The sequence below is a fragment of the Bradyrhizobium sp. RDM12 genome (assembly GCF_051917485.1).
Taxonomy (GTDB): Bacteria; Pseudomonadota; Alphaproteobacteria; order Rhizobiales; family Xanthobacteraceae; genus Bradyrhizobium.
Genome location: NZ_CM133064.1, coordinates 6986653 through 7101995 on the forward strand (window position 1 = coordinate 6986653; position 115343 = coordinate 7101995).

83 protein-coding genes, 1 tRNA gene and 21 pseudogenes (2 of these 105 only partly in view) are annotated in these 115343 nt (G+C 63.2%); 47 read left to right on the plus strand and 58 right to left on the minus strand.

Annotated elements, in window-relative coordinates; genetic code table 11:
- The 4 genes from ACTGJ9_RS34125 to ACTGJ9_RS34140 all read right to left on the minus strand — a co-directional run.
- Positions 1-578, minus strand: partial view of a DUF4384 domain-containing protein gene (locus ACTGJ9_RS34125; protein ID WP_456674624.1) — the 5' portion only. Its footprint begins 82 nt before the window's first position; the window shows 578 of its 660 coding nt (coding positions 1-578); it begins with the start codon at positions 576-578; its stop codon lies beyond the left edge, outside the window.
- A 19-nt stretch (positions 579-597) separates the two neighbouring features.
- The gene (locus ACTGJ9_RS34130) at positions 598-2418 is read right to left on the minus strand and encodes a caspase family protein (RefSeq protein WP_456678717.1); all 1821 of its coding nucleotides are present in this window, start codon (positions 2416-2418) and stop codon (positions 598-600) included.
- Positions 2419-2554: 136 nt separating this feature from the next.
- Positions 2555-3187 (minus strand): hypothetical protein, encoded by a 633-nt coding sequence (locus ACTGJ9_RS34135; protein ID WP_456674625.1) that lies wholly within the window; start codon positions 3185-3187, stop codon positions 2555-2557.
- Positions 3153-4319, minus strand: coding sequence for a hypothetical protein (locus tag ACTGJ9_RS34140; protein WP_456674626.1), 1167 nt, complete (start codon positions 4317-4319; stop codon positions 3153-3155). Before ACTGJ9_RS34140 ends, ACTGJ9_RS34135 begins: the two co-directional genes overlap by 35 nt.
- Positions 4320-4477: 158 nt before the next feature.
- Between ACTGJ9_RS34140 and ACTGJ9_RS34145 the strand changes: the two genes are divergently transcribed.
- Positions 4478-4759, plus strand: a complete 282-nt coding sequence (locus ACTGJ9_RS34145) for a hypothetical protein (protein WP_456674627.1) — start codon at positions 4478-4480, stop codon at positions 4757-4759.
- 51 nt (positions 4760-4810) lie between these two features.
- On the plus strand, positions 4811-5839 hold the full coding sequence (locus tag ACTGJ9_RS34150; protein WP_456674628.1) for a DUF4424 domain-containing protein: 1029 nt from the start codon (positions 4811-4813) through the stop codon (positions 5837-5839).
- A 111-nt stretch (positions 5840-5950) separates the two neighbouring features.
- Here ACTGJ9_RS34150 and ACTGJ9_RS34155 read toward each other — a convergent pair whose 3' ends face one another.
- From ACTGJ9_RS34155 to ACTGJ9_RS34195, 9 genes and pseudogenes are all read right to left on the minus strand, one after another.
- The gene (locus ACTGJ9_RS34155; protein WP_456674629.1) at positions 5951-7753 is read right to left on the minus strand and encodes a serine/threonine-protein kinase; all 1803 of its coding nucleotides are present in this window, start codon (positions 7751-7753) and stop codon (positions 5951-5953) included.
- On the minus strand, positions 7750-8526 hold the full coding sequence (locus ACTGJ9_RS34160) for a PP2C family protein-serine/threonine phosphatase (protein WP_456674630.1): 777 nt from the start codon (positions 8524-8526) through the stop codon (positions 7750-7752). The genes ACTGJ9_RS34155 and ACTGJ9_RS34160 overlap by 4 nt, the downstream gene beginning before the upstream one ends.
- A gap of 6 nt (positions 8527-8532) precedes the next feature.
- Positions 8533-9234 carry a type VI secretion system-associated protein TagF gene (gene tagF, locus ACTGJ9_RS34165; RefSeq protein ID WP_456674631.1) on the minus strand — a complete coding sequence of 234 codons (702 nt, stop codon included), beginning with the start codon at positions 9232-9234 and terminating at the stop codon, positions 8533-8535.
- Positions 9231-12776, minus strand: a complete 3546-nt coding sequence (gene tssM, locus ACTGJ9_RS34170) for a type VI secretion system membrane subunit TssM (protein ID WP_456674632.1) — start codon at positions 12774-12776, stop codon at positions 9231-9233. The genes tagF and tssM overlap by 4 nt, the downstream gene beginning before the upstream one ends.
- A gap of 41 nt (positions 12777-12817) precedes the next feature.
- A complete protein-coding gene (tssL, locus tag ACTGJ9_RS34175; protein WP_456674633.1) occupies positions 12818-14341 on the minus strand; it encodes a type VI secretion system protein TssL, long form in 1524 nt (507 codons plus the stop codon).
- A complete protein-coding gene (gene tssK / locus ACTGJ9_RS34180) occupies positions 14338-15675 on the minus strand; it encodes a type VI secretion system baseplate subunit TssK (RefSeq protein WP_456674634.1) in 1338 nt (445 codons plus the stop codon). Before tssK ends, tssL begins: the two co-directional genes overlap by 4 nt.
- 47 nt (positions 15676-15722) lie before the next feature.
- Positions 15723-17093: a type VI secretion system-associated FHA domain protein TagH gene (tagH, locus tag ACTGJ9_RS34185; protein ID WP_456674635.1), complete on the minus strand. Its 1371-nt coding sequence runs from the start codon at positions 17091-17093 to the stop codon at positions 15723-15725.
- A gap of 12 nt (positions 17094-17105) precedes the next feature.
- Positions 17106-17618, minus strand: coding sequence for a DUF6931 family protein (locus ACTGJ9_RS34190; protein WP_456674636.1), 513 nt, complete (start codon positions 17616-17618; stop codon positions 17106-17108).
- A gap of 56 nt (positions 17619-17674) precedes the next feature.
- Positions 17675-19539, minus strand: a pseudogene (locus tag ACTGJ9_RS34195) (type VI secretion system Vgr family protein).
- A gap of 325 nt (positions 19540-19864) precedes the next feature.
- Here ACTGJ9_RS34195 and ACTGJ9_RS34200 point away from each other — a divergent pair.
- The 11 genes and pseudogenes from ACTGJ9_RS34200 (at position 19865) to ACTGJ9_RS34250 (ending at position 33527) form a co-directional block, all read left to right on the plus strand.
- Complete coding sequence (locus ACTGJ9_RS34200) at positions 19865-20395, plus strand: type VI secretion system ImpA family N-terminal domain-containing protein (RefSeq protein WP_456674637.1); 531 nt, start codon at positions 19865-19867, stop codon at positions 20393-20395.
- Entirely contained in the window at positions 20292-21128 is an 837-nt protein-coding gene (locus ACTGJ9_RS34205) for a hypothetical protein (RefSeq protein ID WP_456674638.1), read from the plus strand. Before ACTGJ9_RS34200 ends, ACTGJ9_RS34205 begins: the two co-directional genes overlap by 104 nt.
- 174 nt (positions 21129-21302) lie before the next feature.
- Positions 21303-21830, plus strand: coding sequence for a type VI secretion system contractile sheath small subunit (gene tssB / locus ACTGJ9_RS34210; protein WP_456674639.1), 528 nt, complete (start codon positions 21303-21305; stop codon positions 21828-21830).
- 24 nt (positions 21831-21854) lie between these two features.
- Positions 21855-23357 (plus strand): type VI secretion system contractile sheath large subunit, encoded by a 1503-nt coding sequence (tssC, locus tag ACTGJ9_RS34215; protein WP_456674640.1) that lies wholly within the window; start codon positions 21855-21857, stop codon positions 23355-23357.
- Positions 23358-23406: 49 nt separating this feature from the next.
- On the plus strand, positions 23407-23892 hold the full coding sequence (locus tag ACTGJ9_RS34220) for an Hcp family type VI secretion system effector (protein WP_148776571.1): 486 nt from the start codon (positions 23407-23409) through the stop codon (positions 23890-23892).
- A gap of 181 nt (positions 23893-24073) precedes the next feature.
- Positions 24074-24622 carry a type VI secretion system baseplate subunit TssE gene (tssE, locus tag ACTGJ9_RS34225; RefSeq protein WP_456674641.1) on the plus strand — a complete coding sequence of 183 codons (549 nt, stop codon included), beginning with the start codon at positions 24074-24076 and terminating at the stop codon, positions 24620-24622.
- Between the two features lies 1 nt (position 24623).
- A pseudogene (gene tssF, locus ACTGJ9_RS34230) lies at positions 24624-26590 on the plus strand (type VI secretion system baseplate subunit TssF).
- Positions 26554-27618 (plus strand): type VI secretion system baseplate subunit TssG, encoded by a 1065-nt coding sequence (gene tssG / locus ACTGJ9_RS34235; protein ID WP_456674642.1) that lies wholly within the window; start codon positions 26554-26556, stop codon positions 27616-27618. Before tssF ends, tssG begins: the two are co-directional and overlap by 37 nt.
- A 98-nt stretch (positions 27619-27716) precedes the next feature.
- Positions 27717-30356 carry a type VI secretion system ATPase TssH gene (tssH, locus tag ACTGJ9_RS34240; RefSeq protein WP_456674643.1) on the plus strand — a complete coding sequence of 880 codons (2640 nt, stop codon included), beginning with the start codon at positions 27717-27719 and terminating at the stop codon, positions 30354-30356.
- Between the two features lie 5 nt (positions 30357-30361).
- Positions 30362-31948, plus strand: a complete 1587-nt coding sequence (locus ACTGJ9_RS34245) for a methyltransferase regulatory domain-containing protein (RefSeq protein ID WP_456674644.1) — start codon at positions 30362-30364, stop codon at positions 31946-31948.
- A gap of 454 nt (positions 31949-32402) precedes the next feature.
- Positions 32403-33527 carry a hypothetical protein gene (locus ACTGJ9_RS34250; RefSeq protein WP_456674645.1) on the plus strand — a complete coding sequence of 375 codons (1125 nt, stop codon included), beginning with the start codon at positions 32403-32405 and terminating at the stop codon, positions 33525-33527.
- A 256-nt stretch (positions 33528-33783) separates the two neighbouring features.
- On the opposite strand, the pseudogene ACTGJ9_RS34255 reads toward ACTGJ9_RS34250, so the two are convergent.
- The 9 genes and pseudogenes from ACTGJ9_RS34255 to ACTGJ9_RS34295 form a co-directional block, all read right to left on the minus strand.
- A pseudogene (locus ACTGJ9_RS34255) lies at positions 33784-35185 on the minus strand (amidase).
- An 86-nt stretch (positions 35186-35271) separates the two neighbouring features.
- Complete coding sequence (locus ACTGJ9_RS34260) at positions 35272-36033, minus strand: SDR family NAD(P)-dependent oxidoreductase (protein ID WP_456674646.1); 762 nt, start codon at positions 36031-36033, stop codon at positions 35272-35274.
- A gap of 48 nt (positions 36034-36081) precedes the next feature.
- On the minus strand, positions 36082-36807 hold the full coding sequence (locus tag ACTGJ9_RS34265) for an ABC transporter ATP-binding protein (RefSeq protein ID WP_456674647.1): 726 nt from the start codon (positions 36805-36807) through the stop codon (positions 36082-36084).
- Positions 36797-37516 carry an ATP-binding cassette domain-containing protein gene (locus ACTGJ9_RS34270; RefSeq protein ID WP_456674648.1) on the minus strand — a complete coding sequence of 240 codons (720 nt, stop codon included), beginning with the start codon at positions 37514-37516 and terminating at the stop codon, positions 36797-36799. Before ACTGJ9_RS34270 ends, ACTGJ9_RS34265 begins: the two co-directional genes overlap by 11 nt.
- Before the next feature lie 2 nt (positions 37517-37518).
- The gene (locus tag ACTGJ9_RS34275) at positions 37519-38592 is read right to left on the minus strand and encodes a branched-chain amino acid ABC transporter permease (RefSeq protein ID WP_456674649.1); all 1074 of its coding nucleotides are present in this window, start codon (positions 38590-38592) and stop codon (positions 37519-37521) included.
- 12 nt (positions 38593-38604) lie between these two features.
- Positions 38605-39470: pseudogene (locus ACTGJ9_RS34280) on the minus strand (ABC transporter permease subunit).
- A 108-nt stretch (positions 39471-39578) separates the two neighbouring features.
- Positions 39579-40814, minus strand: coding sequence for an urea ABC transporter substrate-binding protein (locus ACTGJ9_RS34285; RefSeq protein ID WP_456674650.1), 1236 nt, complete (start codon positions 40812-40814; stop codon positions 39579-39581).
- 34 nt (positions 40815-40848) lie between these two features.
- Positions 40849-41847: an acetamidase/formamidase family protein gene (locus ACTGJ9_RS34290; RefSeq protein ID WP_456674651.1), complete on the minus strand. Its 999-nt coding sequence runs from the start codon at positions 41845-41847 to the stop codon at positions 40849-40851.
- A 17-nt stretch (positions 41848-41864) separates the two neighbouring features.
- Positions 41865-43265, minus strand: a complete 1401-nt coding sequence (locus ACTGJ9_RS34295) for an amidase (RefSeq protein WP_456674652.1) — start codon at positions 43263-43265, stop codon at positions 41865-41867.
- 417 nt (positions 43266-43682) lie between these two features.
- On the opposite strand from ACTGJ9_RS34295, the gene ACTGJ9_RS34300 reads away from it, so the two are divergent.
- Entirely contained in the window at positions 43683-44858 is a 1176-nt protein-coding gene (locus tag ACTGJ9_RS34300) for a transporter substrate-binding domain-containing protein (RefSeq protein ID WP_456674653.1), read from the plus strand.
- On the plus strand, positions 44855-45442 hold the full coding sequence (locus ACTGJ9_RS34305) for an ANTAR domain-containing response regulator (protein ID WP_456674654.1): 588 nt from the start codon (positions 44855-44857) through the stop codon (positions 45440-45442). The genes ACTGJ9_RS34300 and ACTGJ9_RS34305 overlap by 4 nt, the downstream gene beginning before the upstream one ends.
- Positions 45443-45501: 59 nt before the next feature.
- Here the strand turns inward: ACTGJ9_RS34305 and ACTGJ9_RS34310 are convergent.
- The 5 genes and pseudogenes from ACTGJ9_RS34310 to ACTGJ9_RS34330 form a co-directional block, all read right to left on the minus strand.
- Positions 45502-46511: pseudogene (locus ACTGJ9_RS34310) on the minus strand (NAD(P)H-dependent flavin oxidoreductase).
- 21 nt (positions 46512-46532) lie between these two features.
- Positions 46533-47720, minus strand: coding sequence for an acetyl-CoA C-acyltransferase (locus ACTGJ9_RS34315; RefSeq protein ID WP_456674655.1), 1188 nt, complete (start codon positions 47718-47720; stop codon positions 46533-46535).
- 14 nt (positions 47721-47734) lie between these two features.
- Positions 47735-48865: an acyl-CoA dehydrogenase family protein gene (locus ACTGJ9_RS34320; RefSeq protein ID WP_456674656.1), complete on the minus strand. Its 1131-nt coding sequence runs from the start codon at positions 48863-48865 to the stop codon at positions 47735-47737.
- A gap of 23 nt (positions 48866-48888) precedes the next feature.
- Entirely contained in the window at positions 48889-50070 is a 1182-nt protein-coding gene (locus ACTGJ9_RS34325) for an acyl-CoA dehydrogenase family protein (RefSeq protein WP_456674657.1), read from the minus strand.
- A 10-nt stretch (positions 50071-50080) separates the two neighbouring features.
- Positions 50081-50818: an SDR family oxidoreductase gene (locus ACTGJ9_RS34330; RefSeq protein ID WP_456678718.1), complete on the minus strand. Its 738-nt coding sequence runs from the start codon at positions 50816-50818 to the stop codon at positions 50081-50083.
- A 203-nt stretch (positions 50819-51021) separates the two neighbouring features.
- Between ACTGJ9_RS34330 and ACTGJ9_RS34335 the strand changes: the two genes are divergently transcribed.
- Both ACTGJ9_RS34335 and ACTGJ9_RS34340 read left to right on the plus strand, forming a co-directional pair.
- Positions 51022-51198, plus strand: coding sequence for a hypothetical protein (locus tag ACTGJ9_RS34335; protein ID WP_456674658.1), 177 nt, complete (start codon positions 51022-51024; stop codon positions 51196-51198).
- Between the two features lie 100 nt (positions 51199-51298).
- Positions 51299-52384 (plus strand): IS5 family transposase, encoded by a 1086-nt coding sequence (locus tag ACTGJ9_RS34340; RefSeq protein WP_456673093.1) that lies wholly within the window; start codon positions 51299-51301, stop codon positions 52382-52384.
- 576 nt (positions 52385-52960) lie between these two features.
- Here the strand turns inward: ACTGJ9_RS34340 and ACTGJ9_RS34345 are convergent.
- Positions 52961-53593 (minus strand): DsbA family protein, encoded by a 633-nt coding sequence (locus ACTGJ9_RS34345; protein ID WP_456674659.1) that lies wholly within the window; start codon positions 53591-53593, stop codon positions 52961-52963.
- Positions 53594-53834: 241 nt separating this feature from the next.
- Between ACTGJ9_RS34345 and ACTGJ9_RS34350 the strand changes: the two genes are divergently transcribed.
- Positions 53835-54347, plus strand: coding sequence for a winged helix-turn-helix transcriptional regulator (locus ACTGJ9_RS34350; RefSeq protein WP_456674660.1), 513 nt, complete (start codon positions 53835-53837; stop codon positions 54345-54347).
- A 33-nt stretch (positions 54348-54380) separates the two neighbouring features.
- On the opposite strand, the gene ACTGJ9_RS34355 is transcribed toward ACTGJ9_RS34350, so the two are convergent.
- Positions 54381-56183, minus strand: coding sequence for an AMP-binding protein (locus ACTGJ9_RS34355; protein WP_456674661.1), 1803 nt, complete (start codon positions 56181-56183; stop codon positions 54381-54383).
- A 57-nt stretch (positions 56184-56240) separates the two neighbouring features.
- A complete protein-coding gene (locus ACTGJ9_RS34360; RefSeq protein ID WP_456674662.1) occupies positions 56241-57440 on the minus strand; it encodes an ABC transporter substrate-binding protein in 1200 nt (399 codons plus the stop codon).
- Between the two features lie 342 nt (positions 57441-57782).
- On the opposite strand from ACTGJ9_RS34360, the pseudogene ACTGJ9_RS34365 reads away from it, so the two are divergent.
- From ACTGJ9_RS34365 to ACTGJ9_RS34375, 3 genes and pseudogenes are all read left to right on the plus strand, one after another.
- Positions 57783-58283: pseudogene (locus ACTGJ9_RS34365) on the plus strand (iron-containing alcohol dehydrogenase); the annotation flags it as partial.
- Between the two features lie 137 nt (positions 58284-58420).
- A complete protein-coding gene (locus ACTGJ9_RS34370) occupies positions 58421-58942 on the plus strand; it encodes a hypothetical protein (RefSeq protein WP_456674663.1) in 522 nt (173 codons plus the stop codon).
- Positions 58943-59108: 166 nt separating this feature from the next.
- Positions 59109-59453, plus strand: a complete 345-nt coding sequence (locus ACTGJ9_RS34375; RefSeq protein WP_456678719.1) for a hypothetical protein — start codon at positions 59109-59111, stop codon at positions 59451-59453.
- A gap of 372 nt (positions 59454-59825) precedes the next feature.
- On the opposite strand, the gene ACTGJ9_RS34380 is transcribed toward ACTGJ9_RS34375, so the two are convergent.
- Positions 59826-59902 (minus strand) — tRNA-Pro (locus ACTGJ9_RS34380).
- A gap of 68 nt (positions 59903-59970) precedes the next feature.
- Here ACTGJ9_RS34380 and ACTGJ9_RS34385 point away from each other — a divergent pair.
- The 6 genes and pseudogenes from ACTGJ9_RS34385 (at position 59971) to ACTGJ9_RS34410 (ending at position 65712) form a co-directional block, all read left to right on the plus strand.
- The gene (locus tag ACTGJ9_RS34385; protein WP_456674664.1) at positions 59971-60960 is read left to right on the plus strand and encodes an L-threonylcarbamoyladenylate synthase; all 990 of its coding nucleotides are present in this window, start codon (positions 59971-59973) and stop codon (positions 60958-60960) included.
- A gap of 30 nt (positions 60961-60990) precedes the next feature.
- Positions 60991-62414 (plus strand): annotated as a pseudogene (locus ACTGJ9_RS34390) (FAD-binding oxidoreductase).
- Positions 62411-62914: a GNAT family acetyltransferase gene (locus ACTGJ9_RS34395; RefSeq protein WP_456674665.1), complete on the plus strand. Its 504-nt coding sequence runs from the start codon at positions 62411-62413 to the stop codon at positions 62912-62914. The pseudogene ACTGJ9_RS34390 and the gene ACTGJ9_RS34395 overlap by 4 nt, the downstream one beginning before the upstream one ends.
- Positions 62865-63446, plus strand: coding sequence for an NUDIX domain-containing protein (locus tag ACTGJ9_RS34400; protein WP_456674666.1), 582 nt, complete (start codon positions 62865-62867; stop codon positions 63444-63446). Before ACTGJ9_RS34395 ends, ACTGJ9_RS34400 begins: the two co-directional genes overlap by 50 nt.
- 103 nt (positions 63447-63549) lie before the next feature.
- Positions 63550-64479, plus strand: coding sequence for a glycine reductase (locus ACTGJ9_RS34405; RefSeq protein WP_456674667.1), 930 nt, complete (start codon positions 63550-63552; stop codon positions 64477-64479).
- Positions 64480-64517: 38 nt separating this feature from the next.
- Positions 64518-65712: pseudogene (locus ACTGJ9_RS34410) on the plus strand (CaiB/BaiF CoA transferase family protein).
- A gap of 104 nt (positions 65713-65816) precedes the next feature.
- On the opposite strand, the gene ACTGJ9_RS34415 reads toward ACTGJ9_RS34410, so the two are convergent.
- Positions 65817-66581 (minus strand): SOS response-associated peptidase, encoded by a 765-nt coding sequence (locus tag ACTGJ9_RS34415; RefSeq protein WP_456674668.1) that lies wholly within the window; start codon positions 66579-66581, stop codon positions 65817-65819.
- A gap of 63 nt (positions 66582-66644) precedes the next feature.
- Between ACTGJ9_RS34415 and ACTGJ9_RS34420 the strand changes: the two genes are divergently transcribed.
- The 4 genes and pseudogenes from ACTGJ9_RS34420 (at position 66645) to ACTGJ9_RS34435 (ending at position 68425) form a co-directional block, all read left to right on the plus strand.
- Complete coding sequence (locus tag ACTGJ9_RS34420) at positions 66645-67142, plus strand: hypothetical protein (RefSeq protein ID WP_456674669.1); 498 nt, start codon at positions 66645-66647, stop codon at positions 67140-67142.
- 17 nt (positions 67143-67159) lie between these two features.
- Positions 67160-67594 (plus strand): NUDIX hydrolase, encoded by a 435-nt coding sequence (locus tag ACTGJ9_RS34425; RefSeq protein ID WP_456674670.1) that lies wholly within the window; start codon positions 67160-67162, stop codon positions 67592-67594.
- A gap of 47 nt (positions 67595-67641) precedes the next feature.
- A pseudogene (locus tag ACTGJ9_RS34430) lies at positions 67642-68018 on the plus strand (TIGR02301 family protein).
- 140 nt (positions 68019-68158) lie between these two features.
- On the plus strand, positions 68159-68425 hold the full coding sequence (locus tag ACTGJ9_RS34435) for a hypothetical protein (RefSeq protein ID WP_456674671.1): 267 nt from the start codon (positions 68159-68161) through the stop codon (positions 68423-68425).
- Positions 68426-68465: 40 nt separating this feature from the next.
- On the opposite strand, the gene ACTGJ9_RS34440 is transcribed toward ACTGJ9_RS34435, so the two are convergent.
- From ACTGJ9_RS34440 to ACTGJ9_RS34460, 5 genes are all read right to left on the minus strand, one after another.
- The gene (locus tag ACTGJ9_RS34440; RefSeq protein ID WP_456674672.1) at positions 68466-68783 is read right to left on the minus strand and encodes a cupredoxin domain-containing protein; all 318 of its coding nucleotides are present in this window, start codon (positions 68781-68783) and stop codon (positions 68466-68468) included.
- A gap of 13 nt (positions 68784-68796) precedes the next feature.
- Positions 68797-69330, minus strand: coding sequence for a DUF4142 domain-containing protein (locus tag ACTGJ9_RS34445; RefSeq protein WP_456674673.1), 534 nt, complete (start codon positions 69328-69330; stop codon positions 68797-68799).
- Between the two features lie 90 nt (positions 69331-69420).
- The gene (locus ACTGJ9_RS34450) at positions 69421-70110 is read right to left on the minus strand and encodes an RNA polymerase sigma factor (protein WP_456674674.1); all 690 of its coding nucleotides are present in this window, start codon (positions 70108-70110) and stop codon (positions 69421-69423) included.
- Positions 70111-70198: 88 nt separating this feature from the next.
- Positions 70199-71068, minus strand: a complete 870-nt coding sequence (locus tag ACTGJ9_RS34455) for a sulfurtransferase (protein ID WP_456674675.1) — start codon at positions 71066-71068, stop codon at positions 70199-70201.
- A gap of 153 nt (positions 71069-71221) precedes the next feature.
- On the minus strand, positions 71222-72556 hold the full coding sequence (locus ACTGJ9_RS34460) for a dihydroorotase (protein ID WP_456674676.1): 1335 nt from the start codon (positions 72554-72556) through the stop codon (positions 71222-71224).
- 101 nt (positions 72557-72657) lie between these two features.
- On the opposite strand from ACTGJ9_RS34460, the pseudogene ygfZ reads away from it, so the two are divergent.
- The 6 genes and pseudogenes from ygfZ (at position 72658) to ACTGJ9_RS34490 (ending at position 79135) form a co-directional block, all read left to right on the plus strand.
- A pseudogene (gene ygfZ, locus ACTGJ9_RS34465) lies at positions 72658-73540 on the plus strand (CAF17-like 4Fe-4S cluster assembly/insertion protein YgfZ).
- Positions 73537-74163 carry a DNA-3-methyladenine glycosylase I gene (locus ACTGJ9_RS34470; protein WP_456674677.1) on the plus strand — a complete coding sequence of 209 codons (627 nt, stop codon included), beginning with the start codon at positions 73537-73539 and terminating at the stop codon, positions 74161-74163. Before ygfZ ends, ACTGJ9_RS34470 begins: the two are co-directional and overlap by 4 nt.
- A gap of 46 nt (positions 74164-74209) precedes the next feature.
- Positions 74210-74773 (plus strand): YfbR-like 5'-deoxynucleotidase, encoded by a 564-nt coding sequence (locus ACTGJ9_RS34475; RefSeq protein WP_456674678.1) that lies wholly within the window; start codon positions 74210-74212, stop codon positions 74771-74773.
- A 133-nt stretch (positions 74774-74906) separates the two neighbouring features.
- Positions 74907-75413, plus strand: coding sequence for a tyrosine phosphatase family protein (locus ACTGJ9_RS34480; RefSeq protein ID WP_456674679.1), 507 nt, complete (start codon positions 74907-74909; stop codon positions 75411-75413).
- A 19-nt stretch (positions 75414-75432) separates the two neighbouring features.
- Positions 75433-76394, plus strand: a pseudogene (locus ACTGJ9_RS34485) (NUDIX hydrolase).
- A 48-nt stretch (positions 76395-76442) separates the two neighbouring features.
- A pseudogene (locus tag ACTGJ9_RS34490) lies at positions 76443-79135 on the plus strand (DUF2339 domain-containing protein).
- Positions 79136-79138: 3 nt separating this feature from the next.
- On the opposite strand, the pseudogene ACTGJ9_RS34495 reads toward ACTGJ9_RS34490, so the two are convergent.
- The 6 genes and pseudogenes from ACTGJ9_RS34495 to ACTGJ9_RS34520 form a co-directional block, all read right to left on the minus strand.
- Positions 79139-80827 (minus strand): annotated as a pseudogene (locus ACTGJ9_RS34495) (methyl-accepting chemotaxis protein).
- A gap of 274 nt (positions 80828-81101) precedes the next feature.
- Positions 81102-83069, minus strand: a pseudogene (locus tag ACTGJ9_RS34500) (methyl-accepting chemotaxis protein).
- 236 nt (positions 83070-83305) lie between these two features.
- Positions 83306-83560 carry a DUF6894 family protein gene (locus tag ACTGJ9_RS34505; RefSeq protein WP_456674680.1) on the minus strand — a complete coding sequence of 85 codons (255 nt, stop codon included), beginning with the start codon at positions 83558-83560 and terminating at the stop codon, positions 83306-83308.
- A 182-nt stretch (positions 83561-83742) separates the two neighbouring features.
- Positions 83743-84345 carry a hypothetical protein gene (locus ACTGJ9_RS34510; RefSeq protein WP_456674681.1) on the minus strand — a complete coding sequence of 201 codons (603 nt, stop codon included), beginning with the start codon at positions 84343-84345 and terminating at the stop codon, positions 83743-83745.
- Between the two features lie 113 nt (positions 84346-84458).
- The gene (gene acuI / locus ACTGJ9_RS34515; RefSeq protein WP_456674682.1) at positions 84459-85445 is read right to left on the minus strand and encodes an acrylyl-CoA reductase (NADPH); all 987 of its coding nucleotides are present in this window, start codon (positions 85443-85445) and stop codon (positions 84459-84461) included.
- 40 nt (positions 85446-85485) lie between these two features.
- Positions 85486-86739: an MFS transporter gene (locus ACTGJ9_RS34520; RefSeq protein ID WP_456674683.1), complete on the minus strand. Its 1254-nt coding sequence runs from the start codon at positions 86737-86739 to the stop codon at positions 85486-85488.
- 336 nt (positions 86740-87075) lie between these two features.
- On the opposite strand from ACTGJ9_RS34520, the gene nadA reads away from it, so the two are divergent.
- From nadA to nadC, 3 genes and pseudogenes are all read left to right on the plus strand, one after another.
- On the plus strand, positions 87076-88179 hold the full coding sequence (gene nadA / locus ACTGJ9_RS34525; RefSeq protein ID WP_456674684.1) for a quinolinate synthase NadA: 1104 nt from the start codon (positions 87076-87078) through the stop codon (positions 88177-88179).
- Between the two features lie 97 nt (positions 88180-88276).
- Positions 88277-89879, plus strand: a pseudogene (locus ACTGJ9_RS34530) (L-aspartate oxidase).
- Between the two features lie 11 nt (positions 89880-89890).
- Positions 89891-90769, plus strand: a complete 879-nt coding sequence (gene nadC / locus ACTGJ9_RS34535; RefSeq protein ID WP_456674685.1) for a carboxylating nicotinate-nucleotide diphosphorylase — start codon at positions 89891-89893, stop codon at positions 90767-90769.
- Positions 90770-90775: 6 nt separating this feature from the next.
- Here the strand turns inward: nadC and ACTGJ9_RS34540 are convergent.
- The 3 genes and pseudogenes from ACTGJ9_RS34540 to ACTGJ9_RS34550 form a co-directional block, all read right to left on the minus strand.
- Positions 90776-92227, minus strand: a pseudogene (locus ACTGJ9_RS34540) (cell wall hydrolase).
- 477 nt (positions 92228-92704) lie between these two features.
- Positions 92705-95630: pseudogene (gene ppdK / locus ACTGJ9_RS34545) on the minus strand (pyruvate, phosphate dikinase).
- Positions 95631-95726: 96 nt separating this feature from the next.
- On the minus strand, positions 95727-95882 hold the full coding sequence (locus ACTGJ9_RS34550) for a DUF3096 domain-containing protein (protein WP_082081526.1): 156 nt from the start codon (positions 95880-95882) through the stop codon (positions 95727-95729).
- A 222-nt stretch (positions 95883-96104) separates the two neighbouring features.
- Here ACTGJ9_RS34550 and ACTGJ9_RS34555 point away from each other — a divergent pair, with 222 nt between their 5' ends.
- Positions 96105-96458 (plus strand): DUF1236 domain-containing protein, encoded by a 354-nt coding sequence (locus ACTGJ9_RS34555; protein ID WP_456674686.1) that lies wholly within the window; start codon positions 96105-96107, stop codon positions 96456-96458.
- A 243-nt stretch (positions 96459-96701) separates the two neighbouring features.
- Here the strand turns inward: ACTGJ9_RS34555 and glyS are convergent, their stop codons facing one another.
- From glyS to ACTGJ9_RS34585, 6 genes and pseudogenes are all read right to left on the minus strand, one after another.
- Positions 96702-98801, minus strand: a complete 2100-nt coding sequence (gene glyS, locus ACTGJ9_RS34560; protein WP_456674687.1) for a glycine--tRNA ligase subunit beta — start codon at positions 98799-98801, stop codon at positions 96702-96704.
- Positions 98801-99720 (minus strand): annotated as a pseudogene (locus tag ACTGJ9_RS34565) (glycine--tRNA ligase subunit alpha). Before ACTGJ9_RS34565 ends, glyS begins: the two are co-directional and overlap by 1 nt.
- Positions 99721-99914: 194 nt before the next feature.
- Positions 99915-100106: a hypothetical protein gene (locus tag ACTGJ9_RS34570; protein ID WP_456678720.1), complete on the minus strand. Its 192-nt coding sequence runs from the start codon at positions 100104-100106 to the stop codon at positions 99915-99917.
- Positions 100107-100211: 105 nt separating this feature from the next.
- Positions 100212-101119, minus strand: a pseudogene (locus ACTGJ9_RS34575) (S49 family peptidase).
- Positions 101120-101133: 14 nt separating this feature from the next.
- Positions 101134-102102 carry a tRNA1(Val) (adenine(37)-N6)-methyltransferase gene (locus ACTGJ9_RS34580; RefSeq protein WP_456674688.1) on the minus strand — a complete coding sequence of 323 codons (969 nt, stop codon included), beginning with the start codon at positions 102100-102102 and terminating at the stop codon, positions 101134-101136.
- Entirely contained in the window at positions 102095-102322 is a 228-nt protein-coding gene (locus tag ACTGJ9_RS34585; protein ID WP_456674689.1) for a putative signal transducing protein, read from the minus strand. Before ACTGJ9_RS34585 ends, ACTGJ9_RS34580 begins: the two co-directional genes overlap by 8 nt.
- 128 nt (positions 102323-102450) lie before the next feature.
- Here ACTGJ9_RS34585 and ACTGJ9_RS34590 point away from each other — a divergent pair, with 128 nt between their 5' ends.
- The 3 genes from ACTGJ9_RS34590 to fabF all read left to right on the plus strand — a co-directional run bounded on the left by ACTGJ9_RS34590 (position 102451) and on the right by fabF (position 105495).
- Positions 102451-103458, plus strand: coding sequence for a polyprenyl synthetase family protein (locus tag ACTGJ9_RS34590; RefSeq protein ID WP_456674690.1), 1008 nt, complete (start codon positions 102451-102453; stop codon positions 103456-103458).
- A 257-nt stretch (positions 103459-103715) separates the two neighbouring features.
- Positions 103716-104231 carry a winged helix-turn-helix transcriptional regulator gene (locus ACTGJ9_RS34595; protein ID WP_456674691.1) on the plus strand — a complete coding sequence of 172 codons (516 nt, stop codon included), beginning with the start codon at positions 103716-103718 and terminating at the stop codon, positions 104229-104231.
- Between the two features lies 1 nt (position 104232).
- Positions 104233-105495, plus strand: coding sequence for a beta-ketoacyl-ACP synthase II (gene fabF / locus ACTGJ9_RS34600; protein WP_456674692.1), 1263 nt, complete (start codon positions 104233-104235; stop codon positions 105493-105495).
- A 73-nt stretch (positions 105496-105568) separates the two neighbouring features.
- Here fabF and ACTGJ9_RS34605 read toward each other — a convergent pair.
- Positions 105569-106895 (minus strand): annotated as a pseudogene (locus ACTGJ9_RS34605) (IS1182 family transposase).
- Between the two features lie 109 nt (positions 106896-107004).
- Between ACTGJ9_RS34605 and ACTGJ9_RS34610 the strand changes: the two are divergent.
- Positions 107005-107637, plus strand: a complete 633-nt coding sequence (locus tag ACTGJ9_RS34610) for a LysE family translocator (RefSeq protein WP_456674693.1) — start codon at positions 107005-107007, stop codon at positions 107635-107637.
- 63 nt (positions 107638-107700) lie between these two features.
- On the opposite strand, the gene ACTGJ9_RS34615 is transcribed toward ACTGJ9_RS34610, so the two are convergent.
- Positions 107701-107976, minus strand: a complete 276-nt coding sequence (locus ACTGJ9_RS34615; RefSeq protein WP_456674694.1) for a hypothetical protein — start codon at positions 107974-107976, stop codon at positions 107701-107703.
- 422 nt (positions 107977-108398) lie between these two features.
- On the opposite strand from ACTGJ9_RS34615, the gene ACTGJ9_RS34620 reads away from it, so the two are divergent.
- Positions 108399-109274: an alpha/beta fold hydrolase gene (locus ACTGJ9_RS34620; RefSeq protein WP_456674695.1), complete on the plus strand. Its 876-nt coding sequence runs from the start codon at positions 108399-108401 to the stop codon at positions 109272-109274.
- A 100-nt stretch (positions 109275-109374) separates the two neighbouring features.
- Here ACTGJ9_RS34620 and ACTGJ9_RS34625 read toward each other — a convergent pair whose 3' ends face one another.
- The 3 genes from ACTGJ9_RS34625 to ACTGJ9_RS34635 form a co-directional block, all read right to left on the minus strand.
- Positions 109375-110259, minus strand: coding sequence for a 4-(cytidine 5'-diphospho)-2-C-methyl-D-erythritol kinase (locus ACTGJ9_RS34625; RefSeq protein WP_456674696.1), 885 nt, complete (start codon positions 110257-110259; stop codon positions 109375-109377).
- Between the two features lie 23 nt (positions 110260-110282).
- Positions 110283-112079 (minus strand): tetratricopeptide repeat protein, encoded by a 1797-nt coding sequence (locus ACTGJ9_RS34630; RefSeq protein WP_456674697.1) that lies wholly within the window; start codon positions 112077-112079, stop codon positions 110283-110285.
- A gap of 306 nt (positions 112080-112385) precedes the next feature.
- Complete coding sequence (locus ACTGJ9_RS34635) at positions 112386-114047, minus strand: electron transfer flavoprotein-ubiquinone oxidoreductase (protein WP_456674698.1); 1662 nt, start codon at positions 114045-114047, stop codon at positions 112386-112388.
- A 136-nt stretch (positions 114048-114183) separates the two neighbouring features.
- On the opposite strand from ACTGJ9_RS34635, the gene ACTGJ9_RS34640 reads away from it, so the two are divergent.
- The gene (locus ACTGJ9_RS34640) at positions 114184-114990 is read left to right on the plus strand and encodes a uracil-DNA glycosylase (protein WP_456674699.1); all 807 of its coding nucleotides are present in this window, start codon (positions 114184-114186) and stop codon (positions 114988-114990) included.
- Positions 114991-115028: 38 nt separating this feature from the next.
- Here ACTGJ9_RS34640 and ACTGJ9_RS34645 read toward each other — a convergent pair.
- Positions 115029-115343, minus strand: a pseudogene (locus ACTGJ9_RS34645) (glycosyltransferase family 39 protein); it runs 1191 nt beyond the window's last position.

Genomic DNA, 115343 nt, shown 5'->3' on the forward strand with positions numbered 1-115343 from the left:
TCGCTGGTCCAGGCCGCCAGGTAGCTCAACGCGTCGGCCTGGCTCTGCAGCTTGCGCGGGAGATCCGGCAAATCGATCAATTGCACACGCCGCTCACTGAGGATCGCAACCATGATGGCCGAGCCGGTCGGCGGCGCGACGACATACTCGAAGCCACGTTGCCGCGCTGCTGGCGTCGGTACGACGAACTGGACGCCGGGCTTGACCAGATTGATGTCGCGTTCGTCTGACTGCTCCACCAACTCGGGAGTCGGAAAGATCTGGGACATCCGTCCTTCCGCATCCACATCGACCAGGATGAGATAGACCTTTTTTCTGGAAGTTACGCCGAACGATACCTTGCCGCCGACCTCGACGGTCGGACCAGGCAGGATCTCGAGGGACACGTTCGCGGAATTGCTCGGCACCGCACCGGCCTGTCCGCGCGTGATCTGGATTCGCCAAAGCGATGGTGTGATCGCCGGGCTTGCATGCGGGGATTCCGGGGGCAGCGCCGCTGAGAGCGCCGGCCCGCCCGTCAGCAGGAGCAGCAACGTAAAGTGTATTCGCTTGCGGCGGGTCGGCTCCGATCGCGACATGGCTCCCCCGGTCAACCTGTCAGGGAGCACTGAAGAACCCGATCGAGGCGATCCGCGCGTCCGCTGGCAGGTAACGCTCGAGACTCTTGACCAATTGCCCCGATGCACGACGCCGATTGAGCAGGATCAGGACGGTCTCAAGCTCGGACATTCGCTGCTGCGAGGTCACCGCGACAATCTGCTCGGCACCAAAAGGCTCGCCGACCCTGAGCGGCAGCCGCAAGCTCGGCGATTTGGCCAACGGCGCATCCGTACCCACGGGATACAACATCTGGATGGTTCCATCCCCTGACACATTGAACAGCAACAGCGCCCTCGCCCCGACGTCAGACAGTTCAACTTCGATGGTCTGGCCGGCGCGCTGCTGCCGATCGTCGGGCCAAATACGCATCGTCTGGGGCGAAAGAGTCGCCATTCGCTTGAGCTCGCGGATGGCCGCGGTGCGATCCACGACCGTCGGCAAATTGGCCACGTCCATCCCGTAGGCGATCACATCGCCCCAGGCGATCACGTCGCGAGAGACGGGGTCCCAGATCAGGTCGGGATTATCCGTCGGCTGAACCGTTTGTACGGTGACATCCTTGGCGCTCACGCCCGTGAAATAGTTGATCTTGCCGTCGAGCGCCGCCAAGCGGATCGGCATTGAAAGACGGAGTGGCGCCGGTGCGGTGCCGGCGAGCGCGGTGCCGGTCGCCGCGGCAACGGTCGGAGCTGCATTGCCGGGAGCTGCATTGGGCGCGGCGGCAAGTGTTGGCACCGTCGGAGCCTTGGTCGGGGCAATCGGTGCTGGGGGCGCCTTCGCATCGGCGGGAGCCGTAGCCTGAGCGGCGGTGGCGGTTCTCGCGGCCGGCCCCTGAATGAGCACCACACCGCGCGTCAGTTCGAAGGCGACGTCCGTCTCCGGCGTCTGCGCAGATGACGATATCGTCACGATGTTCTGGCGCTGGTCTGAAAGCTGATAAACGACCTGGCGGACGCTAGCGAAGAGCTCCTTGAGTGTCACCTTGCCATCGTGATTGATGTCCGCGCTGCCCTCCATGGCCCGCGCCACTGCGTAGCTGAGAGCCCCGCGCAGGCCATCGATCCCGGGGATTCGCACTTCGGGGGCCTTGGTATTGCGGTCAACGGCAGCCAGGAACGCGGTGTGATCGAGATCGAGCTCGGACTTCGGATCGTTGCTGTCCGACACCGGTTTCAATTCATCGACCAGCAGCGTGTAGCGCGGCACCTGGCGAAAACTCATCTCCTCGGCCCGCGGATCGATATCGCGCACCATTCCGCCGCCGTGGCAGGTGTCCGCAACGAAAATCACCTTCGCACCGCGCAGTTCGAACTGCCGGATGAAGTGGTTGAACTCGCTTCCCAGAATACGTTCGACCGATCCAGTCGCCGTGGTTTCGAAGCCTGGCAGCAGGAATACGTTCTCCATGCCGTCCGGCTCCGAGCCCTTGATGCGCTCCGGCTCCTGCGTCCCATGGCCAGCGATCGACAGAAAGACGAGATCGTTGGTCTTTGTCCGCTCCACCATCGCACTGATTTCGCGCAGCACGCTCGACCTGTCGACTTGGGCATTCGTCAGCTCGACGACGTCGCCAACCCCCATCGTCTTCAGGCTGGACACGATATCGGCGGCGTCGGCGACCGCTCCCTTCAGCTTGCGGACGTGTTGATAATCATCAATGCCGATCACGAGCGCACGCACGGCGCCGCCATCCGGATTGCTGATCGAAAGCGCTTCCGCCGCCCGGGCATGCTGCAGCGGCAGGCCGATCATCGCGGCGAGCGCGATGGCGGCGCACAAGCGGCCGAACCTGTGGTCAAATCCTCTGGGGCTTCGCATCCTGATCCACCTCAACCTCGTACAGACCGCCCCGGAACCAGACTGTCGGATCGAGGCGGTGGCCCGCCGTCCGGGTGTTCGAAACGCCAGCCGGTAATAGTTCATAGTCATCTGTAGCGCCGAGGACAGCGGGGGTTCAGCGCTTCCTGGTCGCTTGCTTGTTGGTTGCGGCTTTGGCAGCCGTCGATTTGCGCCCCGTCGGCGCATCGTCCTCCTGATAGGCATCCGCCGAAACCGTCGTCTGGTCATCCGCGAAGGCACGGAAGCGGACCGGATTGTAGCCACGTGCTAGCAGGCTCGCCAACGGATAGACGTTCCGGCAGACGCGTCCGTTGCATCCACCGGTCGAGGATTCCATCACCTCCGCCTTGCGATCAGGCGTGAACCGCAGGAATAACATCACATGGGAGCCCGGCTTGTTGAGCGCATCGCCGGGCTTGAGGTCCCAGGGATTCGACACGGGCGTCGCGATCGCCGGGATGGCCGCGGTCGTGTAGTGGACCGAGAGTCCCCACGCGGCGCTGACGAACGCCGAACAGTCAACGCCCGCCACGTCCGGCCGCGGCGCGTTGCGGGTGCAAACGTTGCCGGCCAGCGTCCCGCTCTCGATCCGCTGCCGAAAGTTTGCGAGTGAACCGTGGCAGCCCCAGCAATAGGGTACGCCGCGCACCTCCTGGTTCACCTTGCCCTGAAGGTACCACGGCCGGCGAACGCGGTTGAAGCCGCTGCACTGGCTATCCGGATCGTTGCCGTAGTTCGCCTGCGTCAATTTCCACTGCACGCCTTCGAATGCGAACGCGGTCTCGATCGCCTGCTGACGATTGGACGGCCGGACCGCGGCAGCCGCGTTGAACTTGACGTCGTTGTCGGGGCGGCCGCGGGGCCGGGGCCGGCTTCGCTGAGGTCCGCGACGGCCGCACGTCGATGACCGACACGTTGCCCAGCGGTTTGAAGCCAACGCCGACCACTTCGACACCCTCCGGCTTGGTCCGCAGGAAATAGACATCGCCATCACCCGAGACGGTGACGAACCGCCTGGTCAGCGGGGTGTTCTCGAGTGGCAGTTCGTAGATTCCCTCGAGACGACCGTTTGCGGCATAGCGTGCGACGAAGGTCGAGGCGTTCTTCCCCGACGGCGGGATGTCCTCGGCCAGCACATAGAACCGGTCGCTGTTGTCAATCTCGAGAAATTCGACCGTGCCGAGCTGGTCCCGCACGCGCAGACCGAGCGCGCCAATGCTCTCGTTCGTGACCATAGTCTGGATCTCGATCCGTACGCTCGAATTGCCCTTGTCCGGGATGACGTCGGCGATCACCGAGCCCTTGCTGCGGGACGCGATGTATTGCCGATCGGGCTGCCGTCCCTGCCTGATAACGGCCGCGCGCGTGTTCTGGTCGAGCAGGTCGGTTGCGCTGCCTGGCGGCTGCGACCCCATCTGGGCGAACGCGGAGACGGCGACCTGATCGTCTACGCCGCGGCTTGAGACCTCCTCGAGCTGGATCTCGTCGCCGAGACCCCGCGTGGACTGCCCCGCCGCTGCCTTCAACGTGCGCACGCCGCCGTCCCAAACCATGATGTCGTCGTTGTGAACGACGAGGTCGGTCGGCTGGACATCCTTCGGCATCTTCAGGACGTCGGGGGCGGAGTTCGGTTGCTTGGGATCGAACTGGAGAATGCGGCCGTTGACCTGGTCGAGCACGAACAGGTTGCCCTGCCCGTCGGCGCTGAGCGCCTGGGGGCCCCCCAGTTCCACGTCCTCGCTGGCGGGAACGATGCCTACCATCGAGGGCGCCGAACCGCCGGCGAAGCTGCGCACGATAGCGTCCTCGGCGTGCGCCGCGGTGGCGAAAATGCCGGCACCGGCGATGACGACCCAAGTCCAGCAAAATCGACGAAACATATTCGCCTCAATGTACCCCGAACCGATCGTCGCGCCGGACCGACTAATCCGAGATGCCGTTAATGCCGCGCGTCAATTAGTGGCGAGCAATCTCGATCCCGTTCAATTCTATCACTGGACGGTGATAGTCCGAATTCTTCAGCTTGCGGTGCGAATTCATGACAAGGAATAGATTTGAACAGGTCAACGAAATCCAGCCCGACGCCATCACGCTGGTCCTGAAACGCGACAATGACGGCGCCACTGGATCGGTCGTGATGCCGGCCGCTGCGAGCGGCGGGCGGCTGTCAAATGACCAGGTCAGCGCCCCCTTGCCGGCCCAGGACGCCTTTCGCGGCGCGATCCGGCTCGCCAATGACGTGAAGCTCGCGGTCGTGGTGTGGGATCCGGACGCCGTCTGGAAGTCCGAATGGGGCGAGCTTTACCAGGCCGTCGACTGATCCATTGCCGGGCGGAACCAGCACATGTTGCTACGCCATATGGAGACTAGCATGGTGAATGAACCGCGGCTTCAGCCTTCGTTCCGGGCACTGGCCCTGATGGCCGCGTTGTTGGTGGCAACCGCCTGGCCGGCACGGGCCAACGACTCGGCTGCCGAATTGTCGATTGGCGGGCTGCAGTTCGTTCGCACCAACGATGTGGCGATGGAGAGCGAGGATCTGCGTGTCGCGCTCGACAAGGTCAGCGTTCGCTATCAGTTCGCCAACATCACCGACAGGCCGGTCACGCTGACTGTGGCCTTTCCGCTGCCTGACATCGACCTCTCGGAAGCCGACAATATTGCCCTGCCGTCGAACGACCCGGTGAACTTCGTCGACTTCGAGACCAGGGTCGACGGCAGCCCGGCGCCGCTGACCATCGATCAGCGCGCCATGATTGGCGACAAGGATGTCAGCGCTCAGCTCCGCCAGTTCAAGCTGCCGCTGCTGCCGATCGGCAGCCGGGAGATCCGGGTGGCCGACCTGCCCGCTACAATCCGGACGAGGCTGGTGGACGACGGGCTCTTGATTCCTGCCGGCATGAGCGACAACGGTCGGCAGCAATATGCACCCGGCTGGGTCACCAGGACCTCCGCCGTACGTCAGCAGGTGTTCCCGCCCGCGCGCACCGTTGTCGTTGAACATCAGTACCGGCCGAGCGTCGGCTCCAGCCCAGACACTATCCTGCGCGCAGGCCTGCGCCGCAACAGCGCGCTTGGTCCGGAGGTCGCACGTTATCGGAAGGAATATTGTATCACGGATGCCTTCCTCGCCGAGCTTGATAAGCGCGCAGGCGGCGGCCAGGACAACAGCGCGAAGCTGGGGGAGCGGCGCATATCATACGTGCTCAAGACCGGCGCGAATTGGGCAGGTCCGATCCGATCGTTCAAGCTGACCATCGACGCCGGCGGCAGCGACCGCCTGGTCAGCTTCTGTCAAGGTCGGCTCAAGGCATCGCCTGCAGGGGGCGCGCCTGAATATACGGCAAGCGACTTCAAACCGGATACCGACCTGAAGATCCTGATGATCGGAAAATTCTAAACCGCGATGAATTGGGATGAACTGTCATCGCGGACTTTAGCTCATTGATTGAGCATGATCCCAGCGGAAAATTGCTTCAACCTGTTCGGGATCATGCTCCGAGCGCGCTGATCAGTTCGTGAGCAACACGTAGCGTGCCGCCGCAGTGATCGTCACATGGTTGCGCTGGGCATCGCTCAACGCCTGCAGGAAGAATGTATCAGCGGCCGTCGGCCGCGGCTGGCGCAACGAGTCAAGAACCTGCGGCGTGGCCACAGCCAATAGCAGTTGCGGACCACTCGCGCGCGGTGTCGGGAGCGTGAACGAAAGCGAGTCAATACCCGGCTTCAAAAGGTAGGACAGGCTCTGCACCTCGCCGCGGTCCGAAACCATGAGCAGCTCCACTACGCGGTTCGCGAAGTTCTCGATGGTGCCATTGAGGGTTTCGCCGCCCTTTAGCTCCGTCGCCGACAAGGTGATGCGCGGCACTCGCGTCTGATCGCTCCCGAGCTGGCTCAGGAACTTGAGGGCAGGGCACTGCGCCTCGGTTACCTGCCTGACACCAACCGACGCCTCAAATCCCTGCTCCCGCCGGAACGCTTTGTCGAACGTATCGAACGGAGCCGTCGAAGCACCGAAGCCTTCGATCACCGCGGCGGTTTGACTAACCGCAACCGGCAAGATGAAGAAGCAGTCGCCGCCGGAATATTGGGCCACGTATTTGCGGATGCGATCGGCTCGAGCGGGGCCATCGCTGGACTGAGTGGGTGTCCCCGTCGGCGATGGCGACAGCTTCGCCGGCTCCTGACGTTCGGGCTTTGGCGGAGGTTCAGCCTTTGTCGGCGACACCGTTCCCGAAAGCTTCGGAGGCGGCGGCAAATTCGGTACGGAGGGCGCCGGCTGGACCAGCTCGAACAAAGCATACCCGCCGCCGCCAAGCACGAGCAGCACCGCTACGACGCTCACACCGAGCCAGGGGGGGCGCCTTGGAGCGGTCGATGGCACTGTGTCCGGTCGCACCTGCGCGGCACTTTCGGGCCGCGCCAACGGATCGAAGCCGGACAACGGCGCGGTGGATGTGCGAGCCAAACCGGTCGGCGTCCAGCTGACGACATCCGCCATGGCCGGACGCAACGCCGGATCGGGCTGCAGCATCCGCTCCAGCAAGGGCCTGATGCGCATGTCTACCGCACCGAGATCGGGCACGCGCCGGCGCTTCTCCACCAGCTGAAACTGGCTCCCGCCCATGTCGAGCTTTTGTCCGGTCAGCGCATGAAACAGCACGAGGCCGAAGCTGTAGACGTCGGATTTGGCCGTGACCTCGTTGCCATACAGCCCGACCTGCTCCGGCGATGCGTAATTGTCCTTGCCGGCAAAGCCGGAGCCGATGATGGTCTTGTCACCCATCTGGGTCGATCGCGCGATGCCGAAATCGATGATCTTGGCGCGCCTCACGTCATCGAGCGGGACGATGATGTTGTCCGGAGAGACGTCGCGATGGATGATGCCGTGCTCGTGGGCGGCATCCAGCCCGGACCCGACGCGCTGCATCAGCTTCACGAGCGCCTCGAAGGTCAACGGGCCTTCGTCGAGCATGTTCGACAGCGAGCGGCCATTCACGAACTCCATCGCGAGATATGGCCGCTGCAGCACAGGCTCTACCGTGAACAGGAAATAGCGGACGATCGCATCGTGCGGAAGATTGTGGAGTGCCGCCGCCTCGCGCCGGAACAGCGCGAGCGCCGCCTCGTTTTCGACCATGTCGGGCAACAGCATTTTCACAGCAACCGGCGATCCGGTCTGGATCTCACGGCACTTGTAGACCTCGCCCATCCCGCCCGTGCCGATCACCGCTTCGATCTCGTAGATGCCGTTGAGCCGGGTGCCGGGCGGCACACTGCGGTAGTTCGACCGGAACGGATCGTTGGAGTTCATGCTTGCGGCTCCCGATCCAGCGGCGTTTTCGTTGGCTCCGACGATCGCGGCGTCAGCAACCGCACCACTACGACCGTCACGTTGTCGAGCCCTCCCCGGTCCAGAGCCAAAGCAAGCATGTCATCGCAAGCCGCCTGCGCGCGCTGCGTGGCTGCATGCTGCAGGATCTCCTCGTCCTGCACATGCCTGGTCAGGCCGTCGCTGCAGATCACAAAGACATCTTCCGGCTCGGCCGGACCTGTCACGACCTCGAACTCCGGATCGTCGGCGACGCCGACGGCCCGGGTGATCGCATTGCTCGGCCAGTCCTTGACGTCCTCGCGCGACACCGCACCGCCGGCAATCAGTTCCTCCAGCTCGCTGTGATCATGGGACACCTGGCTGATGCCGCCGCGGTTGATCAGGTACACCCGGCTGTCGCCTGCCCATATGCAGGCATAATAGCCGTCGCGCACGAGCAGAACCGCCGCCGTGGTGCCGACGGTTGCGCCCTGCCGTTCCCGGCTGAGCGTCAGTATCTGCTGGTTCGCGTGGAACAGCCGCTCCTCGCACTCCGACAGAAAGTCGGCGGCGGAATCCGTCACACCTATTGCATCAAGCGACTGCACCACGATGCGGCTCGCGAGATCGCCGGCCTCGTGGCCCCCCATGCCGTCTGCGACCGCCCACATGCCGACATCGGTCCGGACCAGGCAGGAATCTTCGTTGCGCGTCCGTACCCGTCCAGCATGGGTGACGCTGCCAACATCGAACAGGGATGCGACTTGCACCATCGCGCGTCACCCGGTCCCGGATGCTGTACGGCCGAGATCGCCGGTCAGCAGTGTGGAATAGTGAAACGGATCCGGCAATCCGCGGCAAGCCAGCGCCATCGACGGAAAGCCTTCCCCACCGGCGGTCCACCAGAAACTGGCAGCGGCATGGATCTGCGGATTTGCGGCAGAAAGCGCAGTGAACGACTGGGCGAACGCGCCGACGTCCGAAAGCAATCCCACCTCCGTTGCGCTCAATGCGATCACGTCCGATCCCATGGAGAGCGATGCCTGTAGTCGCGGCAGCACGAGACGATCCAGCGAATCCGATATCTGCTCGAACGTTGCGGCGCCATCCAGGGTCGAGAGCAGGAAAGCCTCCGCCTGGGCGAACCATTCATCCTGCGGATCGATGCCCGGCGGCGGCAACAAGGCGTTTTCGTCGCTCACCGCATGCAGCGTCAACGGATAGTATCGTCCCACCCCATCGAGCGAAGGCATGATCGCCCCTGTCACCGCGGTGCCGCAGATCGCAGCGCCGAGCCAGAAGCGCCACACCGGCGCAGTGAGGAAGGCCTGCTGCCAGCCCGCGCCAAGCTGATGGCGACTTGCAGAGAGCCCGGCCTGCACCCACGGCTCCCAAGCTTCCAGGAAGCTGCGCGGCGTTGCGATCGCGATGAAATCGCGTTTGGCGCCGATCTTGCCGAATAGCCCGCAACGCATGGTCATATTCCGGTCGGGCAACGAAACTCGCGGAGCACGGACAGGTTCAGGGGATTGCGCAACGATCCGGTCGAAATCTGATAGTTGAGCTCCCGCCCGGCAACGATGAAAGTCGCACTGGCGCTTTCCGCCTTCACGGCCAAAGAGCCCGCCTCCAGCATCCGGAACAACGACCAGGGGCCGATGCGCTCGAGAATGGATGGCGCTCCGGTATCGTTGCTCACCGAAATGGCGGTCCGCGGCGATGGGCCCGGCCAGAGCACGGTGGTCGGTGGGTTGCTTTGCGGTTGCGGTGGCGGCGGCGGAGGTTGGGCGCCGCCGAACATCGGCGCCGCGGTGGGCGGGCCTGGCGTGATCGGACTCGCGATTGTCGTACCGCCGATCTCCGTCTTCACTGTCACGCCGGGCCCGGATGCGCCCGGCGGCCGGATCGCGAACGATACTGCCGGCACGCTGCCGCCGGTCTGGAAGAAAGCATCACGAATATAGGCCGCATTCTGGAACTGCTTCAGCGTGTCGGGTGAGAACGATCGTCCAACGGGACTTTCCTTTCGCCAGGACCAGTCCGATTTCGAGGTGTCGGCGTAGGGCGCGAGGTACTGGGTGAAAAACTTGTCCATGACGCCGTTCGGACTGAACACCTTTGCGAAGTCGGCGAGCGGGACCTCCTGATTGCTACCGCGGACGAACGGGTAGCGATTGGTCACCGTCTGCTGGCAGACCGGCGTGACCTGATCGCGCAATGTCTGCAGAATCTGTCCGGCGGTCGAGGCTGCGATATTGCCTTCGAACTCCGCAGCCGCCGCGCGCAGCATGTCGGAGAACGGCGGCGGCATGCGCGAGGCATTGTTGCGCAGGGCTGCGACCTGGGTCTGAAGCGAAGCGGTCGCCTGCGCGGTCAATTGTGGATTCTCGATCATCAGCGTCAGGTTCTGCGCGATATCGTTCAGGTTGGCGATGGTCGAGTCGATCGGTCGGCGCGTGCTGTCGCCTTCCAGCACCGCATGATAGGGCTTGAACTGCGCTTCGATCGTCGCCCCGGGCGATCCATCCTGGGCGTTGGTGAAAAGAGCCGGTGCCGGCGCGGCCGCAGCGGGCGCCGCTGCGTTCGCCGGCTTCGGGCGCTCCTTGGTCACCATCGTCTCGTCGCGCACCGATTCCAGGATTTGCCGCATCGGTGAGGTCGGCGCAGAAAGCGCCCTCAGCACCTCGTATTTCGGCTTATCGGCGAGCAGTTTCTTCAGACGCAAGCTGCCCAGCGCGGTTCGCCACGTCGTGACAAACTCGTTGGAATAAATGTTCAAGAGGTCGCCGGCGAGGTTGTCGTACTGTTGGTCGATGGCCGATTGCTGGCCGGCATCGCCCAGCACCCAGCGCTCCTTCTTCATGCGCTCCGACAATCCCGGCAGTTTCGCGACGAAGTTTTGCTGGAAACCGTTATACGTAAAGAACTGGGGCACCCGCACGGCGTCCAGAGGCTGCCCCGTCGTGGTTTCGAACACGACGGCCATATCAGGACCACCGCGGCGCGCCGAGATCCAGTCGCCTGCGGTCGACGACCGCGCCTCGGATTTCAGGAACTCGTAGGCGCGCTGCGACACGCTGAGACGCGCGAGCGAGTTCTGCGCCTGCTTAACCAGCCGGCCGTCAAGCTCGACAAGCGGCGGCTGCTCGGTCTCGAGGTCGAACGTCGCGGTGAGATTCTCGTCGAGCAGGCGCCGTCCCTCCGCGTTGGTTGCGCCGGGATAGAGGTTGTCCTGCCAGTCGCGCTGCATCCAGGAGCGGATCAGCTCGCGGTCCGGCGACTGCAGGCCGCCGAGCATCAGGTAGACCTTGAGCGCCTCGTAGACGAACGCTGGCTCGTTGATGCGGGCATTGAGCTGCTCCTCCAGGCGAAACAGCAGGCGCGGCCGGAACATGCGTTCGAGCGCGGCGTGATAGGCGGCCTTGGAGGGCGACAGCAGACGTTCATGCTGGCTGAGCCCGTAGCGGGCCGACAGGGGCACCGCCTCGTTGCGCAATCCGTAGCCTGCGGGAGCGTTGCGCAGCCGATAGAGCAGCGGCAACACCTTGTCCAGATCGTGGTCGTCGATCAGCGTCTGCTTGATGAGCGGTGCCCCGGCGGCTGCGTATTCGTTATCCACCTGCAGGCTCTGCTCGATCAGGTCGGAATTGCGCTTGTAGCTCGTCAGCCACGCCGCGATCAGCCCGATCGAGACAAGGCCGACCAAGGACAGCGCAGCGGTCTTGATGATCAGCGCGCGGCGGACCGCAGCACGATCGGTCGAGACCCAGTCAGCCTCACCGATGATGACTTTGGAAATGAGATCGGCAAGGAAGTAGCTCTTGCCCGTTCCTGAATAGGATCCGGAACCGACCTCCTCGGCGCCGAACGTGCGCGCAAGCGACCCGATCAACTGGTCGATCGGCGTCCCCTGCTGGGTACCCGAGGTGAAGTAGAACCCGCGCAGGTTCGCATTGACGTGATAGCGCGTCGGCTCGAATATCTGGTTGAGGAAATCGTGGATCTGGGGCTTGAGGCGCGCCATCTGGGCGGGGAAGCCAAACAACTGGACGCGGTGTTGCGGCGTCGGCTCGTCCTGCAGACGATCGAGCGTCTCCTCGCTCAGGCGCTCCAGCAGACGGTCAAACTCGACCGGAATCTGCCCCACCAGATTCTGCGTCTTGTCAGCAGTCTGGAACGTGGCGCCCCAGACCTGACGGCGACCGGCCTCGCCGAGATAGGCGAAATATTCAGTGAAGCCTGCAACCAGATCGGTCTTGGTAAAGAGGGCATAGACCGGGAAGCTGACCTTGAGCCTCTGATGCAACTCGAGGAGGCGCATCCTGACGGCTTCAGCGTGAAGCGCGAGTTCCTGCTTCGGCAGCGTCAGCACATCCTCGATACTGATGGCGACGAGAACGCCGTTGATCGGCTGGCGTGACCTGCTCTTTTTCAGGATGTCGAGAAAAGCCAGCCAGCTTTCCTTGTCAGCCTTGCTGTTGGAGTCCTGAGTGGTGTAGCGGCCGGCGGTGTCGATCAGCACAGCCTCTTCGGTAAACCACCAATCGCAGTAGCGGGTACCGCCAACGCCCGCGATCGCCGCCGGCGTTGCCCCGCGCGCGAGCGGAAACTTGAGCCCGGAATTAACCAGCGCTGTGGTCTTGCCGGCGCCGGGTGGCCCGATGATGACGTACCAGGGCAGATCGTAGAGGTATCCCGACTTGTTTCCGCTTGCGGTCTTCAGCGTCGCGAGTGCATCCTTCATGCGCTCCTTGAGCACCGGTTCGTCGCTGACAGGCTGATCGGACGCGCTGATCCCGTCAGCGATCTTCTCGGCGTTTTTGCGTCGCTTGAAGTAGCTGAAACCGCCGATGCCAGCCATCGCCGTGGCGAGCAGTAGAATTGCGATCTGGCGGATAATGTGGTTCTCGAGCGGGTGCCAGTCGCCAAATGCGATGAAGGGACCGGCGAAATAAATCACGCAGCCAAGCGAACTGAGCCCAACTCCGTAAAGAATGATGCGGATAATATCCTTGGCGAGCATTGACTGGTACCTGTCGCAAACAACGTGCGCTGTGCTGGAAGCTATTCGCTGCGTTCAATAAAGATTTCGACGCGCCGGTTCTTGGCGCGTCCCTCAGGCGTCGTATTGGGAGCGATCGGCGCGTCCGCGCCCTTGCCCTCGACGTCGACACGCGAACCATCGGTCAAGCCGGGCTTCAGCGCCGCGGCGACCGCCTTGGCGCGCTCAACCGACAATTCGAAGTTCGACGGAAAGCGCACGGTGCGGATCGGCGAACTGTCGGTATGGCCGACGACCCGGATTCGTCCCGGCTCCTTGTCCAGGGTTGCAGCGACCCGGACCGCAATCGGCTTGAAGCCGTCGAGGATGGTGGCCTGGCCCGACGAGAACAGTGCGAGGTCACAGACCCTGATCACGATGAAGCTCGCGGTCTGGTCCGCGGTCATGGCGCAGGCGGTGTTCTCCTTGGCGAGCGCATTGCGGATGCGCTGCAACTGGGTGATGCGGTCCGGCGGTGGTGGCGGAGGCGGTGGCGGCGGCGGCGCGATGACCTTGCGTTTGAGCTCGATCGGGTCAGTGGGATGCAGGGCGAGCGCCACCTGGGCGGCATTCTCTGACCGGCCGGCCAGCACTGTGCGCAAGACGAAATAAGAGCCCGTCAATAGCGCGGCGACCACGGCCGCTACCAGCCAAACCGGAACACGGAGGCGCTGCCGGCGCGCCGCCAGCGCCTGCCCCCGCCAGTTCGGCGACAGGTCGCTCATCGTCTTGGGACGGACCCGGCGCAGCGTTTCATACAGGTTGCGCTGGATCACCTGGAGGTTGGCAAGCCCACCCGTCGATGTGCGGTGAATGCCCTGGAAGCCGAGCGCGAGGCAGGCATGCTGCAATTCGAGCACCGGATAATTGACCAGCGGATCAACCTTCAAATGGTCGAGGATCTCGAAGAAGCGGACACCGCCCACCCGCTCGCCGAAGAAGCGGCTCAACATCGAGTATTGCGTCCAGACGTGGCGCTCCTCGGTCGGGATATGCTGCACGATATCGTCGGCGGTGGCGCACAGGATATATTTCGCCGTATTGGCCTGGTGCTCGGAGATGCCCGCCGAACGGATGTCCTTCTCGAAGAATTTTATGGCGTCGGCCACTTGTTCCATGAGACTTGCGAATGATGCGCGCATGAGCGCCACCCGCAAGCGGCCGAGCAGTTGCAGCAAGGGCCCTGCGGCGCGCATCACCGGATTGGCGTTCGGCGCGACCAGATCGTCGACGCGCAGAGGCGGTCCGGGCGGCAGCATCGCTTGCTGCGCGGAGGGCTGCGCCGGGCTCGATATCCATTCCTCCGACGGATGGCTGGTTGGTGCTGCGGCGTAGCTCGGGCCCTGCGGAACGGGGGAAAACGATGACGACGGCGCGGCGCCAGGAGACGGCACAGGCGACGGCGAATAGGCAGGGCGTGCTGCAGGCCCCTCGCCCGCCGGCGGCTGGGCAACAGGCGCCGGCGGCAACTTCCCGCCGGGATTGGGACGGATGATCGTCCGCTCGCCCCGACCGAAAGGATTGACCGGCTTGTCCCTGTCACTCATGGCCTATCTTCCAAGATCGCCCAAAGGTACAGCTCGAGCTCCGGCCAGTCGCCGGAGAAGTGCATCCCGATCGAGGCCGCCGTGCTGAACTCGGGCCACAACGGCGACTTGCGATCGAGATAGAAATAGACGTGATCGGTGATGGCCCGGATGTGCGGCGGCGGCGTCGGCAAGTGCACCAACGTCAACCCCGGAAGGTTGGCGTGCACGATCTCGTTCATCTTGGTGTTCGGGCCGACCTTGAACAGATGCGGGAAATCGTTCTGGATTTCCACGAGCGGCCGCCGTGCCGCGACTTCGAGTACCAGGGTTGCATTCCGGAACAGTGCACGATCGCGGATCGGCGACACGAATGCATTCTGTGCGCGCTCGATGATCTCGAGGCGAATCGCGCGCCGTCCGAGCCGCGCGCTCAGGAAGTCCTGGATATCGCTTATCAGGGAGGTGAAGATGCTTTCGAGGTCATCATGATTGTACGCCCGATAGTTGCGTGCACGGCGCTCCGGCGTGGCGAACGTCGCAAGCTCACCGGCGAACCTCAGCAACTCCTCGTACAGCCGTTCGGGATGGACACTTCCGGAGCGCTGCAAGTGGGTCAGCACGGGAATGGTGCGGTTGAGGACCTGCAGCACCAGATAGTCCACGCTCTGCAACCCGCCACCGGACGATGGATCGACCGCGTAGCGTGCGAGCTCATCGAGCTTGGTCTCGACCCAGCCGATAATGCGATTGAGCCAGCCGTCGATGACCGGATGTGCGGCGCAGACCAGCATCGGCGGGACGAACTTGTCGTCAAACAGGATGTTCTTGTCGCGCACCTCCAGAATGCGCGCGATGCCGAGGCCCATGTATCCTGGCTTGCTGGTCTTTCGCAATTCGAACGACAACCGCGGAGAGGCGATGTCGATCTCTTCCTCGATGCGCAGCGCGGAGGTCGAGTCGATGAAAGTCTCCGAACTACGAACATAGCGGCTGGCGCTGTCGGTCCGATCCTCGTCCACTTCGCGGGTGTTCGGTGCAGCGATGGGCATCGTCAGCCAGACGATCTGGCCGGCGGCCGAATCCGGCACCTCGATCGCGTCCGGGATCGGGCTGTCCGCTGGAATGTCGAATGGCGTGCCATCCGGCATGAGGCCGCTGGCGTTGCGCACCGCGAATTTGCTCTGTTCAGTGAGATCCGTATCGATCTCGAGTTGTGCAAATCCCCAAGGGTATGGTGTCGTGTAGCGAACGCGCTTTTCCAGCAAGTGCTCGACATAGCGATCATTCTGCTGCAAATGGTGCGGCCGCAGAAACAAACCTTCCGACCAGAAAACCTTGCTGTACCAAGACATTCCTATATCCACTTAGCAATGTCGGCGACCGCACGGCCGCCGCTAGTTCACTTTGCACCGCCCTTGTCGGAGCGGTCGTAATACTCGGAGAAATGCAGCATAAAGGTATCGATCGGCGCGCTCTTGTCGCGGCCGAGATGCGCCTTCCAGCGCGTCATGAATTCGTCCCACAATTTGCTCTTGTTCGAGCCAAGCCAGGATTTGGCGCCGCGCTGAAGCTCAATCTCGCGCGCCATGAGGGTTGGATCGATGCCGGCGATGAGCTCGTGAACGGCATGCTGCATCGCCATGTAGGTCTTCAACTGATGTGATTTGAGGTCGCTGAAACCCTGCGCAAAGGCACGTTGCGAGTCGAGATAGCTCCGCGTCTTCGGCCCGAACAGAATCCGCATCGCGTCTTCCGAGGTCGGCGAGAATTTCAGCGGGTTGTTCTCAATCGCCTGAACGGTGGTCTGGCTGGTGCTGCGCGTCAGCTGCTTGGCCTGAGTTCGCGCCTGCAGCAGCACCATCAGATTGTCGACGGTCATGCGCAAGATGATACCGAGCTGTTCGGCGAGCTCGGCATCGGTCTTGCTGGCAAAGAAATTGTCGGGCAATCCGGCGCCGCGGGCCACCAGCCGCGCGAAGTCGGCACCGCCGGCCGGCGGCAGGGCGGGCGCCGGCGCGTCGTCCATCACCTGCGCCGGGCGCGGCGTCTCGGCATATGGCGGTGGCGGCGGCTGGACGGGCGCCGCTTCAGCATCGGCCCACACCGAGGGCCGGCGCGGGGTGGGCATTGCCGGCGGCGGTTCGATTGGGGCTTTCGGTGCGGCGACCGGGCCGCCGGCCCAGCTCATGTCGTCCTGCGCGGAAGGGTGGTACGGGGACGCCGGCGGCGGACGCCGGAAGGGATCCACACGCGGCGACGGGACGCTCGCTGCCCAATCCGGAAACTCCGGATTGACAGGCCGCGCTGCCTCGCGCGGCTTCTTCAACTGCTGCGGATCGATGGCCGGCGGTACGTCGCGATCGGCCGCCCACAATTCCCGATAATCGGCATGTTCCTGGACGAGAGGTGGGTGCTGCTGCGCCTCGCCATCCAGCGGATGCGCGCCCGCCTCATCCTCCAGTGAAACCCTGATGATGTAGTGGCCAATGGTGAGCCGGTCGCCGTCACGCAGCCGATGCGGTGCCCGAATTCGCTGGTCGGCTCCATTGAGAAATGTGCCGTTGGTTGAGACGTCATGCAGCCAATAGCCGCCCTCGCGAAAATGCACCTCGCAATGCTTTCCGGAGATCATCCGCGCCGGATCCGGCAACGTCCAGTCAAGGTGACGGTCACGGCCAATATCGACCGAGCGCCTGCCGGTGACCGTAAATGATACAGGGCCACCGTCCGGAAGGTTCGGTTCGTTCTCGATGTTGAAGCGGAGCACCATTCCTTCGTCTCGCTAACGCGGAGGGCGCGGTTCGCCGCGTGCCAACTGAATACCATCCTCCAGGCATGCCGTCATTATCCGGTCGCGGGACTCGCGGGGCAGCCGGCAAAGGGCGATCAACAGGGCCGCGCGCACCGCGCGGGCGGCTTGATCGGGCTTGGCTTCGACCGGCGCAAATTCCGCCGGGACCACGCTTCCGCCAGACCATCCGGCCGCCAGCGCCAGCCATGTCGCCGGCTGTTCGGGATCGTTGGCATTGCCGACGGCCAACGCCTTGTTCCGGGACTGCTCGTCGGGCTGCCTGACCCAGGTCTCCACGTAATTCAGCGACCTGCCGTCGTTGGCATCGAAATGGTCGAACATCCGTCGTAACGAGCGGCATCCCCAGGCAACGGCGACGCGCCGGGGCAGCAGATAAGCGCAGAAGGAGACGGCGCCGTGCCAGTTGCGCGCATCGGTCGCGTCCTGGAGAAAATCGAGTGAAGGCTTGTCGGCTTCGGCCCTGCCGACGTCATGGCGCGCCATCGGAAAGGCCTGAAAGAGATCCTGCACTGTACCGAACCGAACCTGGCTCATGGCAATCAGCCGACAAGGGTTGGCAGGCCGTGGGCCCCCAACGGTCCCCGGCTGTTAGCGCCATGGCGCCCTGCGCCGTCATGGCGATGGTCGGCGCATTGATGACGATGCCAGCAGGCGTCAGGATGATCTGGCTGGGGCCTACCTGCAGCGTGATGTTGACGTTGGCCATGAGCGTGATGGTCAGGCCTGCAGTGACCGACTGATCCATCGCCATAGTGATATGCTGACCGCCCAACTCGATATCGAGCTTGTCGTTGCCGTTGACGAGGGTGGTCTTGCGGGTGTCGCCGCCGACGGCGGCTTCGCCGATGGTCCGCGTCTCGGTGCCGCGGACCGTCACGTCATGGTCTTTCTCGGCATGCACCGTGATCTTCTCGGAGCCCTTCTTGTCCTCGAAGTTCCACTCGTTGTAGCCGCCGCCCCCTTGGTCGAATCGGATTTTAATCCCGCCATCGTCTTCTTGGACGGCAGGTCATAGGGCAGCTTGTACTCGTCGTTATAGACGGTGCCGATGACGAGGGGCCGGTCCGGGTCCCCTTCCAGAAATTCGACGACCACTTCCTGTCCGACGCGCGGAATGATCTGACCGCCCCATTTCTTGCCGGACCAGACCTGGGCAACGCGCAAGCGGGATGATCGCTTTTTCTTCCGGTCCCAGAAAAACCGTACATAGATTTCGCCGAGGTTTTCGACGTCGATCTCCTCGCTCGAATTGTCGTCCTTGGTCACCACCTTGGCGGTCTGGACGCCGTTGATCCTTGGCTTCGGCGTCAGCATCGGCGCCCGGAACGGACGGTCGCTCGGCAGGAATTCGTAGCTGCCGAAATAGACGTGCTGGCCGGCGTCGCTGGGCCCACCCGTGCGGTAAGATTCGAGCGAGAACGAATGGGTGGCTCGTACAACCAGGTATTCGACGTTCTGCGAGTCCTTGGGATGCTTCTCGAGCTTGGTCAGTCCACCGGGGAACAGGTTGACTGCGTCACCGTTGCCGCGGCGCCGCCGGTCCATGGCTTGCTCGGACTGAAGCTGGATCTTGGCGTAGCGCTCGCCGTCGGACTTTTCCTTGAACTTGCCCGGATAGTCATAAAATTCCATCTCCGAGCGGGTGTAATGCTCGTTGCCCTTGGCGTCGCTGATCATCTGCGCGTTGGGCTTCTGGTAGTTGTAGTCGTTGAGCTCGACCTTGCCGGTCCGGAATCGGCGCTCCGAGACCCATTCGTAGATGTGTTGCTCGCCTCGCCGGTCGGCGCCCGTCAGCGGGATGTAGGGGATCGAGGCAAGTCCGTCGATCGGACTGTGCGACGATTTTGAGTCCGCCAGTACCAGCGTGTGCTTGCCGCCCTCATGCTTGAAGAAGTAATAGATGCCGTGCTGTTCCATCAGTCGGCAAACAAAATTCAGATCGGTCTCGCGGTACTGAACGCAATATTCGAGCTTCGGGCAGGAACCTTCCTCGGTCAGCTTCGACTCGTAATCGGTGAAGCCGCGATCGTTGAAGACCTCTTTGATGATGTCGGGCGCCTTCTTGTCCTGGAATATCCGGCAATCGGTGGTTCGCGACAGCAGCCATAACCAGGGCCGAAGAACGATTCTGTAGCTGAAATAATCGTTCCTCTCCAAGCCATTGCGCTTCGGTGAGAATGCCGCTGAACTCGCGCTCCTTCTCATGAAGCTTTACCTTAAGCGTGCACCGCTGACCCATTGCGCGGTCGAAGTCGAGATCGGCGTCCTCACTGAGACATTCGATACGGTACTCAAAGAGTTCGCTGAGACCTTCCGAAGCCTCGTATCCGACGAAAACCAGAACGTCCTTGCCGAGAGGCGTCTTGAGTTCGCAGAGGCGGGTATCTTGGGTAAGCTGGCCCATGTGGGCATTAAACTCCCTCGTCCGCCGTGTGATCGGCTCCGAAGAGCAGATCAGGCGTCATGCAAGAACCACAGACGTCCTAGCCGCCGCTGCTAGCAGGCCCGGAAGTCCGCCCGGGGCGGCCTCCTCACGCGCCAAAGCAGCGGTCAAAAGAACCACCCCGGACTTCAAGTAGTCGCCTCCAAGAGCTTGCCGGTTCACGCGAAACTGTCATGATCAGCGGGAATGAACCGGGACCGCCAAGCATCTGACCCATAAGACAATCGGATCATAGTCCCCGCGCTCCCGTGTCTCGGGCTTCGCGGGGCCCAGCAGATGGACGACCATGCTCGACGTCGCGTCCTTGACCCAGCCGGTAACCGCAGACGATCCCTGCGGGCCGGATCTCGACGCGAGTGGCGACATTCAGTACCTCAACTTCTTCGCAGGTGCGGAATCGCTGCTGCCGATGTCGTATTTCGAGGTGGTCAACGCCAATGGAGAGCGCGGGCGCTTCGATCCTAAGGCCATCGACTTCGCCGGCCAGTTTGCGGCCGCACGACCTCTTCTGGCGCGCACCCGCGATCTGCGTTTGAACATGCTGCTGGCCAAGTTCTCCATCCTCAACCGGGACCTTGAAGGCTTTCTCAATTGCCTGAAGGCGACGACCATATTGCTGAGAGGAGCAGTGGGAAGCGGTACATCCGAGGGCCGAAGACGGCGACTACGCTCTTCGCGCTGTCACGATCGAAGGGATCGATGTGTTTCCGACCGTGATCAATCCCCTGCAATTCCTTCCGCTGATCGAAAATCGAAGGCAAGGCACCCTCAACTACCGTGCCTATCAGGTTGCCAAGGGAGAAATTCCCGCCGGTGACGCCATTGACGGTCCCGATCTAGCAACCATCGAGCGCATCATTGACGACACCGATCTCGACACCCTGAAGGCGGCGAGTGCACGTTGTTCTGCAGTCGCCGCCGAAATTGCAGGCATCAAGACGATCTGGCACGAAAAGTCGGACATGGGGCAATCCATCAGCCTCGACAGGGTCTCCGGCGTAGTTAATGGCATGGCCGCCTGGCTTGCGAGTCTCGTCGCGGAGCGTGACCCGACCGCCGTTGTGACTGCGCGGTCAGCAGACGCTGAACCATCCGACACGCAAAATCCCCTTGAGGCGGCCGGTGCGCTGACGTCATCGGCGCAGGCCAGTGCGGCGCTTGCTGCCGCCGCGGACTATTTCGCCCGAATGGAACCGTCCAACCCCGCCCTGTTGCTGGTGCGTCAGGCGCAGGAGATGGTTGGTAAATCATTCATCGAAGTGATGCGGATGCTGGTGCCCGCCCACGTAGAGAGCGCGGCGATCAATATCGGGCGAGACAAGTTCTTCAACCTGCCGATCGAACGGATGGCGGAGCTCGCCACCTCATCCCCGTCCGGGATCGAGCGCGAAGTTCAAGACACTGTTTTTTCTGCAGAAAATAGAGCACAGGCGTTAGGCCTACTGACCAAAGTGGCCGCGTTTTTCCGGACCGCAGAACCGTCCAGCCCGATTCCTTTTTGGTCGACCGCGCGCGCGATCTGGCACAGCGAGACTTTCTTACCCTGCTGAATGACGTCCTGCCCGAGGGCGCGCTCAAGACAATCGACAAATCGTATTGAACCCGCTTTTCGCTCGACGTCACTAATAGGACATAGGGAGTTTTTGCCGAGCGCAAGCTGAGCTGCTTTTGTAACCTGCGTTGCGGCAAACCGGTTTCTGAATCATTTTGCAGAGAGGGGAACCATGGCTACGGACAGCGGTCAAAAATTCATCCGCCGTAACCGCGCACCGCGCGTTCACATCACCTACGAGGATCCCTACGACGCCGAGCGGCTGATCGAGTTGCCATTCGTGATGGGCGTCCTCTCTGACCTTTCCGGCAATAGCCCCGGCGTCGAGAAAGCCAAAGTCGAGGAGCGAAAGTTCCTCGAGTTCGACATGGACAATTTCGACAACCGGATGGCGGCGATCCAGCCCGGGGTGACGGCCCGCGTGGCCAACCGCCTGGGCGAAGCGGCTGACGAGAAGATTTCCGTTAGCCTGCGCTTCAACAAGATGGCCGACTTCTCACCTGTCGCGGTCGCCCGGCAAGTCCCGGCCACGGCCAAGCTGCTGGAGGCCCGCGAACAGCTCGCCAACCTGCTCCGCTACATGGACGGCAAGGTGGCTGCCGAGGATCAGCTGAAGAAGCTCCTTGGCGATCCGCAGCTGATGGCCGCGCTGAAAGAACGCGCAGCGAGCCAGCCGACCGAACCCGACGCGGAAAAATAGAAATCAAGAGAAGGACTGGGGACCATGGCAAAAGAAGCTGGTCAAAAGGCGACCGTCACTCAAGTCGGGACCGTCGAGGCCGACGAGTTTGCAAACCTGCTCAAGCAGAGCTTTAAGCCCCGCACCGAACGCGCGGCGACCGAAGTCGAGAATGCGGTATCCACGCTCGTTCAGGAGGCGTTGAAGGACGCGAGCGTCGTCAAGTCGGATGTCCTCGACACCATCGAGGAGATGATTGCGCGGATCGACCAGAAGCTCACCGCGCAGATGAACGAGATCCTTCATGCGCCGGAGTTCCAGGCGATCGAAAGCGCCTGGCGCGGCCTGCATTACCTCGTCTTCAATTCCGAGACAGACGCCACTCTCAAGATCTGCGTATTGAATGTCTCCAAGACCGAGCTCTATCGCAACCTGCGGCTCTATCCGGACGCCCGCTGGGACCAGAGCCCGCTGTTCAAGCAGGTCTACGAGTACGAATTCGGCCAGTTAGGTGGAGAGCCGTTCGGCTGTCTGATCGGCGACTACTATTTCAGCCATCTGCCAACCGACGTGCAGTTGATGCGTGACCTCAGCAAGATCGCCGGCGCCGCGCACGCCCCCTTCTTCGCCGGAGCCGAGCCCACGCTGATGGGTATGGATTCATGGACCGAGCTGTCCAATCCTCGCGACATCGGCAAGGTGTTCGACACGCCGGAATACGCGGCCTGGAAAGGTCTCCGCGACCAAGACGACTCGCGCTATGTCGGCCTTTGCATGCCGCGAGTGCTGGGTCGCCTCCCCTACGGCGCCAAATCGGAGCCGGTGGAAGAATTCGCCTTCGAGGAAGAAACCGACGGGCATACCGGCGACAAGTACGGCTGGATCAACGCCTCCTACGCGATGGCTGTCAACATCAACCGCGCCTTCAAGGAGTTCGGCTGGTGTACCCGGATCCGCGGTGTTCAGTCCGGCGGCGAGGTCATCAACCTGCCGACGCACACCTTCCCGACCGACGATGGCGGCGTGGACCTGAAATGCCCGACCGAGATCGCGATCAGCGATCGTCGCGAGCACGAACTCGCCAAGGCAGGCCTGATCCCGCTGATCCATCGCAAGAACACCGACAAGGCGGCTTTCATCGGTGCGCAGTCGCTCTACAAGCCGAAGAAGTACTTCGGCGAGAAAGGCGTGGATGCAACCGCGTCTGACAACCTGTCGTCACGTCTGCCCTACATGTTCGCAGTGTCCCGCTTTGCGCACTATCTGAAGTGCATGGTTCGCGACAAGATCGGATCCATGAAAGAGAAGGATGAGCTGACGGTCTGGCTGCAAACCTGGATCAACGAGTACGTTGATGCCAACCCAGCCCTGTCGTCAGAAGCTCAGAAAGCGCGCAAGCCGCTGGCCGCAGCGAAGGTGGAGGTCATCGCAAACGAGGAGAACCCGGGATACTACAACGCACGCTTCTTTCTCCGTCCACACTTCCAACTCGAAGCGATGGACGTCGGCCTCAGTCTCGTCTCACGCCTACCAGGCCCGAGCTCCTGACGTCACGTCATCGCAACTGTCAATTGCAGATTTTTGAGAGGACTAAGCTATGGCTGTCGATATTTTCTTGAAACTCGATCCCATCAAGGGCGAGTCGCTGGACGACAAGCACAAGGAGGAGATTGATGTGTTGAGCTGGTCGTTCGGCGAAAGCCAGACCGGTACATTCCACAGCGGATCCGGAGGCGGTGCCGGCAAGGTCAGCGTCCAGGACCTCCATTTCACCCATTTCGTGGACAAGGCCACCCCCGATTTGTTCAAGGTCTGCGCGAATGGGAAGCACATCGATACGGCGATCCTCACGGTCCGCAAGGCCGGCGAGAACCCGCTTGAGTATCTCAAGATCGAGATGAAGCACGTTCTGGTCTCCAGCGTGTCGACAGGCGGATCGCACGGCGAGGATCGCCTCACCGAAAACGTGAGTCTGAACTTCGCCAAGGTCAAGATGACCTACAAGAGCCAGACGGACAAGGGTGCCGCCGGCGCCTCGCCGACCTTCGGTTGGGACGTTCCTGCCAACAAGGAATGGGCTTGAGCTTCGGCCCCTCGCCTGGCGCCGGTTGCCGATAGCAGACACCGGCGCCATGCGGCGCGATCCCGGATTGCATCTTCGAATGGCCGGGGTTAGGGCCGGATTCCTGGCCGCGATACGTCAAGTCGGACGCCAATTGCCGCCCTTCGAAGCGGCATACGCGCCGACCGACATGGGGACCGGAATGACGCTTGCGCCGAAAAAGGATCGGCTCTCTCCGCCGCTGATGCTCGCCTTTCGCGCGGCGCATGAAGCGCGTGATGCGCGCAAGCAGCTCGATCTGCGCGATCAGTCTGGTGATCGGATTATCGCGGCCCGGCGTAGCACGGGACGCCATCCGATCTCGGAGGCACTCCTCCGGCGCGAGGTCTCCCATGACCTCGAGACACTCCTCAATACGATCGCTCTCGAGTCGACGCTGGATATGAGCGGCCGGGATTGCGTGCGCACGTCGATTCTGAACTATGGCTTTCCCGACATCGCCAATCGTTCGATCGATGAGGTCACGGACGACGAGCTCAGCGACTCGCTGCGCGCCACACTGCTCACCTATGAACCAAGGCTCGATCGCAAGACAATCCGGGTCCGCCGCGACGGCTCGATCAGATCCGAGCAGCTCAAGCTACGCTTCATCGTCGACGCCGATCTGAAAGCCGAACCGCTCAACGTTCCCGTGGAATTCGTCGCCGAGGTCGAGCTCGACAGCGGCGATATCCAGATCAATCGACTTTAGCATGAATCGCGAATTCCTGGACTTCTACAATCGCGAATTGTCCCTGCTGTACGAGCAGGCAGGAGATTTCGCCGAGGAGTATCCCGGCATCGCGGAACGCCTCGGCGGCCTGATCAGGGACCGCTCGGATCCGATGATCACCGGGCTACTGGAAGGCGCCGCCTTTCTCGCCGCCCGTGTCCAGTTGAAGCTCAAGCACGAGTTTCCGGAATTCACCTCAAATCTGCTCGAACAGCTGGTTCCGAACTATCTTGCGCCTACCCCGGCGGCCATGCTGGTCGCAGTACGACCGCCCTATGCCGATCCGGCGCTGCGCGACGGCAAAAAGATCGCGCGCGGCACCTATTTAGACGCCACCTACCGCGAGAGAGAGCGCAGCCTCGCCTGCCGATTTCGACTTTGCCGCGACATCACGCTCTGGCCATTCGACGTCACCGGCGCCGAATACTTCTCGACGGCGGGCGCGCTGCAGGCACTCGGAATCCCGGTCGGCGGCGACGTGATCGCCGGACTCAGGCTGTCGTTGACCCACCGCACCGCGGCCCGGCTTGACGAGGAACTGCCGGATGCAGAGGCTCGGACCAAGCCGGAAACGTGGTTTGCGGGCTGCCGCATGAGCGAGCTCCCAATCTACCTCGTCGGTGCGGAATCAGACGGCATCGCCCTCTACGAACAGCTGATATCGAATTGCAAGGGCGTCTACTTCCGACATCTCGACGAGTTCGGCGATCCGGTGGTGACGCGCGCACCGCACGACTGCGTGCAGCAGATCGGTTTCGGCGAAACCGAGTCGCTGTTTCCGCATGACAACCGCGTCTTTCGCGGCTCGGAGCTGCTCCGGGAATATTTCATGTTTCCGCGCAAGTTCCTTGGCGTCCACCTGACCGGACTCCGCAGCGTGATGCCGCGGCTGCGCAGCAAATCGATCGACATCGTATTCGCTTTCGATGAACACAATTCGCGGCTCGCCGCCGCGGTGCGTCCCGATATCTTCAGGCTCTACACCGCGCCGGCGATCAACCTGTTCGAGAAGACGAGCGATCGAATCCCCGTCAAGTCGAATACCCACGAATATCACGTGGTGCCGGATCGCAGTCGCTATCTCGAATACGAGCCGCACCAGATTCTCGAAGTCTACGCGCATTTCCCGGCGGAGAAGGACAAGCGGCTGGTTCGCCCGCTGTATTCGGCCGCCGTCGACCCGACCAGCGCTTCGGTCCAGGGGCTTTACTTCACCGTCCGCCGCCTGCCCCGGCGCCGCACGGTGGAAGAGAAGACGTACGGCTCATCTTCCGACTACACCGGGACGGACATGTTCCTGTCGCTGCTCGAGCCCGGCGAATTGAACGGGCAGGACTCTGCCGCCGAGCTCAGCGTCCGGGCGCTGTGCTCGAATCGGCACCTCACTGAGCACCTGCCGGTCGGCGCGAGCGGCGCCGACTTCCGCCTGCTGGACGACACGTCCCTCGACCTGGTGTGCGTTGCTGGTCCAACCCGGCCGCGCGAGCCGGTGGTGGCCCAGTTGCGCAGTCGCAGCGAAATCGCGAACAGCGGGATCGTCAGCTGGCGGCTGATCAACATGCTGAGCCTGAACTATCTCGGCCTCGTCGAGCGCAATGGCGGCAAGAACGCGGAGCGCTGCGCGAGATGCTCTCCCTGTTTGCCGACCAGTACGACGACGCCACCGAACGCAAGATCCGGGGCGTGCGCAGCATCGAAAGCCGGCCCATCGTGCGACGGATGCGCGAGCGCACCGGCAGCGGTGCCGCGCGCGGCCTGGAGATCACCATCACGCTCGACGAGAAGGCGTTCGAGGGGAGCGGCGTATTCCTGCTCGGAGCTGTGCTGGAGCGCTTCTTCGCCGACTATTCAGGCTTCAACACCTTCACCCAAACGGTCGTCTCGACGCCGGAGCGTGGCGAGATCATGCGGTGGCCACCGCGCATGGGCACGCGGAGACCGCTGTGAAGCTGGTCGACCAGATGAAGGCCGAACCCTGGCGGTTCGATTTCTTCAACACCCTGCGTCAGCTTGAGCGAGCCAATCCCGATCGACCTCGGATCGGTGACAGCGCTGCGCGCCGCGAGGAGTACGTCGATCTCGGCCAGGTGCCTTACCTCGAGTTCCCCGCCTCCAATCTTGCGGCGGTCGACGACCAGAATGGCCGGCTCAGGATACTCGTCAAGTTTCTCGGCCTCCTGGGTCCGCAGGGTGCGCTGCCACTTGCCACGACCGATGAGAGTCCGAGCTGGTGGCTGATGCGGGACGACGCCTTCCCGCGCTTCCTTGACCTGCTCAACGGGCGCTTCCTGCAGCTCTTCTTTCGCGCCTGGGCCGACGCCCGGCCGATCGCGCAGCACGACCGCCCCCGGGAGGATCGCTTCATCGCCTATGTCGGCTCCTTCGCCGGCCTCGGCTCCGACGTTTTCGCCAATCGGGACACCGTACCCGACATGGCGAAGCTCAGCTTCGCCGGACTGGTCGCCCCCAGGGCGAAGTGTGCGTCACGGCTGACGCGGTTCTTGCAGGGACTGTTCGACGTCAAGGTCGAGATCGACGAGTTTGTCGGCACCTGGCTTGCGTTCGACCCAAATCACTGCAGCCGGCTCGGCGAGGCGCATGCCAGCCTCGGTCGCGACGCGCTTCTCGGCTCACGCGTGTTCAGCGTCGAGGACAAGATCAGGGTTCGGGTCTTCGTCAAGACTTTTGTCCAGTACGAGCAGTTCCTGCCGACCGAAGCGCGCAATCTGTCGGAGCCGCTGGCGGACGCCGTTTTCTTCTACATCGGCGACGAACTGGAGTGGGAGGTCGAGCTCGCGATTCCGGCAGGAGAGGTCGTCCCCGTCAGACTAGGGCAGAGCGGACGGCTTGGATGGACCACCTGGGTCTCCCCCAACTGGACCTCCACTGAAGAATATCGCCGCGACGCCCGCTTTCAACTCGGGGAGCGCCTGCGAGCCCGGCGGAACGCCGCAGCGGATGCCTCGGCGATTTGAACCTATCGACCGCGCGGATCGTCCCAATTGTATGGGATCTGCGCCAATTTCCGTTAGGTGCCAAACATCGGCGGAGCAATTGAGCAGGAGGCGCCGCCGTGACCGACATCAGCATTGAAGCCGTAACGGGCAAGCTGAACCGCGCCGGCTACGACGCCTTCATCCAGGCTCTTCGCCATGCCAAGAGCGCCGGCAACCGCAACGTCGAGCTTGCGCACTGGCTGTTTCATATGCTGCAGCAGGAGCGCACGGACCTCAGCCTCTCGGTGGACCGTTACAAGCTCGACCGGGCGCGGTTGCTGTCGGACCTTGCCGGCGCCATCAACGGCTGTCGCAAGAACGAAACAGACATGCCGGGTGTCGCCAATCCGGTCATCGATCTCCTCGATCGCGGCTGGCACTACGCCACGCTCTTTTTCGGTGAAACCCAGATCCGCACCGGCCACCTGCTGGTGGCTGGGCTGAAATCGAACGACATCCGTCGCGCACTGAACAACCTCTCCCAGGAATTCGCCAAGGTCAACGTCGAAGCGTTGACCGCCGAACGTCGCGCCATCTGGGCCGGCTCCGACGAGGAGACCATGCGACCCATGGACGGCTCGGGTCTTGTGGGCGCTGGCACGGATGGCGCGGATCAGGCGAGTCCGAAAGGCACGACACCGCTCGACCGGTTCTCGCAGGATCTCACAGCCAAGGCCAAATCGGGCGAGATGGACCCGATCCTGGGCCGGGACGAAGAGATCCGCCAGTTGATCGACGTTCTGATGCGACGACGGCAAAACAATCCGATTCTCACCGGCGAAGCCGGCGTCGGCAAGACGGCGGTAGTCGAAGGATCTGCGCAACGCATCGCCGCCGGCGACGTACCGCCGCCGCTGCGCAATGTCCGGCTCTGCGTCCTCGACATCGGCCTGATGCAGGCAGGCGCCTCGATGAAGGGCGAGTTCGAGCAGCGCCTGCGCGCGGTGATCGACGAGGTGCAGAGCTCGCCCACCCCGATCATCCTGTTCATCGACGAAGCCCATACCTTGATTGGCGCCGGTGGCGCAGCCGGCACCGGCGATGCGGCCAACCTCCTGAAACCTCCACTCGCCCGTGGTACGCTGCGCACGATCGCCGCCACCACCTGGGCGGAGTATCGCCAGTACATCGAGAAGGACCCGGCGCTCACGCGACGCTTCCAGCCGATCCAGATCGACGAACCGGATGTCGAGACCTGTTGCGTGATGCTGCGTGGCCTTCTTGGCCCGATGGAAAAGCACCACGGCGTTCGCATTTCCGATGCCGCAATCACCGCAGCCGTCAACCTCTCGCACCGCTACATTCCCTCCCGACAGCTGCCGGACAAGGCCGTCAGCCTGCTCGATACCGCCTCGGCCCGTGTGGCGATCAGCCAGAGCGCAACGCCGGCCCTGATCGAGGACACGCGTGTCGCGATCACGGCTCGCGAGGCTGAAAAATCCGCCCTGGTCAGCGATCGCGATCTGGGCATCGAGGACGGCGAGCGCGGCGCCGCGATCGACACCGATATCGCCGCGTTGAAAGAGAAGCTAACAGCGCTCGAGGCCGACTGGGCCAAGGAGCAGGAGCTCGTCAAGGACATCCGCAGCATTCGCGACATCCTGTCCGAGCCCAAGGAAAATCAAGATCCAGACGCAAAACGCGCGGAGCTGCGTGGCAAGTTCGAGACGCTGGAGGGGATCAATCCGGAAAAGCGGATGGTCTATGCCCATGTGGACCAGCAGTCGGTGGCGTCAGTCGTGTCCGACTGGACCGGCATCCCGGTTGGTCGGATGATGCGGGACGAGATCGAAACCGTGCTGAAGCTGCCGGAGATCCTCAACCGCCGCGTCATCGGCCAGGCCCACGGGCTGACGATGATCGCCAAGCGTATCGAGACCAGCCGTGCCAAGCTGGACAACCCGTCGAAGCCGATCGGCGTTTTCATGCTGGCCGGACCATCCGGCGTCGGAAAGACCGAGACCGCGTTGGCGCTTGCCGAGACGCTTTACGGCGGCGAGCAGAACATGATCACGATCAACATGTCGGAGTTCCAGGAGGCGCACACCGTCTCGACCCTGAAGGGAGCACCTCCCGGTTACGTCGGCTACGGAGAGGGCGGCCGCCTCACCGAGGCGGTCCGGCGCAAGCCATACAGCGTCATCCTGCTCGACGAGGTGGAGAAGGCCCATCCCGACGTCCATGAGATCTTCTTCCAGGTGTTCGACAAGGGAGTCATGGAGGACGGAAATGGACGGCGGATCGACTTCAAGAACACCTTGATCATCCTGACCACCAATGTGGGTACCGAACTGATCATGGGGCTGTCCCGCGATCCAAAATATCGCAACGAACCGGAAGAGCTCGCGAAGATGCTCAGGCCGGAATTGCTGAAGGTATTTCCGGCCGCATTGCTCGGGCGTATCGTCTCGATCCCCTATTTCCCGCTCTCGGACGAGATATTGGGCGGCATCGTCCGGCTGCAGCTCGACCGGATCGCCCGTCGGCTACACGATAATCACAAGGCTGCCTTCAGCTACGACGACGCCGTTGTGGCGCACATCGTGTCAAGCTGCAATGATCCGGATTCCGGCGGGCGCATGATCGACAACATCATTACCAACACATTGCTGCCGGAGCTGTCGCGCGAGTTCCTTAGACGATCCCTTGCCAAGGAGGAGATCAAGCAGACACGCGTCTCAATCGCGGACGACAAGTTCGCCTATTCGTGGAACTGAGCACGATGAATGTTCACACTGAGCATCGCCATTCAACGACCGGCCCCACTCCGTACGACGAGGTCTACTACCCCGGCCACGTCTACGGGCTCACCCACCCCAACCATCTCGCAACAATTGCCACCGTCTACGGCATGCAACCTGCTCCGGTCGAGCGCTGCCGAGTCCTGGAACTCGGCTGCGGCGTCGGCGGCAATCCTTTGCCCATGGCCTTTCAATATCCGGACAGCGAGTTCGTCGGCGTCGACCTGAGCGGCGTGACGATCGAGCGCGGCCAGAACAATATCGCGGCGCTGGGCTTGAGCAACATCAAGCTCCTCCATTGCGACATCATGAGTGTCGATCCGAGCTTCGGAGAGTTCGACTACATCATCGCGCACGGCGTCTACTCATGGGTGCCACCGCACGTGCGCGAGAAGATGATGACGATCTTCAAGCAGAACCTGACGCCGCGCGGAATCTGCTACGTCAGCTACAATGCGCACCCGTTCTCGCATCTCCGCGACATGGTCCGCAACATGATGCGATATCATACCCGCCGCCTCACCGGCATGAAGGAGAAGGTCGGACAGGCTCGCGCGATCCTGAAGTTCCTGAGCGAGGGCTCGAAGGCCAATACGGTTCACGGCACGATCATGCGGGATCAGTACAACCGGGTTCTCAACTCTCCGGACGAATTGTTGTTTCACGACGACCTCGACGATGGCGCGGCCGCCTTCCTGTTGCACGAAGTCGCGGAGGATGCCGCTCGTCACGGCCTGCAGTATGTCGGCGATTCCGATTTTTCGCGCCGCTATCTCGCCGGCTATTCCGAGGAGGTCCGTGCCACGCTGCAGCGCTTTCCCGAGAGCGAGTTCATGGCGCGCGACCAGTACCAGGACTTCATCGATGGCAACGGCTTCCGGCGCACTTTGCTTTGCCACGACAATGTGTCGCTCGACCGGCAGATCGACGCGGATTTCGTCAGGCGATACCACCTCCTGAGCACGGCCAGCCCGCTCGACCCCAAGGCCTGTGTGACAGATGTTTCTGCAATGGAATTTGAGAACCAGGACGGCAGCAGGATCACGGTGACCAATCCGCTCCTGAAGGCCGCTCATCTGTGCCTCGGCCGGGCCTGGCCGCGCGCCTTGTCATTCGACGAGTTGCTGCGCGGTGCGCGCGCGCTGCTGGATGGCCGTCACGCCGGGGATGACGAACGGGTCCTGACGGATGCGATGTACATCCTGGCCTGCAGCGGCGAGGTCTCCTTCCTGGTATCGCCGCCGTTCTTGCTGAAGGAAATTACCGACCGACCGCAGGCAAGCTTGCTGGCCCGCAAACAGTCACAGACAAGTCCGCACGTCACCAACCTGCTCCACCAAACAGTGCAGTTGGAGGACGATCGAACCCGGCATTTCCTGCAATTGCTCGACGGCCTTCGCACGATCGACCAGATCACGGCCGATATGACCGAAGCATTCGGCCCGACCATCCGGATCGAACAAAAGGACAAGGACGGAAACGCGGCAGAGCCGCTGTTGCTTTCAACCCGAGAGAGCGTTGAACGCTCGCTTGCGATGATCGGCAAGCTGGGCTTGTTGGTCGCCTGAAGCGATAGATCTCAATTCGAAGCGAGGGCGCGAGACCACAGCCGTGGGCTGCGCGCACTCACGTGTATCCCGTCTCGTGTCTACTGATCGTGCGACGTTCGGCGATGTTTCCGGGTCGGCGGCTTGCGGCCGCTGGCGGTCGCCACAACGGTGATGGGCCTAAGAAAAGGCCGGGAAGGGTGAGTTGGAGAAGGACGCCGGCAACTTCATTGAACATTTGAACCCGTCCCAGTTCGGATGCGACTAATTCACGCCGAGGAGCGAGGCTGGCGAAGCGGAACCACCTCCACCGTCAGTTCACCGCCTCCGCGAGATTTTTGGCGGCCTCGAGTGCTCGGGAACGGTGAGCATCAACAGGACGCCCGACCTGCCCGGCGCGAAGAGAGGCTTGCTCTGAATCGAAGGCAGATGCGCACCTATGAAGACGATTTGGACATTATAGTGAGGTTCTTCCATGAGCGATGACCTGCTGACCGCCGGCGTTGAACTCAAAGGTTACGTCACCACGCTGCTCGGAAATCTCGAAAAGGATGTCGATGGCCAATTCGACAAATGGTGCGCGCCCATCACAGGTTACCTCAGTCACCTTGTCGCATGTTACGAGGGAGCACAGAATGATCAGGTAGCCACGCTGCGTGAACAGGAGGACGAACGGCAGCGAGCACTTCAGCGCGCTCTGTTTGTCCTAAATTTTCTCGCGATCGGCGCGACGGCCTGGCTTGGTGTCGCCCTGGAGAAGGTGGTGGGGCCGCGGTTGTTCTTTGAGTACGAGCAAACTGCGCTCACTCTTCCAACCAACTGGCTCCGAAAGATACCCAAGGAGTTCGATGGCGCCCTTTTTGGGAATTTGGGAAAAGACATCACCAATGCGCTGGTCGGTGTATTGAACGAAAAGCTCGCTCAACCCGCGGAGGTCGCCGCCATCGACGGAACGGCGGTCGCGAAATCTCCGGACATGAAACGCTTCGGATACAACCTCACTCTGGAAATAAAGAAGCAGAAGGATGCGGTGAAGGCAGTTATCGATCTGACAATCGAGAGTATTAATGGATCTGCGACCTTCAGCTCGTCAATTTCAAAGACGCTCAAGACATCAAATCCCCATCTTGAGCGCATGTCGTATCCAAATATCATTCGCGCCGGTCACAAGTTCATCAATTCAATTTTCGAAGAACAAAGAAAGAAATGGGCCGCTTCATATTTCTTCTACGGATACAACCCTCCTCCCAATACGAATTGGGCTCGTGTCCAATCACAGCTGGAGAAAATGCTATGGGCGATCTGGGTTGCCCAGCAGAATTTTGCCCCAGCGCGTGCAATCCCGAAGGGTGGTACATTCGGCCAGGCCTTTGCTGATCTGTATTACCTGAAAGGAGCCCAGGGAAATTTGTTGGGCACAACGGGAGGCATCGCGTCCGAGATCAAGGACAGCCCAATCACGCTTCGGCTGTTCGAGCGGTGCAACGCTCCGGTCCAGGACATTTTACTGAACGGGCCGCCAGCTACCTATGCGACCTGTACTGCACAGGCAGACAAGCTTCGGATCTGGGCCAATACAGTCGATACGAATGAGATCTGAAGCATGCTGAAAGGCGTTAAGCGCGATCTAGGTGCTGTGGACAAGATATTCTCACAATAGGGCCCAACGGTCACCGGCGGCGGGACCTCGCCAGGTTCGCCAACTGACTTCGTTTGCGACCGAACCTTATCACTTGCCGACTGGCTATGACGTTAACGTCCATCTTTGAGCTCAGTGAATGTGCTCCCTGTCTTTCATTGACCACCGCAAGTTCTGGCGATGTTACACGCGAGCTTCAGAGTCATTCCGATTCCGTTCATTCGATGGGAGCGCGCCGGGTATGCCAATTCGTCACTGACTGGAAGGCATACCCAGCGCGGGCAAGCACATCCTCGGACAGATGCCGGCCGACCAGCTGCATGCTGAGCGGCAGGCCGTCTGACGCCATGCCGTTCGGCAACGTGATGGTAGGGCTGCCTGAGAAGTCGAACACGGCGGTGAAACGGAGGATGCTGAGCAGAACGTTCGGATCAGCGCCATACTCGCCCATCTTGGTCAGCGTCGGGGTCGGCACGGGCATCGTGGGAATTAGCAGCAGATCGACGTCATTGAACAATGCAGCGAGGCTGCCGCTGAATTTCAGGCGCTCGTGATGAATCTGCGCAATTTCGACGCCACTCATCGACCTCCCTGCTCGATCAGCTGAGCCAGATCGGGGCCGTATTCCAGCTTCCGCAACGGATAGGTCTCATGATGCGCCTCTGCCGTCTCGATCGAGCACATTGGGATCCACATGCTGACGAGCTTCTGGTAGTCCGGGAATTTGACCTCGCGGATATCGGCTCCGAGCGCCGAAAGGGTGTCTTCGGCTTCCAGCAACGCCGCAACAACCTGCGTGTCGACCCCGTTCTGGGTATAGCTACGGTCCACGCCAATCCGTAATCCCCGTACTCCTTCACCGATCCGGGACAGATAGTTCGGCACCGGCGCCTGCAGGGCCGTGGGATCATTGATATCGGCGCCCGCGATGACGCCGAGCATGGCGGCTGCATCGGCCGCGCTCCGGCACATTGGCCCGACATGATCGAGCGAGTCGGCCAGCGGAAAGATGCCGTGACGACCACGCGTCCCCAGGTCGGCTTGACCCCGGTCAGCCCGCATGTCGCCGACGGAAACCGGATCGAGCCGCCGGTGTCGCTGCCGATCGCGCCGAAGCAGAGCCCAGCCGAGGTCGCCACGCCCGATCCGCTGGAGGAAGAACCGACCCAATAGTCGAGCCCCCAAGGATTGAGCGGCGCCTGGTCGTTCGGGTGATGGCTGGTATAGGCGCCCTCGGTCATCTTCAGCTTGCCGAGCGTGACGGCGCCAGCAAGCTCGAGGCGATCGACGATCGTCGCATTGAAGGACGGAACGAACTTGGCGTGGATCGTGGTGCCGCCCGCCGAAGGCGCGAAGGTGGTGTAGCAGAGATCCTTCAGGCCAATCGGCACGCCGTGCAGCGGGCCGCGCCAGATGCCTTTCGCAAGCTCTGCATCGCAGCGCTTCGCCTGCGCCATCGCGCGCTCGGCGAGCACAAGCGCATAGCCGTGGAATTTGCCGTCGAGCTTGGCAATCCGGCTCAGCATAGCATCTATCACCTTCGAGGGCACGAGCTCGCCCCGGCGGAACAGCTCGGAGAGCTCGGTGATCGACTTGTAATGAATTGGATCTGCTGACATCTGACGGCCCTGTGTGTTGTCGAAAACGGCCTCGCCACCGGCGCCACAGACGGCCCGGTGTCGTAACGGCGCGGCGCCGGATGCGTCTAGAACTGCACTCCGCGCGTGAGCGCACCATCGACCACGAGGTTGGTCCCAGTGATGAAGCTTGCAGCCTTGCTGGCGAGGAACACCGCGCCGTTCGCCATCTCCTGCGGCGTGCCCATGCGGCCGGTCGGATTCAGCGCCAGCGCAGTCTTGTACAGTTCGGGATTGCCGTCCTTGATCATGTTCCAGACACCACCCTCGAAATAGGTGTTGCCCGGCGAGACAGAATTGGCCCGGATGCCTTTGCCAGCGAGCTGAAAGGCAAGGCCTTGGGTATAATGGATGATCGCGGCCTTGAACGTGCCGTAGGGACCGCTGGCGAAGTCCACCTCGCGCCCCGACACGCTAGAAATGGTGACGATCGCAGCGGCTTTGCTCTTCTCGAGATACGGCATCGCGGCGTTGACCAGCCGTACCGTACCCATCATGTCGGTGGAGAACTCCTTCTCCCAGCTCTCCTCGTCCTGTCCGATCGAAAGCGCGCTTACGTTGGCGACCACAATGTCGATACCGCCGAGCTTCGAGGCCATGCTCTCCACCCAGGTTTTGAGCGCCGGGCCGTTAGAAACATCGACCGCATCGCCGAATGCTGCGACGCCTTTCGCCCTGATTGCGGTGACCGCACTGTCGACGTCCGCCCTGTTGCGCGCGCAAATGCCGACATCGGCGCCCTCCGCCGCGAACGTGTCGGCAATCGCCCTGCCGATACCCTTTGTGCTGCCGGTGACGAGTACCTTTGCTCCCTTGAGTCCCAGGTCCATGTTCACTCCCTCCATTATGCTCGACTGAAATTTCTTCCGCACAGTTCCTCAGAGCAGGAGCTGCGCGCGGACATTGTCCTCATTGACCTCGCTGCCTGCGAGCGATTGCATGATCTTGCCCTTCTCCATGATGTAGCAGCGCTCGGCGATCGCGAGGATGGTATCCAGGTTCTGCTCGACAAAGATGATGGTGGTGCCGAGCTCGTCGCGAAACGATTTCAGTGCTTCGCAGATGTGCTGGACAATCGAGGGCTGGATCCCTTCGGACGGCTCGTCCAAAATCATCAGCGACGGATTGCCGATCAGCGCCCGGCCAATGGCCAGCTGCTGCTGCTCGCCGCCGGACATGGTGCCCGCGGCTTGCCGGCGGCGCTCCTTCAGGCGCGGAAAATACTGGTAAACGAGCTCCGGAAGCTTCTTGCCCCTAGTCCCACCGATGAGCTCGCCGACCTGCAGATTCTCCTCGACAGTCATCTGCGGAAAGACATCGCGGCCCTGGGGGATGTAGCCGAAGCCTGCCCGCGCGCGCGCATCAGCCTCAAGGTGAGTGATGTCACGGTCCATGAACGAGATTGTGCCGCGCCAGCTCTGCAGCAATCCGATCAGGCACCTCATCAGCGTCGATTTGCCTACGCCGTTGCGGCCGATCACGCCGACAATCTCACCGCGCGCGACCGACATGGTGACACCCTGCAGGATCGGTGTTGCCCCGTAACCGGCCCATAGTTCCGTGACGTCGAGGATCCGGTCAGTGGACATATTTTCAGTGGACATGGGTCTTGCCCAGATAGATTTCCGCGACCTTCTCGTCTGCAAGGATCGTCTCGAGGCTACCGCGCGCAAATATCTTGCCGAGATGCAGAACCGTAACTCGCTGCGCGACCTGGCGGACGAATGCCATGTCATGCTCCACGACCAGCACCGTCATGCCCTTCGCATTGAACGACTTGATCAGCTCGCCCGTCTTGAACGTCTCTTCCGGCGACATGCCGGCGGTCGGCTCGTCCAGCAACAACAGTTGCGGCTTCAACGCCAGCGCCATTCCGATCTCGAGCCATTGCTGCTGGCCGTGCGAAAGCGCTCCAGCCAGCTTGTCGCCATCTGGCGCGAGGTTGAGCAGCGTCAGGAGGCGGTCCTCTTCGGCAGCGCGCTCCGTGCCGGTCAATCGCGCCTGTAACGCGGTCTGGATGTTCTGCCGGACTGGCAGCTCCTTGAACACACTCGGGGCCTGCATCTTGATGCTCATGCCTCGCTCCACGCGCGCATAGGGACGCTCGGCAGTGATGTCGATAGTGTCGAAGAAGATGCTGCCCAGGGTTGGCGGATAGAGACCAACAATCAGCTTGAACAGCGTGCTCTTTCCGGCGCCGTTAGGCCCGATCAGGCAGTGGACCTCACCGACATTCACGGTGAGGTCGACGTCGGACACGGCGGTCAACCCACCGAAGCGTTTCGATACCCCTTTGACTTCAACCAGGGCCATGATCAGGACTCTTTCGACTGCAGGCGAGCATTCTCCGCAAGGCCCGCGCCGGGATCCCGCGGCCCTCGCCCACCCCACCAACCGGCAGCAAGCTTGCCGATACCGAGCACAAAGCCTTGCGGCGCCAGCATCACCGTGGCGAGCAACAACGCGCCCATCAGCACCAGTGCTGCCTGCTGGCTATAGACCGTGATGGTCTGAAACCCGAACAGCAGCAGGAACGATCCCACCAGAGTTGCGGTCAGATCGCTCCGCCCGGAGAAGGCGACCCAGACGATCGGCATCGCGGCCGCTGGCAAGCCGATGCTCGACGGCGTGATGAACTGGCCCCACGACGTGTAGAGGGCACCACTCAGCCCCGCGAGGCCGCTGCCGATCACGAAAGTCAGAAGTTGATATTTCCTGACGTCATAACCGAGCATTTCGGCGCGCTGCGGGTTTTCGCGCGTCGCGACGATGACGTTGCCGATGCCCGAGTTCACCAGCATGCGCAACGCCAGATAGACGATGACGATCAACGCGATCATGACGTAGTAGAGCGCAGATCCTTCGATATAGAAATCGCCGACGGCAAGAGGGTCCATGCCCTTCATCCCGTTGAATCCGTTCAGCCGCGCCGGCCCAATATGCCATTCCGGGCCCGCGGTCTGACCAAGGAAGAAGGCGAGCACAAGCGTCGCGGATAAGGTCACGATGCCGAAGAAGATGCCGTTGATACCGCCCCAGATCATGAAGTAGCCGAGGATGCCTGCTGCCAGCATCGAGATCGCCACAGACAAGACGAGCGCAGCAATCGTCGCCGTTCCGCCGCCCATGTTGATCGCGAGCACGCCGTAGCCGTAGCCGGCAATGCCGAAGAACAGGGTCTGCCCGAACGACAGCATGCCGCCATAGCCCCACATCAGGCAGAGGCCCAGCGCCATGAAGATCCAGATCAGGAAGTAGGCAAAATTGCCGACGTCGTAGGAATCGGCGAACAGCGGATAAGTCAGCGAGCCCGCAAGCACAGCGAGGAAGCAGGACCAGAAGATCTTGCCACGTCCGAGCGTCTGTGGGCCTTCCAGCAGCTTGAACATCAGCATTTCCTCTTAGCGCCCGCGGCGAACCAGAACGCTGGAGAGCCCTTCGGGCAATACCCGAATGATCAGGATGACGGCCACCAGCATGCCGATTTGACCGATGATCTGGCCGTAACTCGCATTCAGCGCCATTCGGATCATTGCGAGAAACACCGCGGCGGGCGCCGTTCCGAGCAGCACGTTCGCACCCCCGATCACGACCGTGACGAAGCTCTCGACCACGAAGGTCGCCCCCATCGTCGGGATCAGCGTCATGGTCGGCGCATAGAGCGCACCGCAAAGTCCGGCGAGGCCCGTGCCAATTCCGAAGCTGATCGCGTAGATGCGGCCGGTGCGCGCGCCGAGCGCCTTGGCCATCGCCGCGTTCTGCATCGTCGCGCGCGCAATCACGCCGAAGCGCGTCTTCATGAAAATGACGTAGAGGCCAACCAGCACTGCTACCGCGCAGCCGAACAGCACCAGACGATAGGTGGAAAATGTGTAGCCGCCGATTGCGAAGCTTCCTCGGGCGTACCGATGCCTCGTACGGCAGAGCCGATGATCAGGAGCATGGATTGCGTCACGATCAGGCTCAGCCCCCAGGTGGCGAGCAGCGAATCGAGCGGTCGTTTGTAGAAGCGCCGCACGATCAGGAATTCGACCGCGACACCAATGAGCCCTGCCGTCAGCGCCGCCAGGATCTGTGCGATCGGAAGGGGTACCCCCAGGTTGACGAGACCCACGGTGACGTAGGCGCCGCACATGATGAACTCGCCGTGCGCCATGTTGATGACGCCCATCATGCCGAACACGATGGCAAGCCCCGCGGCCGAGAGGATGAGAAACGCGAAGACGTCGGCGAACTGATAGAATAACGAGAAAAGTTCAGCCGACATTCCGGTCCCTTTTCAAAATCCGCCTGTTCGCCGCGCCGCATCGTTGCGGCGCCGGCCTCGCTTGACGTCGCGATGCATATCACGAGCAAGATCCGTGCCCGCAGCGCCTCACGACTTGTTCGGAAGATGACTCGGCGTGTACTGATCCTTGTCGTTCTTCTTGGTGAGATCGCAACCGATCTCTCCGAGCCAGTACGGCTGGATCGTTCCGTAGTCCTTCTCTACCGTCACCTCGTGCTTGGGCCCAACTGAAATCAGGCGCATGCGGTGCGACGTATGCTGGCTCTTCGGATCGATACAGACCTTGCCTTCGGGCGCATCGATGCAGGCATCGCCCGTTGCGATCACCTTCCGCATGTCTTCGAGCTTGGTCGACTTCGCCTTCTCGACCAGGGCCTTATACATGTAGAGTGCATTGTAGGCGTTGTAGCCCATATCGTTGATGTAGAGCTCGTCCGGGAATTTGGCGTGCCAGCGCTTCTTGAACGCGTTGGCCTCCGGCGTATCGATTTCCTCGAACCAATTGGCAGTCGCGTGCATGTTGTTGAGTGCCGGTGGTTTGAACCGCTTGTGCTCGAAGCCGAGCATCACCTTGATCGACGACCCCATCGGCAGATTGAGGTTGGCCGCAGCCGCCTGCTCGAAGAAGGAGTCCTGGGCAGCGCCGACATTGATCGTCAGGAGCCAATCCGGCTTCGCCTTCTGGATGTTCTGGATCGTTTGCGCGAATTGCGATACCCCGAGCGGAATAAACTCTTCGCCCACGACCTCTCCGCCCAGATCCTTCATAATCTTGCGGTTCCACTCCGCCGAGATCTGACCGAAATTGTAGTCGGCGGCAATAACGTAGACTTTCTTGCCGAATTTCTCGACCATCCAGGGAATCAGCGTCGAAAATTGCTGCTCCGGTACTGCCCCCATGCTGATCATGCTGGCGTCGCAGACGCCGCCTTCGTACTGATTGGTGTAGATATACGGCGTCGAAGTGCGATCAACGATCGGGCGTAGCGCCTCGCGCGAGGCTGAGGTAATGCCGCCGATCAGGACGTCGACCTTGTCGCGGTTGAGCAGACGACGCCCGAATTCCTGGTAGCGAGCGTTGTCACCTTGCGGATCGAGATGGATCAGTTCGATCTGCCGGCCCAGAATGCCGCCGTTCTTGTTGATTTCCTCGACCGCAAGCTGGGAGCCATGCAGCTTCGGCATTCCCATGAACGCGAGGTCGCCCGAGACGTCCTCGAGCAGGCCGACCTTCAGCGGCTCGGCCGCCTGGGCTGTCGCCAGCGCCGATGTTCCGAGCAAAGCGCCGAGCAGAGCGATGCCGATTTTACTTCTCGAGTTCATCGTAAACTCCCCTGTCCTTGAAGATGATTGAATGTCATGGCTTGAGGTAATTTTTTAGGATCGAGGCGCCCATCGTGTATTTTGGGTCGACCATGTTGCCGAGCCGCATGCGGCCGGCCTGGCTGAGCAGCATGTAGGCGTCGATCTCGTCGAATCCGTAATCGGCGGCCATCCACCGCACGAGCTCGCGATAGGCGATGCGCGCTGCATCCTCGAGGGGGCGGGCGCTGCCAATCGTCATGATGAAGTCACGTGTCTCGAGCCGGGGCCACGCAAAGCTCCAGTTCCTGATCAGGTCGATCTGCAGCGTGACGGTCGCGCGTTGTTCGAGAGCGACACCGGACAGTTCGCCGTCGCCCTGTGTCGCATGGCAGTCGCCAACATAGAGCATCCCTCCATCGGTGTGCACGGGGAAATAGATGACGGCGCCGGGTGCAACATCCGGCAAATCCATGTTGCCGCCGTGATTATCCGGCTGCAGCGACGAGATCGCCTCGATCTCGGGCGAGACCCCGATAGTGCCGATGAACGGCTCGTAAGGCAGCGTGATCTTGTCGTTCCAGCGCACGCCATCCCTGTCGACGTGCAGCTTCTTGACGCGTTCGGGCAGCGGCGGATTGAGCAACGCCGTCGAGGCGGTTCCGACCAGCCCGCCGAATTCCGGAATGATGCAGGTCGTGCCTGCCGGCTGCTCGCCCCGCGTCTCGACATCGCGGATATAGACCGCAAGGCAATCGCCCTTCTTGGCGCCGTTGACCGCGATCGGTCCGCATTGCGGGTTGAGGTAAGGGAAATTCAGTTTGGCGGTCGGGCTATCACTCTCGCTGGTGAGCACGCCGCCAAAGGCGTCTTCCGTCTCTACGAGGACCACCCCGCCTGGGTCGATCGATAAGGTCGGCTTCGCATAAGGACCGTAGACGTAGTGGAAGGCGCCCTGCTGCTCGATCGTCAAGCTATGGGTTGCGCCAGTTGCACCCTTTGCGACCGCACGCTTGGCCATGATGGAATTCTTCAACCAGTCTTCGGCGGGCATGCGAATGACTCCTCAACTCAGATCGCGGGATGACGCTTGTGCCAATCGGTCACGCGCTGGAAGGCGTCACCGGCGCGAACGAGGCTGGCTTCGTCGAAGTGACGGCCGACGAACTGAAAGCCGACCGGACCGCCATTCGGCGCGAAGCCGCCCGGCAGCGTCACCGTTGGGCTTCCCGTCATGTCGAACGGGCATGTGAAGCGGAGCAACCCGGCGATCAGCGATGCGTCCTCGCCCAACGATGCCATCTTGGCGAGGGTGGGCGCCGCGAAGACCTGGGCCGGCACCGCGATGAGATCAACCGCCTCGAACAGCAGGCGGACCGCGCCGCGGAACGCTTCGCGGCGCAGCACGATCTTCTGATAGTCCATGCCCGATTGTTGCCGGCCAAGATCGAGCAGACCTGCGAGCGCCGGCCCATACTCGTCCTTGCGCGACGGATAGGTCGCCTCATGCGCGACCGCCACCTCAATGCCGCACAACGGGAACCAGTCGTCGATCACAGCCTTCGGATCGGGGAACGTGATCTCCTTGATCTTCGCACCCAGATCGGCCGCCACGTGGAGGCCTTCACCAAGCACCTTGGCTGCGGCGTCGTCGGTGCCTTCGCTGGTCCAGCGCCGGTCGACTCCGATCGTCACGCCGCGCAAGCTACCGGACAGACCTGCGAGATAGTCGGGGACGGGCAGCGGAACCGACGTGGTGTCCTTCGGGTCCTGGCCCGCGATGGCGCCGAGGATCGCGCCGCAATCGACCGCGCTGCGCGCCATCGGGCCAATATGATCCAGCGTCGCCGCAAGTTCAAACGCGCCGTAGCGGCTGACCCGGCCCCAGGTCGGCTTGAGGCCGGTGATGCCGTTGGCAGCCGAGGGAAAGCGGATCGATCCGCCCGTGTCGGTGCCGAGCGATCCAAAGCAGAGACCCGCCGCAGTGGCAACGCCAGAGCCGCTCGAGGATGCGCCAGGCCAAAGATCTGCGCTCCACGGGTTTTTCGGCGGATCGATCTTCGGATGATGGTCGGCGTATGCACCCTCTGTCTGCTGCAACTTGCCGAGGATGATTGCGCCGGCATCCTTGAGCCGCGCAACGACGGTCGCGTCCTCGTTCGGACGGAAGTCTCGATGGATCGTCATGCCATGGGCCGCCGGCGCACCCTTGGCCCAACAAAGGTCTTTTACCGCAATCGGGACCCCATGCAGCGGCCCTCTGATTTTTCCGGATGCGATCTCCTTCTCGGCGGCGACCGCTTCCGCGAGCGCGGACTCCGCCATCACGTACGCGTAGCTCTTGAGCTTGCCGTCGAGCTGCTCGATCCGTCCAAGTATCGTCTTTGTCACCTCGAGCGGCGACAGCTCCTTCGCATGGATCTTCTGTCCGACCTCGACCAGCCCGAGATAATTGAGATCCGTTGTCGCCATCGTTCATCCCCGCGTCCAATGTGACGCAGGCGCGGGCTGACCTGCCGCGGCGCATACGCCATCGCTTTGACGACGCGGATGCATCGCCAATTTTCCTGGCGGCAAAACGAAAAAAACCACCCGTCCCTCCCGCATGAGGTGACGAATGGCTCAAATGCCGCGGCTATGATCTATCGCAAAGGGCCCGACATCGAACGATGCACTTGGTGCGGAGAGCTGGACGTCATCGGCCAGATCGGCGCACGCGAAGTTCGACAGAAGCCCTGTGGACGAAAATTCTAAGGACCTGCCCACCGCGTTGTCAACGACGCTGTCTGCCTAAATTTAGCGAAAGTGCTGCGCAGCAAATCGGCAAATGTATTGCGCTCACATCATTGATGATGATTTCATCCATGCGTTGTGCCGCGAAAGCCATCGATGACAAAGCCGTCCATTCCCGCTGGTATCGTCTGTTCGCAGTCCGGGCCCTATCAGGCCATGGGTCGCGAGATCCTCAAATGCGCCCTGATGGCGGTCGAGGAGATCAACAGCGCCGCCGAGTTCGACTTCTCGATCACCGCGCATGTCCGCGATCCCCGCGGAATCATTGCGGAATATCATACGGTCTGCGACGATCTCATCCGCAATGTCGGGGTCGAACACATTATTGGGTGTTATACTTCGGCCTCCCGAAAGCAGGTCCTGCCGATCGTGGAGCGCACCGATCGCCTGCTTTGGTATCCCGCGCGCTACGAGGGATTCGAATGCTCCGACAACGTCATCTATGTCGGCGCGTCACCCAATCACAACGTGCTGCCCCTCGTCCGCTACGTGCTCGATAATCTGTCGCGTGAATTCTTCTGCGTCGGTTCCAATTATGTCTGGACCTGGGAGACCAACCGCGTCACCCGCGAACTCGTGAGCTCGGCGGGCGGCCACATCCTGGCCGAAAGGCTGCTCGAGCTCGGCGAAGACGCCGTCGGACATATCGTCGACGAGATCGTGCGCAAAAAACCTCCAATCGTGTTCAACACGTTGGTCGGAAGCTCGAGCTATCATTTCATCCGCGCTTTCCACGCCGCGACCGAAGCCGCAGGGCTCGACATCCCGATGCTGAGCTGCAGCCTGTGCGAGCCGGAACTTGCGATCGTCGGGCCGGCATCGACGGGCTGTATTACATCATCGGCCTATTTCGAGAGCATTCGCCTGCCCGAGAACCGCGCATTCGTCGCGCGCTGGAAGGCGCGCAACGGCCATGACAGCAGCCCCTCCGTCGACGGACAATCCGCCTATGTCGCGGTGTATCTGTTGGCGCGGGCGCTGCAACGCGCGGGCTCGTCGAACATCGGCGAGGTCCGGCGCGCCGCGGCCGGCCATCGCTACAATTCGCCGCAAGGGCCGGTCTGGATCGACGGCAGCAACAACCATTGCGTCCTTACACCGCGGCTAGCCGTGTCCAATTCGCGCGGACAATTTGATATCTTCTGGGAAGCTGATGCTCCTGTTAAACCTGATCCCTACCTGACGCAGCTCGATGTCGCCGTCGGTCCGTCGCGAGAGACCGCAACGGGCGGGACATCGCCGAATGCGCCGCATTTGCGGGTTGTGAAATGAGCAAACCGTCTTCATTTTCCCTGCGCGGGCGCAAGGCGCTCGTCGTCATCAAGGACGAACGCGATACCTCGATTGTCAAGCGCCAATTCGAACGCCTCGGGGTCGACAGCATCGCGTGGACGCCTTCCGAAGCGATCGACTTCGTGCCGGACGTGGCATTGATCGACGACGAATTCCTGCCGCTGGGGCGGCCGACGCAGCATGTCTTTCACCGACGATGCCCGGTGATCGCCCTGATCGGCACGGAGACACCGAGTCGGTTGAAGTTGGTACTCGAACTCGATCCGGCATCGTTTCTGGTCAAGCCGCTGCGCTCGGCCGGTATCTACGCGGCCCTCGTGATGGCATTCGAGCGCAGCGAGCGCACGAGCGAATTGACGCAGCAGGTTGTGAAGCTGGAACAGCGCCTGAGATCGCGCCGCATCGTGCTTGCGGCAGTGCTTCAGGTCATGCACTCCCGTTCACTCGCGGAGCCCGCCGCATTTGCGCTGATCCGTCGATCCGCAATGGAGCAGCGCAAGACGATCGAGGAGCTCTCTGCCGAGATTACAGCACGGGGCTCGTTGCCGAGAGCAACGGGCTAAAGCCGGGCCAGAATGCCAGCCGCTCTCGCGCACCAAGCGATTATTCGTAGCGTTGTTTGTCAAGCAACAGCGCGCGCGGTCGCATTCGCGACAGCGCCGTCAAGGAATCCGGTCAACCGCTGGCGGATGATCTGCTCGGCTTGCGCCATGATGCGGTCGATCAGCTCCTTCACCGTCGGGATATCGTGGATCAACCCTACCACCATGCCGCAGCTCCAGGCGCCGGCGTCCATCTCGCCGTCGACCATCACCTTGGGGTAGACGCCCGCCACCTGTTCATGGATGTCCTCGATCTTTAGGCTCGCCCCTTTTCGCGCTCGACTTCGAGCAGGTGATCGACGCCCTTGTTCTTCAGCACGCGCTCAGTGTTGCGCAGCGCCCGCATCACCAGCACCGTGTCGAGCTCGGTGGCTTGGACCAGCGCCTGCTTCACGTTGGCATGGACAGGAGCTTCCTTGGTTGCGATGAAGCGGGTGCCCATGTTCATGCCGGCGGCGCCCATTGAAAGCGCGGCGACGAGGCTGCGCGCGTCCGCCATGCCACCCGAGGCCACGAACGGAATCTTCAGTTCATCCGCCGCGCGCGGCAGCAGAATCATGTTCGGGATATCGTCCTCGCCGGGATGGCCGCCGCATTCGAAGCCATCGACGCTGACGGCGTCGCAACCGATCCTCTCGGCCTTAAGCGAATGCCGCACCGAGGTGCATTTGTGGATTACCTTGATGCCGGCGGCCTTCAGCGCCGGCATGTACGCTTCCGGGCTGCGGCCGGCGGTCTCCACCGCCTTGACGCCACCTTCCTTGATGGCAGCGATGTATTCCGGATAGGGCGGCGCAGTGAAGCTCGGCAGGAAGGTCAGGTTCACACCGAACGGCTTGTCGGTCATGCCGCGGCACCGCGCGATTTCTTTCGCCAGCAACTCCGGCGTCCGCTGGGTCAGGCCGGTGATGATGCCAAGACCGCCGGCGTTCGACACCGCGGCTGCCAATTCGGCGAAGCCGACGTAATGCATGCCGCCCTGGATGATCGGGTGTTGGATGCCGAACAGTTCAGTGATTGCTGTCTTCACGTGCGCTTCTCCGCTTTCCGATCAGTTGACGATTTCGAACAGGCCGGCGGCGCCCATGCCGCCGCCGATGCACATGGTTACAACGCCGTATTTCGCCTTGCGCCGCCGCCCCTCGATCAGGATGTGGCCCGCAAGCCGGCTGCCCGTCATGCCGTAGGGGTGGCCGATCGCGATCGAGCCGCCATTGACGTTCAGCTTGTCCGGATCGATGCCGAGCTTGTCGCGGCAGTAGATCACCTGGACGGCATAGGCTTCGTTCAACTCCCAGAGATCGATGTCATCGATCGTCAGGTCGTGCCGCTTGAGAAGGCGCGGGATCGCCGCGACCGGGCCGACGCCCATTTCGTCCGGCTCGACACCGGCGGCAACGAAGCCGCGGAAGATGCCGAGCGGCTTCAGACCTTTCTTGGCTGCGACTTTATCGCTCATGATCACGCAGGCCGAGGCTCCGTCGGAGAGTTGGCTGGCATTGCCAGCTGTGATGGTCTTGCCCTCGAACACCGGCTTGATCTTTGCAAGTCCTTCCGCCGTGGTCTCGGGGCGCGGGCCTTCATCCTTCGACAGCGTCACCTGCTGATAGGTGATCTCCTTGGTGTCCTTGTTGACGACGGCCATCCTGGTCGTGATCGGGACGACCTCGTCGTTGAACCGGCCGGCCTGCACCGCGGCTCCGATGCGACGCTGGCATTCGAGACTGTATTCGTCCTGCCGGTCGCGGCCGATCTTGTAACGCTCAGCGACGATCTCGGCGGTGTCGAGCATCGACATGTACATGTCCGGCTTCATCGCCATCAGCTCGTCGTCGACCGCGTGGAAACGGTTCATGTGGTCGTTCTGCACCAGGCTGATCGATTCGATGCCGCCTCCAATCGCGATCTCGACGCCATCCAGCATGATCGAGCGTGCCGCGACCGCTATCGCCTGCAGGCCGGAGGCGCACTGCCGGTCAATCGTGGTGCCGGCGACGGTGACCGGCAGGCCGGCACGAATGGCGCCCTTGCGTGCGACGTTCATCACCATGGTGCCCTGTTGCATCGCGCAGCCCATCACCACGTCCTCGACCTCGCCCGGCTCAATGCCCGCGCGCCTGACCGCCTCGGCCATCACATGACCGGCCATGGTCGGCCCCTCGGTGTTGTTCAGGGCACCGCGATAGGCCTTGCCGACGCCGGTGCGGGCGGTGGAAACGATAACTGCCTCTGTCGTCATGCTTGCCTCTTTTGCTACGCAGCCGCGTCGAGCTGCACATAACGCAGCAAGTGGTGCGCGGGATCGCCGAACTGGATGTTGATGGAGGAGATTCGCTTGAAGTAATGACCGATGTTCAATTCGTCGGTCATACCCATGCCGCCGTGGAGCTGCACCGCCTGATCGGCGATGAACTTGCCGGCATACCCGATCTTCGACTTGGCGCCGGAGGCGAGGCGCGAAATACCGCTCTCGCCGGCGCCCAGGCTGAGATTGAGATGCTGCATCAAGGAAAGCGCCTCCTGATGGGCGATGAACATGTCGACCATCCGGTGCTGCAGCACCTGGAAGCTGCCGATGCTGACGCCGAACTGCTTTCGGGCCTTGGAGTATTCCAGCGTCGCGGAGTTCAGTTCGGCCATCGCGCCGACCGCCTCGGCGCAGAGCGCGCCGATCGCCCTGTCACGGCAGGCCTCCAGCAGGGCGACGCCCTCGCCCTCGCTGCCGAGCAACTCGCCGCGAACATCGCGGAAGGTAATTTCTGCAGCGCGGCGGCCATCGAGGGTCTTGAAGCTGCGCAGATCCAGATTGGCCGCCCGGGCGTCGACGACGAACAGGCTGACGCCGGCGCGATCGTCGCGCTTGCCCTTGGTGCGGGCGGAGACGATAAGATAGTCCGCCCAGGGCGCCGCAATGACAGCAGTCTTCTCTCCAGTGAGTATGTAATCGCTGCCGTCACGCCGCGCCGCGGTCGCGACATTGGCGAGGTCGAAGCGCGAAGCTTTTTCGGTCCAGGCCAGCGCCCAGATCTTCTGTCCGGCGATGATATCGGGAATCGAGGCCTGTTTCTGCTCTTTGGAGCCCACATGCTCGATCAAGCCGCCGGCCAGCACGACCGTTTCGACGTAGGGCTCCACGACAAGGTGACGCCCGAACTCCTGGGCAACGATCATGGTGGACAGCGGACCGCCACCTACTCCGCCGCTCTCCTCGGAGAACGGCGCGGCGAGCAGGCCGAGCTCCGCAAAGGCACCCCACTGCCTCCGGCTCCAGCCATCTTCGCTGGCGACGATCTTGCTGCGCGCCTCGAAGCTGTATTGGTCGCGTAGCATGCGCTGTACGCTGGACCGCAACAGTTCCTGCTCTTCCGTGAACTCGATATCCATCCGATCCTCTCGTTGCGCTGTTGCTAGAGACCGAGCACCGCTTTGGCGATGATGTTGCGCTGGATTTCGTTCGATCCGCCGTAGATGCTGAGCTTGCGCGCATTCAGGTACTTTTCCGACGCGGTGTGGCCGTAATCGGGACCCGGCATGAACTGGTTTGCGCTCAAGGTTTGCTCGCGAAGCGCCAGTCCGTAATTGGCGATGGCGCGATGGGTCAGCTCGGTAATGCCCTGGAAGATCTCGGTGCCGCGGATCTTGAACAGCGAAGCCGCAGGACCCGGATCGATGCCGCGCGCCATCTGGGCAATGACCCGCAGCTCGGTGGCCTCGAGCGCAAGCACGTCGAGCTCGATCCGCCCGATCTCCTTCCAAAACTCGAGGTGCGCCGGGTCATCCGCGGGGATCTCCGCCTTCACGATCTTCTTCAACCGATTGAGGTAGCGTGTCGAGCGGCCAATCCCGGCCATGCTGGTGCGCTCGTTGCCCAGCAGGAATTTGGCGTAGGTCCAGCCCTTGTTTTCCTCGCCGATCAGGTTCTCGACCGGGACCCGGACATCCTCGAGAAAGACGTCGTTGACCTCGTGCGATCCATCGATCGTGATGATCGGACGCACGGTGACGCCGGGCGATTTCATGTCGATCAGGAGGAACGAGATGCCGGCCTGAGGCTTGGCCGAAGGATCGGTACGTACCAGGCAGAAGATCCAGTCGGCGTGCTGGGCCAACGTCGTCCAGGTCTTGTGGCCGTTGACGATGTAGTGGTCGCCCTCGCGCACGGCCTTGGTGCGGACGGTGGCGAGGTCCGAGCCCGATCCCGGCTCGGAATAGCCCTGGCACCACCAATCTTCACCCGAAAGGATCCGCGGCAAGAACTTCTGTTTTTGCGCGTCGTTGCCGAAGGTGTAGATGACGGGACCGACCATGGTGACACTGAACGCCAACGGCGGCAGCGTGCCGGCCCGGCTTGTCTCCTGCTCGAAGATGAAACGTCGGGTGATCGACCAGCCGGGGCCGCCATATTCCTTAGGCCAGAGCGGCGCGATCCAGCCCTTCTTGTAGAGAATGCGGTGCCAGAGCAACGATTGCTCTTTGGTCAGGTCGGTCTCCGGATTGGGGACCCGCATTTCCTGCGGATAGTTCTCGGCGATGAAAGCGCGCACCTCATCACGGAAGGACGCGTCTTCGGGAGACAGTGCCAGTTCCATCGTACGCTTCCTACCACTTCTCACCGAAGGGGCGGATTTCCATCTCAAAGGTCCAGGCACTTTTCGGCTGCTGATAGAGCTGCCAATAGGATGCGGCGACAGAGGCCGGTGGCATCAGCAGATCCGGATCGTCGAGCGCATTGGGGCCGAGCGCCTCCAGGCGACGCTGCCGAACCCACTCGGTGTCGACACCCGAATCGATGATGAGATGGGCGACGTGGATATTCTTTGGGCCCAACTCGCGCGCCATCGCCTGCGCCACAGCGCGCAGTCCGAATTTGGCGCTGGCAAAGGCTGCATAGCCACTGCCGCCGCGCAAGGAGGCGGTCGCGCCGGTGAAGAAAATATTGCCTTGACCGCGCGGCAGCATCAGCCGTGCTGCCTCGCGCCCGGCGAGGAAGCCGGAGTAACAGGCCATCTCCCAGACTTTGCGGAACACGCGCTCGGTCGTGTCGAGGATCGGGAAGTTGACGTTGGCGCCAATGTTGAAGACACAAACATCCAAGGGCGCGTGCTTGTCGGCGTCATTCAGGAAGGAGACGATCTCCTCCTCTTTACGAGCGTCGAGTGAACGTGCGTGGATCTCGCCGCCGGCGGCCTCGATCTCCTTGACCAGCGGCGCCAGCTTGTCGCCGTTGCGGCGACCGGCGAAGACGGTAAAGCCTTCGGAAGCAAACTTCTTGGCGATCTCGCCGCCGATGAAATCGCCCGCGCCGATCACGGCGGCGGTTGCATTTCTGTTTTTCAAGGGTCTTCTCCCGGTTGGGTTAGGCTCGCTGCGTGCGAAGCTGTTCTGTCGGTCCTGAAAGGTGGAAGGCGGTTCTTGAGCAAGTCCAGGACGTTTGGATTTCGTCAGCGCGGTGACCGAGGATACCATGGTCGGAGGCACGGTCCTCGACCGGCGTGGTTCGCTCCTCAGCGTCCGCAAGCTGGCGGGCCGTCGATCGATCGATGCAGCCCGGCAAACCGAAAACAGTCTCCTCGATGCAGAGCGCCTGCGACAGTTTCGCCACGACCAACCGCCTCCCATCTGAACATCGGCGCTTTTCAGCCTTGCGCCTGGCGACGAAGATGCGTTCTTTTTTAGAACTCGTCAATCGCTATTTTGTCGGGACCGCCGGATCCTGAAGTGGCAACTTTGTTGCCCCATTAGCAGTCTGCTGAAGAACCCCTCGCCACGGAGGAGGCTTGATGATTCACTTATCATCTCGATTCGGCGGAGGCGATCATGCGCGGCAGGTTTACGGATCAGGGCGGCCTGTTTTCGTACATCGCGCCGGATAAGCGTGTGCCAGCGAACCACCCGCTGCGGAAGGTCCGGGAACTTGTCCGGGATGTTTTGAGTGATTTGAACCGCAGCCTTGGGAGGCTCTACGCCAGCGAGGGACGTCCTTCGATCCCTCCGGAGCAATTGCTGAGTGCGCTGCTGCTGCAGGTGTTCTACGGCATCCGCTCGGAACGTCAGTTGATGGAGCAACTGGACTACAATCTTTTGTATCGGTGGTTTGTGGGACTGTCGCCGGACGATCCGGTCTGGGACCCGACCACCTTCACCAAGAACCGGGAGCGGCTGCAGAACGGCGATGTATTCACGAAGTTCATGACCAGGCTTCTCAACCATCCACAGGTCAAGCCGCTGCTGTCGGACGAGCACTTCTCGGTGGATGGAACGCTGATCGAAGCCTGGGCTTCACAGAAGAGCTTTCGTCCCAAGGACGGCAGCGGCGACGATGATGACGGCGCGAACTTCCATGGCCAGAAGCGCAAGAACGACACCCACGCGAGCACCAGTGACCCCGACAGCCGGCTTTATCGCAAGGCGGCCGGACGGGAGGCCAAGCTTTGCTATATGGGCCACGCCACCATGGAGAACCGGCATGGGCTGGCGGTGGCCGGCAGGGTCACGCATGCCAATGGCACCGCCGAACGCCGGGCTTCGGAGACCATGCTGAAGGCGAGACGCAAAGCCGCAGGCCGCCGCATCACGGCCGGTGAGGACAAGGCGTACGATACCGCCGATCATGTCGCCAATCTTCGCGCCATCGGCGTGACGCCGCATGTGACACAGAACCAGGCCGTCACCAAAACCGGCAAGACCCGCAACAGCGCCATCGACGAACGAACCACGCGGCATCCAGGGTACGGCATGTCGCAATCGCGCCGGGCGATGGTCGAGTGCATTTTCGGATGGGGCAAGCAACACGGCACCATGCGCAAGACCAAACATCGCGGCATCGCTCGCGTCGCCGCCGACTTCCTGCTCAATCTGATCGCCTACAACCTGATCCGCATTCCAAAACTGCTTGCCCCTTAGCCACCCAGCGTCAGGGTGCCCCCAACACCAGGCTAGAAATCACATCCAACTCCGCCACGCCGCCCCAACAACGACCGGACAGAATAAGAAAACTCTCCATTTCAAGGTTTTTCAGCAAACTGTTAGAGGGGCTGCGCAGGATTCCGTTTTTCAACGCGGCTTTCAGCCGACACGCATATCATATCAAATAGGAACTTACGGGAGAGGCGGGTATAGAGAGAGTCGTGGAGTCGCGATGCTCGTCGACGCCATCGGCGCCGCCGTTGCGCGGCGGTTTGCGCGCGGCGGCTATACTGTTTGCATCTGCAGAGGCGATGCGGTCAAACCCCAAGCGCTTGTGGAGGCTTACCAGCGTGCGGTTGCGGCGAATGTTCCGGCAGCACCGATTATACCGATGCCTGCCAAGGCATGTCGCCGTTCGCGGCTTGCGCACAGCGCTTCAGCTTGCACCGCCACGCGGAACGTGCCCGCGGCGACCACGTCGTCGAGCGCGCGACTATCGAACCCAGCTCGCACAGCACCTCGCGCGAATGTTCGCCGACGCGACGGGCCGGTCCGCCGATCGCACGTCGGTAACTAGCCGGTCCTGGAAACGGACTGCCGGGTCTGTTCGACGATCGATTCTTCGACGTCCCGGAGTTGATCCTTGCCGAAAAACATCTCCTTGCCGACGAAGAATGTCGGCGAACCGAAGGCACCGCGAGCGACGGCGTCATTGGTCAGGTCGATCAACTTTTTCTTGACGTCATCCTGCTGAGCGCGCGCAACCAGCCTGTCGATGTCGATCCCCGAGGAAGCAAATGCGCTCCGGAACACTTCGGGATCGTCCATCTTCTTGGGCTCTTCCCACATATGATGATAGGCGGCGCGGAAATAGGGTTCGAACACGCCCTCGAACTGGGCGGCGACGGCGCCGCGCATCAGCATCAAGGTGTTGATCGGAAAGAAGGAGTTCTGGCGAAATTTCGTGATGTTGTGGCGCCGGATGAACCGCCGGGTCTCGAGTGCCTGGTATTCCGGCTTGTTCTTGATCCCGCGGAGCGAGTCGAACGGGGACATGTTGCCCGTCGCCTTGTAGATCCCGCCGAGCAGGACCGGGACATACTCGAATTTCACGCCGGTCCGCCGCTCGATCCCAGGGATGGCGACCTCCGCCAGATAGGCGTTCGGGCTGCCGAAATCGAACTGAAATTCAACCTTGAGGATCATGACCGCTTTCTCCCGCAGAGCGTATTGGATAGTCAGGGACCGGCGATCCAATCGCGTAGCTTGCCTGGTCTCATCCTTATAGTTCTAAAATTGAACTGTCAAATTTGGCGGACTTAACGCTGATTTTGCTGCTCCATCAGGTATTGTTTGGAATTCAGTACCTATCTAGAATGCAAAGGAAACGCGACGGCCTCAGCGACGATTCGAGGCGGGTCATGCCGGGACGACTGGAGAGTACGGGATGAAGTGGAAGGAACTCGAGGAAGAGCCGTGTTCGATGGCGCGAACCATCGGCGTGATCGGCGACCGATGGACCCTCCTGATCCTGCGCGAATGCTTTCTGCGCACGCGCCGCTTCGAAGGATTTCAGTCGGCGCTCGGAATTACCCGCCATCTGCTTGCTGAACGGCTGAAGAAGCTGGTTCGGCTGGGCATCCTGCGCCGCATTCCTTACCAGGAAGCGCCCAAGCGGCACGAATATATCCTGACTCAGAAGGGCCTCGATCTTTATCCGATCATGATGGCGCTGGTGCATTGGGGCGACACTCACATGGTCGACGAGCGCGGCCGGCCGTTGCTGCACCAGCACCGCAAATGCGGAAAGGACTTCGACCCGGTCATGGTGTGCTCTGAATGCGGCGAACCGCTCCTGGCCAAAGAGGTTCATACCCATCCAGGCCCAGGCGCTCAAAGCCCGTTGACGACAGCGGCACCTGACAAGCCGAAAGCAAAGGCGCGCCGCAGCGCCGCTTGAGCCGGCCACGGACGTCACGCACCGAACGCATCCTCAGATCTGAATCACAGCTGCGTCAGGCTCGTTGCAGTGGAGACGGTCCACTTGATCAGCCCGGTGTTTGAGCACGGCACGTTGATTGACATAGGCCTTGTCGGTGATTTCTCCCGCGGCCAATGAGGGTGGATCCTTCAACAGGGTGAATGAGCAGATTTTTTCGCTGCTTCCAACAGCCTCATTGTATTCCCGCAAACGATGCCTCAGGAATTCGATCACCCGCGGGTCGCAGGTCAAATCAGTAGCCGGCGCGTTCGAAATCCGCGCCGCCTCGGTCGGGTTCAGCCAGCACAGCAGCGCACAGGCGTCGCGGTTTTCTCCCGCAACGACAATGTCCAGCAGGACGCCGCGCGTTGCGGCCAGAATGGCGGCACGCATGGTTCCGATCGCAACCCAGGTGCCGTTCGCAAGCTTGAAGTTCTCGGAAATTCTGCCCGTGAAACGCAGACCGAGCTCCGGCTTCTCGGGATCGATAAACGACACGGTGTCACCGATGCGATAGAACCCCTCCTCGTCGAAGGCCTTCTCGGTGAGATCGGCCCTGCCGAGGTAACCCGGGGTGACGTTGGGCCCCTTCACCCTGGCCTCATACGTGTCGGAAACAGGGATCAGTTTCAGCTGCACGCCCGGCGCCGGAAGACCAATCTCGCCCGGCCGATCCGTTGCCCAATGCGTCGTGCTGATTGTCGGTGCCGTTTCGGTCGTCCCATAGCCCGACATGACCGGAATCTGCCGGCCCGTGATCGATGATATCAGCCGATAAAGTCTTTCGAGGGTGCCTTGCGAAATTGCAGCCCCCGCGTAGCTCAATCGGTCCAGCCGTTTGAAAATGCTCGCGCCGAGGGCGACGTCCTTCTCAATGGCATCACACAACAGGTTATAGCCGGCGGGAACGTTGAACATCGCCGTCGGCGATATCTCCTTGAGGTTCGCCACCGATTTGTGAAAGAGCTGAGGCAGCGGCCTGCCGTCATCGATGTAGAGCGTCCCGCCGTTCTTAAGAATGCCGTGAAGAATGACGTTGCTGCCCATCGTATGATGCCACGGCAGCCACTCGACCTGGACCGGCGCCTCCGGAGGCGACACGAGCAGGCTCCCCATTTGCAGGGAGCTCGCCATCATGCGATGCGTATTCAGCACGCCCTTTGGCAGGCCGGTCGAACCGGACGTGAAGAGAATTTTCGCAACAGCGTCGGTGGTGACCGCACGCGATGCTTGCGTAAATCCTTCCCACTCCGTTCGATCCGTCAGGACGCGGAAAGGCGTCGTGTCCGGCGCGCCATCGACGCTGATCCAGGCGGAGTCTCCCAACTCGGGAACGGAGCGAGCCGCGGAAAAGTCGCGTCCACTCTGAACGAAAACGAACTTCGGACGCAGCACCTGCGCGATGTCCTGGAGGCGCGCAAGGCCGCCGCGCATCAATGTGTAGTTCGGCGATATTGGCGCCAGAATGACGCCGATCGACATCGCTGCAAAGGAGATCACCGCGTTCTCGATGGAGTTGCCCGACAGCACGGCCAGCCTGTCGGCCGGCTTTGCGCCCATATCGATCAGGCTCTGGCCGACCGCCTGGATCTGCGACCATACTTCGCCATAGGTGATCTCGTCCCATTCCCCTTCGGCATTGCGTTGCGCGAGGAATATTCTGTCCGGAGCCGCGCTTGCCCAGCGCGGCAGAAAATCGGTGACGCGCCAGTCGCATGGCCCCAGTTCGAGCGGGGACCTCAATACAAGCGTGCCGTCCGTCCGGCGCTCGACGGAGAGTTCTCTTGGCGCAAACGTCAATGGCTTCGTCGACATCGAAAACAATCTCCTGAATTGCCGCGGATGGATCGAACGGGCGGGCTGCGCCAGGAGTCACTCGGACCTGGCGTCCAGGACTTCTCCGAATGGTTGCCACGTCGTGCCGGTCCAGCGCTGCAGCCGCATCTGCGTCCAGATCATGTTCTCGGTCTCGCTGGTGTTGACCTTGATCCCGGGCAGCACAGTCGGAACGACGACGTCTTTCAGGTTCTTCGCCTGAGCCAGAATATTCTTCCGCGACAGATTTTCACCGCATTGCCTCAGGATCTGCTCGAGCAGGACGCCTTGCTGATAACCGGTCAGATAGCTGCCGTTGGTGATATCGGCGCCCGACAGATACTTGTCGAAAAAGGCCCGGTAGGCCTGCATGCCCGGGTCGTCTTTCCATGTGTCGTCCAGGATATCCTTGTTGGTCGTCCCGACCATCACGCCGACCGATTTGTCGAGGCCGGCCGGTACGAGCGTGCCTCCGACCGATCCGGACGGGAAATTGATGATCACGGTCGCCTTCCAGCCGATCACCGAAGCTTGCCGGATGGCCTGGGCCGCGAACTTCGGCGTCCCGGCGATCACCAGGGCCTCGGCACCCGAGCTCTTCAGATTGGTAATCTGCGAATCAATCGTCGGTTCGGTGATCTCGTAGGAAGCACTGACGACCTTGCGGTCGAAATCCTTGCCGAGAAACGCCTTGAAGGCACCGACGTAATCTTTGCCGAGATCGTCGTTCTGATAGAGGATGGCATACTTGGCGTTCGGCAGCGTTCTCGTCAGGTATTTGGCGTAGATTCTTCCTTCGGTGTCGTAGCTGACAAGACCCGTGGTGATCAGCGGGTAATTGCCGACATCCGTGAACTTGGACGAGCCGCTGACGACGGCGACACTCGGTACGCCCTTGGCCTTCAGGTATTTTGCAGTGGCCGAGATGCCGGGCGTGCCGAGCTGGCCGAACATGAACGACACTTCGTCGCTTTCAACCAGCTTGCGGACGTGCTCCACCGCCTTGGGAGGACTGTATCCGTCGTCATAGGCGATGTAGTTGATCTTGCGTCCATTGACGCCGCCGCGGTCATTCAAGGCCTGAATGTAGGCCATGAGTCCCTTGCCCACGAGACCGATCGATGATGCCGGTCCGCTGAAGGGAAAAACCCCGCCGATCTTGATCTCGGTGGCAGAGATTCCCGGCTCGTCGGCGGCGAATGCGGGGCCGCTTAGGAATAGAGCCAGAGCCGCGACGATCTTCCATCTCACCAACATTGCTCGTCCTCCCAAACATGCACCCGTTCTCGGGTGTGCGGCTTTGTTTTGTTGCGCCGGCGGCGGCTCGCCGCGCGCCCTTGCGAAGAGGCATCGCGCTGAACGGGTCCAGCCGTAATCCGGCACGTCTCGGCCGTTGCGTTCGGCCATTCTCTTTACAGACTACAGTTCTATTTTTGAACTCGTCAAGCGAATAGATCGTCATCGGCCGGTCCGTGCGCGACCGGGCCTGTCTAAACAAGGCCAGAAACCAGCTCCTATGGTCACGGTTGGTTCGTTGCACCCTCCAGCCAGTGCCCCTATAGTCACTTCTGTTTTTGAACTTAATTGAGGAGGACCGCGATGCGAAAAGCAGGGATACACAATTTTCCGGCCATCGATCGTGTCGTTTACGGCAAGGCTGCATCTGACGCCTTGAACGATGAAGCGCTGCGACTGGATGCCAAGCGCGTATTCCTGATCGTCAGCCGCACCTTGAACACCAAGACCGACGAGATCGAAAAGATCCGGCGCGCGCTCGGCGGCAGATACGTTGCGACCTTCGATGGAATTGCAGAGCACACTACCCGCAAGCAAGCTGCCGAGGTTGCCCGCCAAACCAACGACGCAGGAGCCGACCTGGTCGTCGCTGTCGGCGGAGGCTCGGCGATCGACCTCGCCAAGATCGTCATCATGGCGATGGAACATGAGATCCGCGACGAAGCGGGTTTCGATCCGTTCCCGATGGACCTTGGGGTCGCCGTCTCTCCGTTCCGTTCGCCAAAGGTCCGACTGATCGCGGTGCCATCGACGTTGAATGGCGGCGAATACAATGCAGCCGCGCTCGTCACCGATGAACGCAACAGGCTAAAGCAGATTTTCTTTCATCCCCGGATGATGCCGGTAGCGATCATTCTCGACCCTGCTCTCACCGTTCATACGCCTTCCAAGCTCTGGATGGGATCGGGAACCCGCTCGATGGATCACGGCATCGAAGCCTTGTGCTCCCCGCCGGCACCCCGCTGGCCGACGAGGTCGTCCTGGCCGGCATCCGCACCCTGCGCGAGGGAATGCTGCGAAGCTTGCAGCAACCTGATGATCTGGAGGCGCGCCGACTGTCTCAATACGGCGCCTGGCTCGCCGCGTTTGGCCTGCAGGCGCGGGTCCCGATGGGAGCCAGTCACGGCATTGGCCATGTGCTCGGAGGGACCTTCGGCGTTCCGCACTACTATTGCACACCGGTCATCATGCCGAGCCTGCTTCGTTACAACAAGCCGTTCACCGAGGGTGCGCAACAGCGCCTGGCGACGGCCCTTGGCGAGCCGGGTATGGAAGCCGCCGCCGCCTTCGCACAGTTCACCAACAGACTTGGATTGCCTGGCCGTCTTGCCGACGTCGGGATCGGCGAAGACAAGTTTGATCAGATCAGCAAGATCGCGATCAATCATCGGTTCGTCCAGGCCAATCCGCGGCCTTTCAAAAGCGAAGCCGACATCATCGATCTGTTGCGAATGGCCGCCTAGCCGAATTCGCAGAGGAAAATCCAGCCACGACAATCAGCTCCGTTTGCAAAAGCGTGGCTCGCCGACGTGCTGGCACGCCTGCCGGATCATCCCGCCGAGCCTCTCTGCGATGATCTGTTGGACGCGGGTTTGGATGTCTACATCCTGCTCCGAAAGGAGAGAGCCGATGCCGAGTTCCAATTACCGCTTGTTCGAACAGGCCATGCGCGGACGTAAGCCGATCTTCTGTGTGTACGAGGGTTATCCTCGCGAACTCTGTCCCATCGTCCTCGGCCATTCGCAACGCCAGGAGAAGGTGCTCACCTATCAGTTTGGCGGCCAAAGCAAGTCGGGTCTGCCGCACGAAGGTGAATGGCGCTGTCTATGGCTTGCAAAGGTCAGCGCTGCTCAACTCCGTGACGGGCCTTGGCGAACTGGCTCCAGCCATACCCAGCCACAAGGCTGCGTCGAGATCGTCGACCTCGATGTAAACCCCGATAGTCCGTATCGCCCGAAGCGTACCCTTCTCTAACGCGGTCCTCTCCGCACCGAGACGGCACCCGGTCAGAGTCCGGGCCCGTGGTCCTCGCTGGAGGCTTACTTCGCTTCGCGATACCGCAGCGACTTGGCTGATGCAGCCAGGCGTGGACATGTGGGAAGCCGCCGGCTGGCTCGGGAATGACGTTTGAGCAATGGGAGGCCAATTATGGCCATCATCACCCGGACTTACAGGGAGAGGCAGCGGAAGCGTTTGGGCGGCTCAAGGTCGGCCCGAATCTGCCTTGCCTGCTCTTCGACGTCCTTGGCGTACGCCTCGAGATCGACGGGCATGGCTGATGTGCCTCGAATCATTGCGCATTTCATTGCGCCCAAAAAACATCGAAACTATAAGTACTTGAAATAATGGTCGGAGTGGCAGGATTCGAACCTGCGACCCCTGCGTCCCGAACGCAGTGCTCTACCGGGCTGAGCCACACTCCGACAAGAAGGCGGCTTATAGCGTCGGGTTTGACGCACCGCAAGCGGCCGAGCTGAGGAATTTTGTCCCTGTGAGAACGGGTGTTGAAACGTCGATTTTACCGGCTGGCGAGGCCGGCGCGGAAGCTGCCGCCCGGACTTTGGCCGCCGGCGGGCTGGTCGCGTTTCCGACCGAGACGGTCTACGGGCTCGGGGCGGATGCGGCGAATGCGACCGCGATCGCCCATCTCTACGCCGCCAAGGGGCGGCCGGCCTTCAATCCGCTGATCGCCCATGTCGCCGACCTCGCGGCGGCACGGCGAATCGGGAGGTTCGATGGCCGCGCCCTGAAGCTCGCCGAGGCGTTCTGGCCGGGGCCGCTGACACTGGTGGTGCCGAAGACGGATGATTGCCCGGTCGCCGATCTCGCCACGGCCGGCCTCGACACCGTCGCGATCCGCATTCCCGCCCATCCGGTGGCCGAAGCCATTTTGCGCGCATTTGGCGGGGCCGTGGTGGCGCCGTCGGCAAATATCTCCGGCCACGTCTCGCCGACGCTGGCCGCCCATGTCGAGAGTGACCTTGCGGGGCGGATCGATCTCATCGTGGACGGCGGACGGGTCGCGGTGGGCGTGGAATCGACCATTGTCGGCTGCTTCGAGGCAGCGATGCTGCTGCGCCCCGGAGGGCTCTCGCGCGAGCGCATCGAGGCCGTGCTGGGCATGCCCTTGGCGCGGCCGCCGGCGGAGGCCGGGAACGACGACGGCCAGCCGCTGGCGCCGGGCATGATGGCCTCGCATTACGCGCCGCGCGCCAGCGTGCGGCTCGATGCGCGCGAGGTGGCGCCGGGCGAAGCGCTGCTGGCATTCGGGCCCAATCGCCTGCCCGGCCAGGAGGCCGCCGCCGCTGTCATGAATTTGTCGCCCGCCGGCGATCTCGATGAAGCCGCCGCCAATCTGTTCGGTTATCTTCGCGCCCTCGATGCGAAGGTCCCGCGGGCGATTGCCGTGATGACGATCCCCGAGGAAGGGCTTGGCGAAGCGATCAACGACCGACTGCGGCGAGCGGCCGTTGCGCGATAAGGGTGCGCGAGTGGAAGTAGAGACGAGACAATGAACATCAACAAACCCACCACACCGCTTGCGCCCGAGCTGATCGACCAATTCCGCAACATCGTCGGCGACAAGCACGCGATCACCGATGCGGCCGACATCGAGGCCTACGTCACCGAGGAGCGCAACCTGTTCCACGGTCGTTCGCCGCTGGTGCTGCGGCCAGGCTCGACAGCTGAAGTGTCCGCGATCTGCAAGCTCGCCTCCGAACGCAGAATCGCGCTGGTGCCGCAGGGCGGCAACACCGGGCTCGTCGGCGGACAGACGCCGCACAATGGCGAGGTCGTGGTGTCGCTGCGCCGGCTCGACAAGATCCGCGAAGTCGACACCGCCTCCAACACCATGACCTGCGAGGCAGGCGTGGTGCTGCAGATCGCGCAGCAGAAGGCATCCGACGTCGACCGGTTGTTTCCGCTGTCGCTCGGCGCCGAGGAAGCTGCACCATCGGCGGCAATCTCTCGACCAATGCCGGCGGCACCGCCGCGCTCGCCTATGGCGTGGCGCGCGAGATGGCGCTGGGGCTCGAAGTGGTGCTCGCCGACGGGCGCGTGCTCAACGTGCTGTCGAAGCTGAAGAAGGACAACACCGGCTACAATCTTCATAACCTCTTCATCGGCGCGGAAGGCACGCTCGGCATCATCACGGCGGCGACGTTAAAACTGTTTCCGAAGCCTCGGGCGGTCGAGACGGCCTATGTCGGGCTGAAGTCGCCGGCGGCGGCGCTGAAGCTGCTGGCGATCGCGCAGAGCGAAGCCGCCAATGCTTTGACGAGCTTTGAGTTGCTCTCGGAGATGGCGGTGGATTTCTCGGTCCGCCACGGCATCGACGTGCGCGATCCGCTTGCGAAGAAACATTCCTGGTACGTGCTGATGGAATTGTCCTCTCCAAGCGACGACGCCCGCACGCCGCTGGAGACGATCCTTGCCCAGGCCATGGAGGATGAAATCGTCGACGATGCCGTGATCGCGGCGAACCTCACCCAGCGCAGCAACTTCTGGAAATTGCGAGAAGAAATGTCGGCGGCGCAGAAGCCCGAGGGGGGCTCGATCAAGCACGATATTTCCGTTCCCGTAGCTGCCGTGCCCGCTTTCATCGAGGAGGCGAACGCCGCCGTGGTGAAGCTGATCCCCGGCGCGCGGCCGGTGCCGTTCGGCCATCTCGGCGACGGCAACCTGCACTACAATGTCAGCCAGCCGGTCGGCGCCAACACCCCGGATTATCTGGCACGCTGGCACGAGATGAACGCGGTTGTGTTCGAGATCGTGCTGCGGATGGGCGGCTCGATCTCGGCCGAGCACGGCATCGGCGTGCTCAAGCGCGACGAGCTGCCCGAGGTGAAGGACAAGACCGCGATCGAGCTGATGCGCGCGATCAAGGCGATGCTCGATCCGCATGGCATCATGAATCCGGGGAAGGTGCTGTGAGCGCTCTTGCGATCGACGCGATCAGAGATGCCGATGTCGAGCCGGTCGTCGCGCTGTGGCAGCGCTGCGGCCTGACGCGGCCCTGGAACGATCCGCATGCCGATATCGCGCTGGCGCGACGGCGAGACAACTCGACGGTGCTGATCGGCCGCGATAGTGGCGCGATCGTCGCGACCGTCATGGTCGGCCATGACGGTCATCGCGGCTGGATCTATTACGTCGCGATCGACCCCGATGGCCGCAAGCGCGGTCATGGCCGCGTCATCATGGCAGCCGCCGAGGACTGGCTGCGGCAGGCCGGAATTGCCAAGCTCCAGCTCCTGGTCCGGCGCGGCAACGAGCAAGCCAACGCCTTCTACCAATCGCTCGGCTTCGAGGAATCGACGTCGGTGATGTTCCAGAAGTGGCTCGACGGCCGCGAGACCACGCCAAGCAACTGGAGATCGAAGCATGACCATTTCCGACCGCGTCCGCATCAAGGACGTCCGCGTGCTCTCTGACGACTGGACGCCCCTGAAGAACACCACGTTCGACTACCGGCGCGCCAACGGCGAGTGGCAGACGCAGCACCGGGAAACCTATGAGCGCGACAATGCCGCCGCCGTGCTGCCCTACAATCGCGCGCGGCGCAGCGTGATCCTGGTGCGCCAGTTCCGCCTGCCGGCGTTTATCCGCGGCTACGACGATCTCCTGATCGAAGCGGCCGCCGGCGTGCTGGACGACGCCTCGCCCGAGGCGCGCATCCGCGCCGAAGCCGAGGAGGAAACCGGCTACCGCCTGCACGACGTCCACAAGGTGTTCGAGGCCTTCATGAGCCCCGGCGCCGTGACCGAAAAACTGCATTTCTTCGTCGCCGAGTACGAGCCGGAGATGCGCGTCAGCGCCGGCGGCGGCCTCGCGCATGAGGGCGAGGACATCGAGGTGCTGGAGCTCGGCATCGACGAGGCGCTGGCGATGATCGCCGACGGCAGGATCATCGACGCCAAGGCGATCATGCTGCTGCAATACGCGGCGCTGCATATTTTCAGGTAGCCCCGCCGGGGCGGCAATTCTGGCCTGCACAGCCGTGGCGCCTGTTGAGCAAACCGCCGAGTATCTCTAGTCTGGCCCTCAACAAGAACCAGGAGACGCGCCCATGTCTGCCCCGCGCGACGACGAATTCGGCTTTGCGCCCGACTATGATTCCCCCGTCCCCTATATGCAGCGCACGCGCGACTATTACGCCGCGATCGGCTACACCACGCCGTATCGCTGGGCGCACTACACCGAGGCGCCGTTCCAGAAGCTGAAGAAGCCGCTGGCGCAATCGCGGGTCACCATCATCACGACCGCGGCGCCTTACGATCCGACCAAGGGCGACCAGGGGCCGGGCGCGGCGTATAATGGCAGCGCAAAGTTTTATCAGGTCTATGACGGCGACACCTCAAAGCAGCACGATTTGCGCATCTCGCACATCGGCTACGACCGCAAGCACACCACCGCTACGGACAACGGCACCTGGTTTCCGCTGCGGCAGCTTTTGAAGGCCAGCGCCGCCGGCCGGATCGGCGAAGTCGCGCCGCGTTTCTTCGGCGCGCCGACCAATCGCAGCCATCGCGTCACGCTGGACACCGATGCGCCGCAGATTCTGGCGCGCTGCATTGCCGACAAGGTCGACGTCGCCGTGCTGGTGCCGAACTGCCCGGTTTGCCACCAGACCACCGCGCTGGTGGCGCGACAGCTCGAGGCAGGCGGCATTCCGACCGTGATCATGGGCTGCGCCAAGGACATCATCGAGCACGCCGCCGTGCCGCGATTCCTGTTCAGTGACTTCCCGCTCGGCAATTCCGCCGGCAAGCCCCACGACATTGCTTCGCAAGAGCAGACGCTGGAGCTGGCGCTGAAACTGCTGGAGACCGCGAGCGGCCCGCAGACCACGATGCAGTCGCCGCTGCGCTGGAGCGAGGATGCCTCCTGGAAGCTCGACTACAACAACGTCGCGCGATTGAGCCCCGAAGAGCTGGCACGCCGCCGCGCCGAATTCGACAAGCAGAAGGAGATCGCGCGCGGCAATCGCGCCGCCTGACGTCCTCCGATGAAATAAAACAGCAAGGGAAGAGAGACGTGACGCGACCGTTCGAGGGCGTGAAGATCCTGGACTTCACGCAAGTGCTGGCCGGCCCTTATGCGAGCTACCAGCTCGCGCTGCTGGGTGCCGACGTCGTCAAGGTCGAGCGGCGCGAGGGCGAGGACATGCGCCGCACGCCACTGTCGCGCGAATGGGCCGAGCGCGGGCTGGCACCGGCGTTTCAGGCCATCAACGGCAACAAGCGCAGCCTGACGCTGGACCTGCAAAAGCCCGACGCGATCGCGATCGTGAAGAAGCTCGCCGCCACCATCGATGTCGTCATGGAGAACTTCCGACCGGGCGTGATGGACAAGCTCGGCATCGGCTATGAGACGCTGTCCGCGATCAATCCGAAGCTGATCTATTGCGCGGTATCGGGTTTCGGCCAGACCGGTCCGGATCGCTTGCGGCCCGGCTATGACGGCAAGATGCAGGCGCTCTCGGGCATCATGGCGATCACGGGGCATCCGGAAACGGGGCCGACGCGCGCCGGCTTTGCGGTGTGCGACGTGCTGTCGGGTGCGACGGCGGCGTTCGGCGTGTCGAGCGCGCTCTACCAGCGCGACCGAACCGGCGAGGGACAGTTCGTCGATGTGTCCATGCTGGAGGCGACGATGGCGTTTCTCTCCGGGCAGATCGCGGATTGGTCGGTCGCCGGCCATCGCCAGCAACTGTCGGGCAACCAGGCGGTGAGCCGCAAGACCACCGCAAATCTGTTCAAGGCAGGCGACGGTTACATTCTGCTCGCCGTCAACAACGAAAAACAATACCGTGCACTGATGGTCGCGCTCGGCCGCGAGGACACGCTGAGCGATCCGCGCTTCGCCGACTGGTTTTCGCGCAATGAGAACGAGCCCGCGCTGCGTGCCATCATCGAGGAGGCGCTCGCCGCAAAGCCCGCGCGCGAATGGGAGACCTTACTGGAAGACGCGGGCGCGCCCTGCGCCAGCATCTGGAAGATCGAGGAGGTCATCGACCATCCGCAGATCAAAGCGCGTGGCGCGATCCAGGAGCTCGATACGCGCTATGGCCGCCTGCGCTTTGCCGGCAGCGGATTCAAGCTCGCGCATGGCGGCGGCAGACTGGACCGGATGGCGCCAGAACTGGGCGCGGATACGGATTCTGGTGCTGGCCGAGCTGGGATCTGATGCGGCGGAGATCGCGGCGCTACGGGCAAGGGAGATTGTTTAAGACTCCGCTGCCGTAGCGCGGGCCAGTGAAGCGTGCCCACCATCGCATAAAGGACACATGGTGGGCACGGCGCGTTGCGCCTTCGCACCTTGCGGCAGCGGTGATCAGAACAGCGATCCCTGCCCGTCATCGGATGACGCGCCCGCAACTTTCCGCACCACCTTCTTGGGCTTCGCAGCCTCGGCTTCTGCCTCCATCTGCTCCGCGCTGATCGGCAAGAGCAGCTGTTCGTCGTCGTTGGCGACGCTGTTGACGCGGGTGGAGACCGGGCGCCAGACGAATTCGCCGCGGCGGGAGGCCGTCATCAGCGGCAGGATCGCACCGAGTTCGTCGCTGCCGCAATCGAGCCAGCGTTCGAAATCGCGCGGGCTTATGGTGACGGGCACGCGGTCATGCAGCGCGGCCAGATCCTCTCCAGCAGCCGCCGTGACGATCGCCACCGTGTCGATCTCCTCGCCGTTCGGCCCGATCCAGGTTTCGAACACCGCGGCAAAACCGAGCGGCGCACCGTCGGCGTGATGGATGAAGAACGGCTGCTTGCGGCCGTCAACCGCCTTCCATTCATAATAGCCGTCAGCCGGGATCAGGCCGCGGCGCCGGCGAATCGCGTTCTTGAAGGCGGGCTTCTCCAGCACCGTCTCCGAACGGGCGTTGAGCAACAACGTAAACCCGCGAGGATCCTTGACCCAGCCCGGCAGCAGGCCCCATCGCATCAGGCGGAAATGGCGCGCGCCATTCTCGACCAGGACGACGGGAATCGGTTGCGTGGGCGCGACATTGTACCGGGGCGGGAAATTCGGCTGCTCGATATAGCCGAACAGTTGCCGTAAAGCCGCGGGGGCCGAAGTTATGACGAAGCGTCCACACATCTTAGGGCGTCCATATAGGGTCCGTTCAGGTCCTTTTAACCCCGAACGTTAACACTGCGGCCAATGAGCTCAACGGCCTCCCAACCCGCGACGCGCGCACAGACGGGCCCCGAGGCCGCGGCCTGGGCCGAGCGGCTGCGCGTGGCCAACATCAACCCGCGAACCGGGCTTGCAACAGACTATCTCAACCATTTCAATGAAGCCGTGATGCTGCTCGAGATGGTCCCGGACATGCCGGAATGCGCGGAAGATTTTTTGACCTGGACACCGCTGTCCTATGCCGAGCATTTCACCGCCTCGAATTTCAGGGCGCGGGATCTTGCGATCGAAGCCTATGAGAAGGCCGAGCCGTCCGTGCGCGCCCAGTTCGACCACATCACCGACACCATGACCTCGATTCTATCGGCGGTCGGCTCAGCCATGCGCGACGTCGAGAAGGACACGACCCGCGTCCGGCTCGCCGAGCAGGCCACCCTCTGGGTCAAGCCGCTGATCGCCGCCTGCGGCGGCATCATCAATGGCGGGGCGGAGGCGGACGTCGACACCATCATGGCGAATTAAACCAGGTAGCCAAAGAGATGGCGTCCCTCGCCCAGCCCACCCACCCCCAGATCGCGGTCAGTGCCGCGATTTTCCGCGAGGGCAAAGTGCTGCTGACCCGCCGCGCCCGCTCGCCGGCCAAGGGGCTCTATTCGCTGCCAGGCGGCCGGGTCGAATTCGGCGAATCGCTGCACCAGGCACTGTGCCGCGAGGTTGACGAGGAAACCGGGCTCGATATCGAGATCGTCAGCCTCGCCGGATGGCGCGAGGTGCTGCCGGCCGCACCTGGCGCCGGCCATTACCTGATCATGTCCTTTGCGGCCCGCTGGGTGGCCAGGGAGCCTGCCCTGAACGACGAACTCGACGATTACCGCTGGATCGCCCCGAACGCGCTGGGAAGCCTCGGGGACCTCAAGCTGACCGGGGGCCTGGAGGAGATCATCCAGGCCGCACACCGGCTGATTGGTCCCTGACCGCCCCGCCTTGCGTCATCAGCCCTGAGGGGGCATACAGCCCGCCGATGTCGACGCGATTTCTGGCCATTTTTGTCCTGATTCTCGCCTGCGCTTCCGCGCCCGCCCGGGCCCAGGACGTGGCGGCGCCGTTCGACGCCGATTTGCAGCGGCTGGCCGAGATTCTCGGCGGCCTGCACTATCTGCGCGGCATCTGCGGCACCAACGAGGGCAACAAATGGCGCAGCGAGATGCAGGCGCTGATCGATGCCGAAACCCCTCCGGTGAGCGCCGCACCCGCATGATCGCGGCCTTCAACCGTGGCTATAACGGATTTCAACAGACGTATCGGAGCTGCACACCGGCCGCGACGGTGGCGATCCGCCGCTACATCGAGGAGGGCTCGAAGATCTCGCGCGACCTCACGGCACGCTACGCGAACTGAGTTCGCGGGAACTCTGTCATCGACTTTGTTCACAGCCATTAACCGTTCTTAAAGATGTGGCCTAGCGGTCGTTAACGCGCGTGCTACACCTCTTGCACAGCGCATCGCCGTGGATCGCGCCCCAGCCCTGATTGAGATTCATGAGCCAGCCGATTTCCTACGCCCCCGCCCGCGCGCCGCTGCCCGACCACGAGCAGAAACAGGCCGCACTGAGCTATCTCAACGAGGCCTGGGCCGAAGCGCGCCATGATGGCGTCGACGGCGACTGCCTGGCACAGGCGAGCCTGTTTGCGGCGCTCGCCGAGCTCGTCGGCACCTATGGCGAGGACGCAGTGGCGAAATTCGTCGAGGGCTTTCCCGCCCGCATCCGTCACGGCGAATTTTCGGTCTGCCTCGCAAGGCAATAAAGACCGCCAGGAACGCCCTGTCGGACGAGCGCGCCCTCCGTCACGGCTCGATCTTGAGCGTCGCTTTCATGTTGGGATGGTAGCGGCAGTAATAATCGACCGTTCCTGCCTTCTTCACAACTGACGTCGCCGAGGTCTTCGGCGGCAGCGTGACGTCGAATTCACCGTTCTTCGCGGTGGCCGTGTGGGCAAAGACGTCCTTGTTGATCCATACGATGGTGTCGCCGACCCTCGCCGACACCTCAGCCGGTGAGATCACGAGATTCTCCATCGTGATCTCTGTCGTCGCGGCGTGCGCCGGGACGACCATCGCCGCGAAGACAAGCGCTACAGCGATCGAACACAGCCGCCCCGTCATCGTCATATGCTCCCTATTTCAGTTCGGCCGCGACGTGCTCGGCGTGCTGCTGATGGCCCTGAAAGATCTTCAGACCAGTCTGCAACAGGCTCTTCAGCTCGGCATTGCTCGCGGACGGAATGAGTTGGGTCTCCAGCGCGCCGTTGACCGTCTTGTGATAGGCGACCTCATTCGCGACATAGGCCTTGTCGAACGCAGCGCCGTCGAGCTTGTCGAGCTGGGCCAGCTTGTCGCTCGCCTGCTTCGACAGCGCCTTGCTGGTGTCGTTATCCTCCGGCGTGACGTTCAGCTTCTTGACCAGCGCGAGCGCCTGCTTGTTGACCGCCTCGTGGTCGCGCAGCATGTCCTCGGCAAACGCCTTGACGTCCTTGTTCCTGGCTTTTTTCTGCGCCTGCTTGGCCGCGTCGATGTCGATCACGCCTGCGGTGTAGGCGATGTGGGCGATCTGCGGATCCGTGAGTTTGTCGGCCGCATGCGCGCCTTGCAGCAGCATGGGGCTTGACAACAGAATGGCTGCGGCCATCGCCGCGCTCCAACGAACGAACATGGTTTGACACTCCTGTGCTGCCGGACCATTTTTCCGGCGTTGCTTCACAGGAGTTGGATGGAAGTTTCGCGCAAACGTTCCCGAAAGATTTCAGCCGCCGATTCCGAGGCGCTTCAGCACCGACACCGTCAGGCGCTCGCAGCGCCAGCCCGCAAACGGGAACGCGTCCATCATCACCGGGCCGATCTCCTTCTCCACATTCTCGCGCAACATGGTGCGGGCACGATGCAGCCGCGTCTTCACCGTTTCGGGCTTCACGCCGAGCAGATCGGCGGTCTCTTCGATGTTCATGCCCTCCATGACGCGCGCGACGAAGACCATGCGGAAGACATCCGGCAACTGGTCGATGGCGCGCTCGACGACGCGCTGGATTTCACGTTGGGCCATGGTCCTTTCCGGATCGCCCGCGGGAGAAGCGGGAAATTTGATAATCTGCGCCTCGAGCGCGGCTTCGGGCACCGAACCGAGCTCGACATGCGGCTTGGCGCTGCGCGCCCGGCCAAGCGCTTCGTTGATGGCGATTCGGGACAGCCAGGTCGACAGCCCGGACTCGCCCCTGAAGTCATCGAGATGAGTGAAGGCGCGGAAATAGGTCTCCTGCACCACGTCCTCGGCTTCGCTGTCGTTGCGCAGGATGCCGCGCGCGAGGCGGTAAAGCCTGCGGTTGTTGGCCTGCATGATCGCGCGGAGCGCGGCCTCGTCATGGCCTCGCGCGCGCTCGATCAGCTCGGCTTCCGATGATCTGGCGTCCGCAAACAGGCTGGCTGCAGTCCGTTGCATGGCGGTCACCTGCTCGATATCGTTGGTTCAGACATTGGATGCAGGCTGGCAGAAAAGGTTCCCGATTTTCCAGGGCAAAATTCGCCGCCTAGTCCGTCTCGATCGGCAGCGCCGGGTCCCTTGCCCACTCGCCCATGGAGGCGTCGTAGAGCGTCAGCTTGTCATAGCCGAGCTGCGTCAGCAGAAACAGGTCGATGGTCGCCGAGATGCCGCCGCCGCAATACAGAATCACGTTCTTGTCGCGCGTGACACCCCGGGCTGCGAATTTCACCGCGGCATCCGCGAGCGATGTCAGGGTGTTGTCAGTATTTATGAGCGTTGCAGCCGAGACGTTGACACTACCGGGCACGCGGCCGGGCCGGCCGTAGCGGCTTGGCTCGAGACCGCGATGAAATTGCGGTCCGAGCGCATTGACTGTGACGGTCGAGGGGTCGCCGATGCGTGCCTTCACAAAGTTTCTGTCGACGAAAAAGCCGGCGCGCGGCGCGGCCTTGAAGGTCGTCGCCGGATAGCCTTTCGGCGCGCCTGTTACGACAGGCCGCCCCTCTTTCTCCCATTTGTCGAAGCCGCCGTCGAGCACCTGTGCGTCGACGCCGAGCGAGCGCAGCATCCACCAGAACCGCGTCGACCACATCATGGTGCCGATGCTGTAGAGCACGATGGTTTTGCTTGCATCCGCACCATGCCGACCGAAGGCGGCCTCGAGCTGGGCCACACCAGGCATCATGAAAAATTGCTGCGCGGCGGTGTCGGAGAACTCGCCCTGCAGATCCAGAAAATCGGCGCCCGGGATGTGGCCGGCCGCGAACGTCTTGTCACCGGCGACGGCACGGTACGGCACGTCGCTGCCGGGTGGGACAGGCTCGTTGTAGGTCGTGCAGTCGTAGAGGCGGAGGTTGGGGTCGCCGAGAACGGCCGCGAGTTGCTCGGTGGTGATGAGGTCGGCGGGCTGGGACATCGGACTGCACTCCCGTTCGAGAGGAAGTGTAGCTCCCTCGCCTCGTCATTGCGAGCGAAGCGAAGCAATCCAGGCTGCCACCACCAAAGATTCTGGATTGCTTCGCTTCGCTCGCAATGACGGGGATGGCGCGTCCGTTCCTCGACAGCAGAGCTACTGCTTCAATGTCTCCAGGAACCGCACCGGCTCGCCCTGCGACGGCGTCACGATTTCGCCCTGCCACATCACGCGGCGTCCGCGGATGAAGGTGCCCACGGGCCAGCCCGTGACGCGGACGCCATCATACGGTGTCCAGCCGGCCTTCGATGCCACCCACTTGTTGGTGATGGTCTCGCTACGCTTCAGATCGACGATCGTGAAGTCGGCATCGTAACCGGCGGCGATACGGCCTTTGCAGGCCATATTGTAGAGGCGCGCCGGGCCGGCGCTGGTGAGATCGACGAACCTTGCGAGCGACAGCCGGCCGGCGTTGACGTGATCGAGCATCAGCGGCACCAGCGTCTGGACGCCGGTCATACCGGAGGGCGACGCAGGATAGGTCTTCTGCTTTTCTTCCAGCGTATGCGGCGCATGGTCGGAGCCGAGCACGTCGATGATGCCCTGCTCGATGCCGCGCCAGATCCCGGCGCGGTGATCGGCGCCACGCACCGGCGGGTTCATCTGCGCCAGCGTCCCGAGCCGCTCGTAGCAGTCGGGGGCCACCAGCGTGAGATGATGCGGCGTCGCCTCGCAGGAGGCGACATCCTTGTGGTCACGCAGAAATTCGATCTCTTCCTTGGTCGAGATATGCAGCACGTGGATGCGCTTGCCGGTCTCGTGCGCAAGCTTGACGAGGCGCTGCGTCGCCATCAGCGCCGCGGTCTCGTCGCGCCAGACCGGATGCGAGCGCGGATCGCCCTCGATGCGGAGCGACTTGCGATCGTTGAGACGATACTCGTCCTCGGCGTGGAACGCCGCGCGACGGCGGATCACCTGAAAGATGCGGCGCAGACTCTCGTCGTCCTCCACCAGCAGCGCGCCGGTCGAGGAGCCGATGAACACTTTTACGCCGGCACAGCCGAGCGCGCGCTCGAGCACAGGCAGATCCTGCACGTTCTCGCGTGTGCCGCCGATGAAGAAGGCGAAATCGCAATGCATGCGGTGGTGTGCGCGCTTCACCTTGTCGGCGAAGGTCGCCTCCGTCACCGTCAGCGGCGAGGTGTTCGGCATCTCGAACACGGCAGTGACGCCGCCCATCACGGCGCTGCGCGATCCCGTCTCGAGGTCTTCCTTCTGCTCCAGACCGGGCTCGCGAAAATGTACCTGCGTGTCCGTCACGCCGGGCAGGATGTGCAGGCCCTTGCAGTCGATCACCTCGGCGGTGGAGCCTTGCGACAGTGGGCCCAACTCGGCGATCCGACCATTGGTGATGCCGATATCGCGAACAGTCTCGCCGTCCTGGTTGACGACGGTGCCGCCTTTGAGGATCACATCGAAACGCTGGGTCATGGCTGGAGGCCTCTGTCATCCCCAAGCGCGGGGCTCGAGGTCTTGTCGTTTATGCCTTGCGGGCTTACGTTCCGGAGCAACATGTCGCAAGAGATTTTCGCATGAAATCAGCGTTTCTTCCCGACCGGGGCGTGATCAAGGTCGCGGGCGAGGATGCACGCAACTTCCTCAATGGCCTCATCACCACAGATGTCGACAAGCTCAAGCCGGGCCTGGGGCGATTCGGCGCGCTGCTGACACCGCAGGGCAAGATCATCGTGGATTTCCTGATCACGGAAGCGCCCGCCGGCCACGGCGGCGGGTTCCTGATCGACTGCCCGAAACCGCTGGCCGAGGGCCTCGCCACCAAGCTGATACCCTACAAGCTTCGTGCCAGGGTGACGGTGGACAACCTCTCCGACGATCTCGGCGTGCTCGCGGCCTGGGACGGCCAGCCGGCGTCTCAGCCCGATCTCGCTTTTGCGGACCCACGCAATGAGCATCTCGGCACTCGCATCCTGATCCCTAAGGATCTCAAGCAGAAACTCTCCGACCTGATCGGCGCCGAACTGGTCGATGCCGCCGACTACGAGGCGCATCGCATCGCACTCGGCGTGCCGCGCGGCGGGCTCGATTTCATGTACAGCGATGCGTTCCCGCACGAGACCAATATGGACCGCCTCGCCGGTGTCGATTTCGACAAGGGCTGCTATGTCGGCCAGGAGGTCGTCTCGCGCATGCAGCATCGCGGCACCGCGCGGACCCGCAGCGTGAAGGTACTGCTCGAGGGGCACCTCGCCCGAGGCCGGCGTCAGTGTCATGGCCGGCGACAAGTCCGTCGGCACCATGGGCTCGTCGGCGCAAGGCAAGGGCATTGCGCTGGTGCGCATCGACCGCGTTGCGGATGCGCTCGATGCCGGCCAGCCGTTGACCGCGGGCGGCCTCGCGCTGAAACTGGCAGAACCTGAAATCGTCCGCATTCCCGCAAAGCAGCCCATTGCATGAGCCGTGCTCCCCGCCTGCATCCCGACGGAAAGACCCGCTGCCCGTGGCCCGGCGAAGATCCGCTCTATGTCGCCTATCACGACACTGAGTGGGGCGTGCCCGAGTATGACGACCGCGCGCTCTATGAGAAGCTGATCCTCGACGGTTTTCAGGCCGGCCTCTCCTGGATCACGATTTTGCGCAAGCGCGACAATTTCCGCAAAGCGTTCGACGATTTCCAGCCGGAGAAGATCGCGCGGTACAACGAGAGGAAGGTGCACGCGTTGATGAACGACGTCGGCATCGTGCGCAACCGCGCCAAGATCGATGGCGCGATCCTCAGCGCAAAATCCTATCTCGACATCATGGAGAAGGGTCCCGGCTTTTCGAAGCTGTTGTGGGATTTCATGGACGGTCGGCCCAAGGTCAACAATTTCAAGACCACGGCAAGCGTGCCGGCCTCGACGCCTTTGTCGGTGCAGATCTCCAAGGATCTGTCCTCGCGCGGCTTCAAATTCGTCGGGCCGACCATCGTCTATGCCTTCATGGAGGCGACCGGCATGGTCAACGACCATCTCGTCGACTGTCACTGTCACGCGATCTGCAGCAAGATGCAGCGCAAGCCGCGCCTCAAGGCCAAATGACGGCCAGGAAGACCGCGCGCGCAGCGGGTCCCGCGCCTGGCAGCGCATGCTCTCGGGCCGCCGGCTCGATCTGCTCGATCCCTCGCCGCTGGATGTCGAGATCGCCGACATTGCGCATGGGCTCGCGCGCGTCGCCCGCTGGAATGGGCAGACCATCGGCGCGCACATCTTCTCGGTCGCGCAGCACACACTGCTGGTGGAGGCCGTGCTACGGCACGAAATGCCGCGCGTGGATGAGCGCATGCGGCTCGCCGCGCTGCTGCACGACGCACCCGAATACGTGATCGGCGACATGATCTCGCCGTTCAAGGCGGTGCTCGATGGCCATTACAAGGCGGTGGAGAAGCGCCTGCTCGGTGCCATCCACATCCGCTTCGGCCTGCCGCCAGTGCTCCCCGACGAGACCACGCTGGCCATCAAGGCCGCCGATCGCGGCGCGGCCTATCTGGAGGCGACCGAGCTCGCCGGCTTCAGCGAGAGCGAGGCGAAGCGCCTGTTCGGGAGGGATCCCGGCCTCTCCGACAGCGTCCGGCGCGACTATCTGACGCCCTGGACCGCGGCTCGGGCCGAGAAGCAGTTTCTGGAGCGGTTTGGCGCCGTGTTTGCGTAAGTGCAGTAGGGTAGGCAAAGGCGCGCTTGCGCCGTGCCCACCAACTTTTCGCAATTGCGACGAAAGTGGTGGGCGCGCTTCGCTTGCCCACCCCACAGACGCTCGCTATAGTCGCCCGGCGAAAGGTCCTCTCATGATCCACGTCTGTTCCCTCGCCGCACTTCCCGAAACCGTCCGCCGCACCGGGGCCAGCCATGTGCTGACGGTGATGGCCAATGTGGAGCAAGTGGCGCGGCCGGTGTCGGTGCTGCCGGCCAACCATCTCAAGGTGTCGATGGACGACATCACCGAGGAGATGGACGGTTTCGTCGCGCCCTCCGAGGCCCATATCGACCAGGTGCTCAATTTCGTGCGCGGCTGGGATCGCGGCGCGCCGCTGGTCGTGCATTGCTATGCCGGCATCAGCCGCTCCACGGCGAGCGCGTTTGCCGCCGTCTGCGCGCTCAATCCGGATCGCGACGAAATCGAGATAGCGAAGAATATCCGCGCGGCCTCCCCGATCGCCTCGCCGAACCGGCGCATTGTCAGCCTGGCCGACCGTGCGCTGGGGCGCAACGGCCGCATGCTGCGCGCGCTCGACGAGATGGGTCCGGGCGAGATGACGGTCGAGGGCCGCCCCTTCGTGATCGAGCTCGAATGACATCAGCGATCGTCACCGGATGAGCGACAAGCTGCTGACGCCCATCGAGATCGGCCTGACCGCCGCGATCGTCGCGATCGAGGATCACGAGCCGCTGGTGCTGACCGCGCGCGGTGGCGACGGCTTGACCGGACTGCCGTTCGGTCCGTTCGATGCGCCGAGCCATCGCACCTTCGAGATCGGCCTGCGGGCCTGGGTCGAGGAACAGGCGGGCTTGCGGCTCGGCTATGTCGAGCAGCTCTACACCTTTGGCGATCGCGGCCGTCACGCCGAGGCGGGCGATACCGGCGCGCACATGGTGTCGATCGGATATCTCGCGCTGACGCGCACCGCCGAGGGCGCAACGAATGCCGCAAGCTTCGAGCCCTGGTATCGCTTTTTCCCCTGGGAAGACTGGCGCGAGGCGCCGCCCGCGATCATCGCCCGTGACATCATCCCGGCGCTGACCGCATGGGCGGAGGAGGAGACGCCGGAGACCACGCGCGCGCTGCCGCGGAGGGATCGCGTGCGGTTCTATTTCGGGCTCGAGGGCGCGGCCTGGGACGAGGAGCGCGTGCTCGATCGCTATGAACTCCTGTACGAGGCCGGCCTCGTCGAGGAGGCGCGGCGCGACAGCCGGCCTGCGGCATTGGCGCGCCGGACGCTGCCTGCGCTCGGCACCTCCATGCGGTTCGACCACCGCCGAATCCTCGCCACGGAATCGCACGGCTGCGCGCAAAGTTGAAGTATCGCCCTGTGGTATTTGAACTTTTGCCCGCCGAGTTCACACTCACAGAGTTGCAGTACACGGTGGAGGCGATCTCCGGCCGCCGTCTGCACAAGCAGAATTTCCGCCGTCTGGTCGAAACCGAAGCGCTGGTCGAACCGACCGGCGTGATGTCGACACAGACGGGCGGACGGCCGGCGGCACTCTACCGCTTCCGCCGCGACGTACTCCAGGAGCGGCCGGCACCCGGCTTGCGCGTGCGCTCCCGGCGCTAGACCAAGATTTGTGATCGGCCCCTGCCCGCCGATTGCCTGGAGGCCTTAATGTTCGACGCCCCGTTCGACGACCTTGCAATTCTCATTGCGATCGTCGCCTTCCTGATCGCAATCAGGGCCACCAGCCAAGCGACCGAGCTGCGCCGGCGGCTGAACTCGCTCGAAGCGATGCTGTACGCGCAACGGCAGCCGCAGCCAGCACCGTTGATGCCCACGCCTGCGTCTGAAGCGCCCACGACGATTGCCATGGAGCCACCGCCGCTTGCGCCCGCAACCGAGCTGGCGCCGCCGCCGATTCCCCAACAAGTTTCACCGCCTCCGCTCCAGCCGAGCACCGACAATGTCGCGCCGCCTCCCTGGCCGCCGCAGAACCCGGCTTCGAAGAACGGCTCGGCACGCGCTGGGTGGTGTGGATCGGCGGACTTGCGCTCGCGCTCGGCGGCTTCTTCATGGTGCGCTATTCAATCGAGGCCGGCCTGGTCGGCCCCGGCGTGCGCGTATTCCTCGGCGGGGTGTTCGCGCTTGCCTTGCTGGGCGCCGGCGAATGGACGCGGCGCAAGGAGAGCATCTCCACGATCGCGGCGCTGCCGATCGCCAACATCCCCGCGATCCTGACCGCGGCCGGAACCGCGGTCGCGTTCGCAACCGTGTATGCGGCCTACGCGCTCTATGACTTCCTGGTGCCCGCCACGGCCTTCGTGCTGCTCGGCCTCGTTGCGCTCGGCACCCTTGCGGCTGCGCTGCTGCACGGGCCGGCGCTCGCGGGCCTCGGCGTGGTCGGCGCCTTCGCGACGCCGGTGCTCGTCTCCAGCGGCAAGCCGGACTATTGGGCGCTGTACATCTATCTCGCCATCGTCACCGCCGCGAGCTTTGGCCTCGCCCGTATCAGGCTGTGGCGTTGGCTCGCGGTCACCACCATTGTCTTCGCCGTGCTCTGGATCTTCCCGGGGCTCGATGCCGGCGATTTGCAGGTCGCGCCGCATGCCTTGCACGTGATCGCCGGCTTCGTGCTGGCCGCGCTGCTCGTCGTCTGCGGTTTCATGTTCGGCCCGGCCATCGAGGACGGGCAGATCGAGCCGGTCTCGTCGAGCGCCCTCGGCGCCTATCTGTTCGGCGCGATGCTGATCGTGCTGTCGAGCGCACATGCCGATCTTGCGCTGAGCGGCTTTACGGTTCTCGTCGCGGCGACGCTATTCGTGGCCTGGCGTGCGCCGGCGGCCACAGGCGCGCTGGGTGCTGCTGCTGCGACCGTGTTCATCGTGTTCGCCGAATGGGCCGTGCGCGCCAATCCCGACATGCTGGTGCTGCCGGGTGGCCCCATGCCTGGCATCACGCCGACCCCGATCGAGAGCGCAGTGACACTGCACCTCCTGGTGGCCACGCTCTTCGCCGCCGGATTCGGCATTGCGGGCTTCTTTGCGCAAGGGCGTTCGAATTCGGCGATCATTCCCGTGGTATGGTCGGCGGCAGGCGTCGCCACGCCGATCGCGATCCTGGTCGCGCTTTATGCCCGCATCGCCCATCTCGACCGCTCGATCCCGTTCGCAATCCTCGCGGTGTTGCTCGCGGCTGCCTTCGGCGCTGCGACAGAAACGCTGACCCGCCGCGAAGCCCGGCCGGGCCTTGCGACCTCGACGGCGCTGTTTGCGACCGGCACGCTCGGCGCGCTGGCGCTGGCGCTGACCTTCGCGCTGGACAAGGGCTGGCTCACCATCGCGCTGGCGCTGATGTCGCTCGGCACCGCCTGGATCGCGACGCAGCGGCCGATCCCGTTCTTGCGCTGGCTCGCCGCCATCTTCGCCAGCATCGTCACCGCGCGCATTCTTTACGACCCCCGCATCGTCGGCGATGCCGTCGGCACCAAGCCGATTCTGAACTGGTTGCTGTGGGGCTATGGCCTGCCGGCCGCCTCGTTCTGGGCGGCAAGCATGTTCCTGCGACGACGTAGTGACGACGCGCCGCTGCGCATGGTGGAAGCGGCCGCGATCCTGTTCACCGCGCTTCTCGCCTTCATGGAGGTTCGCCATCTCGCAACCGGCGGCGACATGACCGCAGCGCCGTCACTGCTCGAAGCAGGCCTCCAGGTCTGCGTGTCATTGGCCATGGCGATCGGGCTGGAGCGATTGCGGCGGCGCAGCCACAGCATCGTGCACAATGTCGGCGCGGTCGTGCTCACGGCAATCGCCGGTTTCGTCAGCGTGTTCGGCTTGCTATTCCTGGAGAACCCGCTGCTGTGGCGCATCGATGTCGGCGGCGCCGTGTTCAACCTGCTGCTGCTCTGCTATGCGCTTCCGGCGGTGCTGATGCTGCTGCTCGCCTATGCGGTGGTCGATGCACGCGGCAAGGTCTATGCGAACACCATCGCGGGCACAGCCCTCGTGTTTGCGTTGTCGTACCTGACGCTGGAGATCCGCCGCTTCTATCACGGCCCGTTCCTCACCAGCGGCGAGACCACGGGGGCGGAGCAATACACCTATTCCATCGGCTGGCTTGCCTTCGGCGTCGTGCTGCTCGGCATCGGCCTAACAGTTAACTCCGAGCGGGCGCGGCTGGCATCGGCCGCGGTCATCGCCCTGACGATCTTGAAGGCCTTCGTGATCGACATGTCGACGCTGACGGGCGTCTACCGGGCGCTGTCGTTCATGTGCCTCGGCATCGTGCTGGTCGCAATCGGCTGGCTGTATCAGCGACTCCTGTTCCGGCGGCAGATCGCGCCGCCGGTCCAACAGGCAAGCAGTTGAGGATCAGGCGGCGCGGACCGATTCCAGGAACTGCGCGACCTCGACCTTGAGGCGCGTACTGTCGGTCGCGAGCGATTTCGCCGCCGACAGCACCTGCGTCGAGGCCGAGCCGGTCTCGATCGCACCGCGCTGCACGTCGGTGATGTTCATCGAGACTTCCTGCGTGCCCAGCGAGGCCTGCTGCACGTTGCGCGAAATCTCCTGCGTGGCGGCGCCCTGCTCCTCGACGGCGGCGGCGATCGCGGAGGACACTTCCGACAGCCGCTCGATGGTACCTCCGATCTCCTGGATCGCGCTGACCGATTCCTGCGTCGCCGACTGGATGCCTGCGACCTGCGCGCCGATCTCACCGGTCGCCTTGGCGGTCTGCTCCGCCAGCGCCTTGACCTCGGAGGCGACGACGGCAAGCCGCGGCCGGCTTCGCCGGCACGCGCCGCTTCGATGGTGGCGTTCAGCGCCAGCAGATTGGTCTGGCCCGCGATGTTGTTGATGAGCTCGACGACATCGCCGATGCGGGATGCCGCCTGCGACAGCTCGTTGACCCGCGCATTGGTGCGCGCGGCCTGGTCGACGGCTTCCGCCGCCATGCGCGCCGAATCCTGCACGCGACGGCTGATTTCGGTGACGGAGGACGACAGCTCTTCGGACGCCGAGGCGACCGACTGCACGTTGGTCGAGGCCTCCTCGGAGGCCGCTGCGACGGCCGTCGAGAGCTCCTGGCCGCGCCGCGCAGTGTTGGTCAAGGTCGTCGCGGACGCCTCGAGCTCGATCGAGGCAGAAGAGACGGTGCCGACGACTTCGCCGATCATGGCTTCGAACTTGCGGGTGATGCCATCGACGCGGCGGCCGCGCTCGATCTTGGCCTCGGCATCGCGCGCGGCCGCCTCGTCGGCGGCCTTCTTGGCGATCAGCGCTTCCTTGAAGATCTGGAGCGCATCCGCCATCGAGCCGATCTCGGTCTTCTCGCCGCGGTGCGGCACCTCGGCCGAGAGGTCGCCCTCGCCGAGCGACTGCATCGGCTTGATGATGGAGGCGATGCCGCGCGAAACGTCGCGGACCAGATAATAGGCAGCGCCGATCGCGATCGCGACGGAGGCGATGATGATGCCGACTAGTACGCGGAAGATCGTGGCGTAGCTGTCGGCCGCCTGCTTGGTCTCCAATTCGGCGCCGCGGTTGTTGAGCTCGATGTCCTTCGTCAACAGCGGATCGGCGGCCTGGGCCATCTTCGCGACCCTGGTCTGCAGCAGCTCGTTGGCTTCAGTCGGGAACTTGCCGAGGCTCTTGCGCGATAGCGCCATCACGTCCTGTACACCGTTCAGATACTCGCCCCAAGCCGTCGTCCATTGTCCGTAGATGGAGCGCTCTTCGGCGGAGGTCATGAGCGCCTCGTAGGTCTTGCGGGTCTGCTCGATGCGTTCGCGCAGCGAGGCGAGACGCTTTTTCGGCCGCTTCCTTGCCCTCGGCGGTGTCCTGCATCAGGTGCAGACGAAGCGCGACGCGCAGCTCGTTGACATCGGCACGGATCGAACCCAGCGCACGGACGCTCGGCAACCAGCCTTGCGCGATCTCGACGGTGTGGGAGTTGATGTTCTGCATGGTGCCGATCGCCACGACGCCGACGCCGGCGAGCGAGAGCACGAGGACCGACAACACGGTCAGAAGCTTGAAGACGATCGACAACTTCGACATCACGATAAATCCCGATCATACGTAAACGCGCAAATCGCCGGCGCCGCGACCGTCGCGGCGGACGGGGCGGTGGTCATTCCAACGATGCTGGCTGGTTCTTATCCGGTAAGATTGCGCCCATAGTTGCAAACAGGCGTTAACAAGAACCTAGGGAACTACTGATTTGCCGATTCTCGATACTTGAGCTGACTGCAACCAATTATTGCAGCCGCACGGATGTCCCGTCGCGCCACACCACGAGCAATACAGCAACGGTACGCCACGGCCTACGCTGTCATGCCGCCCGCACCGAATCCAGGAAGCGCGCGACTTCGCTCTTCAGCCGGTTGCTCTCCTGCGACAGCGATTGCGCCGCCGAATGAACCTGAGCCGACGCGGCCCCGGTCTCGCCCGCACCGCGCTGGACCTCCCCGATATTGGCCGACACGTCAGAGGTACCCTGCGCGGCGTGCTGAATGTTTCGAGATCTCCTGCGTGGCGGCGCCCTGCTCCTCGACGGCGGCGGCAATGGTCGAGGAGATCTCCGACATCCGCGCGATTGTGTCGCCGATCTCCTTGATCGCGCTGACGGAGTCCACCGTCGCGGCCTGGATCGCGCCGATGTGCTGGCCGATCTCGCCGGTTGCTTTCGCGGTCTGCTCGGCCAGCGCCTTCACCTCGCTCGCCACCACGGCAAACCCGCGGCCCGCCTCGCCGGCGCGCGCCGCCTCGATCGTGGCGTTGAGAGCCAGCAGATTGGTCTGGCCGGCAATGGTGTTGATGAGATCAACGACATCGCCAATGCGCCCCGCAGCCTTGGTCAACTCGCCGACCCGCGCATTGGTGCGCTGAGCCTGCTCGACCGCGACGTCAGCGACGCGCGCCGATTCTGCACCTGACGGCTGATCTCGGAAATCGACGACGTCATCTCCTCGCTCGCCGACGACACCGACTGCACATTCGCGGACGCTTCCTCCGAGGCCGATGCGACGGAGGTGGCGAGCCCGTTGGAACGCTCCGCGGCGCGCGTCAGCGTGTTGGAGGAGGCTTCGAGCTCGGTTGCCGCCGATGAGACGGTCTCGATGATCTCGCCGACTGCGCCTTCGAAATCATCGGCGAGCCGCTTCATGTCCATCTTGCGCTGCGCTCGCCGTTGTGTGTCGGCTTCCGCCTGCTCGGCGCGCAGCCGCTCGGCTTCCGCCATGTTGGTTCGGAACACCTCGACCGCACCGGCCATCTCGCCGATCTCGTCCTGGCGGCCGACGCCGGGAACGGAAATCGAGAGCTCGCCGCGCGCCAGTCGCGTCATCGCATCTACCATGCCGGACAGCGCCTTCGAAATCGAGCGTCCAAGCAAGAAGCCGACCGCGGCGAGCACCGCGACGGTGATGAGAAACGCGATCATCATCCAGAACCGAACGGCATCGCGGGTCGCCGCTTCGGCAGCGTCGGCCTGCTTGTACATGGCATCGACGGCGGCCCGCACCTCCTGCATCCCCGGCTCGAGCTCGCGGAAGGTCTTCATCATGCTGGCATCCAGGGCCGCACTCTGCTGCGCGCCTTCGGCCCATGCCGCGAACTCGGACAAGTATTTCTGGAGCTTGGCCGTGACGTCGTTCATCACTTCCGTGGGAACTGCGACGACCTCGATTGCGTTGGAGAATTCAAGGGCCGCCTTCTTCACCTCGGCAATGTATTTTGGGTCATGCCGCAGCATGAAGTCCTTCTCATGCCGGCGCATCATCAGCATCCAGCTCGTCGACCTGGGATCGTCGATCTCCTTCAGCTTCGTCTCGATGTCATGCACCGCGGCGCGCAGCGAGCCGGACTGGCCGAGCGTCTCGTTCAATCCGAGCCTGGTTTCGGCAGCGACCAGCGCGTTGAAGTCCGCAGTGTAGCGCCTGAAGCCCTCCTGGGCCTGCTTCGTCTTGTCGGACAGGGCGCCCATACCGCCCGCCGACATCAACCGCTGGACCTCGTCGAAATCGCGGTTGATCGGGCCGATCAGCTCGCTATGCGCCTTGGCATAGCTCTCGTTGCGGCGCTGCTGAAAATTCTTCTCGTTGCGGCGGGCCTCCAGCATCTCGATCGAAAGTTGCTTGCTGAGCTCGGCGATCGCGCGAGCGCGGTTGGCAATTTCACGGGAGGTGTCCTGGGAGAGGCTGCCGATCTCATAGATCGCACCGAAGGCGACGAGACCAACGAGACCAAAGAGCCCGATCGCCATCACCTTGTGGGTCAGGCGGATGGAAAGGCCGCTCATGAATGTGCTCCAAAGCGCTATGACGCAATACAGATGAGCGACTCAACGCCCGGAATATTGCGGGGATCATGCCTGCATCGCTTTTCCGGAAGGTTAACCCTGCATCTCATTCGTCGCGGCGCCGCAACATGCACGCGCGCAACCGCCGCGCAATTGCGCAGCGGTTGCAGGCTGATGTGCGTTGGCCGGGCGGACTGAATTTGCAGACGTCGTTCGTTAAGGCCTGCACGCAACCGTTAACGCCCGCCCTGCGGTTCGCAGTACATCGCCTCGCCCACAAGGCTGATCCGGCACACCGGCTCCTTGTTGTCGTCGAGCAATTCCATGCTCCACTTTGCATTCGGCTTCAGATTTCGCGAGATGCTGCCGAGCAGATTGGCGCAGACCTCGGTCATCACTTTCCAGGCGGCGTCGCGATCCTCGAACTCGTACGGCTGATCGGCGGCCCCGGAATAGCGCCCGGTGCTGATGCGGAAGAAATACAGCGACATCGTTGAACCCTTTGTGCAGGGCCGCGCTCCGGCCGTGACGCAAGGCTGGGGCGCCAGTCGCTACCAAGGCATGAAAACCGCGGGCCGTATGACTACGGCGCGGCGGCTTCGTATGCGAAGCATTCGTCAAAAGTGGGTGAATTGCGCTCGCAGTTTCGCGCTGCAGGCCAATCGGCTGAAGCTCACTCGGTCGATCGGCGCAGTTCCAGCGGACCTTCGTTGTTCGAATCCGACCTGGGTTCGGACTTCACCGGCTCGATCCGGCTGCTCTCGACCCGCGGAGTCTCGACGCGCGCGGCGACCTCGGTGCTCGATGTGTTGACCGAACCGGTCTGCGCCGGTGCACGCAGCGAGCGCGGCCGCGCAACGGCGCGCGCCATCAGCATCTGGTTACCGCCCTGATGGTGGAAGTCGCAATAGGCAAAGCCCATGCCCGAAACCGAGCCGCGGAAGCTGCGGTCATCGGTCTTTTCGAGGTTGAAACAAGGCTCGAACGGAATGCCCTTGATCGAGGCGCAAACGTTCTGGCCGCGGATCTGGAGCGTGTTGCCGGGCAGGCGGAGATGCTTGACCGGGCCTGAGCCCGAGAACTGCACCGCACCGGCGGCGCCGAGATCGTCGAGAATACGGCCTGCACCGCGGGTGCCGTCGAAACAGGTGAAGGCGAACACTTTGCCGGCGACGAAGCGGCGTGCCTCGTCGGCGTTCATACTCCCGGCCAAGGCGATGGCCGGCGCAAACGTCACGACTGCCGTGACAGCCCCCAACACAATACGCGCAAGCATGCTCAACTCCGAACTAACCCCCGCAGCGGGCGATGCCTTATCTCTTTACCCGCTGCTTACCATACTAACCATGGCGACATTGAAGCAGCTTGGTTGGTAAAGTCTGAACGCCGTTAGACAATTTTTACCACGATGCGCCCGCGGATCTGGCCGGCGAGGATCTTCGCGCCCCATTCCGGAACTTCGGCAAGCGGGATTTCCGTAGTGATTTCAGTCAGTTTCGATCGATCCAGATCGGAGGCGAGGCGCTGCCAGGCCGCGTTTCGGGGGACGATCGGGCACATCACGGAATCGATGCCGAGAAGGCACACCCCGCGCAAAATGAAGGGTGCGACAGAAGACGGCAGGTCCATGCCGGCGGCGAGACCGCAGGCGGCGATGGCGCCGCCGTAGCTGGTCATCGACAGAAGATCTGCAAGCGTGGTCGAGCCGACGCTGTCGACGCCGCCCGCCCAGCGCTCCTTGGCCAGGGGCTTTGGCGGCGCCGACAATTCATTGCGGTCGATCACCTCGGCGGCGCCGAGGCTCTTCAGGTAATCGGCCTCCGCGGCGCGGCCGGTCGAGGCGATGACGTGGTAGCCGAGCTTGGAGAGCACGGCGATGGCAACCGAGCCGACGCCGCCGGCAGCGCCCGTCACCACGACAGGGCCGCTCTTCGGCGACAGGCCATGCCTTTCCAGCGCCAGCGCCGAGAGCATCGCGGTGAAGCCGGCGGTGCCGATCGCCATGGCATCGCGGGCAGAGAGGCCCTGCGGCAGGGCGACCAGCCAGTCGCCGTTCACCCGCGCCTTCTCGGCATAGGCACCGAGATGGGTCTCGCCCATGCCCCAGCCGGTGCAGACGACCTTGTCGCCGGCTTTCCATTGCGGATGCGATGAGGCTTCGACTGTGCCGGCGAAATCGATGCCGGCGATCATCGGGAAGCGGCGCACCACCGGCGCCTTGCCCGTCAGCGCGAGGCCGTCCTTGTAGTTCAGCGTCGACCATTCCACGCGGACGGTGACGTCACCCTCCATCAGTTCGGCTTCGTCGAACTGCGCGAGCGTGGCGGTGGTGCCCTTGTCCGCCTTGTCGATCCGGATCGCCTTGAATGTGGCCACGACTGCACTCCCTGACTTGTTTCAGGGATTGTTTAGCCGATCAGGCAGGCTGCGCAACCGTTCGCTGGACCGGTTTCTCCACGATCGGAAGATTGATCAGCGCCGAGAGCACGCCGAACAGGATCGAGAGCCACCAGATCGGCGTATAGGAGCCGAAGCGCTCGAACACGATGCCGCCGAGCCAGACGCCGAGGAAGCCGCCGACCTGATGGCTGACGAAGGCAAAACCATAGAGCGTGGCGAGCCAGCGCGTGCCGAACATCAGCGCCACCAGTGCCGAGGTCGGCGGCACCGTCGACAACCAGGTCAGGCCGGACACCGCGCCGAATGCGATCGCCGAGAACGGCGTGATCGGGAACGAGATGAAGGCGAGGGTTGCGAGTGCACGGGTGAAATAGATCGTCGAGAGGATGTACCGCTTCGGCAGCGAGTTCTGGAGATAGCCGACGCTGAGCGAGCCCATGATGTTGAACAGGCCGATCGCCGCGATCACCCAGCCGCCGGTTTGCGTCGAGATACCGCGGTCGACCAGGAACGCCGGCAGATGCACGGTAATGAAGGCGAGTTGGAAGCCACAGGTGAAGAAGCCGAGCACCAGCAGCACGTAGGAGCGATGGCCAAAGGCTTCCGCGAGTGCCCTGGTGATGGTTTGCTCATCGGCAGACGCCGCATTGGCCGCACCTGCGACCGGCGGCGTCGAGATCGCCAGCGACAGCGGGATGATCAGCAGCATCAGGAAGCCGAACACGGTGAGCGCCTGCTGCCAGCCGAAATTGTCGATCAGCGCGACACCAATAGGCGCGAACAGGAACTGACCGAGCGAACCCGCCGCAGTGCCGGCGCCGAGCGCAAGGCCCCGCTTCTCGGCCGGCAGCAGCTTCGTGAAGGCCGACAGCACCAGGTTGAACGAGCAGCCGGCGAGACCGAAGCCGACCATCACGCCCGCGCCGATGTTGAGCGACATCGGCGTCGAGGAATAGCGCATGAGCAGAAGGCCGCCGGCATAGAGCAGCGCGCCAATGCACATCACGCGGAACAGGCCGAAGCGATCGGCAATTGCGCCTGCGAACGGCTGGCCCAATCCCCACAGCAAATTCTGGAGGGCGATGGCGAGGCCGAACACGTCGCGCCCCCAGGCGAATTCATGGCTCATCGGCTGCACGAAGAAACCGAGAGCCGAGCGCGGACCGAAGCCGAGCATGCCGATCGCACAGCCGCAAAGGATGATTACGGCCGGGGTGCGCCAGTTGGAGGAGCGTGGGGTCGAACCGAGTTCGCCCGCTTGTGTCGACATGGTCTTCCTCCCCGGCCATTGGCGGATTTGCAAATGGGCAGCCGCTAACAGGCGTTTAATGCAAGTGCATGGAAATCCCAAGCCAAAATGATTGCGTTCCGCGAGGGGCCAGTTCGGGAGCATTGCGTTCGGTCGCGGCCGCACCGGGCCCGACGAGACCGGACTTGACGAGAATGTGTGCGGCGAGACCTAGCGGTTCCCCGATCAGCGTGCTATAAGATTTGCTCAGATTGAGGATATCGAAGCTCGACGAAGTCCACCGGCCCATTCGGCCGGATTTCTCGGGCTCTCAATATACTCTAAAAGAGCATAAATGACATATGCACGGAGGCTTCAATGCCGATCACTGGAATTTACGGATCCGACGATTTCGCCAATCGGACGCAGGGCCAGACCCCCTCCGTCCGGCCCGCGCCGGCGCGAGCCGGCCCCGCGCTGCCGCGGCCCTCGCTGGAATGGACGAGGGAGATCGAACGCGCCACTGCGCCGATCTACGAGCGCGTCAAGCACGTGATTCCAGCGATCGAATGGCCGCTGATGGCGCCGACGATTCACGCGATCAATGAACTGAAGCGCGCGCGCAACGCGGTGATCCTCGCCCACAACTACCAGACGCCGGAGATATTTCACGGCGTCGCCGACATCGGCGGCGATTCGCTCCAGCTTGCCGTCGAGGCCACCAAGGTGAAGGCCGCTGTCATCGTCCAATGCGGCGTGCACTTCATGGCGGAGACATCCAAGCTGCTCAATCCGGACAAGACCGTGCTGATCCCGGACTCCCGCGCCGGCTGCTCGCTCGCCGCCAGCATCACCGGCGCCGACGTGCGGCTGCTCCGCGAGAAATTTCCCGGCGTGCCTGTCGTTGCCTACGTCAACACGTCAGCCGAAGTGAAAGCCGAGGTCGATATCTGCTGCACCTCGTCGAACGCGGTGCAGGTGGTGGAGAGCCTCAACGCGCCAAGCGTGATCTTCCTGCCCGACCGTTACCTCGCGACCTATGTCGCCTCGAAGACCGACGTGAAGATCATCGCCTGGAAGGGCGCGTGTGAAGTGCATGAACGCTTCACCGGCGAGGAACTGCGCGCCTTCCGCGACGCCGATCCCTCCGTGCAGATCATCGCCCATCCCGAATGCCCGCCTGACGTGCTGGCGGAGGCCGACTTCACCGGTTCGACCGCGCACATGATCAATTGGGTGCGCGCAAGGCGCCCGAAGCGGCTGGTGATGATCACGGAATGCTCGATGGCCGACAATGTCCGCGCGGAGTTGCCCGACGTGGAAATGCTGCGCCCCTGCAATCTCTGTCCGCACATGAAGCGCATCACGCTGTCCAACATCCTGGAGAGCCTGCTGACGCTGGGCGAGGAAGTCACCATCGATCCGGCACTTGCGGAACGCGCACGGCGCTCGGTCGAGCGGATGATCAATCTGAAGAACTAGCAGCGTAGGCCGCAACAACTCGCAGTCGGGGTAATGGATCCCGGCCCCCCCGCGCGCAATTGCGCGCTAGGCCGGGACGACGAACGAGGAGAGAACGATGACAAACAACATCCATAACCTCACCCGCTCCACCGACGACGTGGTCATCGTCGGCGGGGTCTTGCCGGGCTGTTTTGCGCGCTCAAACTCGCGCCGCGGCCGGTGACACTGATCTCGGCGGCGCCGCTTGGAAAGGGCGCATCGTCCGCTTGGGCGCAAGGCGGCATCGCCGCCGCCGTGGCCGAAGGCGACAGCCCAGAAGCGCATGCCGCGGATACCATCGCGGTCGGTGGCGGCATCGTCGATGAAGCGGTCGCGCTCGGCATCGCGCGCGAGGCCGCGCCGCGGATTCATGATCTGCTCGCCTATGGCGTGCCGTTCGATCGCGATCTCGAAGGCCGGCTTGCCGTCGGACGCGAAGCTGCGCATTCGGCGCGGCGAATCGTTCACGTGCGCGGCGACGGCGCAGGCGCAGCGATCATTGCGGCGCTGAGCGAGGCCGTGCGCCGGACGCCGTCGATCCGCCTGATCGAAGGTTTTGTCGCCGAAAGACTGCTCACCGAGGACGGCGCCGTCACCGGTTTTCAGTTGCGCGAGGCGGGCAATTTCGCAGCGATGCCCATGATGATCGCCTCGCGCACGATCGTGCTGGCGACCGGCGGCATCGGCCATCTCTATGCCGTCACCACCAATCCGGCCGAGGCCAACGGATCGGGCCTTGCGATTGCCGCGCGCGCGGGCGCTGACATCGCAGATCCTGAGTTCGTGCAGTTCCATCCGACCGCCATCATGGTCGGCCGCGATCCCGCGCCGCTTGCGACCGAGGCGCTTCGCGGTGAAGGCGCGACGCTGATCAACGGCCATGGCAAGCGCTTTATGACGGCACTCCATCCGCTCGCCGAGCTCGCGCCGCGCGACATCGTGGCCCGCGGCGTATTCGCCGAGATCGCAGGTGGGCGCGGCGCCTTCCTCGATGCGCGAGAAGCACTGGGCGCGCGCTTCGCCGACAAATTCCCGACCGTGCATGCAAGCTGCATCGCCGCCGGCATCGATCCGGCGACGCAAGCCATCCCGATCGCGCCGGCCGTGCACTATCACATGGGCGGCATTGCGGTGGACGCACGCGGCCGCAGCTCGATCGACGGGCTCTGGGCCGGCGGCGAGGTGTCGTGCACCGGTGCGCATGGCGCCAACCGGCTCGCCTCGAATTCGCTGCTGGAAGCCGTGGTCTATGCCGCACGCGTTGCCGACGACATCGCCGGCCACGCAATCCCTTCACCTGCCTGCCCCCCGAGACGCTGGTGATGCCGCGCGGCGGTGCGCCGGATCAGGCTAACGTGAAGCAGTTGCGCACGATGATGAGCACGCATGTCGGCGTGATCCGCGAGCGCGACGGGCTTGCGGATGCCGTGCGCAATTTTGCTGCGCTCGAGCACATGGCCACGAGCATCACTGTCCGCAACATGGCGACAACGGCCCTGCTCGTTGCCGCCGCAGCCTGGAGCCGCCACGAGAGCCGCGGCGCGCATTTCCGCTCCGATCATCCCGCGGAGGTGCCCACGCTGGCGCAGAGAACGATGACCACGCTCGCTGCGGCGCGCGAGATCGCAGACGGCCTCGAGCATTCATCGCCGCGCATCGCGCAACCCATGATCGCCTGACGGAGTTTTTCATGATCACCCCGGCCTCCCTGCTCTATCCCGACGCCTTCCTCTCTCCGCTCGCCATCGACGAGGCCGTGCAGCGCGCACTCGACGAGGACCTTGGCCGCGCCGGCGACGTCACCTCGCTCGCGACCATCCCGGAAGCGACCAAAGCGCAGGCAATCCTCGTCGCGCGGCAATCCGGCGTCATCGCCGGTCTGCCGCTCGCGCTGGCGACGCTGCAAAAGCTCTCGCCCGACCTCGAGGTGCGCGCGCATGTCCGCGACGCCGCGCGCGTCGCCCGCGGGCAGCACGTGCTGACGATCTCCGGCCAGGCCCGCGCCATTCTCACGGCAGAGCGCACCGCGCTGAATTTCGTCGGCCGGTTGTCGGGCGTCGCCACACTGACGGCCGACTACGTCGCGCGCACCGAAGGCACCAAGATGCGCATCTGCTGCACGCGAAAGACCACGCCGGGATTGCGCGCACTGGAGAAGTACGCGGTGCGCTGCGGCGGCGGCTTCAACCACCGCTTCGGCCTCGACGATGCGATCCTGATCAAGGACAACCACATCGCGGTCGCCGGCGGTATTCGTCCTGTGCTGGAGCGCGCCCGCGCGCATGCCGGCCATCTCGTCAAGATCGAGATCGAGGTGGATACTCTCGCTCAGCTCCGCGAGGTGCTCGACACCGGACTTGCCGAGGCGGTGCTGCTCGACAACATGGATTTTGCAACGCTGCGTGAGGCCGTTCGGATGACGGAAGGCCGCCTGAAGCTCGAAGCCTCCGGCGGCGTCACGCTGGACTCGATTGCCGCGATCGGGGCCACAGGGATCGACTACGCCTCATCCGGCGCGCTGACCCATTCGGCGCCGAACTTCGACTGCGCGCTGGATATCGAGGCATGAGGTAGTCTACCGCCGCACGACTTCACCCATCTCGGCGGAGCTCTTGGCTTCCAGTACGAGCTCGGCCGGAGTGCGGCGGTCTGCGCCGGCGTGCCCCAGCTCGGCTCCTCGCTGCCGTCGCCCCAGTTGCGCGGCCGGTAGAAGGTGTGCACGCCGAATTTGTACATCTTCTTCATCTCGGCGACCCAGGACGGGCGCACCCAATAGGCGTGGTAGTGCGTCGACTTGCCGACCTCGGGCAGCCATATCTGACCGTCGAGCATCGCCTTGGAAATCTTCCTGGCGCGCTCCCACATCTCGGGCTCGCGGATCACGTCGGGATTGTTGTCGCAGGCAAAGGTGAACTGGCAGGCGAAGTGCCGGTACTTGTTCTGATAGACCACGCCGCACACGGTGTCCGGATATTTGCCGGAGAACACGCGGTTCATCACGACTTGTGCGACCGCAATCTGGCCGCGCACGGCCTCGCCGCGGATTCGAAATAGACGGCTTCAGCGAGGCACTTTTCAGACTTCGCGCGTGACTTCTCGTCCAGCGCCAGCCGCTCGGCCGGCGATTTGGCGCGCTGGTTGTCCGCGTTGACTTCGCCCTTCGGCGCGACGCTCTCGCCGCGCTCGATCGCATTTCCGACGTCCTCGTTCGGTGGTGATAGCGAGGCCAGCTTCATGTCGGGGTCGGGCATCACGATCAGCGGCTCGGCACCGGGCTGCCAACTCTCGATGCTCTCGAGACTGCCGCCGAGCGAGGAGCTGCCGAAAAACAGGTTCGAGGTTTTTACGCTGAAAAAATCGCGCGGCGGGGCAGCCACCGTCGCTTGCTTGAGCGGCTGCGCCGCAAAGGACAGCGCATTGTCATCGGCCTTCGGCGGATTGGCATATTGCGGCAGGGGCGGCGCGCGCATCGCCTCCTGGAGCTCTGGATCGAGCGCTGCCGCGGACTCGGGCGACATCGCCTGCGGCTGCGCGACCGGCAACTGAACCGGCAATTGGACGGTCTTGGCGCCGAATACAGAGCTGTTCGAGGTCGCCGGATCTTGCTGCGCAGGGGCCGGAGGCGGCGCCTCGGCGGGCGCAGGCGTCACGGTAGCAAGGCGGTCGCCCTTCAGCGCGCGATCGACCTTGGGGAAGTCGGAGGCCTGGTAACGCGTCGGCGCCTGGAGGGCCGGGTTGCGCGAAATGGAACCGGTGACGTCGCGGCCATCGAGGCTCGCGAGGCGGACCATCGTGCTCTCAGGCACCGACGTTCCGATCGGACGCGAGAAATTGTAAGTGGCGAGCTGAATGGAGGCGGCTGCAGAGAACACCTGCTTCTGCCAACGCTCGGCCACGCCGGGCTGACGCGCCAGCAACGAGCCTATGTCCTGATAGCCGGTCCCTCTCGGCATCAATGCGAAGATGCAGAGACCGATTCGAAGGATGCGAACCGCGCACCCTTCGGATGGTTACGCAACACTGACATCGATACGCTCACGCTACGCTTACACCAGACAGATCGAGCCGCAGTACATCCGTCCAATTCGATCTTTATCGTGAGTATCTAATTTAGGTTGCCGGGGCGTTAATCGGCGTTGCGCAGCCGACACACTCAAGCAATCTCAGGTTTTCTCGCGGAGCGATTTGCGTGGGTGGTAAATGTGGGCCCACTCGAAGTGGTAAACGTCCGGTCAACGCGAATGGTGAAGGAACTCTTGCGTGCGCGTATCATTACGGGACGTGTGATGAGTTCCCGGCGCTGCGCGATGTGCTCACGCGCAACGTGCCTCAAGCTCGTCATTGCGAGGAGCTCTTGCGACGAAGCAATCCAAACTGCTGCCGCGGAAAGATTCTGAATTGCTTCGCTGCGCTCGCAATGACGATGTGGAAGCAGTCGAGCCTCAAAATGAAAGAGGCGGGGCTTAGCCCCGTCTCTTCACATTCAACATTTCAACTCTTCGCCTTACGCTTGGCTCGCAACCACCTTGCCGAGCGCAGCCTGCGCGGCAGCAAGCCGCGCGATCGGGACGCGGTAGGGCGAGCAGGAGACGTAGTCGAGGCCGACATTGTGGCAGAAGGCGACGGAAGCGGGATCGCCGCCGTGCTCGCCACAGATGCCCATCTTGAGTGAGGGGCGCGTCTTGCGGCCGCGCGTGACGCCGATCTTGACCAGTTCGCCGACTCCTTCCTGGTCGAGCGAGATGAAGGGATCGATCGAGAGGATGCCCTTCGACACGTACGGACCGAGGAAGCTTGCGGCGTCGTCGCGGCTGATGCCGTAGGTGGTCTGCGTCAGGTCGTTGGTGCCGAACGAGAAGAAATCGGCGCTCTCCGCGATCTCACCCGCAAGCAGGCAGGCGCGCGGCAGCTCGATCATGGTGCCGACCTGATAGGTGAGCTTGGTGTTGGCGTCGCGCATCACGGCTTTCGCAGTGGAGTCAATGCGGGCTTTGACGAGATCGAGCTCGGCCTTGGTCGCGATCAGCGGTACCATCACCTCGAGGCCGACGGCCTTGCCGGTACGCTTCTCGGCTTCGACCGCCGCTTCGAAGATCGCGCGTGCCTGCATCTCGGCGATCTCGGGATAGGCGATCGCGATGCGGCAGCCGCGGAAGCCGAGCATCGGATTGAATTCCGAAAGCTCGCGCGCGCGGTCAGCCAGACGCCGCGGGTCGGTATTCATGGCGCGCGCCACTTCCTCGACCTCGGCATGGGTGTGAGGCAGGAATTCGTGCAGCGGCGGATCGAGCAGACGGATCGTGACGGGCAGGCCCTTCATGATCTCGAACAGCTCGACGAAGTCGGCGCGCTGCATCGGTAGCAGTTTTGCAAGCGCTGCGCGGCGCGACTGTTCGTCCTCGGAGAGAATCATCTCGCGCACGGTACGGATGCGCGTTTCCTCGAAGAACATGTGCTCGGTGCGGCAGAGGCCGATGCCCTCGGCCCCGAACTTGATCGCAGTGCGGGCGTCCTCCGGCGTATCGCCATTGACGCGGACGCCGATCTTGCGGACCTGGTCGGCCCATTTCATTAGGGTGCCGAACTCGCCGGAGAGCTCCGGCTCGATCATCGGCATGCGGCCGGCCAGCACCTGGCCGAGCGAGCCGTCGATGGTGATGACGTCGCCGGCCTTGAAGGTGCGCGAACCGATGCTCATGGTGCCGCGGCCGTAATCGACGCGGATGGTGCCGCAGCCGGAGACACAGGGCTTGCCCATGCCGCGCGCGACCACGGCGGCGTGCGAGGTCATGCCGCCACGAGTCGTTAAGATGCCTTCGGCGGCGTGCATGCCGTGGATGTCTTCGGGGCTGGTCTCGATGCGGACCAGGATGACCTTGCGTCCGTCGCCCTGGAGCTTGGCGGCTTCGTCCGACGAGAACACGATCTCGCCGGAGGCCGCACCGGGCGACGCCGGCAGGCCGGTCGCGATCACGTCGCGCTTGGCGTTGGGATCGATGGTCGGATGCAGGAGTTGGTCGAGCGAGGCGGGATCGATCCGCATCACCGCTTCCTTCTTGGTGATCAGGCCTTCGTTGGCGAGTTCGACCGCGATGCGCAGCGCCGCCTTGGCGGTGCGCTTGCCGCCGCGGGTCTGCAGCATCCACAGCTTGCCCTGCTCGACCGTGAACTCCATGTCCTGCATGTCGCGGTAGTGCTTTTCGAGCAGCGTATAGATCCGCGTCAGCTCCTTGAAGGCCTCCGGCATCGCCGCTTCCATCGACGCCTTGTCGGAGCCCGATTCCTTGCGGGCCTCTTCGGTGATGTCTTGCGGCGTGCGGATGCCCGCCACCACGTCCTCGCCCTGCGCGTTGATCAGGAACTCGCCGTACAGCTTGCTCTCGCCGGTCGAGGGGTTGCGGGTGAACGCAACGCCGGTCGCCGACGTCTCGCCCATGTTTCCGAACACCATGGCCTGCACGTTGACCGCGGTGCCCCAGGATTCCGGAATGTCGTGCAGCTTGCGGTAAGTCACTGCACGCGCATTCATCCAGGATGAAAACACCGCGCCGACCGCGCCCCAGAGCTGATCGTGCGGATCCTGCGGGAAATCTTTGCCGGTTTCGCGCGCGACCGCGTCCTTGTACTTGCCGACCAGATCGACCCAGTCATCGGCCGTGAGGTCGGTGTCGAGCGTATAACCCTGGCTGTCCTTGAACGTGTCGAGGATTTCCTCGAAATGATGATGCTCGAAGCCGAGCACCACGTCGGAATACATGGTGATGAAGCGGCGATAGCTGTCATAGGCGAAACGACGATCGCCGGAGAGCTCCGACAGCGCTTCCACGGTCTCGTCGTTGAGACCGAGATTGAGCACGGTGTCCATCATGCCCGGCATCGAGGCGCGCGCGCCGGAGCGCACGGAGACGAGCAGCGGATTTTTGGTGTCGCCGAACACCTTGCCGGTCAACTTGCCGACATAGTCGAGCGCCTTCTCAACCTGCGACTGCAATTCCTTCGGATAGGATTTGTCGTGAGCGTAAAAATAGGTGCAGACCGAGGTCGGGATGGTGAAGCCCGGAGGCACCGGCAGGCCGAGATTGGCCATCTCGGCGAGGTTGGCGCCCTTGCCGCCGAGCAGGTCGCGCATCTCGGAGCGGCCTTCGGCCTTGCCGTCGCCAAACGTGTAGACCCATTTGCCGGCCTTGGCGGCAGCCGGTGCGGCCTTGGCGGACGCCGACGCCTTCACAGCGACCTTGGCGGCGACCTTCGGCGCAACCGTCTTAGTCGCAGCCTTCGCCGCCGGCTTGGCTGCGGCCTTCAGGGGCCTTGGCGACCGGCTTCGGGGCGATCTTCGACAGCGCCTTTCGGGCTGCCGGCGCAGCCTTCGCCTTGGCGGAAGGCTTTGATTTCGCTGGGAGTTTCTTAGGCTTCGAGGCGGCTTTGGCCATAGCTTGCACACAACCTGCGAGAGGAATGGGAAATCGCGCGCCTTACACCACTTTGGGCAGGCCCGCGCAAGTCGAAGAGTTCCGGATAATGAAGGCCTAGAGATGGAGCCACCTCAACAATCCGAGCCCGATCGCACCATTGATGATGAGAAAGATCGCGACGATCAGGTTGAGAAGGCGCGGCATGATGAGGATGAGCACACCCGCGATCAGCGACAGGATCGGCGAGATGTGAGCGATGGTGAGATGCATGAAAAGTCTTCCTGTGGCGTGAGGCGAATCGCGGACGGATCATACCGGACCGGGTTCCGCGGGTAGAGACGCATGAAGCCGCCGCGAGTTCCCCGTTTCGCGAAAACTGCCCGAAATTGCCGCGTATGCGGCAGGCCTTTTTCCGGAACATCACGCGCGCCGCAGCATTGGCAACCGGTCGCGCCACTGGCGCCAGCCGAAATCACTTCGAAGGAGTTGCCCATGCGGAACAGGATTCTCGCCCTCGCAGCGCTTGGCATCGCGCTCGGCTCGCCGATCGCGGCGTCTGCGCAATCCAGTGTCACGGTTGGGCGCGCGCCCGTCGTCGTCGACAGCGGCCCAACCATTGCGGTCGAACAGCGGCCGGCTTTCCGCGACTATGTCGTAGAACAACGTGTGCCGGCCTTCAGCATTCCGGATCGTGTGGTGGTCGGTGCCACCTTACCCGAAACCGGCATCACCTATTATGACGTGCCGCAACGTTTCGGCGCGACGACCTACCGCTACACCGTCGTGAACGGCGAGACGGTGCTGGTCGAGCCGCGCTCGCGTCGCATCGTGGAGGTGATGGAATAGCGCAATTCAACTCGATGTCCGGCGCGTCACATCAATCAGGCTGACGCGAACAGTGAATCGGACATCAGGCCCCGCCCGGTCTTCCCCCGCCGGGCGGGGCATTTTTACGGCTTCGTCATTCCGGAGCGCGCGAAGCGCGAGCCCGGAATCCATCGTGCCGCGCGTAATGCAGAGAAATGGATTCGGGCTCGCGCCAAGTGGCGCGCCCCGGAATGACAGTGGTGTTTGTCGCGCGGCTGCGTCTCAATTCTGGATCTTCGAGAAATCCGCCACCGTACGCGTCGCGCTGCGGATCTCGTTGAGCAGCTTCAGGCGGTTCTCGCGCACCTTCGCGTTCTCGTCGTTGACGCGAACTTTCTCGAAGAACGCATCGACCGGAGGACGCAGCTTGGCCATTGCGCTCATGGCGGCAGCAAAGTCTTCCTTCGCGACCGCAACGCCCGCTTCGACCTTCACCTCGCCGATCGCCTTGGCCAGCGCCTTCTCCTCGTCGAGGCTGTAGAGCGTAGCATCCGGGGCGCTCTCGAACGTGCGCTTGTCCTTCTTTTCCTCGATGCCAAGGATGTTGCTGGCGCGCTTGATGCCGGCGAGCAAGTTCTTGCCGTCATCCGTCTCGAGGAACTTGCCGAGCGCCTCGACACGGCGGACGATCATCAGCAAATCGTCCTGGCCGCCGAGCGCGAATACGGCATCGACAAGATCGTGACGCGCGCCCTGCTCGCGGAGTTGGACCTTCAGGCGATCGGCGAAGAAGACAAGCAGATCGCTCGGGAGCTTCTGCGCATCCGCAGGCTTCACCGACAAGCCGCCGAGTGCGGACGCAGCTACCTTCATCAGCGACAACCGAAGCGCGTTCTCGGCAACGAGCCTGATCACGCCCAATGCCGCGCGACGCAGCGCATACGGATCCTTCGATCCCGTCGGCTTCTCATCGATAGCCCAGAAGCCAACCAGCGTGTCGATCTTATCGGCGAGCGCCACCGCAACGCTGATCGGATCAGTCGGCACGCGATCGGCGGGCCCTTGCGGCTTGTAATGCTCCTCGCAGGCGGCTGCGACGGAAGCGCCCTCGCCCTGTGCCAGCGCGTAGTACCTGCCCATCAGGCCCTGCACCTCAGGAAATTCACCGACGACTTCTGTCAGCAAATCGGCCTTCGCCAGATGCGCAGCACGCGTCGCCTTCGCGACATCGGCGCCAACCAGCGGCGCAATCTCGGCAGCGAGGCGTTCGATGCGCTTCATGCGCGCAGCCTGGGTGCCCAACTTCTCGTGGAACACGATCTGCTCGAACTTCGGCAGCCGATCCTCGAGCCTGGTCTTGAGATCGGTCTCGTAGAAGAACTTCGCATCGGACAGGCGCGGGCGGATCACGCGCTCGTTGCCGGCGACGATGGTCTTGCCGCCGTCGGTCGCCTCGATGTTGGCGGTGAGGACGAACTTGTTGGTCAGCTTCCCGGTCTTGGGATCCCTAACCACAAAGCACTTCTGGTTGTTGCGGATGGTGGCGCGGATCACCTCGTCGGGAATCGCGAGATACTCTTTTTCGAACGATCCCATCATGACGACGGGCCATTCCACGAGGCCCGAGACCTCGTCCAGCAGCACCTGATCCTCGACCAGCTCAAAGCCTTGCGCGAAGGTCAGCTCCTTGGCATCGGCGAAGATGATGTCCTTGCGCGCCTGTGGATCGAGAATGACTTTTGCAGCCTTCAGCTTGGCTTCATAATCCTCGAAGCGGCGCACCGATATCGCCGCCGGCGCCATGAAGCGATGGCCGTAGGTGGTCTGCCCGGCCTCGATACCGTCGACCGAGAACTTCACGACATCAGGCTCTTCCGTCTCGAGCCCGAAGGTCGCGGTGATCGCGTGCAGCGGACGCACCCAGCTCAGCGAGCCCGGTTTTCCGGAGCGCGCGCCCCAGCGCATCGATTTCGGCCAGGGAAAGGTGCGGATGATGACGGGCAGGATTTCCGCGAGCACGTCGATTGCGTCGCGCCCGGCCTTCTCGATCAGCGCGATGTAGAAATCGCCCTTCGGGTCGCGCTGGATCTTGGCCTCATCGAGCGACTTCAAACCTGTCGCTTTCAAAAAGCCCTGCACGGCCGCATCGGGCCCGCCGACTTTCGGCCCACGGCGTTCGGTCTTCAGGTCAGGCTGCCGCGCGGGGATGCCGTGCACGGTGAGCGCGAGACGGCGCGGCGTCGCGAACGCCTTTGCGCCCTCATAGACGAGGCCTTCGGCGACGAGCTTGTCGGTGACCAGGCGGCGCAGATCGTCGGCCGCCTTGGCCTGCATGCGCGCGGGGATTTCTTCCGAGAACAGTTCAAGCAAAAGATCGGGCATCAGGCCGCTCCGCCCGCTTCGGTGTGGATCCAGGCCTCGCCGCAGGCCTTGGCCAGCTCGCGCACGCGAAGAATGTAGCTCTGCCGCTCGGTCACGGAGATCACGCCGCGCGCGTCGAGCAGGTTGAAGACATGGCTCGCCTTGATGCATTGGTCATAGGCCGGCAGCGCCATCAGATGCGCCTCGCGCTTGCCGCTCAGAGTTCCTTCCAGCCTCCGTCGAGATATTTCCGGCAGGCCGTTTCCGCCATCTTGAACTGCTCGAACAGCATCGCGGTGTCGGCGACTTCAAAATTGTGCGTCGAGTATTCCCGTTCGGCCTGCAGGAAGACGTCGCCATAGGTAACCTTGGCATCGCCCTCGCGGCCGTTGAAGTTGAGGTCGTAGACGCGGTCGACGCCCTGCACATACATCGCGAGGCGCTCGAGTCCGTAGGTGAGCTCGCCCGCGACCGGCGCGCATTCAAAGCCCGCGACCTGCTGGAAATAAGTGAACTGGCTGACTTCCATTCCGTCGCACCAGCACTCCCAGCCGAGGCCCCAGGCGCCCAGCGTCGGGCTCTCCCAATCGTCCTCGACGAAGCGGATGTCGTGCAAAGCGGAATCGATGCCGATCGCGGCGAGCGACTTCAGGTACAGTTCCTGAAGATTCGGCGGTGATGGCTTCATGATCACCTGGAATTGGTAGTAGTGCTGCATCCGGTTCGGATTCTCGCCGTAGCGGCCGTCCTTGGGCCGGCGCGAGGGCTGCACGTAAGCCGCGTTCCAGGGCTTTGGCCCGAGCGCGCGCAAAGTCGTCGCCGGATGGAAGGTACCCGCGCCCATCTCCATGTCGTAGGGCTGCAGAATCACGCAGCCCTGCTCGGCCCAGAACCGCTGGAGCGCGAGGATGAAGCCCTGGAACGAGCGTTCCGGGCGCATATGGGCGGGCAATGAGGCGTCCATCGTCAGATCAGGCTCTCGCGGGGTTTTGAATCGCGCGGGACCGTATCGACGGCGGGGGTGGAATCAAGGCAAAGGGGGCGGATTCGGGCTTAACGACTGCCGTAGCTGGGCAAAGCGAAGCGTGCCCACCGCCAACGTGCCCACACCCCGCGGCGCCGGTTGTGGAGCGGCTAACCTGGCCGGTAGGCTCCGGTCAGGGGATCACGCTTCAGCGTCTGGATATTCCCCATATGGGCGGCCTCGGCGATGCGCGACAGACGCATCTCCTCCAGCTCCTGATTGATCCGGACGGCGGTCTTGTAGGCCCAGCGGACCACGGCAAGCCCGCCCAGGACGCCAGCGAAAGCGACGAACGGCGGCATCGGTCGTTCCTTGTTCACAATGCTCAGCCCCCGCGTGCATTCTTGCGCAGACCGGGCTGCGCCGCATTGGCTCGGCGCGGACCAAATGGCGCGGGAGAGTTCAGGCTAGAACCCGAATTTCGCCCAGATCGCACGGGCCTCAACCGCGGAGATCAGATCATCCGGCAGCCCGGCCATTGATTCCATGGCTGAAAGCTGGCCCGCGCCGGGCGATTTCCGCCCCAACAGACCCGACAGCAGGCCGCTCGGCTGCGCGATCACAGGGGTGAGAACCTTCTCGCCATAGCGGGCACGAAGAGTTGAGCGGAGATCGCCGATGCCGTCGGCCAGGCCCAGCGCGATCGAACTCTCGCCGGCCCAGTATTCGCCGGTGAACAGGGTGTCGTCGGCGCCCTTGAGCCGCGCGCCGCGGCTCCCCTTCACCAGCGCGATGAAGATCTGGTGGATCTCGCGCTGGAGCGCCTTCAGCTTCGCCACGTCATCCGGGTTTTCGGGCAGGAACGGATCGAGCATCGCCTTGTGGGCGCCGGCCGTGTAGAGCCGCCGCTCGATGCCGAGCCGCTTGATCGCCTCCTGGAAGCCGAAGCTGCCACCGACCACGCCGATCGAGCCGAGGATCGAGGACGGATCGCAAAGATCTCGTCGCCGGCGCAGGCGATCATGTAGCCGCCGGAAGCCGCGACGTCCTCGACGAACACTAAAACCTTCAGCTTCTTCTCCGCCGCAAGCTGCTTGATGCGCAGATAGATCTGACGCGACTGTACCGGCGAGCCGCCGGGCGAATTGATCACCAGCGCCACCGCCTTGGCGTTGCGGACCGAAAAGGCCCGCTCAAGTACCCGCGCGAGGCCCGCCAGCGTCATGCCCGGGCGCAGCGGCGTCACCGCGCCGATGACGCCGGACAGCCGCACCACCGGCACCACCGCCGTGCCCGGGCGAAAGCGCGCCGGCAGATATTGCATCAGCTTGTCGGCCAGGCCGGAATTTTCGCGATCGTTCAATTGTTCGGCCATGCCCTTACCTCTGGTTAACCATTTCTTATCACGCGACTGTCATTGAAGGTGCCTGGAACGTGTTTTGCAGTTTGCCCGTTGGGAAGCTGCAATACAGCAGCGGAGGAAGCGACATGAAGATCTATCTGCTGTTGATGCTGATCGGCGCGCTTTTCGCGGCAATTCGCGTGACATCCCCGCAAGAACAGCAGTCGGAATCGCTTCCCCAGTAAGCCATCACGGCTTCGCAAGCGGCAAGACCGCCCTCCCTCCAGAATATTCCTGACCTCTTTTTTAGGCACGCCTGACTCATCATTGAGCATGAGGCCCGGCAGCAATCGTGTCGGGGCCCGGCCACCTTTGACCGCGCGCACCAATACGCGGATCGCAGGCCGCGTCTCTTCGCCATGAACCGGCAAGATCGAGAAGCTGCCGAAGCCGCGTGACAACGCTGCCAAGACGTCCGCGATCCCATCAGCGCGCCAGATCAGGGTCAGCACACCATGCGATCGAAGGATGCGCCGCGCTGCATGTATCCACGCGTGCAGCGTCTGCTCGGTCGCGACATGCGCGGTGTGCCGCGCCTGGTCCGGCGAGCCGCGGTGCCTCATGGAATCGTTGAAGGGCGGGTTCATCAACACGCAGTCGGCGCTGTCGGGCATGAGCCCGTGTGCCGCAAAAGCCTGCGCATCCGCCGTGACGTCGAGCACAATCACCTCCGCAGCAATCGCATTCGCGACCGCATTGGCGCGCGCGAGCCCGGCCAGTTCCGGATCGATTTCGACGAGACAAAGTTCGATCCCGGCGAGGCGCCGGGCCAGCGCCAGCCCGGCCGTGCCGACGCCGGCGCCGAGATCGACCACACGGTCGCCAGCGCGGGCCTCGGCCGCCGCTGCAAGCAGAATCGCGTCGTGCCCGGCGCGATGGCCGGATCGCTTCTGCCTCAACAGCAGCTGCCCGCCGAGAAAGGCGTCCTCGGTGAGATCTGTGACGACGTCAATCATTGCCGCGCAGTTCGTGGCTGAGCCCGGCCTCGGTCAGGAGTTGCCGGGCTTCGATGGCGTCGTCCTCATGGACCAGAATCCGCCGCGGCAGGACGCCGAGCGAGCCCTCGATGATGCTCATGTTCTGGTCCAGCACCAGATGATGGATGTTGGCGCCGTCGAGCAGCGCGCCGATCGCCGACACCAGCACGATATCGTTGGTCCGAACCAGTTCACGCAAACGAGCCTCCTGCCTGAAAGGGGTGAGCGGCGAATGTCAATGGTTCCACAGGCCTTGCCGCATCCCCGTCCAGTTTCTATGGTCTTTCCATCAGAATAGCCCCTCCGGGGCAAATATTGGAGACCGGCGTGGCCGTCATCGTACCTTTCGAAACTCCCGGCGCGTCGATCGAAGAGCTGGTTGCCCTTGTCGCCTCTGATATGGAGCGCGTCAACGCCACGATCCTGTCGCGGACCGGCTCGGAGGTGACCATGATCCCGGAGGTCGCCAACCATCTGATCTCCTCCGGCGGCAAGCGCCTGCGGCCGATGCTGACGCTCGCGATGGCCAATCTTGCCGGCTACACCGGCGACGGCCATATCAAGCTGGCTGCTTCCGTCGAGTTCATGCACACCGCGACACTCCTCCACGACGACGTCGTCGACGAGAGCGAGATGCGTCGCGGCAAGCTCTCCGCGCGCATGCTCTGGGGCAATGAGGCCAGTGTGCTGGTCGGCGACTTCCTGCTGGGCCAGGCTTTCCGAATGATGGTCGAGGTCGGCTCGCTCCGCGCGCTCGACATCCTCTCTGCGGCCGCCGCCACCATCGCCGAGGGCGAGGTGATGCAGCTTGCCGCCGCCAAGAACACCGCAACCACCGAGGACGAATATCTCGCCGTGATCCGCGGCAAGACCGCCGAGTTGTTCGCGGCCGCCTGCGAGGTCGGTCCCGTGATCGCCAACCGCCCGAAGGCCGAGCAGACCGCCTGCCGTTCGGTCGGCATGAATCTCGGCATCGCCTTCCAGCTCGTCGATGACGTGCTCGACTATGGCGGCAAGAGTGCAAAACTCGGCAAGAACACCGGCGACGACTTTCGCGAGGGCAAGATCACACTCCCCGTCGTGCTGGCCTTCCGCCGCGGCAACGACACCGAGCGCGCGTTCTGGATCAAGGCGCTCGAGCGCGGCGAGATCGGCGACAGCGATCTCGATCACGCCATCGGCTTGATGAACAAGCACCGCGCGCTCGAGGACACGCTGAGCCGCGCCCAGCACTACGGCGCCATGGCGGTCGATGCGCTGGCGCTGTTTCCGTCCTCGCCGATGAAGAGCGCGCTCGAGCAGGTGGTGGCGTTCTGCCTGGCACGGTCGCATTAAGCGCGACGGTCGCTCCTCTTCCGATTTCGTCATTGCGAGTGCCGCGAAGCAATCCAGCCTGCCTCCTCGGCAGAACTCTGGATTGCTTCGCTGCACTCGCAATGACGGAGTATGGCGCACGGCAATCGCTCGCCAACTTGCACTTCAAATCGCAGCGACGGCTCACCAGCTACAGTTTCGCAAATCTCCTCGACTCCTCCCACTCGCACCTGCTGTAGTGACCTGCATTTTGCAAGTAACTTGCCTAGCTTCCCGCCATGCAGCCAAAGTCCCCTTCGATCCTGGAATGCCCGGTCGGCCGCGCCGTGGAGACGGTCGGCGAGTGGTGGAGCATCCTGATCCTGCGGGATGCGTTTCAGGGTTCGACGCGGTTTGACGAGTTCGAGCGCAATCTCGGCATCGCGCCGAATATCCTGTCGCGGCGTCTCGCCCATCTCACCAAGACCGGCATGTTCGTCCGCCGCCGCTATCATGAGCGGCCGCCGCGTTACGAATATGTGCTGACGGACAAGGCGCGGGATTTCTTCCCCGTGATCGCCACACTGCTCGCCTGGGGCAACAAGCATCTCGCGCCGAAGGGAGAATCAATCCTGCTGGCGAACCGGGACGATCGCCGGCCGCTCGATCCGGTCGTGGTCGATGCCGCCGACATGCAACCGATCACGCTCGCCAATGCGGTGGTGATCGCAGGCCCCGGCGCGAGCCGACTGATGCGGCGGCGGCTCACTTCGCTCAAAGCCATGAACCCGGCGGTCGCGCGGGCTGGAGACTGACATGCGTCGTATCGTCGTGACGGGAATGGGCGCGGTGTCGCCGCTCGGCTGTGGTGTCGAATTGTCCTGGCGCCGGCTGCTTGCCGGTCAAAGCGGGTTGCGCCCGCTGCCCCAATGGTCGCAAGCGCTGCCCGCGCGCATTGGAGGTCTCGTGCCCGACAAGGCCGACGATGCCGATGGCGGTTTCGATCCGGCGGAGGCGGCCGCGCCAAAAGATCAGCGCAAAATGGACCGCTTCATCCTGCTTGCGCTGCTCGCCACTGCAGAGGCAGTCGCGCAGGCCAAATGGGCGCCGCGGGATGCAACGTCGCTGGAGCGCACCGCGACCATCATCGGCACCGGCGTCGGCGGCTTCCCTGCGATGGCGGAGGCGGTGCGCATCACCGAGCAGCGCGGCCCGCGCCGGTTGTCACCATTCACGATCCCCTCATTCCTTGCCAATCTCGCGGCCGGGCACGTCTCGATCAAATACGGCTACAAGGGCGCGCTCGGCACGCCGGTCACAGCATGTGCCGCGGGCGTACAGGCGATCGGCGATGCCGCGCGCATGATCCGGGCCGGCGAAGCCGACGTCGCGATCTGCGGCGGCGCCGAGGCCTGCATCGATATCGTCAGTCTCGGCGGCTTTGCAGCGGCGCGCGCGCTGTCCAGCTCCTTCAACGGCGAGCCCGCGCGCGCCTCGCGCCCGTTCGATCGCAACCGCGACGGTTTTGTCATGGGCGAAGGCGCCGGCATTCTGGTGATCGAGGAGCTGGAACACGCGCTCGCGCGCGGCGCCAGCCCGATCGCCGAAATGATCGGATATGGCACCACCGCTGATGCCTACCACATGACGTCGGGGCCGCCCGATGGCGACGGCGCCCGCCGCGCCATGGAGATCGCGCTACGGCAGGCGAACCTTGCGCCCGCCGATCTGCAGCACTTGAACGCGCATGCGACGTCGACGCCGGCCGGCGACGAAGGCGAACTCGGCGCGATCGCTGCGCTGTTCGGCCGCAACAACGCCATCGCGGTCAGCGCGACCAAATCCGCCACCGGCCATCTGCTCGGCGCCGCCGGCGGTCTGGAGGCAATTTTCACCGTGCTCGCCTTGCGCGACCAGATCGCGCCACCGACGCTCAATTTCGAAACCCCCGACGCAAACGCCGATGGTATCGACATTGTCGCAGGGCGCGCGCGGCCAATGCCGATGCTCAACGCCATCTCCAACGGCTTTGGCTTCGGCGGTGTGAATGCCAGTGCGATCTTCCGCCGCATGGACTAGGAGCGTGTCCCGGTAATGGACTTGGGATCAAGCGAAGCGAGTTGTGAGCGTTTTTGGGGAGACAAGTTTCTCCTCAGCGTGCGGCTGCGAGTTTTGCGAGGTTGTGAGCGATGCAGATCATGGCCCATTCGGCTTTGACCTTGTCGATGCTGCGCAGGAGGAACTGGCGGAAGCCTCTAGCCTGCTTGATCTGGCCGAAGACGGGCTCGACGATCTGTTTTCGCAATCGATACCGGCTTCGATGGCCTGCGCGCTTGAGCTTTGTGCTCATTCTGGCGACGAGCGTGCCGGATTTGAGCTTCCTGTTTGTCGTGGCCGCCTTGGTGCCGTGCTTTTGCCGTCCGGTGGCGACGTAGCCCTCGATCCGGCGTCGGATGAGCGTGCGAAGATTGGCTTGCGAGCAATAGCCCGCATCGGCCGATGCTTCATCCGGGTTCTTCCCGAGATTGGCTTTTATGGCATCGAGCAATGGCGCAAGCTGCGCCTGATCGCTCGGCGAGTTGGTCAGCGCATGCGCCACGATGATCTGATGGGCGCCATCGACGGCGGCCTGTGCGTTGTAGCCCTGGATGAAGCCGTTTTTGGTCGGCATCACGCGGCTGTCGGGATCGGTGAAGTTGCGTTGCGCCTTGTCGCTCGGCTCTGCCGTGACGGGCTTGGACTTGCGTCCCGGCCGGCCCTTGCCGCCATCACCGGAGCCGTCATCGTCCGCCTTCGAGGCGGGCTTTGGCTTCAGCTTCCAGCGCGGCCTTGGCGGTACGGATTTTCTCGAGCCGCTTCTCTTTATTGGCCATCCACTCAGGCATCTCGTCGCCACGCTTCGAGGCGCCGAACTGACGATCCTCAGCCTTGTCGGCCTGGGCGGCCTGAGCCAGCCAGTGCTGGACCTCCGCCGCAAGCCTCGGCTCCGCCTCTTTCATCCGGCCATAGCTCATCGCCTTGTTGATCCCGGCATTGGCCTTGATCTTGGTGCCCTCGAGCGCCACATGGCCAAGCTTCACGAGCCCCGCTTCGCGGCACAGCGCAAGAACCTGCCGGAACAAGCCCGAGAGGGCCGCCAAATGCCGCTTGCGGAACTCGCTGATCGTGCGGAAGTCCGGATGCTGCATCCCCGTTACTGCCGCAAAATCCAGCCGCTCCTCGCAGCCCCGCCCGATCCTGCGCGACGAGTAAATCCCCTGGCTGTACGCATAAAGCAGCAGCGCCACCATCATGCCAGGATGATAGGGCGGAAAGCCGCGCTCCTCGTCATAGACATCCATGATCCGCGACAGGTCCAAGCCAGTGCGAACCGTGTCGCGAACAAAGTGGGCCACGTGCCCGGAAGGCACCAAATCCTGGATCGACGGCGGCAACAGCCAAACCTGATCAACGTCCCAAGGTCGAAATGTCTTGCTCATCCGTCGTTTGAATCACGACGCGCCTTCCTCGTCGAGAAAATCCGATTACTCAGACACGCTCCTAGACGCGAGGGCTTGCAATCGCGGCACACTGGGCTACGAAAATGGTATGATTGAAACGAATTTCTGGCTGTTTCTCGCCGCCGCCCTCGTCATTGCCGCCATTCCCGGCCCCGGGATCTTCTATGTCGCGGCGCGAACTTTGTCGGAAGGGCGCGCCAGCGGCTTTGCCTCGACCACGGGCACGGCGCTCGGCGGGCTGGTACATGTGGTCGCCGGCAGCCTCGGCATCTCCGCGATCATTCTGGCCAGCGCCGAGCTTTTTGCCGTCGTGAAATTCATCGGCGCGTTCTATCTGGTCTGGCTCGGCATCAAGACTTTTCGCAATGCCGGCCGAGCGCTGTCGCTGGAAAGCGAGCCTGTCGGGGACAAGCGCGCGTTCCGCGATGGCGTGCTGGTCGAGGCGTTGAACCCGAAGACCGCGGCGTTCTTCCTCGCCTTCATTCCGCAGTTCCTCGATCCCGCGGGAGCGAGCCCCACGGTGCAATTCATCGTGCTCGGCGCCATCTCGGTGACACTGAACACGCTCGCCGATGTCGTCGTGGTGCTGATGGCGTCCGCGACACGTACGCAGCTGATCGGACGGCCCCGTCTCATGCGTCGCCTTACCCAAGGCTCCGGCCTCTTCATTGCCGGCCTCGGCCTGTCACTCGCACTGGCGCGCCGGCCGGTGCAGGGCTAGCTCGTGTCACTCCCGACAGGCATTCGTTGAAAAAGAAGGGGGCCGAAGCCCCTTTCTCGGATGTCACCACTGATACCAGTGGTGCCAATGATGCCAGCGGTGCCAGCGCCAGTCGTCGCCCCAATGATGGTGCCAGTCGTAACCACCCCAATAATGCGGGTGATAGGAGCCGCCGCCATAATGGCGACGCCAGCAATGGCCCCATTCGTTGCAGACATAGCCCGCGGGAACGACGCCCGATGCACCGGGCACGTCGATCGGTTGGGCCGATGCCGCTCCGGTGGACAAGGCGACACCACCGAGAGCGGCGAGGCCGATAAACGCAGAAACGAGTTTCATGATTTTCACCTCCTAACATTCGTCGGAGGCGATGAACGACGAGTGCGTTCGGTGGCTTACGAAGGTTTACGCCGATGAACAAGCTGTCCGATCTGTCATGACTTGCCGATATGTAACGCGCGCAATTCGAACGAGACATCGCCGAGAGCTCACCCATTGATGTTGCGATGGAGGGTTCGATGAAGATGATGTCCTGGTCGCGTTACCACCTCCTGCCAAATTCGTTGTCGCGCGCCGCACGTCGCCGTCGCGCTGCCAAGCCGCTCAATATCCGGCAAGCCGGCCGCTCGGCGCACCAGCCGACGCCCAAACTTGGCCCGGCGCCGAAGCCAGCACGACCGCCCGATTGCTTGTCGAATGGCCATCAGCAGGCTACTCCAGCCGTGCCTTCGTCTTGTCCGGCATTCGAGGTATCACGGCCGATGCTCGCTCCGCAAAATCGCCATTACGAGTCCCACGGCCTACGGCTGCATTATGCCGATTGGGGCAACGAGGACGCGCCTCCACTCATCCTGGTCCATGGCGGCCGCGATCATTGCCGGAGCTGGGACGCCATCGCCCGCTCGCTGCAACCTCATTTTCATGTGATTGCGCCCGATTTGCGTGGCCACGGCGATTCCGACTGGACCAAGGGCGGCAGCTACGCGCTGACGGAGTATGTCTACGATCTTGCCCAGCTTGTCCGTCGCATCGCAGCGCCTCATGTGACCCTCATCGGCCATTCGATGGGCGGCATGGTGAGCCTGATCTTTTCAGGCTCATTCCCCGAGCAAGTCACCAAGCTCGTCGTTCTCGACGGCGTGACGATGCTCCCCGATTCACCCAAGCCGCCGACGCATGAGCGCATCGGGAAATGGGTCGGACAACTCGACAGGCTGCACGACCGCACCCCGCGCCGCTACGCGACGCTTGAGGACGCGGCCGCGCAGATGGTGCTTCACAACAAGCGGCTTTCCCGCGACCTCGCGCTGCACCTTGCGACGCACGGGGCACGGCGAAACGAGGATGGCACCTATAGCTGGAAGTTCGATCCCTACCAGCGCGCCTCCGCACCGCACCGGCTCTGGCCGGACGATCACGTAGCTCTGTGGTCGCGCATCGCCTGCCCCACCCTGTTGCTGAATGCCGGCGAAAGCTTTCTTGCCGGCGCCAGGGCGGCGGGACTGGAGCGCTACTTCCCGCAGGCGCGCGTCGAGACTATTGCCGGGGCCGGACACTGGTTACAACACGACAAGCCGGAGAAGGTGCTGAGTGAGATCCGGCAATTTCTTGGGCTCGGCGAGGACCGCGCGGGTTAGCACCGCTATATCCCCGTCATTGCGAGCGCAGCGAAACAATCCAGACTGCGGCCGCGGAAAGATTCTGGATTGCTTCGCTGCGCTCGCAATGACGACAGATTTAGCTCAACGTTCCCGCATGCACCCACCAGCCGGGATGGTCGCGTCGGATATTCCCGGCAGCGGCATGTGCCTCGGCCGGCGCGCCATAGATCGCAAAGCACGTCGCGCCGGAGCCGGACATGCGAGCGAGCTTGACGCCGGCGGAGTCACGCAGCGCTTCCAGAACATCGCCGATCACGGGCTTTATGCGCAGCGCAGGGGCTTCGAGATCATTGGCGACGGTTTCGAGAACCTCGACCCAATCGGCAATCGACCCACCCTGCTCCGGCCAGGCCGGGGCGTCGAGCACGGAGGTTGCGCCGACCAACAATTCGCCGTTGCGCAGGCCCAACTCTTGGAACACGTCCTTGGTCGCAACCGGCACGCGCGGGTTGACCATCACGCAGGGCATGCTTGGCAACGCCAGCGGCAGCAATTGCTCGCCGACACCGGTCATGTCGCAGGCGCGCGAGAACAGGCACACCGGCACGTCGGCGCCGGTCGCGAGCGCGACCTCTTGCAGGCGAGGATCATCGAGCGGCAGATCGTTGAGGCGCGCGAGCAAACGCAGCGCCGCCGCCGCATCGGCCGAACCGCCGCCGATCCCGGCTGCGACCGGCAAGACCTTGTCGAGCGCGAATGCGCCGAGCTTCAAATTCGGCACCGCTTCGGCCAGCAGTTTGGCGGCCTTGAACACGAGATTGTCTGATGTCTCGCCGCACGCCGCGGCAAGCGGCCCCGTGGTCGCAAGCCTGAGCTCGCCACCCGGCTCCAGCGTGAGCCGGTCGGCACAATCGGCAAACGCAACCACGCTTTCGAGATCATGATAGCCGTCAGCACGACGGCCGACCACGCGAAGGCTCAGATTGACCTTCGCGCGTCCTTCTTCGACCAACGCCGGCATCGGCGATACGCCCCCAGTGAGTTTCAACCGCCCTTGCCGTCGTCTTTCTTCTTGTCCGCCTGCGCGGCCGAAGAGTTCGAATTGTCATCCGTCATGCCGTTGGCGATCTTGGCCTCGATCTTCGGCAGATCATCCGGCTCGGGCTTGAGATCGCGGGCATGCGCCCACTGGAATTTTGCCTCCAGCGTGCGGCCGACGCGCCAATAGGCGTCGCCGAGATGGTCGTTGATGGTGGGATCCTCGGGCTTGAGGTCGATCGCGCGCTCGAGGTTCTTCACCGCCTCTTCGTAGTTGCCGATGCGGTAGTAGGCCCAGCCGAGGGAATCGACGATGTAGCCGTCGTCGGGCCGCTGCTCGACGGCACGCTTGATCATCTTCATGCCTTCGTCGAGGTTCACGCCCTGGTCGATCCAGGAATAGCCGAGATAGTTGAGGACATGCGGCTGGTCGGGCTGGAGCGCGAGCGCCTTCTTCATGTCGGCTTCGGCCTTGCCCCACTCTTTGGTGCGCTCCTCGCAAATGCCGCGGTAGTAGTACCAGACGCTGTTGGCCTTGTCGTTGCCGGCCGGCAGCACGTCGATGCCCCGCGAATAGGTCGCGCTGCAGTCGCCGAACTTCTTGCGGCCGCGCTCGATATTGCCGAGCGCCATGATGGCTTCGAGATCCTTGGAGTCTTCGGCGGTCACGCCCTTGAGGATCTTGATCGCATCATCGGTGCGGTCGGCCGAATCCAGATCGATGGCGAGCTGGATCTGCGCGTTGCGCTTCAAGGGCGAGCTCGACGGGACCCGCTCATAGATCTTGATCGCCATCTGCGGCCGCTTCACCGATTCATAGAGGTCGGCGAGCGAGAGCAAGGCCAACGGATGGCTGGGCTGCAGATACAGCGCGAGCTGGAGATACACCAGCGCGAGATCTTCGCCGCCGCGGCGGGTCAGCGTGGCGCCGATGCCGTAGAGCGCCTCGGCAGCACCAGCCTGCGCGGAATCGACCAGCGGCGGCAGCTTCTTGCCGGCCTTGGTCTCGCGCAGGCCTTCCAAGATCAACGGATGGCGGGCGAGCTTCTTGTCGAAGGCTTCATAGATCGCGGTCGCCGAAGCCGCGTCCTTGTTGCGCGACAGCCAGCGCGCATAGGCCTCGCTGACGCGCAGCATGGAATCGTCGAGCTTGTAAGCGCGCTCGAAGCGGGCGCCCGCGTCCTTCTCCTTGCCGGCGTTCTCGAGGATCATGCCGGCGTGCAGATCCTTGAACAGCGGATACCATTCCGGGCCCGCCAGCTTGTCGATGGTCGCCACGGCGCCCTTGGTATCGCCCGCACCATAAGCGGCCCAGGCGGACAGCAGGGTAGCGACGAGATCGGTGATCGGCCCGCGAACCGACTGGTTGATGTTGCTCTGCGCGCTCGGATACTTCTTCAGCTTCAAATCATGCACCCCGACCACAAGGCGCGCGACGCGATTGGTCTTGTCGATGGCGAGGATGCGCTCGGCAAGCTTCACCGCTTCGTCGATGTCGCCATCGCCGACCGAGGAGATGAAGGCGCGGTCAAGCAGCTCGTTGTTCTTGGGGTCGGTCCGCAGCGCGGAGCGATAGAAGGCGGCGGCCGAGGTCGCGTCGCGCTCGACACTGGCGTGACGGGCAGCGAGATAGCTGCCGGCGGTGGTGAGCGACTTCAGATCGTTTCGGCTCGGAAACTGCGCCGCCGTGTCGGCCGGATGATCCGGCGTTTGCGCCAGCACCCCGCCAGGGACCGCCACGATCGCAGAGCCTGCAAGGGCGATGGCAGCAGCAGTCCAGCGGTTGAAACGATTTGAAAACATCAGGGCTCGCCTTGAGTTGGTAGTGCCTGGGTTCGAAGCAAATGGCCGTCTCGCACGCGAACGCGACCGGCGACACGGGACCCGGAACCGTCGGGGCCGGACAATGCCGCTTTTGGCGCTTCACCGCAAGGATTCGGGCCGGGCGATCCCCTCCGCACGCCCCAAATCGACCTAGTGCCGATCAAGAGCGCCCCAAGACGCCGCCACTATGGCCTTATCGTGGCCGCGGGCACCCCTGTGGCTCCCGTTCTCACGCGAACGTGCGCTACATCACCCTTTGGACCTCTTTGGTCGCCCCGCGCGCCCTTACATCGCCTCGTAGTTCGGACCGCCGCCGCCCTCCGGAGGAACCCAGGTAATGTTTCCGTTCGGGTCCTTCACGTCGCAGGTTTTGCAGTGGACGCAATTCTGGGCGTTGATCTGGTAGCGCGGGCCCGCGCCCTCCTCGATCCACTCATAGACGCCGGCCGGGCAATAGCGATTCGAGGGACCGGCGAAGACATCATGCTCGGAGGTCTTCTGCAGGTTCATGTCGGCCACCAGGAGGTGAACCGGCTGATCCTCCTCGTGATTGGTATTGGACAGGAACACCGAGGACAGCTTGTCGAAGGAGATCTTGCCGTCCGGCTTCGGATAGTTCCTCGGCGCGTGTTGCTTGGCCGGATCGAGCGTCGCGCGATCGGGCTTGGCATGCGACTGGGTGCCGAACAGCGAGGTGCCGAACAGCGTGTTGAACCACATGTCGAAGCCGCCGAGGGCGACACCGAGCACGGTGCCGAACTTCGACCACAGCGGCTTGACGTTGCGGACCAGGAACAGATCCTTGCCGATCGACGAGGACCGCCACGCGTTCTCGTAGTCGATGATCTCGTCGTTGGCACGATCGGCCGCGAGCGCCGCTGCAACATGCTCGGCAGCTAACATGCCGGTGCCCATCGCATTGTGCACGCCCTTGATGCGCGGCACGTTGACGAATCCGGCGGCGCAGCCGACCAGCGCGCCGCCGGGGAAAGTCAGCTTCGGCACCGACTGGTAGCCGCCTTCGGTGATCGCACGCGCGCCATAGGCGAGGCGCTTGGCCCCTTCGAACGTGCCGCGGATGGACGGATGAGTCTTGAAGCGCTGGAACTCGTCGAACGGCGACAGATACGGATCGTCGTAGTTCAGATGCACGACGAAGCCGACCGCGACGAGATTGTCGTCGTAATGATAGAGGAACGAGCCACCGCCGGTCTTCAGGTCGAGCGGCCAGCCGAACGAATGCTGGATCATGCCCTTCTGGTGCTTGGCGGGATCGATCTGCCAGACTTCCTTGAGGCCGATGCCGAACTTCGCCGGCTCGCTGTTGGAATCGAGCGCGAACTTGGCGATCAACTGCTTGGTCAGGCTGCCGCGCGCGCCCTCGGCGAACAGCGTGTACTTGCCGAGCAACTCCATGCCGCGGGTGAAGGAGTCCTTCGGCTTGCCGTCGCGGCCGATGCCCATGTCACCGGTGGCAATGCCCTTCACCGCGCCCTGCTCGTCATAGAGCACTTCGGCGGCGGCAAAGCCCGGATAGATCTCGATGCCGAGCGCTTCGGCCTTGCGTGCCAGCCAGCGGCAGACATTGCCGAGCGAGCCGATATAGCAGTGATGGTTGTCCATCAGCGGCGGCATCATGAAATTCGGCAGCTTGATCGCGCCACCGGCGGTCATCCAGTAGAAGCGGTCGTCCTTGACCTGCGTCTTCAGCGGGCAATCGGAATCCTCGCGCCAGTCCGGGATCAGCTTGTCGAGCCCGGCCGGATCAATCACGGCGCCGGAGAGAATGTGCGCACCGACCTCGGAGCCCTTCTCCACCACCACGACGTTGAGATCGGCATTGATCTGCTTCAGTCGGATCGCCGCAGCCAGGCCCGAAGGGCCGGCGCCGACGATGACGACGTCGAATTCCATGGATTCGCGCGGGGGAAGTTCTTCGCTGCTCATCTGATCTCAGCCCTTGAGACGGTTCCTCGTCATTTGCGCTCCCTTGTTTCCGATTTTTCCGGGTAGGACAACCACGGAAATGCGTTCCGCTGGGATGCAAGGCGCCGTAAGATGAACTAATAGTCTGACTTTCCAAATGATCCCCGAGCCCGCACCCACCGTCCGAGAGCTTCTCGCCTTCTATCTGGAGGCCGGCGTCGATTGCGCGCTCGCCGAGGAACCGGTCGACCGCCTGGCGGAATTAGACGCCCCGTCGCCGGCCCCGCGCGCGGCGCCGGTCGAGGCACCGCGGCCTGTTGCCGCGCCTGCCGCGATGCGCGGCGAGGCCGCACCGGCGCCCGACGTCGCCATTGCCTCGGCCCGCGAGGCAGCGCGCACCGCGCCGACACTCGAGGCCTTGCGCGAGCTCATGCAAAACTTCGAGGGCTGCGCGCTCAAGCACACTGCGACGCGGCTGGTGTTCGCCGACGGCAATCCGCAGGCGCGCATCATGTTCGTCGGCGAGGCGCCGGGCCGCGACGAGGATATCGAGGGACTGCCCTTTGTGGGACGCAGCGGCAAGCTGCTCGACCTCATGATCGGCGCGATCGGGCTCAACCGCACCACGGCCTACATCACCAACGTCATTCCCTGGCGGCCGCCCGGCAACCGCACGCCGACGCCGCAGGAGACGCAAATCTGCCTGCCCTTCATCCAGCGTCATATCGAGCTGGTGAACCCCGATGTGCTGGTGACGCTCGGCAATCCCTCGACGCAGACGCTGCTGTCGACGCGAGAAGGCATCATGCGGACGCGCGGACGCTGGTTCGACTACGACACGGGCCAGCGCACCATCCGCACGCTGCCGACCTTCCACCCGGCCTATCTCTTGCGCTCGCCGTCCTACAAGCGGCTGGCCTGGCAGGATCTGCGCGCGATCGCAAAGGTGCTGGCAGGCGCGTGACGGACAATGACGACGGAGAGAGCACGCGCGCGCTCGCCTCACGTTCCCTTCGGCCGCACGATAGCCCAGCCGATCCGTAGAAGCTGCTGGCGGCCGGTCACCAGCCATTCGAAGGCGCGCGGCACTTCCGGTACGATGCTGGGAAAGCGCGCGAGGATTTCGGGCGGCGGGGTACCGGCGGTATCTGAGGCGCGCCAGACCACGACGCCGCCGATTTCGCTGAACTTTGCCTGTGACATCCAGGGCGTACGCGCCGGCGCGGCGTCGATGAACAGATGCGGCCGGCCGGAGTGCAGCGCAATCAAGCTCGCAAGCGCGGTTTCACCTGCGACCGCGCGCAGGCGATGGTTGGT

Excerpts from the sequence above, each read along its gene's own strand:
- ACTGJ9_RS34130 (WP_456678717.1), bottom strand. The coding sequence starts at position 2,418 with ATGCGAAGCCCCAGAGGATTTGACCACAGGTTCGGCCGCTTGTGCGCC.
- ACTGJ9_RS34140 (WP_456674626.1), bottom strand. The coding sequence starts at position 4,319 with ATGTTTCGTCGATTTTGCTGGACTTGGGTCGTCATCGCCGGTGCCGGC.
- ACTGJ9_RS34145 (WP_456674627.1), top strand. The coding sequence starts at position 4,478 with ATGACAAGGAATAGATTTGAACAGGTCAACGAAATCCAGCCCGACGCC.
- ACTGJ9_RS34150 (WP_456674628.1), top strand. The coding sequence starts at position 4,811 with ATGGTGAATGAACCGCGGCTTCAGCCTTCGTTCCGGGCACTGGCCCTG.
- ACTGJ9_RS34155 (WP_456674629.1), bottom strand. The coding sequence starts at position 7,753 with ATGAACTCCAACGATCCGTTCCGGTCGAACTACCGCAGTGTGCCGCCC.
- ACTGJ9_RS34160 (WP_456674630.1), bottom strand. The coding sequence starts at position 8,526 with ATGGTGCAAGTCGCATCCCTGTTCGATGTTGGCAGCGTCACCCATGCT.
- tagF (WP_456674631.1), bottom strand. The coding sequence starts at position 9,234 with ATGACCATGCGTTGCGGGCTATTCGGCAAGATCGGCGCCAAACGCGAT.
- tssM (WP_456674632.1), bottom strand. The coding sequence starts at position 12,776 with ATGCTCGCCAAGGATATTATCCGCATCATTCTTTACGGAGTTGGGCTC.
- tssL (WP_456674633.1), bottom strand. The coding sequence starts at position 14,341 with ATGAGTGACAGGGACAAGCCGGTCAATCCTTTCGGTCGGGGCGAGCGG.
- tssK (WP_456674634.1), bottom strand. The coding sequence starts at position 15,675 with ATGTCTTGGTACAGCAAGGTTTTCTGGTCGGAAGGTTTGTTTCTGCGG.
- tagH (WP_456674635.1), bottom strand. The coding sequence starts at position 17,093 with ATGGTGCTCCGCTTCAACATCGAGAACGAACCGAACCTTCCGGACGGT.
- ACTGJ9_RS34190 (WP_456674636.1), bottom strand. The coding sequence starts at position 17,618 with ATGGCGCGCCATGACGTCGGCAGGGCCGAAGCCGACAAGCCTTCACTC.
- ACTGJ9_RS34200 (WP_456674637.1), top strand. The coding sequence starts at position 19,865 with ATGCTCGACGTCGCGTCCTTGACCCAGCCGGTAACCGCAGACGATCCC.
- tssB (WP_456674639.1), top strand. The coding sequence starts at position 21,303 with ATGGCTACGGACAGCGGTCAAAAATTCATCCGCCGTAACCGCGCACCG.
- tssC (WP_456674640.1), top strand. The coding sequence starts at position 21,855 with ATGGCAAAAGAAGCTGGTCAAAAGGCGACCGTCACTCAAGTCGGGACC.
- ACTGJ9_RS34220 (WP_148776571.1), top strand. The coding sequence starts at position 23,407 with ATGGCTGTCGATATTTTCTTGAAACTCGATCCCATCAAGGGCGAGTCG.
- tssE (WP_456674641.1), top strand. The coding sequence starts at position 24,074 with ATGACGCTTGCGCCGAAAAAGGATCGGCTCTCTCCGCCGCTGATGCTC.
- ACTGJ9_RS34245 (WP_456674644.1), top strand. The coding sequence starts at position 30,362 with ATGAATGTTCACACTGAGCATCGCCATTCAACGACCGGCCCCACTCCG.
- ACTGJ9_RS34250 (WP_456674645.1), top strand. The coding sequence starts at position 32,403 with ATGAGCGATGACCTGCTGACCGCCGGCGTTGAACTCAAAGGTTACGTC.
- ACTGJ9_RS34260 (WP_456674646.1), bottom strand. The coding sequence starts at position 36,033 with ATGGACCTGGGACTCAAGGGAGCAAAGGTACTCGTCACCGGCAGCACA.
- ACTGJ9_RS34265 (WP_456674647.1), bottom strand. The coding sequence starts at position 36,807 with ATGTCCACTGAAAATATGTCCACTGACCGGATCCTCGACGTCACGGAA.
- ACTGJ9_RS34270 (WP_456674648.1), bottom strand. The coding sequence starts at position 37,516 with ATGGCCCTGGTTGAAGTCAAAGGGGTATCGAAACGCTTCGGTGGGTTG.
- ACTGJ9_RS34275 (WP_456674649.1), bottom strand. The coding sequence starts at position 38,592 with ATGTTCAAGCTGCTGGAAGGCCCACAGACGCTCGGACGTGGCAAGATC.
- ACTGJ9_RS34285 (WP_456674650.1), bottom strand. The coding sequence starts at position 40,814 with ATGAACTCGAGAAGTAAAATCGGCATCGCTCTGCTCGGCGCTTTGCTC.
- ACTGJ9_RS34290 (WP_456674651.1), bottom strand. The coding sequence starts at position 41,847 with ATGCCCGCCGAAGACTGGTTGAAGAATTCCATCATGGCCAAGCGTGCG.
- ACTGJ9_RS34295 (WP_456674652.1), bottom strand. The coding sequence starts at position 43,265 with ATGGCGACAACGGATCTCAATTATCTCGGGCTGGTCGAGGTCGGACAG.
- ACTGJ9_RS34300 (WP_456674653.1), top strand. The coding sequence starts at position 43,683 with ATGACAAAGCCGTCCATTCCCGCTGGTATCGTCTGTTCGCAGTCCGGG.
- ACTGJ9_RS34305 (WP_456674654.1), top strand. The coding sequence starts at position 44,855 with ATGAGCAAACCGTCTTCATTTTCCCTGCGCGGGCGCAAGGCGCTCGTC.
- ACTGJ9_RS34315 (WP_456674655.1), bottom strand. The coding sequence starts at position 47,720 with ATGACGACAGAGGCAGTTATCGTTTCCACCGCCCGCACCGGCGTCGGC.
- ACTGJ9_RS34320 (WP_456674656.1), bottom strand. The coding sequence starts at position 48,865 with ATGGATATCGAGTTCACGGAAGAGCAGGAACTGTTGCGGTCCAGCGTA.
- ACTGJ9_RS34325 (WP_456674657.1), bottom strand. The coding sequence starts at position 50,070 with ATGGAACTGGCACTGTCTCCCGAAGACGCGTCCTTCCGTGATGAGGTG.
- ACTGJ9_RS34335 (WP_456674658.1), top strand. The coding sequence starts at position 51,022 with ATGCAGCCCGGCAAACCGAAAACAGTCTCCTCGATGCAGAGCGCCTGC.
- ACTGJ9_RS34340 (WP_456673093.1), top strand. The coding sequence starts at position 51,299 with ATGCGCGGCAGGTTTACGGATCAGGGCGGCCTGTTTTCGTACATCGCG.
- ACTGJ9_RS34345 (WP_456674659.1), bottom strand. The coding sequence starts at position 53,593 with ATGATCCTCAAGGTTGAATTTCAGTTCGATTTCGGCAGCCCGAACGCC.
- ACTGJ9_RS34350 (WP_456674660.1), top strand. The coding sequence starts at position 53,835 with ATGAAGTGGAAGGAACTCGAGGAAGAGCCGTGTTCGATGGCGCGAACC.
- ACTGJ9_RS34355 (WP_456674661.1), bottom strand. The coding sequence starts at position 56,183 with ATGTCGACGAAGCCATTGACGTTTGCGCCAAGAGAACTCTCCGTCGAG.
- ACTGJ9_RS34360 (WP_456674662.1), bottom strand. The coding sequence starts at position 57,440 with ATGTTGGTGAGATGGAAGATCGTCGCGGCTCTGGCTCTATTCCTAAGC.
- ACTGJ9_RS34375 (WP_456678719.1), top strand. The coding sequence starts at position 59,109 with ATGCCGAGTTCCAATTACCGCTTGTTCGAACAGGCCATGCGCGGACGT.
- ACTGJ9_RS34400 (WP_456674666.1), top strand. The coding sequence starts at position 62,865 with ATGACCATTTCCGACCGCGTCCGCATCAAGGACGTCCGCGTGCTCTCT.
- ACTGJ9_RS34405 (WP_456674667.1), top strand. The coding sequence starts at position 63,550 with ATGTCTGCCCCGCGCGACGACGAATTCGGCTTTGCGCCCGACTATGAT.
- ACTGJ9_RS34415 (WP_456674668.1), bottom strand. The coding sequence starts at position 66,581 with ATGTGTGGACGCTTCGTCATAACTTCGGCCCCCGCGGCTTTACGGCAA.
- ACTGJ9_RS34420 (WP_456674669.1), top strand. The coding sequence starts at position 66,645 with ATGAGCTCAACGGCCTCCCAACCCGCGACGCGCGCACAGACGGGCCCC.
- ACTGJ9_RS34425 (WP_456674670.1), top strand. The coding sequence starts at position 67,160 with ATGGCGTCCCTCGCCCAGCCCACCCACCCCCAGATCGCGGTCAGTGCC.
- ACTGJ9_RS34435 (WP_456674671.1), top strand. The coding sequence starts at position 68,159 with ATGAGCCAGCCGATTTCCTACGCCCCCGCCCGCGCGCCGCTGCCCGAC.
- ACTGJ9_RS34440 (WP_456674672.1), bottom strand. The coding sequence starts at position 68,783 with ATGACGGGGCGGCTGTGTTCGATCGCTGTAGCGCTTGTCTTCGCGGCG.
- ACTGJ9_RS34445 (WP_456674673.1), bottom strand. The coding sequence starts at position 69,330 with ATGTTCGTTCGTTGGAGCGCGGCGATGGCCGCAGCCATTCTGTTGTCA.
- ACTGJ9_RS34450 (WP_456674674.1), bottom strand. The coding sequence starts at position 70,110 with ATGCAACGGACTGCAGCCAGCCTGTTTGCGGACGCCAGATCATCGGAA.
- ACTGJ9_RS34455 (WP_456674675.1), bottom strand. The coding sequence starts at position 71,068 with ATGTCCCAGCCCGCCGACCTCATCACCACCGAGCAACTCGCGGCCGTT.
- ACTGJ9_RS34460 (WP_456674676.1), bottom strand. The coding sequence starts at position 72,556 with ATGACCCAGCGTTTCGATGTGATCCTCAAAGGCGGCACCGTCGTCAAC.
- ACTGJ9_RS34470 (WP_456674677.1), top strand. The coding sequence starts at position 73,537 with ATGAGCCGTGCTCCCCGCCTGCATCCCGACGGAAAGACCCGCTGCCCG.
- ACTGJ9_RS34475 (WP_456674678.1), top strand. The coding sequence starts at position 74,210 with ATGCTCTCGGGCCGCCGGCTCGATCTGCTCGATCCCTCGCCGCTGGAT.
- ACTGJ9_RS34480 (WP_456674679.1), top strand. The coding sequence starts at position 74,907 with ATGATCCACGTCTGTTCCCTCGCCGCACTTCCCGAAACCGTCCGCCGC.
- ACTGJ9_RS34505 (WP_456674680.1), bottom strand. The coding sequence starts at position 83,560 with ATGTCGCTGTATTTCTTCCGCATCAGCACCGGGCGCTATTCCGGGGCC.
- ACTGJ9_RS34510 (WP_456674681.1), bottom strand. The coding sequence starts at position 84,345 with ATGCTTGCGCGTATTGTGTTGGGGGCTGTCACGGCAGTCGTGACGTTT.
- ACTGJ9_RS34520 (WP_456674683.1), bottom strand. The coding sequence starts at position 86,739 with ATGTCGACACAAGCGGGCGAACTCGGTTCGACCCCACGCTCCTCCAAC.
- nadA (WP_456674684.1), top strand. The coding sequence starts at position 87,076 with ATGCCGATCACTGGAATTTACGGATCCGACGATTTCGCCAATCGGACG.
- nadC (WP_456674685.1), top strand. The coding sequence starts at position 89,891 with ATGATCACCCCGGCCTCCCTGCTCTATCCCGACGCCTTCCTCTCTCCG.
- ACTGJ9_RS34550 (WP_082081526.1), bottom strand. The coding sequence starts at position 95,882 with ATGCATCTCACCATCGCTCACATCTCGCCGATCCTGTCGCTGATCGCG.
- ACTGJ9_RS34555 (WP_456674686.1), top strand. The coding sequence starts at position 96,105 with ATGCGGAACAGGATTCTCGCCCTCGCAGCGCTTGGCATCGCGCTCGGC.
- glyS (WP_456674687.1), bottom strand. The coding sequence starts at position 98,801 with ATGCCCGATCTTTTGCTTGAACTGTTCTCGGAAGAAATCCCCGCGCGC.
- ACTGJ9_RS34570 (WP_456678720.1), bottom strand. The coding sequence starts at position 100,106 with ATGCCGCCGTTCGTCGCTTTCGCTGGCGTCCTGGGCGGGCTTGCCGTG.
- ACTGJ9_RS34580 (WP_456674688.1), bottom strand. The coding sequence starts at position 102,102 with ATGATTGACGTCGTCACAGATCTCACCGAGGACGCCTTTCTCGGCGGG.
- ACTGJ9_RS34595 (WP_456674691.1), top strand. The coding sequence starts at position 103,716 with ATGCAGCCAAAGTCCCCTTCGATCCTGGAATGCCCGGTCGGCCGCGCC.
- fabF (WP_456674692.1), top strand. The coding sequence starts at position 104,233 with ATGCGTCGTATCGTCGTGACGGGAATGGGCGCGGTGTCGCCGCTCGGC.
- ACTGJ9_RS34610 (WP_456674693.1), top strand. The coding sequence starts at position 107,005 with ATGATTGAAACGAATTTCTGGCTGTTTCTCGCCGCCGCCCTCGTCATT.
- ACTGJ9_RS34615 (WP_456674694.1), bottom strand. The coding sequence starts at position 107,976 with ATGAAACTCGTTTCTGCGTTTATCGGCCTCGCCGCTCTCGGTGGTGTC.
- ACTGJ9_RS34620 (WP_456674695.1), top strand. The coding sequence starts at position 108,399 with ATGCTCGCTCCGCAAAATCGCCATTACGAGTCCCACGGCCTACGGCTG.
- ACTGJ9_RS34625 (WP_456674696.1), bottom strand. The coding sequence starts at position 110,259 with ATGCCGGCGTTGGTCGAAGAAGGACGCGCGAAGGTCAATCTGAGCCTT.
- ACTGJ9_RS34630 (WP_456674697.1), bottom strand. The coding sequence starts at position 112,079 with ATGTTTTCAAATCGTTTCAACCGCTGGACTGCTGCTGCCATCGCCCTT.
- ACTGJ9_RS34635 (WP_456674698.1), bottom strand. The coding sequence starts at position 114,047 with ATGAGCAGCGAAGAACTTCCCCCGCGCGAATCCATGGAATTCGACGTC.
- ACTGJ9_RS34640 (WP_456674699.1), top strand. The coding sequence starts at position 114,184 with ATGATCCCCGAGCCCGCACCCACCGTCCGAGAGCTTCTCGCCTTCTAT.